Source organism: Methylomicrobium lacus, assembly GCF_041897535.1.
In the GTDB taxonomy this organism is placed as follows: Bacteria; Pseudomonadota; Gammaproteobacteria; order Methylococcales; family Methylomonadaceae; genus Methylomicrobium; species Methylomicrobium lacus_A.
The window spans coordinates 2,140,659-2,256,001 of sequence record NZ_CP169217.1 but is presented as its reverse complement, the minus strand read 5'-3'; the positions used below and the strand labels follow the sequence as shown (position 1 = coordinate 2,256,001).

At 57.2% G+C, this 115,343-nt stretch carries 95 protein-coding genes (2 of these 95 cut by a window edge); 64 read left to right on the top strand and 31 right to left on the bottom strand.

The genetic code is table 11. The features are described 5' to 3' along the window. Together pyrE and ACEPPP_RS09800 are read left to right on the top strand one after the other, a co-directional pair. Positions 1-494: the 3' portion of an orotate phosphoribosyltransferase gene (gene pyrE / locus ACEPPP_RS09805; protein WP_374086234.1), read on the top strand. Its footprint begins 151 nt before the window's first position; 494 of the gene's 645 nt are visible here — the last part of the coding sequence; the start codon falls outside the window, past its left edge; it ends in the stop codon at positions 492-494. 203 nt (positions 495-697) lie between these two features. Beyond that, positions 698-2,638, top strand: a complete 1,941-nt coding sequence (locus tag ACEPPP_RS09800) for a dynamin family protein (protein WP_374086232.1) — start codon at positions 698-700, stop codon at positions 2,636-2,638. A gap of 109 nt (positions 2,639-2,747) precedes the next feature. On the opposite strand, the gene trmB is transcribed toward ACEPPP_RS09800, so the two are convergent. The 3 genes from trmB to ACEPPP_RS09785 all read right to left on the bottom strand — a co-directional run bounded on the left by trmB (position 2,748) and on the right by ACEPPP_RS09785 (position 5,649). After that, entirely contained in the window at positions 2,748-3,434 is a 687-nt protein-coding gene (gene trmB, locus ACEPPP_RS09795) for a tRNA (guanosine(46)-N7)-methyltransferase TrmB (RefSeq protein ID WP_374090916.1), read from the bottom strand. 154 nt (positions 3,435-3,588) lie between these two features. Then, positions 3,589-4,566: a sulfur carrier protein ThiS gene (thiS, locus tag ACEPPP_RS09790; protein ID WP_374086230.1), complete on the bottom strand. Its 978-nt coding sequence runs from the start codon at positions 4,564-4,566 to the stop codon at positions 3,589-3,591. Between the two features lie 3 nt (positions 4,567-4,569). Then, a complete protein-coding gene (locus ACEPPP_RS09785) occupies positions 4,570-5,649 on the bottom strand; it encodes a 3-deoxy-7-phosphoheptulonate synthase (protein WP_374086228.1) in 1,080 nt (359 codons plus the stop codon). Positions 5,650-5,726: 77 nt separating this feature from the next. On the opposite strand from ACEPPP_RS09785, the gene ACEPPP_RS09780 reads away from it, so the two are divergent. After that, complete coding sequence (locus ACEPPP_RS09780; protein ID WP_374086226.1) at positions 5,727-5,918, top strand: hypothetical protein; 192 nt, start codon at positions 5,727-5,729, stop codon at positions 5,916-5,918. A gap of 165 nt (positions 5,919-6,083) precedes the next feature. Then, the gene (locus tag ACEPPP_RS09775; protein ID WP_374086224.1) at positions 6,084-7,451 is read left to right on the top strand and encodes an OmpP1/FadL family transporter; all 1,368 of its coding nucleotides are present in this window, start codon (positions 6,084-6,086) and stop codon (positions 7,449-7,451) included. A gap of 55 nt (positions 7,452-7,506) precedes the next feature. Here the strand turns inward: ACEPPP_RS09775 and ACEPPP_RS09770 are convergent, their stop codons facing one another. Continuing rightward, positions 7,507-8,355, bottom strand: coding sequence for an amidohydrolase family protein (locus ACEPPP_RS09770; protein ID WP_374086222.1), 849 nt, complete (start codon positions 8,353-8,355; stop codon positions 7,507-7,509). A 325-nt stretch (positions 8,356-8,680) separates the two neighbouring features. Between ACEPPP_RS09770 and ACEPPP_RS09765 the strand changes: the two genes are divergently transcribed. From ACEPPP_RS09765 to ACEPPP_RS09725, 9 genes are all read left to right on the top strand, one after another. Next, positions 8,681-9,247, top strand: a complete 567-nt coding sequence (locus tag ACEPPP_RS09765) for an NAD(P)H-dependent oxidoreductase (protein ID WP_374086221.1) — start codon at positions 8,681-8,683, stop codon at positions 9,245-9,247. A gap of 9 nt (positions 9,248-9,256) precedes the next feature. Further along, positions 9,257-10,438: an acyl-CoA dehydrogenase family protein gene (locus tag ACEPPP_RS09760; protein ID WP_374086219.1), complete on the top strand. Its 1,182-nt coding sequence runs from the start codon at positions 9,257-9,259 to the stop codon at positions 10,436-10,438. Between the two features lie 113 nt (positions 10,439-10,551). Then, entirely contained in the window at positions 10,552-11,094 is a 543-nt protein-coding gene (locus ACEPPP_RS09755) for an OsmC family protein (protein ID WP_374086218.1), read from the top strand. 10 nt (positions 11,095-11,104) lie between these two features. Beyond that, entirely contained in the window at positions 11,105-12,211 is a 1,107-nt protein-coding gene (sfnG, locus tag ACEPPP_RS09750; protein WP_374086216.1) for a dimethylsulfone monooxygenase SfnG, read from the top strand. After that, the gene (locus ACEPPP_RS09745) at positions 12,211-13,404 is read left to right on the top strand and encodes an acyl-CoA dehydrogenase family protein (protein WP_374086215.1); all 1,194 of its coding nucleotides are present in this window, start codon (positions 12,211-12,213) and stop codon (positions 13,402-13,404) included. Before sfnG ends, ACEPPP_RS09745 begins: the two co-directional genes overlap by 1 nt. A gap of 11 nt (positions 13,405-13,415) precedes the next feature. Further along, complete coding sequence (locus ACEPPP_RS09740; protein WP_374086213.1) at positions 13,416-14,651, top strand: bifunctional 3,4-dihydroxy-2-butanone-4-phosphate synthase/GTP cyclohydrolase II; 1,236 nt, start codon at positions 13,416-13,418, stop codon at positions 14,649-14,651. Positions 14,652-14,695: 44 nt separating this feature from the next. Continuing rightward, the gene (gene ssuD, locus ACEPPP_RS09735; protein ID WP_374086212.1) at positions 14,696-15,838 is read left to right on the top strand and encodes an FMNH2-dependent alkanesulfonate monooxygenase; all 1,143 of its coding nucleotides are present in this window, start codon (positions 14,696-14,698) and stop codon (positions 15,836-15,838) included. Between the two features lie 110 nt (positions 15,839-15,948). Continuing rightward, the gene (locus ACEPPP_RS09730; protein ID WP_374086210.1) at positions 15,949-17,220 is read left to right on the top strand and encodes a bifunctional O-acetylhomoserine aminocarboxypropyltransferase/cysteine synthase; all 1,272 of its coding nucleotides are present in this window, start codon (positions 15,949-15,951) and stop codon (positions 17,218-17,220) included. A 178-nt stretch (positions 17,221-17,398) separates the two neighbouring features. After that, a complete protein-coding gene (locus tag ACEPPP_RS09725) occupies positions 17,399-18,580 on the top strand; it encodes a sigma-54 interaction domain-containing protein (protein WP_374086208.1) in 1,182 nt (393 codons plus the stop codon). Between the two features lie 39 nt (positions 18,581-18,619). Here the strand turns inward: ACEPPP_RS09725 and zapE are convergent, their stop codons facing one another. From zapE to ACEPPP_RS09700, 5 genes are all read right to left on the bottom strand, one after another. Beyond that, on the bottom strand, positions 18,620-19,801 hold the full coding sequence (gene zapE, locus ACEPPP_RS09720; protein WP_374086206.1) for a cell division protein ZapE: 1,182 nt from the start codon (positions 19,799-19,801) through the stop codon (positions 18,620-18,622). Positions 19,802-19,945: 144 nt separating this feature from the next. Then, positions 19,946-22,516, bottom strand: coding sequence for a bifunctional aconitate hydratase 2/2-methylisocitrate dehydratase (gene acnB, locus ACEPPP_RS09715; RefSeq protein WP_374086204.1), 2,571 nt, complete (start codon positions 22,514-22,516; stop codon positions 19,946-19,948). Between the two features lie 92 nt (positions 22,517-22,608). Then, positions 22,609-23,619, bottom strand: a complete 1,011-nt coding sequence (locus ACEPPP_RS09710) for an isocitrate/isopropylmalate dehydrogenase family protein (RefSeq protein WP_374086203.1) — start codon at positions 23,617-23,619, stop codon at positions 22,609-22,611. 67 nt (positions 23,620-23,686) lie between these two features. After that, on the bottom strand, positions 23,687-23,974 hold the full coding sequence (locus ACEPPP_RS09705; RefSeq protein WP_374086201.1) for a hypothetical protein: 288 nt from the start codon (positions 23,972-23,974) through the stop codon (positions 23,687-23,689). A 76-nt stretch (positions 23,975-24,050) separates the two neighbouring features. Continuing rightward, positions 24,051-24,800, bottom strand: a complete 750-nt coding sequence (locus ACEPPP_RS09700) for a DUF3581 domain-containing protein (protein WP_374086199.1) — start codon at positions 24,798-24,800, stop codon at positions 24,051-24,053. A gap of 189 nt (positions 24,801-24,989) precedes the next feature. Between ACEPPP_RS09700 and ACEPPP_RS09695 the strand changes: the two genes are divergently transcribed. The 3 genes from ACEPPP_RS09695 (at position 24,990) to ACEPPP_RS09685 (ending at position 29,229) form a co-directional block, all read left to right on the top strand. Continuing rightward, positions 24,990-26,234, top strand: coding sequence for a TIGR03862 family flavoprotein (locus ACEPPP_RS09695; RefSeq protein ID WP_374086197.1), 1,245 nt, complete (start codon positions 24,990-24,992; stop codon positions 26,232-26,234). 170 nt (positions 26,235-26,404) lie between these two features. Further along, complete coding sequence (locus ACEPPP_RS09690; RefSeq protein ID WP_374086195.1) at positions 26,405-28,087, top strand: ABC transporter ATP-binding protein/permease; 1,683 nt, start codon at positions 26,405-26,407, stop codon at positions 28,085-28,087. A 20-nt stretch (positions 28,088-28,107) separates the two neighbouring features. Further along, positions 28,108-29,229, top strand: a complete 1,122-nt coding sequence (locus tag ACEPPP_RS09685) for a glycoside hydrolase family 5 protein (RefSeq protein WP_374086193.1) — start codon at positions 28,108-28,110, stop codon at positions 29,227-29,229. A gap of 6 nt (positions 29,230-29,235) precedes the next feature. Here the strand turns inward: ACEPPP_RS09685 and ACEPPP_RS09680 are convergent, their stop codons facing one another. Further along, positions 29,236-30,267 carry a glycosyl transferase family protein gene (locus ACEPPP_RS09680; protein ID WP_374086191.1) on the bottom strand — a complete coding sequence of 344 codons (1,032 nt, stop codon included), beginning with the start codon at positions 30,265-30,267 and terminating at the stop codon, positions 29,236-29,238. Continuing rightward, positions 30,264-31,151 carry a heme o synthase gene (cyoE, locus tag ACEPPP_RS09675; protein ID WP_374086189.1) on the bottom strand — a complete coding sequence of 296 codons (888 nt, stop codon included), beginning with the start codon at positions 31,149-31,151 and terminating at the stop codon, positions 30,264-30,266. Before cyoE ends, ACEPPP_RS09680 begins: the two co-directional genes overlap by 4 nt. Positions 31,152-31,249: 98 nt before the next feature. On the opposite strand from cyoE, the gene ACEPPP_RS09670 reads away from it, so the two are divergent. The 5 genes from ACEPPP_RS09670 (at position 31,250) to ACEPPP_RS09650 (ending at position 35,336) form a co-directional block, all read left to right on the top strand. Next, positions 31,250-32,602 (top strand): M16 family metallopeptidase, encoded by a 1,353-nt coding sequence (locus ACEPPP_RS09670; RefSeq protein WP_374086187.1) that lies wholly within the window; start codon positions 31,250-31,252, stop codon positions 32,600-32,602. After that, complete coding sequence (locus tag ACEPPP_RS09665) at positions 32,602-33,918, top strand: M16 family metallopeptidase (protein WP_374086186.1); 1,317 nt, start codon at positions 32,602-32,604, stop codon at positions 33,916-33,918. Before ACEPPP_RS09670 ends, ACEPPP_RS09665 begins: the two co-directional genes overlap by 1 nt. Further along, positions 33,908-34,471: a 16S rRNA (guanine(966)-N(2))-methyltransferase RsmD gene (gene rsmD / locus ACEPPP_RS09660; RefSeq protein ID WP_374086184.1), complete on the top strand. Its 564-nt coding sequence runs from the start codon at positions 33,908-33,910 to the stop codon at positions 34,469-34,471. Before ACEPPP_RS09665 ends, rsmD begins: the two co-directional genes overlap by 11 nt. A 122-nt stretch (positions 34,472-34,593) precedes the next feature. Beyond that, on the top strand, positions 34,594-35,073 hold the full coding sequence (gene coaD / locus ACEPPP_RS09655; protein ID WP_374086182.1) for a pantetheine-phosphate adenylyltransferase: 480 nt from the start codon (positions 34,594-34,596) through the stop codon (positions 35,071-35,073). Positions 35,074-35,087: 14 nt separating this feature from the next. Beyond that, positions 35,088-35,336, top strand: coding sequence for a YfhL family 4Fe-4S dicluster ferredoxin (locus tag ACEPPP_RS09650; protein WP_374086180.1), 249 nt, complete (start codon positions 35,088-35,090; stop codon positions 35,334-35,336). 100 nt (positions 35,337-35,436) lie between these two features. On the opposite strand, the gene ACEPPP_RS09645 is transcribed toward ACEPPP_RS09650, so the two are convergent. The 7 genes from ACEPPP_RS09645 to ACEPPP_RS09615 all read right to left on the bottom strand — a co-directional run bounded on the left by ACEPPP_RS09645 (position 35,437) and on the right by ACEPPP_RS09615 (position 42,499). Next, complete coding sequence (locus ACEPPP_RS09645) at positions 35,437-37,197, bottom strand: COR domain-containing protein (RefSeq protein ID WP_374086178.1); 1,761 nt, start codon at positions 37,195-37,197, stop codon at positions 35,437-35,439. Between the two features lie 19 nt (positions 37,198-37,216). Beyond that, on the bottom strand, positions 37,217-38,548 hold the full coding sequence (locus ACEPPP_RS09640; RefSeq protein ID WP_374086177.1) for an IS4 family transposase: 1,332 nt from the start codon (positions 38,546-38,548) through the stop codon (positions 37,217-37,219). Further along, positions 38,536-39,522, bottom strand: coding sequence for a hypothetical protein (locus tag ACEPPP_RS09635; RefSeq protein WP_374086175.1), 987 nt, complete (start codon positions 39,520-39,522; stop codon positions 38,536-38,538). The genes ACEPPP_RS09640 and ACEPPP_RS09635 overlap by 13 nt, the downstream gene beginning before the upstream one ends. Before the next feature lie 157 nt (positions 39,523-39,679). Then, the gene (locus ACEPPP_RS09630) at positions 39,680-40,264 is read right to left on the bottom strand and encodes a Uma2 family endonuclease (RefSeq protein ID WP_374086173.1); all 585 of its coding nucleotides are present in this window, start codon (positions 40,262-40,264) and stop codon (positions 39,680-39,682) included. Between the two features lie 145 nt (positions 40,265-40,409). Beyond that, complete coding sequence (locus ACEPPP_RS09625) at positions 40,410-41,186, bottom strand: hydroxypyruvate isomerase family protein (RefSeq protein ID WP_374086171.1); 777 nt, start codon at positions 41,184-41,186, stop codon at positions 40,410-40,412. After that, complete coding sequence (locus ACEPPP_RS09620) at positions 41,186-42,064, bottom strand: NAD(P)-dependent oxidoreductase (protein WP_374086169.1); 879 nt, start codon at positions 42,062-42,064, stop codon at positions 41,186-41,188. Before ACEPPP_RS09620 ends, ACEPPP_RS09625 begins: the two co-directional genes overlap by 1 nt. Before the next feature lie 69 nt (positions 42,065-42,133). After that, positions 42,134-42,499, bottom strand: a complete 366-nt coding sequence (locus ACEPPP_RS09615) for an Hpt domain-containing protein (protein WP_374086167.1) — start codon at positions 42,497-42,499, stop codon at positions 42,134-42,136. Between the two features lie 97 nt (positions 42,500-42,596). Between ACEPPP_RS09615 and glnE the strand changes: the two genes are divergently transcribed. The 24 genes from glnE (at position 42,597) to gspD (ending at position 69,290) form a co-directional block, all read left to right on the top strand. Further along, a complete protein-coding gene (gene glnE / locus ACEPPP_RS09610) occupies positions 42,597-45,452 on the top strand; it encodes a bifunctional [glutamate--ammonia ligase]-adenylyl-L-tyrosine phosphorylase/[glutamate--ammonia-ligase] adenylyltransferase (protein ID WP_374090915.1) in 2,856 nt (951 codons plus the stop codon). 560 nt (positions 45,453-46,012) lie between these two features. Continuing rightward, on the top strand, positions 46,013-46,834 hold the full coding sequence (locus tag ACEPPP_RS09605) for a hypothetical protein (protein ID WP_374086165.1): 822 nt from the start codon (positions 46,013-46,015) through the stop codon (positions 46,832-46,834). A 324-nt stretch (positions 46,835-47,158) separates the two neighbouring features. Next, entirely contained in the window at positions 47,159-48,376 is a 1,218-nt protein-coding gene (locus ACEPPP_RS09600; protein ID WP_374086164.1) for a hypothetical protein, read from the top strand. Positions 48,377-48,451: 75 nt separating this feature from the next. Next, positions 48,452-48,889, top strand: a complete 438-nt coding sequence (locus tag ACEPPP_RS09595; protein WP_374086162.1) for a hypothetical protein — start codon at positions 48,452-48,454, stop codon at positions 48,887-48,889. Between the two features lie 64 nt (positions 48,890-48,953). Further along, positions 48,954-49,469, top strand: a complete 516-nt coding sequence (locus ACEPPP_RS09590) for a TlpA family protein disulfide reductase (RefSeq protein WP_374086160.1) — start codon at positions 48,954-48,956, stop codon at positions 49,467-49,469. 43 nt (positions 49,470-49,512) lie between these two features. Next, complete coding sequence (locus tag ACEPPP_RS09585; RefSeq protein ID WP_374086158.1) at positions 49,513-49,737, top strand: DUF4266 domain-containing protein; 225 nt, start codon at positions 49,513-49,515, stop codon at positions 49,735-49,737. After that, a complete protein-coding gene (locus ACEPPP_RS09580; RefSeq protein WP_374086157.1) occupies positions 49,724-52,240 on the top strand; it encodes a DUF3570 domain-containing protein in 2,517 nt (838 codons plus the stop codon). The genes ACEPPP_RS09585 and ACEPPP_RS09580 overlap by 14 nt, the downstream gene beginning before the upstream one ends. A gap of 104 nt (positions 52,241-52,344) precedes the next feature. After that, positions 52,345-53,220 (top strand): FAD:protein FMN transferase, encoded by an 876-nt coding sequence (locus ACEPPP_RS09575; protein WP_374086155.1) that lies wholly within the window; start codon positions 52,345-52,347, stop codon positions 53,218-53,220. 154 nt (positions 53,221-53,374) lie between these two features. Further along, positions 53,375-54,928 carry a fused MFS/spermidine synthase gene (locus ACEPPP_RS09570; RefSeq protein WP_374086150.1) on the top strand — a complete coding sequence of 518 codons (1,554 nt, stop codon included), beginning with the start codon at positions 53,375-53,377 and terminating at the stop codon, positions 54,926-54,928. A gap of 236 nt (positions 54,929-55,164) precedes the next feature. Further along, positions 55,165-56,091, top strand: coding sequence for a branched-chain amino acid transaminase (locus tag ACEPPP_RS09565; protein WP_374086149.1), 927 nt, complete (start codon positions 55,165-55,167; stop codon positions 56,089-56,091). A gap of 59 nt (positions 56,092-56,150) precedes the next feature. After that, complete coding sequence (gene waaF, locus ACEPPP_RS09560; RefSeq protein WP_374090914.1) at positions 56,151-57,128, top strand: lipopolysaccharide heptosyltransferase II; 978 nt, start codon at positions 56,151-56,153, stop codon at positions 57,126-57,128. A 6-nt stretch (positions 57,129-57,134) separates the two neighbouring features. Next, positions 57,135-58,130 carry a lipopolysaccharide heptosyltransferase I gene (waaC, locus tag ACEPPP_RS09555; RefSeq protein WP_374086147.1) on the top strand — a complete coding sequence of 332 codons (996 nt, stop codon included), beginning with the start codon at positions 57,135-57,137 and terminating at the stop codon, positions 58,128-58,130. Positions 58,131-58,216: 86 nt separating this feature from the next. Next, on the top strand, positions 58,217-58,354 hold the full coding sequence (locus ACEPPP_RS09550; protein WP_374086145.1) for a hypothetical protein: 138 nt from the start codon (positions 58,217-58,219) through the stop codon (positions 58,352-58,354). A 103-nt stretch (positions 58,355-58,457) separates the two neighbouring features. Further along, complete coding sequence (gene gspE, locus ACEPPP_RS09545; protein WP_374086143.1) at positions 58,458-60,158, top strand: type II secretion system ATPase GspE; 1,701 nt, start codon at positions 58,458-58,460, stop codon at positions 60,156-60,158. Between the two features lies 1 nt (position 60,159). Then, a complete protein-coding gene (locus tag ACEPPP_RS09540) occupies positions 60,160-61,377 on the top strand; it encodes a type II secretion system F family protein (protein WP_374086142.1) in 1,218 nt (405 codons plus the stop codon). 107 nt (positions 61,378-61,484) lie between these two features. Beyond that, the gene (gene gspG / locus ACEPPP_RS09535; RefSeq protein WP_374086140.1) at positions 61,485-61,910 is read left to right on the top strand and encodes a type II secretion system major pseudopilin GspG; all 426 of its coding nucleotides are present in this window, start codon (positions 61,485-61,487) and stop codon (positions 61,908-61,910) included. Between the two features lie 88 nt (positions 61,911-61,998). Beyond that, positions 61,999-62,475: a GspH/FimT family protein gene (locus ACEPPP_RS09530; protein WP_374086138.1), complete on the top strand. Its 477-nt coding sequence runs from the start codon at positions 61,999-62,001 to the stop codon at positions 62,473-62,475. Continuing rightward, positions 62,459-62,917, top strand: a complete 459-nt coding sequence (locus ACEPPP_RS09525; protein WP_374086137.1) for a prepilin-type N-terminal cleavage/methylation domain-containing protein — start codon at positions 62,459-62,461, stop codon at positions 62,915-62,917. The genes ACEPPP_RS09530 and ACEPPP_RS09525 overlap by 17 nt, the downstream gene beginning before the upstream one ends. After that, positions 62,904-63,617: a prepilin-type N-terminal cleavage/methylation domain-containing protein gene (locus tag ACEPPP_RS09520; RefSeq protein ID WP_374086135.1), complete on the top strand. Its 714-nt coding sequence runs from the start codon at positions 62,904-62,906 to the stop codon at positions 63,615-63,617. The genes ACEPPP_RS09525 and ACEPPP_RS09520 overlap by 14 nt, the downstream gene beginning before the upstream one ends. Next, a complete protein-coding gene (locus tag ACEPPP_RS09515; RefSeq protein ID WP_374086133.1) occupies positions 63,604-64,632 on the top strand; it encodes a general secretion pathway protein GspK in 1,029 nt (342 codons plus the stop codon). The genes ACEPPP_RS09520 and ACEPPP_RS09515 overlap by 14 nt, the downstream gene beginning before the upstream one ends. After that, the gene (locus ACEPPP_RS09510; RefSeq protein WP_374086132.1) at positions 64,619-65,737 is read left to right on the top strand and encodes a PilN domain-containing protein; all 1,119 of its coding nucleotides are present in this window, start codon (positions 64,619-64,621) and stop codon (positions 65,735-65,737) included. Before ACEPPP_RS09515 ends, ACEPPP_RS09510 begins: the two co-directional genes overlap by 14 nt. Then, positions 65,718-66,305, top strand: coding sequence for a type II secretion system protein GspM (gene gspM, locus ACEPPP_RS09505; RefSeq protein ID WP_374086131.1), 588 nt, complete (start codon positions 65,718-65,720; stop codon positions 66,303-66,305). The genes ACEPPP_RS09510 and gspM overlap by 20 nt, the downstream gene beginning before the upstream one ends. Beyond that, positions 66,302-67,063: a hypothetical protein gene (locus ACEPPP_RS09500; RefSeq protein WP_374086126.1), complete on the top strand. Its 762-nt coding sequence runs from the start codon at positions 66,302-66,304 to the stop codon at positions 67,061-67,063. Before gspM ends, ACEPPP_RS09500 begins: the two co-directional genes overlap by 4 nt. A gap of 67 nt (positions 67,064-67,130) precedes the next feature. Continuing rightward, on the top strand, positions 67,131-69,290 hold the full coding sequence (gene gspD / locus ACEPPP_RS09495; RefSeq protein ID WP_374086125.1) for a type II secretion system secretin GspD: 2,160 nt from the start codon (positions 67,131-67,133) through the stop codon (positions 69,288-69,290). A gap of 278 nt (positions 69,291-69,568) precedes the next feature. Here gspD and ACEPPP_RS09490 read toward each other — a convergent pair whose 3' ends face one another. Then, a complete protein-coding gene (locus ACEPPP_RS09490) occupies positions 69,569-71,242 on the bottom strand; it encodes a LysM peptidoglycan-binding domain-containing protein (RefSeq protein ID WP_374086123.1) in 1,674 nt (557 codons plus the stop codon). Between the two features lie 205 nt (positions 71,243-71,447). On the opposite strand from ACEPPP_RS09490, the gene ACEPPP_RS09485 reads away from it, so the two are divergent. Next, complete coding sequence (locus tag ACEPPP_RS09485) at positions 71,448-72,158, top strand: class I SAM-dependent methyltransferase (protein WP_374086121.1); 711 nt, start codon at positions 71,448-71,450, stop codon at positions 72,156-72,158. Then, positions 72,155-72,592, top strand: a complete 438-nt coding sequence (gene rnhA / locus ACEPPP_RS09480) for a ribonuclease HI (protein WP_374090858.1) — start codon at positions 72,155-72,157, stop codon at positions 72,590-72,592. The genes ACEPPP_RS09485 and rnhA overlap by 4 nt, the downstream gene beginning before the upstream one ends. A gap of 48 nt (positions 72,593-72,640) precedes the next feature. Here rnhA and ACEPPP_RS09475 read toward each other — a convergent pair whose 3' ends face one another. After that, the gene (locus ACEPPP_RS09475; protein WP_374090857.1) at positions 72,641-73,018 is read right to left on the bottom strand and encodes a YajD family HNH nuclease; all 378 of its coding nucleotides are present in this window, start codon (positions 73,016-73,018) and stop codon (positions 72,641-72,643) included. Between the two features lie 254 nt (positions 73,019-73,272). On the opposite strand from ACEPPP_RS09475, the gene ACEPPP_RS09470 reads away from it, so the two are divergent. The 4 genes from ACEPPP_RS09470 (at position 73,273) to ACEPPP_RS09455 (ending at position 92,541) form a co-directional block, all read left to right on the top strand. Further along, positions 73,273-73,536, top strand: coding sequence for a type I secretion C-terminal target domain-containing protein (locus ACEPPP_RS09470; protein ID WP_374090856.1), 264 nt, complete (start codon positions 73,273-73,275; stop codon positions 73,534-73,536). A 181-nt stretch (positions 73,537-73,717) separates the two neighbouring features. Beyond that, positions 73,718-85,237, top strand: coding sequence for a DUF5801 repeats-in-toxin domain-containing protein (locus ACEPPP_RS09465; RefSeq protein WP_374090855.1), 11,520 nt, complete (start codon positions 73,718-73,720; stop codon positions 85,235-85,237). 862 nt (positions 85,238-86,099) lie between these two features. After that, positions 86,100-86,351, top strand: a complete 252-nt coding sequence (locus ACEPPP_RS09460) for a hypothetical protein (RefSeq protein ID WP_374090854.1) — start codon at positions 86,100-86,102, stop codon at positions 86,349-86,351. A gap of 205 nt (positions 86,352-86,556) precedes the next feature. Next, positions 86,557-92,541 (top strand): retention module-containing protein, encoded by a 5,985-nt coding sequence (locus ACEPPP_RS09455; RefSeq protein ID WP_374090853.1) that lies wholly within the window; start codon positions 86,557-86,559, stop codon positions 92,539-92,541. 147 nt (positions 92,542-92,688) lie between these two features. On the opposite strand, the gene ACEPPP_RS09450 is transcribed toward ACEPPP_RS09455, so the two are convergent. Genes ACEPPP_RS09450 through ACEPPP_RS09440 form a run of 3 tightly spaced genes read right to left on the bottom strand, consistent with a single transcriptional unit; the run spans position 92,689 to position 93,907 of the window. Continuing rightward, positions 92,689-93,144, bottom strand: coding sequence for a DUF1249 domain-containing protein (locus tag ACEPPP_RS09450; RefSeq protein WP_374090852.1), 456 nt, complete (start codon positions 93,142-93,144; stop codon positions 92,689-92,691). Further along, the gene (locus ACEPPP_RS09445; RefSeq protein ID WP_374090851.1) at positions 93,141-93,557 is read right to left on the bottom strand and encodes a 6-pyruvoyl tetrahydropterin synthase family protein; all 417 of its coding nucleotides are present in this window, start codon (positions 93,555-93,557) and stop codon (positions 93,141-93,143) included. Before ACEPPP_RS09445 ends, ACEPPP_RS09450 begins: the two co-directional genes overlap by 4 nt. 5 nt (positions 93,558-93,562) lie before the next feature. Continuing rightward, positions 93,563-93,907, bottom strand: a complete 345-nt coding sequence (locus ACEPPP_RS09440; protein WP_374090849.1) for a PilZ domain-containing protein — start codon at positions 93,905-93,907, stop codon at positions 93,563-93,565. A gap of 264 nt (positions 93,908-94,171) precedes the next feature. Between ACEPPP_RS09440 and ACEPPP_RS09435 the strand changes: the two genes are divergently transcribed. Together ACEPPP_RS09435 and ACEPPP_RS09430 are read left to right on the top strand one after the other, a co-directional pair. Continuing rightward, the gene (locus ACEPPP_RS09435) at positions 94,172-95,185 is read left to right on the top strand and encodes a tryptophan--tRNA ligase (RefSeq protein WP_374090847.1); all 1,014 of its coding nucleotides are present in this window, start codon (positions 94,172-94,174) and stop codon (positions 95,183-95,185) included. Further along, positions 95,182-95,898, top strand: a complete 717-nt coding sequence (locus ACEPPP_RS09430) for a hypothetical protein (RefSeq protein ID WP_374090845.1) — start codon at positions 95,182-95,184, stop codon at positions 95,896-95,898. Before ACEPPP_RS09435 ends, ACEPPP_RS09430 begins: the two co-directional genes overlap by 4 nt. A gap of 36 nt (positions 95,899-95,934) precedes the next feature. On the opposite strand, the gene ACEPPP_RS09425 is transcribed toward ACEPPP_RS09430, so the two are convergent. Beyond that, positions 95,935-96,510: a YigZ family protein gene (locus ACEPPP_RS09425; protein WP_374090844.1), complete on the bottom strand. Its 576-nt coding sequence runs from the start codon at positions 96,508-96,510 to the stop codon at positions 95,935-95,937. A gap of 32 nt (positions 96,511-96,542) precedes the next feature. Between ACEPPP_RS09425 and ACEPPP_RS09420 the strand changes: the two genes are divergently transcribed. Beyond that, a complete protein-coding gene (locus ACEPPP_RS09420; RefSeq protein ID WP_374090842.1) occupies positions 96,543-98,042 on the top strand; it encodes an FAD-linked oxidase C-terminal domain-containing protein in 1,500 nt (499 codons plus the stop codon). Positions 98,043-98,062: 20 nt separating this feature from the next. On the opposite strand, the gene ACEPPP_RS09415 is transcribed toward ACEPPP_RS09420, so the two are convergent. Beyond that, entirely contained in the window at positions 98,063-98,569 is a 507-nt protein-coding gene (locus ACEPPP_RS09415; RefSeq protein WP_374090840.1) for a hypothetical protein, read from the bottom strand. 43 nt (positions 98,570-98,612) lie between these two features. After that, a complete protein-coding gene (locus ACEPPP_RS09410) occupies positions 98,613-100,019 on the bottom strand; it encodes a hypothetical protein (protein WP_374090838.1) in 1,407 nt (468 codons plus the stop codon). A 507-nt stretch (positions 100,020-100,526) separates the two neighbouring features. On the opposite strand from ACEPPP_RS09410, the gene ACEPPP_RS09405 reads away from it, so the two are divergent. Beyond that, complete coding sequence (locus ACEPPP_RS09405; protein ID WP_374090836.1) at positions 100,527-100,913, top strand: hypothetical protein; 387 nt, start codon at positions 100,527-100,529, stop codon at positions 100,911-100,913. Positions 100,914-100,975: 62 nt separating this feature from the next. Here ACEPPP_RS09405 and nadB read toward each other — a convergent pair whose 3' ends face one another. Further along, on the bottom strand, positions 100,976-102,637 hold the full coding sequence (nadB, locus tag ACEPPP_RS09400; protein WP_374090833.1) for an L-aspartate oxidase: 1,662 nt from the start codon (positions 102,635-102,637) through the stop codon (positions 100,976-100,978). Positions 102,638-102,920: 283 nt separating this feature from the next. On the opposite strand from nadB, the gene rpoE reads away from it, so the two are divergent. The 4 genes from rpoE to ACEPPP_RS09380 all read left to right on the top strand — a co-directional run bounded on the left by rpoE (position 102,921) and on the right by ACEPPP_RS09380 (position 106,577). Further along, positions 102,921-103,511 (top strand): RNA polymerase sigma factor RpoE, encoded by a 591-nt coding sequence (gene rpoE / locus ACEPPP_RS09395; RefSeq protein WP_374090831.1) that lies wholly within the window; start codon positions 102,921-102,923, stop codon positions 103,509-103,511. Between the two features lie 27 nt (positions 103,512-103,538). Beyond that, positions 103,539-104,075 carry a sigma-E factor negative regulatory protein gene (locus tag ACEPPP_RS09390; RefSeq protein WP_374090830.1) on the top strand — a complete coding sequence of 179 codons (537 nt, stop codon included), beginning with the start codon at positions 103,539-103,541 and terminating at the stop codon, positions 104,073-104,075. 107 nt (positions 104,076-104,182) lie between these two features. Then, the gene (locus ACEPPP_RS09385; protein ID WP_374090829.1) at positions 104,183-105,025 is read left to right on the top strand and encodes a MucB/RseB C-terminal domain-containing protein; all 843 of its coding nucleotides are present in this window, start codon (positions 104,183-104,185) and stop codon (positions 105,023-105,025) included. Between the two features lie 142 nt (positions 105,026-105,167). Then, on the top strand, positions 105,168-106,577 hold the full coding sequence (locus ACEPPP_RS09380; RefSeq protein ID WP_374090827.1) for a DegQ family serine endoprotease: 1,410 nt from the start codon (positions 105,168-105,170) through the stop codon (positions 106,575-106,577). A 68-nt stretch (positions 106,578-106,645) separates the two neighbouring features. On the opposite strand, the gene ACEPPP_RS09375 is transcribed toward ACEPPP_RS09380, so the two are convergent. The 4 genes from ACEPPP_RS09375 to rnt form a co-directional block, all read right to left on the bottom strand. After that, positions 106,646-107,074 carry an HIT domain-containing protein gene (locus tag ACEPPP_RS09375; RefSeq protein ID WP_374090825.1) on the bottom strand — a complete coding sequence of 143 codons (429 nt, stop codon included), beginning with the start codon at positions 107,072-107,074 and terminating at the stop codon, positions 106,646-106,648. Further along, positions 107,071-108,114 (bottom strand): M14 family metallopeptidase, encoded by a 1,044-nt coding sequence (locus ACEPPP_RS09370; protein ID WP_374090824.1) that lies wholly within the window; start codon positions 108,112-108,114, stop codon positions 107,071-107,073. Before ACEPPP_RS09370 ends, ACEPPP_RS09375 begins: the two co-directional genes overlap by 4 nt. Beyond that, positions 108,111-109,538, bottom strand: a complete 1,428-nt coding sequence (locus tag ACEPPP_RS09365; RefSeq protein ID WP_374090822.1) for a glutamate--cysteine ligase — start codon at positions 109,536-109,538, stop codon at positions 108,111-108,113. The genes ACEPPP_RS09370 and ACEPPP_RS09365 overlap by 4 nt, the downstream gene beginning before the upstream one ends. Before the next feature lie 69 nt (positions 109,539-109,607). Then, positions 109,608-110,237, bottom strand: a complete 630-nt coding sequence (gene rnt / locus ACEPPP_RS09360) for a ribonuclease T (RefSeq protein WP_374090821.1) — start codon at positions 110,235-110,237, stop codon at positions 109,608-109,610. A 141-nt stretch (positions 110,238-110,378) separates the two neighbouring features. On the opposite strand from rnt, the gene ACEPPP_RS09355 reads away from it, so the two are divergent. The 5 genes from ACEPPP_RS09355 to ACEPPP_RS09335 form a co-directional block, all read left to right on the top strand. Next, positions 110,379-111,170 carry a VacJ family lipoprotein gene (locus ACEPPP_RS09355; protein ID WP_374090819.1) on the top strand — a complete coding sequence of 264 codons (792 nt, stop codon included), beginning with the start codon at positions 110,379-110,381 and terminating at the stop codon, positions 111,168-111,170. Between the two features lie 152 nt (positions 111,171-111,322). Continuing rightward, a complete protein-coding gene (locus tag ACEPPP_RS09350; RefSeq protein ID WP_374090817.1) occupies positions 111,323-112,915 on the top strand; it encodes a GMC family oxidoreductase in 1,593 nt (530 codons plus the stop codon). 152 nt (positions 112,916-113,067) lie between these two features. Next, entirely contained in the window at positions 113,068-114,480 is a 1,413-nt protein-coding gene (locus tag ACEPPP_RS09345; RefSeq protein ID WP_374090816.1) for an aldehyde dehydrogenase family protein, read from the top strand. A gap of 94 nt (positions 114,481-114,574) precedes the next feature. Next, positions 114,575-114,775, top strand: coding sequence for a zinc ribbon domain-containing protein (locus tag ACEPPP_RS09340; protein ID WP_374090814.1), 201 nt, complete (start codon positions 114,575-114,577; stop codon positions 114,773-114,775). A gap of 173 nt (positions 114,776-114,948) precedes the next feature. Then, positions 114,949-115,343 carry the 5' portion of a cobalamin-independent methionine synthase II family protein gene (locus ACEPPP_RS09335; RefSeq protein ID WP_374090813.1) on the top strand. 718 nt of this gene lie beyond the right edge of the window, so the window shows 395 of its 1,113 coding nt (coding positions 1-395); its start codon is at positions 114,949-114,951; its stop codon lies off the right edge, out of view.

The following is a 115,343-nucleotide window of genomic DNA, read 5'->3' as shown; positions in this document are numbered from 1 at the left end:
GTTTCTATGCCGAGGCGCTGATCCAGTCCGGCATCAAGACCGACGTGTTATACGGGCCCGCCTACAAAGGCATCCCGCTGGTCAGCGCCACCTCGATCGCCTATGCCGAATTGACCGGCAGCGACATCCCGTTCGCGTTCAACCGCAAGGAGAGCAAGGATCACGGCGAGGGAGGCACGCTGGTCGGCGCGCCACTGGCAGGCAATGTGGTGATCCTGGATGACGTGATCACCGCGGGCACCTCGGTCAGGGAGTCGGTCGAGATCATTCGCGCCGCCCAGGCGACGCCGGCCGGCGTCGTGATCGCGCTGGACCGGCAGGAAAAAGGCCTGGACGAGCGCTCCGCGATCAGCGAGGTCGAGGAACGCTACGGCATGCCGGTCGTGCCGATCATCACGCTGGCGAACATCATCGGCTATCTGACCGAGAATGCCAGAGAACTGCCCGGCGTGCTGGAGGCCATCACCGCCTACCGCGACCGCTACGGGGTCTAGCGAAAATTCGGATCGCGGCAAAAAACCGAGCATCCAGCTATGCCAAAATCAAATATGGTCTACACTTAAAAGCAAACTCTCCCGCGGAAGCGCATGCGCTTCCGTTTGTGCGAGTTGTTTTCTTAACAGTTTGAATTTCAACATCTTGTTGATCCAGACATTCGACTCTTAACAGACGCATATTGAGAAACAAAAGGCTTGCCATGAGGAATCTGGAATTTAAAGAGCAAATGCGCGAATACTCGCAATGGCGTGCAAAACTGATACAGACGATCGACATGTATCAGCAATGGCGTCATCGCTATGGTTTGCAGGATACGCAAAGCGACAATACGATTTTGAATATCCTGAGCGGTTTGAAGTCTGACCGGATCACGCTGGCTTTTGCGGCTGAATTTTCGCGCGGCAAGACCGAACTGATCAATGCGCTATTCTTTGCCGAGACCGGCCTTAGATTATTACCTTCGTCGCCGGGCCGCACCACGATGTCGCCGACCGAATTGTTTTGGGACGAGCAGGGCGGCAGCTATATCCGCTTGTTGAATATCGAATCGCGTCTGGAAGACGTGTCTCTGGTCGAACTGAAACAACAGCCCAATCGCTGGAAACATATTCCACTGGACTGCAATTCGCCGGCGCAAATGCAGGAAGCCTTCATGGAGCTGATGGCGACAAAACCCGTCGAGCGCGAGCTTGCCGAAAAGCTGGGCTTATGGAACAAGCGCGAGGCTGCCGAGCAGGGCAATGCGAATCCCGATAAAGTGGACATCCCATGCTGGCGGCATGCGCTGATCAGCTTTCCGCATGCTTTGTTGAAGGAGGGGCTGGCCATCCTTGACACGCCCGGTCTGAACGCGCTCGGCACCGAGCCGGAATTGACCCTGAGCATGCTGCCGAGCGCGCAGGCGATCGTGTTTTTGCTGGCCGCCGATACCGGCGTGACCAAGAGCGATCTGGAAATGTGGCGCAGTCATGTATTCAAGGCCAGCAGCGGCAGCAAGCAAAGCGTCGCGGTCGTGATGAACAAGATCGACGCGATGTGGGATGATCTGGCCGGCGAGAAAGGCTATCAAAATGCGATTCAATCGCAGATCAAGTCTTCGGCCGAAACGTTGAAAATCAATGAAAAAGCCATTTTCCCGGTATCGGCCAAGCAGGCCTTGCTGGCCAAGGTCAAAAACGATGCGGATTTGCTCGAGAGAAGCCGGCTGGCGACGCTCGAAAATTATCTGGCCAACGATATTTTGAAGGAACGCCGGACGATCCTGATGAATGCGATCATTCGCGACATCGGCTTCATGGTCAATGAGTCGCTGAGCCTGACCGATTCGTCTTACAGCAATTCGATTTCGCAACTCGAGGAAGTCAAAAAGATCGATTTCGAAAACAAGGACATGACCGGAAAATTGCTGGCCGAAATGCGCGACAAGCAGAACCAGTACATGGCGACGGTCGAGAATTTCCAGACCAGCCGTCAGGTGTTCTTGACGCAGGCAAAAATGCTGGTCGACTCGTTCGCCAAGGAAAGAATCGACGAGATCGTGAATCGAACCCGCGATGACATGGCAAAGAGCCTGACCACTTACAGCATGAAACAAAACATACGTAAGTTGTTCGACGAGTTGCGCGATTTGTTGCAGGAATCGGTCGATCTGACCAATGAAACCCGCCGCCTGGTCAAGGCGATCCACAAAAAATTCAAGGATGAATACGGCTTTGTCGAGATTGAGCCGCAGCTGTTTTCGATTTCGACCTACCAATTCGAGCTGGAGCAGGTCTTTACCGAGGGCGAGGCTTTCCGCGCCAGCGCCAAAACGACGATGACCGAGCAAAGCATCGTGATCAACAAGCTCTATGGCACCTTAATCGCGAAGGCGCAGCACATCCTGAAGCAGGCGCACGACGATGCGGCGACCTGGAGCAGCAACGTGATGACGCCGCTGATGCATCAAATCAAGGATTACAAAAAGCAGATCGACGGACGCCTGTTGATGCTCAGAAAGATCAACGACTCGAAAGGCAACGTCGCCGAAAGCATTGCCGTGCTTGAAGTGCAATTGAAACAGCTCAGAAGGCAGCGCGAAGAGCTGGCGATGATGATCAAACTGATGCGGATGGAAGGCTTGCAGTTCGACAACAAGTGATCGTCTGCACGCATCGGCTAGGCGCAAAAACTGCTGATGTTTGCCCCGCTTGACTTTCCCTAACCCCTTCCTGGGGTGGGGAAGGCGAAGGGCGACTGCGAAGATAGTCTCAGAGTTTCCTGAAAATCAAATCCCATACCCCATGGCCCAGCTTAATGCCGCGCTGCTCGAATTTAGTCAGCGGCCGGTAGTCCGGGCGCGGACAATAGTCGGCGCTGGGGCTGGCATTTTCGAGCCGTTTTTGTTCCGACAGCACCGTTAGCATCTGTTCCGCGTAGTGCTGCCAGTCGCTGGCGGCATGAAAATAGCCCTCCGCCTTCAACTTCCTGCATAGCAGTTCGGTAAAGCCGGGCTGCACGATGCGTCTTTTGTGATGTTTTTTCTTCGGCCAAGGGTCAGGGAAAAACAAATGCACGCCGCTTAAGCTGTCATCAGGCACCCGTTTTTCGAGGATCTCGATCGCGTCATGGCAATAGATCCTAACATTGGTCAGATTCTTCTCGGCCAACAGCATCAACAAGTGGCCGACGCCCGGTCGGTGGACTTCGATGCCGATATAATCGATATCCGGATTCGCCGCCGCCATCTTCGCGAGGCTCTCGCCGTTGCCGAAACCGATTTCGACGCAGAGCGGTGCGTTACGCCCGAAGACCTCGGAAAAATCAACATCGATGTTCGGATCGAGTCCGTAAACAGCCCAGAGGTTATCCAGGGCGTGCTGCTGACCGGCGGTCAGGCGCCCCTGACGACGAATGAAACTTTGGATTTTGCGGGGAAAATTAACTTCGGACAGCATTGATAAGTAGTAGGGTACGCTGTGCGTACCATTTCTGATGGTTTCGGATTTTTGGGACATGGGCAAGGTACGCCACTCGGCAATTGCTCCTGCATTGCTCTACCTCCTGCATCCATGCAGTCGAGCGCACCTTGCCCTGTTCGAAAATACGGGCTTAAAAAAACAAGCCTTCGATCGGTGAAGACGCGGAAGCAAAACGCTTGCGCGGCATGCGTCCGGCCAAGAACGCTTCGCGGCCGGCCTCGATGCCTTTTTTCATCGCGGACGCCATCAATACCGGATTTTTCGCGGCCGCGATCGCGGTATTCATCAACACGCCGTCGCAGCCGAGCTCCATCGCCATCGCCGCATCCGAGGCGGTGCCGACGCCGGCATCGACCAGGATCGGCACCTTCGCGTTTTCGACGATGGTCAAAATGTTATAGGGGTTCCGAATACCGAGGCCCGAACCGATCGGCGCGGCCAACGGCATCACTGCGACGCAGCCGATTTCTTCGAGCCGTTTCGCGGCGATCGGGTCGTCGTTGGTGTAAACCATCACGTCGAAGCCTTCCTTGACCAGCTGCTCGGCGGCGATGTAGGTCTGCGCGACATCGGGAAACAGCGTCAGTTGATCGGCCAATACTTCGAGCTTGACCAGTTTATGGCCGCCCAAGAGTTCCCGGGCCAACCGGCAAGTGCGGACCGCTTCTTCGGCGGTATAGCAGCCGGCGGTGTTGGGCAGGATCGTGTATTTGTCCGGCGAGATCACGTCGAGCAGGTTCGGCTCGTCCTTGTTCTGGCCGATGTTGGTGCGGCGAATCGCGACGGTCACGATCTCGGCGCCGGAGGCTTCGGTCGCGAGCCGGGTTTCTTCGAGATCCTTGTATTTGCCGGTGCCGACCAGCAGGCGCGAGCGGTAGGATTTGCCGGCGATTACAAAAAAGTCGTCCTGGCCGCCGCCGATCGCGTGCACGATCTCGATGCGGTCGCCGTCTTGCAATGCCCGTTCGCCGTACTGGTCATAAGGCAGGATTTCCTGGTTCAATTCGACCGCGATCTTTTTGCCGGTCAAATCGAGTTCGGCGATCAGGGCGGCGACGGTGCTGTGCTCCGCGCACTCGCGCATTGCGCCATTCACAATAATATTCATCGGTTAAACTCCTTTGCTGTCGAGCGACCGGCGCTCGCGCACGGCTTCGGCCAGGCTTTGCAGCAGCGGCACGGTATCCTCGAAACTGATGCAGGCATCGGTAATGCTCTGGCCATAGGTCAACGGTTTGCCCGGCACCACGTCCTGTTTGCCCGCGACCAGATTGCTTTCGATCATCACGCCCATGATCCGGTGATCGCCGCCGGCGATTTGAGCGGCGACATCCTCGCCGACGATCAGCTGGCGCTGGCATTGCTTCAGGCTGTTCGCATGGCTGAAGTCGATCATGATGTTCGGTCGGAGCTTCGCGTTGACCAGGCCTTCGGCGACCTGTTCGACGCTGACTGCATCATAATTCGGCCGATTGTTGCCGCCGCGCAGAATGATGTGCACGTCTTCGTTGCCGGTGGTCGAGAAAATCGCCGAGTGGCCGCCCTTGGTCATCGACAGGAAGTGATGCGGGCTCATCGCCGCGCCGATCGCATCGATCGCGATCTTGATCGTGCCGTCGGTCGAATTCTTGAAACCGATCGGGCAGGACACGCCGGAGGCCAGTTCGCGGTGGCCCTGGCTTTCGGTCGTGCGCGCGCCGATCGCGCCCCAGGAAATCAGGTCGGAAATGTATTGCGGCGAAATCAGATCGAGGTATTCGGTCGCAGCCGGCATGCCGAGATTCGCGACGCCGAGCAGCAAACGGCGCGCGATGCGCAGGCCTTTGTTGATGTTGAAGCTGGAGTCGATATCCGGATCGTTTATCAGCCCTTTCCAGCCGACCGTGGTGCGCGGCTTCTCGAAATAGACCCGCATCACGAGCAGCAAATCTTCCGCCAGTTCGTCCTTGACCGCCTTCAAGCGCTTGGCATAATCGATTGCCGCGGCCGGGTCATGGATCGAACACGGGCCGACGATCACCAGCAAACGGTCGTCTTCGCCGGTCAGAATGTGATGAATTTCCTGACGCGCCTTCGCGGTGGTTTCGGCCGCTTCGTCGGTAATCGGCATTTCATCATGCACCTGATAGGGCGCGATGACTTCCTTCGTCTCGCAAATTCTCAGGTCGTCGGTTTTGTATTTTGTATGCATGGGATACTCGCGGGGCAAAAGCCGAATGCGGTTTAAAACCCCGTATTTTACTCTTTTTTGGCGGTTTGGGGGTAGCTTTGCTGACGATTGATCTGAGCAAGGGCACTCTTGCTATTGGCGGAAAACGGATACCCAAGGAATTGGCTGGTAGCTGTCAAAAGCAACTCTTTCCGAACTCTAGCTCCGGTGGAGAATCCGCGCGACAGGGGATGGCGGGTTGCGCCGAGAGCGGCAATTTTTCTACAGCATTGCTGCTGGCGCGGCATTAATGATCAAGACTTTATAGGATTGTATATAAAAAACAATGGGTTGTGTTTGGCATGAAGCTCGCAATAGAGGCTTTCAGGCAGAACGTGTTTGTCCTTTATGAACCCTATTCGGACAAGCTGAACGGATGTGGCCGATACCTGAAAATATTTTATTGGAGTTTAACAATGAACACAGCATCGATTCCTTTCGGAAATGACAGACGTATCAATCTATGGCGGTTCAATCAGGTGGTGTTATTGGCGCTAGCCAGTGCGGCATCGCCTCGCGTATTGGCGTTGAATACCGGAACGGACCTGAATTTGTCTGCAAAACCGATTGCCGGCGGTATGGCCGGCGCGGCTTATACCAAGCCGCAAGAAGTTTCCGCGGCGTTGTTTGGTAATCCGGCCACCCTGACTCAGTTTAAAGGCTTCAATTTTGGCTTAGGTGCCGCCATCCTCGAGCCGGATGTGGACAACTATCAAAGCAATAACGGCTTCACCAACCGATCCCACAGTCTGGCGCAGAATTACATCGCGCCGGATGTGGCTCTCAGCGGAGAAGTCTTGCCCGGCTTTGTCCTGGGTGCCGGTGTCGGGGTGGATTCCGGCTTGGGTGCGGATTATCGCACCCATCCGATCAATGCCGGCGCCGGGCTTGGGCTGGGTGGCGCCGGACTCGGCGGCGCGGCGACAGTGCCTTTGGACGTAGAGTTACTGTCATTTAGCGCCAATGTGGGGGCGGCTTATGAGGTGACACCGGATTTGTCGTTAGGGGCTGCATTAACGGTAGGATTTGGGTTGGGCCAATTTGGGACTGCCGGGAATACGACCGGACTCGCCGGCTTGTCGGGCGATTTTGGCGGGACCACGTCCAGCGTCCATGATATTTCGATTCGCGGCGCCTTGGGCGCAACGTATCAGCTCACACAGGACGTGAAGCTGGGCGCCTCGGTCAAGACCCCTCTGCAGTACCACTACCAGAACGTCTTGTCGACCACCGTGGGCGGCAGTCAGGCATACCAGGACGTGAAGCTCGAGCAGCCGCTGGAGGTCACCTGGGGTATCGCGGCCAATGCGACGCCCAACTTGTTATTGGAGGCGGACGTCGCCTGGAAAAACTGGTCGAAATCGTCCTTGTATAAAGATGTCTACAAGGATCAATTCCTGGCCATGCTGGGCGGCCAATATAGCCTCGGCAATTGGCAATTCCGTTCAGGCTACAGTTATGCCTCAAAGTTGCTCCGCGACGAACCGAACGGCACGGTGGGCGGCTTTACAGGCGTAGGGACGCTGCCTCTGGACACCAGTGTTCCCGGCGTGCTTAACAAAAATGATTTGATTAAAGTCGTACAAACGACATTAGGCCCGGTCGTTTGGGAGCATACCGTCACCGCCGGTGTGGGGTACGCCTTCACACCCAAGTTCAGACTGGATTCGTTTGCGGCCTATGCGTTTGAAGGCACCGCAGACCGCAGCACGCTGGCGTTGGGCGATTACCATGTGAATGCCAGCGAATGGGCGTTGGGGGCGGGCGCGAATTTCAAATTTTAACGGATAGATGCCGAATAATCCGCTATGCGGTTATTCGGCAAATCCGGCCTGCCGGTCAAATCCGCAGCAAGCGCTTTGCGTTTTGATACAACACCCGATCCAGCACCTCCTCCCGTAAACCCAGCCGTAGAAAATCCTCGAGCGTTTGCCCCATCGCCCGGAACGGGTACGAGCTGCCAAACAGCAATTGCTCCTTCATAAAACCGTTGGCCGCTTCCACATACAGGCTTCCGCCCGGCAGAAAAATATACATGTCCGGGACGACGTAAACGTTTTCATAGCGAAACGCGACGCCGATCATTTCGTTCACATACGGATAAAAACCGTGGTAGCACACGATAGGCAAACCTGAAAAAGCCCTGGCAACCTTGCCGACGGCGACCGGATTGGCATATTCCAAATTCGGCGTGGTCGGCCCTGACATTAAAAACACCGGCACACCCAGTTGTTTGCAGGCGTCATAAAGCGGGTAGAGCAACGGATCATCGGCCTGAATGGGCGGCGCACCGAATCCGGGCTCTATGTTAATTCCCCTCAATCCCAGGGTGTTCACGGCCTTTTCAATGGCTTCGGCGATGCCACGGCTATCCAGCGCTTGCGGGTTTACCGAGGCGATGCCGATCAATTCCGGGTGCGGCGCGGTGATGTCCCGAATAGTCTCGTTGGAGATTGTGATGTCGGGCGTGTCGCGGCCGACGACGACCGCATGACGGATTCCCGCTTCGCGAATTTCCTCGATAAACCCATCCAGGGTATGCGAGCGGGCAAAGTGATCGTCCTGTTTGGAGCCCAAGCGGCGATTAAGCCATTTGGCGGTTTCATATTCGTGGGTTGCCGGCGTCGCGCCATAAAAATCATGCAGAAACGCAGGTCGGCTGCGCATATCGATTATCGGTCTGGACATCTTGTCAGTTCTCGGATTTGGCTCATGTATTGAAGCGATCTTCGCTTCGGCTGGTGTTCAAGCGACAGAAACAGCAGGTATTGTGCCAAATGATCTTGCCCAGCCTTAACGCTGGGTTTGCCGGTTGCATGTCCCGCAACGATTGCCGCTACAGCGGCAATCGTTGTGATCCGCTGCTGCAAAAACGGCATTCAAATCGATAAGGCGCTCATCAATCATTTAAAAAACAATAGGTTGCGAGTTGGCATGGTCGGTGCTAAAGCTTAAGTACAGTACCGATGCGTTGCAGGCATCGGGATTTTTCAACCGTACAAAGGCAATCAACATGAGTACATTAAAAGTCGTGGTTGTTTCGGGCAATCTAGGGCTGCCGTCCAAGACGCTCGCATTGGCCGAGCAAATCGTGGAAGCAATCAAGCAGCAAGCGGTGATCGAGGTGACAACTCATCATTTGGCCGAGTGGGGTCCGGTGTTCGGTCCTGCCCGCCATCCGGGCGAGCTGAGCGATAGTGGCAAAGCGGTGCTGGATTCTATCGGCTCGGCCGACATCCTGGTCGCGGTCACACCGGTTTACAAGGGTTCCTACACCGGCCTATTCAAGCATGTGTTTGATTTTCTGGATGTGAAGGCGCTGAACGAAGTGCCAGTGATTCTTGGCGCCACCGGCGGCGGGGAAAAGCATGCCTTGATTATCGAACATCAACTGCGGCCGCTGTTCGGCTTCTTCGGTGCGCAAACCGTCCCTTCCGGCATCTACGCCACCGAACAGAACTATGACGGCTCACGCTTTAGCGATGCCGTCGTCAATGAACGCATCCATGCGGCAGCGCGCCAAGCGGTCGTGGCGGCGCGTGTCCGCTCTGAACAAATCCCATTATCCCAAATAGCTTAAGGAGTCTCCATGTCTGCACCCGATTACGAAAAAATCCGCTCCGAAATTCGCGCCCTGGTTGACGAAGTCATCCGGCCGAATGCCGAACAAACCGACCAGGGCGTTTTCCCGCGGGAGAATCTTGAAGCCTTGGGCCGGGCGGGCTGGAATGGCGTGCTGATTCCGAAGGAATACGGCGGCCTGGGTCTGGATCATGTCGCCTTTTCGATCGTGGCGGAAGAAATCGGCCGCGCCTGCGCCTCTACCGGCCTGGTCTATGTGATGCACACCGGCGCGGCGCAGACCATCAACTTATTCGGCAACCACGACCAAAAAGAACGTTGGCTGAAGCCTGCCCGCGACGGTTTGATCGGCACCTATTCGACCAGCGAAAAAGCCTCGGGCGGACACTGGTGGTTCAACTTCAGCGAAGCCTCCCGAGGCAGCGACGATAACTATCTGCTCAATGCGGAAAAATCATTTACCACCAGCGCAGGACAAGCGGATTACTACATTTTTCAAACCCGTTCGCCGGGCGCCAAAGGCCCTACCGATATCAGCTTTTTCATCGTCGATGCCAAACTGGACGGCATCACGCACGGCACCTGGGAAGCGCTCGGGGTGCGCGGCAACCACAGCGGGCCGATCACCTATAAGGATGTGAATGTGAAAAGCATCGATCGCCTGGGCGACGAAGGCCAGGGCAAAGACATCGTTTACCATGGCGTATCGCCGGTCTATCTGGTCGGTCTGGGGGCGGTCTGGCACGGCGTGGCCAGGGCGGCCTTGGAAAAAGCCGCAGGCCACCTGACCGGCACCATACACCGCGATTTCAACCGCAAACTGTCCGACTACCAAGTACTGCGTCAGCAATTGGGCGAGTCCAAGGTGCTGGTCGAAAGCCTGCGCCCCTGGCAGCACGAGCTGGCGCGGCAATTGGACCAATTGCAGGCCGCCGGTCAGCCGCAAGGGCAAATCCTGCTGCCGTTGACCGAATTCAAGGTGCATGCGGCGGAAGTCGCCAATATCTCGGCGCGCAACGCCCTGGATGTCAGCGGTGGTTACGGTTACAAGAAAGGCCCGATCGAACGCATCTTCCGTGATGCCCGCGCCGGCATCGGCATGGGGCCGTCGAACAACATCGCCCGCGAATGGATCGGCAAGGCGCTGGTGGGATTGCCTCTGGAGCTGTTCGAGGCCGGCGGCGAGTAGAACCCGTAACAACGTCCCGTTTTAGCAACCTTTGCCACACCCCGATTGGAAGGAATAGGCGCGAAGCCACCCTGCTTAATCGACAGTCCCTGCTCAATATTTCGGAGATTCACATGTCACAACAAGATTTGAAAGCCACATTAGAGAACACCATTGTCGCCCTGCAACAAAATCCGGCGGGCGCCCGCCTAGTTTTCAAGGCGCAGACCCGCCTGCTCGATGGCGTGCGCTGCGCCGCCGAAGTGCGGGATTTTCCGCCGCTGATCATTGACGAACCCCCTGAGCTGGGCGGGGGAGACGCGGGGGCAAACCCGGTCGAGCTGATCCTGGCCGCACTCGGCACCTGCCAGGAAATCGTCTATGCGGCCTACGCCGCCGTGTTGGGCATCCCTTTGGAGGCCGTCGAGGTGAGCGCCAAGGGCTACCTGGATCTGAATGGCCTGTTCGGCTTGAAGGAGGTGCCCTCCGGTTTCCAGAAAATCAGCTTCGAAACCACATTGAAGAGCCCCGCGGACCCGGAAACGATCGAAAAGCTGGTGGCGGCGGTGGAAGCGCACTGTCCCGTGCTCGATACCTTGACCCGGCCGGTCGAGGTGGCCGGCACGGTCATACTCAATGGCGCGCCGCTGCACGCCCTGGCCATCGACGCCGCGTGAGGAAATCCCCATGAGCCAATCCCATCACAGCAACAACCCGATCAAATTCGCCTACTGGGTGCCCAATGTCAGCGGCGGCCTGCTGGTCAGTAAGATCGAGCAGCGCACCGGCTGGGATATCGACTATAACCGCAAGCTCGCGCAAATCGCCGAGCGCAGCGGTTTCGACTACGCCCTCACACAGATCCGTTTCACCGCGGGTTACGGTGCGGAGTATCAGCACGAGTCGGTCTCTTTCACCCATGCCCTGTTGGCGGCTACCCAGAAACTGCGGGTGATCGCGGCGATCTTGCCGGGGCCCTGGCACCCGGCGGTCGCCGCCAAGCAGATTGCGACGATCGACCACCTGACGGCCGGCCGTATCGCCGTCAATATCGTCAGCGGCTGGTTCAAAACCGAATTTACCGCGATCGGCGAGCCGTGGCTGGAGCATGACGAACGTTATCGCCGTTCGGAAGAATTCATCCGCGCGCTGAAAGGCATTTGGACGCAGGACGATTTCAGTTTTTTCGGCGATTTCTACCGTTTCCACCATTTCACCCTGAAGCCGAAACCCCTGCAGCAACCTCATCCGGAGATCTTTCAGGGCGGCAGTTCCAGGGCGGCGCGCGACATGGCGGCCCGGGTCTCGGACTGGTATTTCACCAACGGCAATACGCTGGAGGGCATCAAGGCGCAGGTCGACGATATTCGCGCCAAGGCGGCCAAGGAAGGCCATGCGGTCAAGATCGGCGTCAATGCCTTCGTGATCGCCCGGGATACCGAGGCGGAAGCCCGGGCGGTGCTGAACGAAATCATTGAAAAAGCCGACACGGAAGCGGTCAATGCGTTCGGACATGAAGTCAAGCAGGCGGGAAAAGCTTCCCCGGAAGGCGAGGGCAATTGGGCCAAGTCCACATTCGAGGACCTGGTGCAATATAACGACGGCTTCAAGACCAATCTGATCGGCACGCCCGAACAAATCGCCGAGCGTATCGTCGCCTTGAAAGCGGTCGGCGTCGACCTGATCCTGACCGGCTTTTTGCACTTCCAGGAAGAAGTCGACTATTTCGGGCAGCGGGTTTTGCCTTTGGTTCGCGAACTGGAAGCGCGGCAAGTCGACAAAGTGGCTGCCTGATGAGCAAGGCGAATCCTCCCCAGCAGGCGCAGGCAAAGACTCGGGCGTTGTTCGACAAGGCCGAACAATTGGCGGCGGAGTTTGCCGCCACCGCCGTGGAACGCGATCGGCGCGGCGGCACGGCTAAAAACGAGCGCGACAGCCTGCGTCAAAGCGGCCTATTAAACCTGATCATCCCGGTCGAATACGGCGGGCACGGCCTGGATTGGCACGATACCTTGCAGATTGTGCGCATTATTTCCAGGGCCGACAGTTCGCTCGGGCATCTGTTCGGTTTCCAGCATTTGCTGCTGGCGACGCTGCGGCTGTTCGGCGACCAATGGCCGCATTATTACCGTGAAACGGTTAAAAACAGCTGGTTTTGGGGCAATACCCTGAACCCTCTGGACACTCGCGCCAAGATCAGTGCCGACGGTCAGGACTGGCTTGTGCACGGCACCAAAAGCTTTTGCTCCGGCGCTACCGATTCCGATCATTTAATCGTATCGGCCTTGACCGAGGCGGGCGGCAAATTAGTCATCGCCGCGATTCCGAGCGATCGTCCAGGCATCCGGATTCACTCGGATTGGGACAATATGGGGCAACGCCAGACCGACAGCGGCACGGTGGATTTTGATCGGGTGCGCATCTATGACCAGGAAATCTTAAGTCGGCCCGGACCCCTGGGCAGCGTGTTTGCCACCTTGCGCCCGTTGATTGCGCAGCTGGTGTTAATCAACATTTACTTGGGCATTGGCGAAGGCGCTTTGGCGGAAGCGATCGGCTATACCCGCAGCCAGTCGCGGGCCTGGTTTTTGTCCGGCGTGGAAAGCGCGACCCGCGATCCTTATGTGCTCAAAAAGTACGGCGAGTTTTGGGTCGACCTGAACGCCGCTGCGCTGGCGACCGATTATGCCGCCAGTTTACTGGATGCTGCCTGGCGCCAGGAAAATGCGCTCACCGAGGCGGAGCGCGGCAGCGTGGCGATCGCCAGCGCGACGGCCAAAGTCCTGGCCACCCGCGCCGGCTTGGAGGTGACGCAGCGCTTGTTCGAAGTCACCGGCGCACGGGCGACCAGCGCCAAGGCCGGCTTCGACCGCTATTGGCGCAATCTGCGCACCCATTCGCTGCACGACCCGGTCGATTATAAGCTGCGCGATCTTGGCGAATGGGTATTGAATGCCAAGCTGCCCACCCCGAGCTTTTACTCCTAAGGATCAAAACAATGAGTTACGACACAATAGAGACGGCGCTGGAAGCCATCCGCAACGGCGGCTTCGTGGTGGTGGCCGACGACGCCAGCCGGGAGAACGAAGGCGATTTAATCATCGCGGCCGAAAAAATCACGCCCGAACGCATGGCCTTTCTGGTGCGGCATAGCAGCGGCGTCGTTTGCGTCTCCCTGCCGGGCGAGCGCGTCGATGCGCTGCATCTGGAACCGATGGTCGCGAGCAATACCGATGCCCATGGCACGGCATTTACCGTTTCGGTTGACTTGAACAAAGGCACCAGCACCGGCATTTCCGCCGCGGACCGCAGCGCCACCCTCCGGGCCCTGGCGAATCCTGCCTGCAGCGCCGACAATTTTGCGCGCCCAGGCCATGTGTTTCCGTTGCGTGCCAGGCCGCATGGGGTGTTGGCGCGGCCGGGCCACACCGAAGCGGCCGGGGACCTGGCGCGCTTGGCCGGTCTGTATCCGGCCGGCGTGTTGTGCGAAATCGTGAATGACGATGGCAGCATGACCCGCGGCGAGGCGCTGCGGGCCTTCGCCAGCCAGCACCAGTTACCCTTTATCCGGATTGCCGACTTGATTGCCTACCGCCGCCGTAACGAACGACTGGTCGAGCACGTCTCGGAAGCCAGGATACCCACCGCCGTTGGGGTTTTCACCGCCCATGTTTACCGTTCCGTGCTCGACGGTTCGGAACATCTGGCCCTGGTCAAAGGCCAGGTGACGGGACAGCAGAACGTCCTGGTACGGGTGCATTCCGAATGTTTAACCGGCGACGTGCTCGACTCGTTGCGCTGCGATTGCGGCAATCAACTCAAAATGGCGTTGGCAAAAATCGAACAGGCGGGCAGCGGGGTTTTGGTTTACTTGCGCGGGCATGAAGGGCGCGGCATCGGTTTGGCGCACAAGCTGCGTGCCTATGAATTGCAGGATCAGGGCCGGGATACCGTACAAGCCAATTTGGACTTGGGTCTGCCTATCGATTCCCGAAGCTATGACGTCGGCGCCCAGATCCTCAGCGATTTAGGGGTGACGACGATCAGGCTGATGAGCAATAACCCGGCCAAGTTCAGCGAGCTGGCGGGATACCGGCTGAAAATCGTCGAGCGCGTGCCGCTGGAACCCGCTCCCAACCGCGAGAACATCGTCTATTTACGCACCAAATCCGAGAAGCTCGGGCATTTGCTCAATCTGGACAATCTGCCCTGGGAAACGCTAAGTGCGAAATGAATGCGGATGCAGGGCACGATCATAATGAATTTGGAGACAAGACAGTGAATGTTTTCTGGTTTTTACCGACGCATGGCGACGGCCGCTACCTGGGTTCGGCTCAAGGCGCGCGCGAAGTGAACTTGCACTATTTGCGCCAGATAGCCCAGGCGGCCGATACGTTGGGCTATGGCGGGGTTCTGATTCCAACCGGCGTTACCTGCGAGGACTCCTGGGTGGTCGCGGCCTCGTTGATTGAATCGACCGAGAAGTTACGGTTTTTGGTCGCGGTTCGGCCCGGTCTGACCACGCCCACGGTGGCGGCGCGCATGGCGGCTACCCTGGACCGGTTTTCCGGCGGGCGCTTGCTGGTCAATGTCGTTGCCGGCGGGGATCCGGTCGAGCTGGCCGGCGACGGCTTGTTCCTGGCTCATGACGAGCGTTACGCCTTGACGGCCGAGTTTTTGACCGTCTGGCAGCGCTTATTGGCGGGCGAAACCGTCAGTTTTGCCGGCAAGCATATCCGGGTCGATAACGCGAAACTGGCCTTTCCGCCCGCGCAGACGCCCAGCCTGCCGTTATATTTGGGCGGCTCATCCCCTGCCGCCCATCAACTGGCCGCCGAGTATATCGACCACTATCTGAGCTGGGGCGAGCCGGTGCCGGCCGTGGCCAAAAAAATCGCCGATCTCGAAGCTCGCGCCAAGCTGGCCGGGCGGGTCGTGCGTTACGGCCTGCGCATACACATCATCGTTCGGGAAACCGAAGCCGAAGCGTGGGCGGAGGCCAATGCGCTGATCCGCCATGTCGACGACGAGGCGATTGCCGCCGCGCAGCGCGCCTATGCCCGCTCGGATTCCGAGGGGCAACGGCGAATGAACAGCCTGCACCGAGGCTCCAGGCAAAACCTCGAAATCGCCCCCAACTTATGGGCCGGTGTCGGTTTAGTCCGGGGCGGCGCAGGGACTGCGTTGGTCGGCGACCCACAAACGGTCGCCAAACGCTTGCAGGAATATGCCGATCTCGGCATCGAAACCTTTGTGCTCTCCGGTTACCCGCACCTGGAAGAAGCCTACCGTGTGGCCGAATTGCTGTTCCCGTTATTGCCGGTCGCAAAAGCCCCCGAAAAAACAAGGGCCAAACCGGTGTTCCATTTAAGTCCCGTGGGGGATACCGGAAAAGTCGAGCTGCAAGCCAAGGCCGGATGAGCCGCGGCAGCGCCGAGACCGAAGATACCGTCGTTTGTCCTCAAGCCCGTTATCGAAACCGAAAACCAGACCCTTTACAGATTCCATCAACCTCGTCAGCCCTAAAGCCTATGAAACTAGAAACGATCGCCGTACACGGTGGCTACAGCCCCGACCCGACCACCAAAGCCGTGGCCGTGCCCATTTATCAGACCACGTCTTACGCCTTTGACGATACCCAGCATGGCGCCGATCTCTTCGATTTGAAAGTGGCCGGAAACATCTATACCCGCATCATGAACCCGACTTCGGACGTGCTCGAAAAGCGCGTGGCCGCCTTGGAAGGCGGGATCGCCGGGCTGGCGCTGGCCTCCGGCATGGCGGCGATTACCTATGCGATCATGACCATCGCCGAAGCCGGCGACAACATCGTCTCCGCCGCCACCCTGTACGGCGGTACCTACAATCTCTTTGCCCACACCCTGCCGCAATACGGCATCACCGTGCGTTTTGCCGATTATCGCGATCCCGAAGCCTTCGAGGCGCTGATTGACGGCAAAACCAAGGCGATTTTCTGCGAATCGGTCGGCAACCCGCTCGGCAACGTGACCGATTTCGAACGCCTGGCCGCCGTCGCCCACCGCCACGGCGTGCCGCTGATCGTCGACAACACGGTGCCGTCGCCTTATCTTTGCCGTCCGATCGAGCACGGCGCCGATATTGTCGTGCACGCGCTGACCAAATATCTGGGGGGGCATGGCAACAGCATCGGCGGCGTGATCGTCGATAGCGGCAAATTCCCTTGGGCCGAACATAAAGCGCGTTTCCCTCGCCTGAACGAGCCCGACGTGTCCTATCATGGCGTCGTTTACACCGAAGCCCTGGGTCCTGCCGCTTACATCGGCCGTGCCCGCGTCGTGCCGCTGCGCAATACCGGCGCGGCCCTTTCGCCCTTCAACGCGTTTTTGATCCTGCAAGGCATAGAAACCCTGGCGCTGCGCATGGACAGGATCTCTGAAAACGCGGTCAAGGTGGCGCGATACCTGCAAAACCACGACAAGGTGGAATGGGTCAACTACGCTGGGCTCGAAGACCATCCGGATAAAGCGCTGGTCGATAAATACATGGGCGGCCGCGCGTCCGGCATTCTGACTTTTGGCTTGAAAGGCGGCCGCAAGGCGGGAGAGCGTTTTCAGGATGCGCTAAAACTGTTCACCCGGCTCGTGAATATCGGCGATGCCAAATCGCTGGCTTGCCACCCGGCGTCGACCACGCATCGGCAACTGTCTCCCGAAGAGCTGGTCAAGGCGGGCGTCACCGAGGACATGGTGCGTTTATCGATCGGGATAGAGCACGGCGACGACATTGTCGCGGATCTGGAACAGGCGCTCGAGGCGGCTTGACGCCGGAGGCTTGTCCTGCGCTTGGCAGATCCCGGTTCAACAGACCAGGATCTGTCGGTCCGTAAATCGGATCATTATTACATTTAGGCATACTAATATTGATCTTGATCATTTTATAACTTGAGACGTGCATGCTATCTTGGCGTCAGTTGTAACTTCAAGGGACCTGTTTTTACTTATGTCTTTACTTGCCTTTGCTAATCCTGCCGAGATGGCGCTCTCGATCCGGGCGTCCGCCTTGGTTTTCGAAGATCCAAAATCCAGAGAACTGCTCGATCGAATCAAGCGGGTTGCCCCGAGCGAATTAAACGCACTGATCATCGGCGAAACCGGCACCGGCAAGGAACTGGTTGCCCGCCACATCCACGAGCTGAGCGCCAGACGCAAGGGGCCGTTTTTGGCGGTCAATTGCTGCGCGCTGTCGGAAACCTTGATCGAAAGCGAGTTGTTCGGCCATGAGAAAGGCGCTTTTACCGGCGCGGTGACGACCAAACAGGGTTGGTTCGAGGCCGCTTCCGGCGGCACGATATTTCTGGACGAGATCGGCGACCTGCCGCAGTCGATGCAGGTCAAGTTATTGCGGGTCTTGCAGGAACGCGAGGTGGTGCGGGTCGGTTCGCATAAGGCGACGCCGATCGATGTGCGCTTGATCGCCGCAACGAACGTAAAACTGGAAGAGGCGGTCATGGCCGGCCGGTTTCGCGAGGATTTGTACTACCGGCTGAATGTGGCGGCATTGAATCTGCTGCCTTTGCGGCAACGCACCGGGGATATTTTGCCGTTGGCCCGGCATTTCTTGAAGGTCTACGGGCAGCGGCTCGGCTGCCCCGGAACCACGATTTCCCCGGCCGCAAAACAAGCGCTACTGACGCATCCCTGGCCGGGCAACATTCGGGAATTGGAAAATGTGATACACCATGCCTTGTTGGTGGCTCGCGATCTGACCATTACGCCGACGGATTTAAATCTCTCTCAGGCGCTCAGTTTTTCTAAAACGGTAGATTCCGAGGCCGGAGATTTTGAAAAACTGGACAGTATCTTACAAACCTTATGCGAGCAGGAACACCCGGATTTGTATGCCCGTGTCGAACGCGCCTTGTTACAAGCCGCGTATAAGCACACCGGCCGCAATCAACTGGCTACGGCGAGGTTACTCGGGCTGAGCCGACACGTGGTGCGCGCCCGGTTGATTCAAAACCATATTTTGGCATCGGGGGATGCGGAAACCGAAAAACATCACTCCCCTTTGCCGAAGAGTATCAGCATTTCCCCCATTACCGTACCCGAGGTGATCCCCAAGGAAAGAGGCTACAAGGAAATTGTTTTCTCCGAAGCCTCGCAGGAGTGTTGGGGATTTTGATCGATCCCTAATTGACGGTTTAGGCCCGGATGTCCAGCGTTATCGATCCCGCGGCTCGACATCGCAAAGATGCTCGCTCTGCAGATAGCTTTCCGACTGCATTTCCATTAGCCGCGATACCGTGCGTTCGAACTCGAACGCGCCGTCGCCTTCGGTGTAGAGTTCGCGGGCGGGCGCCTCGGCGGTGCAGATCAATTTGACTTTATGCTCGTAGAGCGCATCGATCAAGGTCACGAAGCGCTTGGCCTCGTTCCGGTAGGCGGCGGTCAGTTTCGGAATGTTCGCCATGATGATCGTGCTGAATTCGCCGGCGATTTTCAGGTAATCGGCCGCCCCCAAAGGTTGCACGCACAATTCTTCGAAAGAGGTAAAGGCGACATCGCCATGCGCCGAAGCCAGGCGTATCGTGCGGCCGAATACCGGCAGCTCGACCGGCTGCATTTCGGAAAAATGCGTCAATTCGTCATAGCTGTGCCGGAGGAAGGCGTCGGCATGCGGGTCCAGCGGGGTGTAATAGGTTTTTTTCAAGGCATGCAGATGGCGCAGGCGAAAGTCGGTTTCGGCCGCCAATTGAAGGATATTCGCTTCGTTCTGCAAGACCTTGATGAAAAACAGGAATTGCTCCCGCTGCAGGCCGCCCTGATAAAGTTCGTTCGGATGCCGGTTCGAGGTCATCACGGTCACGACGCCGAGTTCGAATAATTTGCTGAAGAGGCGTCCCAATATCATCGCGTCGGCAATGTCGGTCACATGGAACTCGTCAAAACACAAGAGGCGCGTCGTATTCCGGATCTGGCCGGCCAACACGAACAACGCATCGGGAATTTTTTGCTGGCGGCAGCGGTGCACGAAGGCATGCACCTCGATCATGAAGGTGTTGAAATGCACGCGCCGTTTTTGTTCAAGCGGGCAGGATTCGTAAAACAACTCCATCAGCATCGACTTGCCGCGGCCGACGCCGCCATAAATATAAAGGCTCCTGCAGCGCGGCGGACGGGTGGCGAAAAGTCTTTGTGAGGCGGGTTTGTTCTCGTAGGCGGTGAGCAGGACGAGATCGTTCAGCAGGTTTTGCAGATGGGCTAGCGCAAGGTGTTGAGCGGCGTCATATTGAATGGCAGAGCGCTCGATTAGCGCGAAATAGCGCCGTTCGAGTTCGCCCGACAGGTCGGGCAAGGGGGGAGGGGAGGCCGGTTTGACTTTCTTCAGGATTCTTTTCAGCATGACGCGAACAGGGTTGCGAAACGAAGATGGGCAACCGGATAATCAACCGATTTAGGGAGATCCTTAGTTCAATTCCATTTTAAAGGCCGCAGGCAGGGGCGGCGTTGGCCGCCCCGAAAACCGAGGTTTTATTCGGAAACCCGCTTAAACGCTCAGTGCGGCCTTGTCCGCTTTCTCCCGGTAATTAAGGATCTGATCGAAATTCAGATAGCGATAGGTATCCGCGGCCGATTTGTCGATCTGCGCGGCATACTGCATGTATTCCTCTAAGCTCGGGATCTTGCCGAGGAGTGAGCACACCGCGGCCAGTTCGGCCGAGGCCAGGAACACGTTCGCGCCGTTGCCGAGCCGGTTCGGGAAGTTGCGGGTCGAGGTCGACACCACGGTCGCATTTTCCTTGACCCGCGCCTGATTGCCCATGCACAGCGAGCAGCCGGGCATTTCCATCCGCGCTCCGGCCTTGCCGAAGGTGCCGTAATAGCCTTCCTCGGTCAGCTGGCTCTGGTCCATCTTGGTCGGCGGCGCGACCCACAGGCGGGTCGGAAGCTCCCCTTTCTGCTGTTCGAGCAGTTTCCCGGCGGCGCGGAAATGGCCGATGTTGGTCATGCACGAGCCGAGGAAGACTTCGTCGATTTTAGTGCCGGCGACCTCGGACAGCGGCTTGATGTCGTCAGGATCGTTAGGGCAGGCGAGCAGCGGTTCCTTGATCTGGTCCATGTCGATCTCGATGATCTCCGCGTATTCGGCGTCCGCATCGGCTTCCAGCAGCACAGGGTTCGCGAGCCAGTCTTCCATCGCCTGGATCCGGCGTTCGATCGTGCGCTTGTCGCCGTAGCCTTCCGCGATCATCCACTTCAACAGCGTGACGTTCGAGGTCAGGTATTCGCGGATCGGCGCCTCGTTCAGGCGAATCGTGCAGCCGCCCGCCGAGCGTTCGGCCGAGGCGTCGGACAATTCGAACGCCTGTTCGACTTTCAGATCCGGCAGGCCTTCGATTTCGAGAATCCGGCCCGAGAACACGTTCTTCTTGCCTTTTTTCTCGACCGTCAACAAGCCCTTTTGCAATGCCGCGTAAGGAATCGCATTGACCATGTCGCGCAGCGTGATGCCGGGCTGCATGGTGCCCTTGAAGCGCACCAGCACGGACTCCGGCATGTCCAGCGGCATCACGCCGGTCGCGGCCGCGAAGGCGACGAGGCCGGAGCCGGCCGGAAACGAAATGCCGATCGGGAAACGGGTGTGCGAGTCGCCGCCAGTGCCGACCGTGTCCGGCAACAGCATCCGGTTCAGCCAGGAATGGATGATGCCGTCGCCGGGGCGGAGCGACACGCCGCCGCGGTTCATGATGAAGTCGGGCAGGGTATGCTGCATCTCGACATCGACCGGCTTCGGATAGGCGGCGGTATGGCAGAACGACTGCATCACGAGGTCCGCCGAGAAGCCGAGGCAGGCCAGGTCCTTCAATTCGTCGCGGGTCATAGGTCCCGTCGTATCCTGCGAGCCGACCGTGGTCATGTGCGGTTCGCAATAGGTGTTCGGGCGGACGCCTGCGACGCCGCAGGCGCGGCCGACGATCTTTTGCGCAAGCGTGAAACCTTTGCCGCTGTCCTGCGCTGCGCCCGGACGACGGAAGACGGTCGACAGCGGCAGTCCTAAGGATTTCCGCGCCCGGTCGGTCAAGCCGCGGCCGATGATCAACGGAATCCGGCCGCCGGCGCGGACTTCGTCGAGCAGCACATCGGTTTTCAGCTCGAAACGGCAGACGACTTCCTCGCTGCGGTGGCGCTTGACCACGCCTTCATAAGGAAAGATGTCGATCACGTCGCCCATTGCCATGCCGGTCACGTCGCATTCGAACGGCAAGGCGCCGGAGTCTTCCATCGTGTTGAAGAAGATCGGCGCGATCTTGCCGCCGATGCAGACGCCGCCTTCGCGCTTGTTCGGAATGTAAGGGATGTCGTTGCCCATGAACCAGAGCACCGAGTTGGTCGCGGATTTCCGCGACGAGCCGGTGCCGACCACGTCGCCGACATAGGCGACCGGGAAGCCTTTTTGCTTCAGTTCGGCGATTTGCTGTTCGGCATTCGTGATGCCTTCGCGCGGCATTTTCAGCATCGCTTTCGCATGCAGCGGAATGTCCGGGCGCGACCAGGCGTCCGGCGCCGGCGACAAGTCGTCGGTATTGGTTTCGCCGGTGACCTTGAACACGGTCACGGTCAATTTGGCCGGGACTTCCGGCTTGGCGGTGAACCATTCCGCATCGGCCCAGGACTGGATCACCTGTTTCGCGAAAATATTGCCGGCATCGCTCTTGGCCTGCACGTCGTGGAACGCATCGAAGATCAGCAGCGTGTGCGACAGCGCCTGCGCCGCGATCGGCGCCAGCTCGGCATGATCGAGCAAGTCGATTAAGGGGGCGACATTGTAGCCGCCGAGCATCGTGCCGAGCAGCCGGGTCGCCTCGGCGGGAGACAGAATCGGCGAGGCCGCCTCGCCCTTCGCGATCGCCGCGAGGAATGAAGCCTTCACGTAAGCCGCATCGTCGACGCCGGCCGGAATCCGGTTGCTTAGCAAATCCAGAATGAAATCTTGTTCGCCGGCAGGCGGATTTTTGATCAGTTCGACCAGCGCGGCGGTTTGCTGCGCGTCGAGCGGCTTCGGCACGATGCCTTCGGCGGCGCGTTCTTCGACGTGTTTACGGTATTGTTCAAGCATCAGGGGGATTCCTCTCATTCGGGATGACTCGGCGCATTGTCTAATGCGCCGGCAAATACATCAGTCGGCTAAGTTCGGCGTGTGAACTGTGTTTATTCCATCGCGTCAACGATCGCATTACCCATCTCGATCGTGCCGGCTTTCGACTGCGGATTCAAATCCGGCGTCACATATTTGCCTTCGTTCACGACCTTTTCGACCGCCTTGACCACCCGTTCGGCCGCTTCCTGTTCGCCCAAGTGGCTCAGCATCATCGCGCCGGCCATGATCACCGCGGTCGGATTGGCCAGGTTCTTGCCGGCGATGTCCGGCGCGCTGCCGTGTACCGCTTCAAACAAAGCCGCGTCGTTGCCGATGTTCGCGCCAGGAATCAGACCCAGGCCGCCGACCAGGCCCGCGGTCAGGTCGGACAAGATATCGCCGAACATGTTCGTGCAGACGACCACGTCGAACTGCTGCGGATTCATCACCATGTGCATGCAGGCCGCGTCGATGATTTTTTCGTCGAACTGAATGTCCGGGTAACGCGCCGCGGTTTCACGTGCAACATCCAGGAACAGGCCCTGCGTATATTTCAGGATATTGGCCTTGTGGCAGACGGTCACCTTCTTGCGGTTGTTCTCGCGCGCATATTTGAACGCATAGTCGATGATCCGTTCGGAACCGCTGCGGGTGACGACCGCCAGACTCTCGGCGATGTCCTTTTTCGGCGTCAGATAATGTTCGAGACCCGCGTACAGGCCTTCGGTGTTTTCGCGGACGATCACGATATCGACGTCGTCATAGCGGGTCTTGACGCCCGCCCAGCTCTTGGCCGGGCGCACGTTCGCATACAGCTCGTATTTTTGGCGCAGCGCGACATTGATGCTGCGGAAGCCGGTGCCGACGATCGTGGTCAGCGGCCCCTTGAACGCGACCCGGGTCTTGTCGAAAGACGCCATCGTTTCTTCGGGCAGCGGCGTGCCGAATTTTTCGTGCGCGCCGAGGCCCGCATGCGCTTCTTCCCACTGGATCTTTGCGCCGGAGGCGTCAATCACTTTGACGGCCTCATCCATAATCGAAGGGCCGATACCGTCGCCTTTTATCAAGGTCACCAGATGCATTCAAAACTCCAAAAATAATAGAAAAAACAAGGATAGTACACAGCAATGCCCGATTCGGGCAAAAGTCTTATAAAACCGTAACCACCAGCGCAAACACGAACACGAAGATCACGAACAGGGTGAACTTGGCGCGCAGGCCAAGCCCTGCCCACCAGCGTTTGCATTCGGCCTTCAGCGCGAGTTTGACATTGTCCGCCTGGAAGATGCGCCGACATTGGCCGCGAAAAGACTGTTCCTCTTCGGCGGCGGCTTCCCGGTCGATCAGTTCGATGATCTTCGAATAATAACTCCCGCATTTGGGGCATTTCGTCTCGGGCAGCGGGTTTTCGTGACCGCAAACAGGGCATTTTTTCATCGGCAGTACCTCAAACCAGGGTGCAAAGCAAGGAACGGGCCAAGACGTTCGCTGGCTCGGTTTTTATTGGGTTCGACTATTGTAACTCGAAACGGCCCGTAGGCGGCAGAATCGCCAAATTACCCAGATAGCCGTTTTTCCTCGCCAGATAGTCGTCGACAAATGCCTGCATCGGCTCGGATTCATAACCGTTCAGCACACTGATCGCCAGTTTTTTAAAGCCAGTGCCGACCACCTTTTCGCCCGTCTTGATCTGAAAGTGCAAATAAGCCGAAGCGCGCTTGCCATTGACCTCCATCTTCGGTTCCATCATTTCCACGGACGCTTGCCGAAAATCGAGATGATCGAATGACAGCGTCATGCTTTCGTAAATCACCAGCGGCCGAGTGAGGCTGAACATCACGTTTTCCTTGGCTAATAACGGAACCAGCACATAGGGGAAATTTTGTCCCGAGAAAGCCACATAATCGCGAGTGAAGCTTTCGATCAATGCCGAGTCCCGACTCATGCTTCCCGAACGTTCGATCTGCAAATAGGTTTTACCCTGATTGTCGTTCACATCGATCCGTTCGGCCTCGGTGTCGGGAAAATTCAACAGCACACCATGCCCGACCATGCCGGAAAAGATGAAGTGCATGTTTTGGCTAAGGCCGTATTTCTCCAATGCCAGTGAAAAAAGCAAATCGCCGGGTACGCAAAAACGTTTGGCATCAACGTCGTGCAACGGGTTGAAATCATGCGCCACTTCTTTGGCGAACATGCTGGCTTGTTCGGCGGCAATACTGACATTGCCCTCGTGGAGGGAGTAAAAATCTTTTAAAAACATATTGTTATTTGTTATTTTGATAAGATGGAATAATTCTACCATACCGCTTGAAAGGTTTCACTGCATGACTTCCCAACCGACATGAATTTTTGTATTGCATTGGCTTAAAAGGGTTTTTTGCGCATTCGAATTTTTAACGGCGGCATTTGGGTTAAAATGCGCGCCTAGCCAAACTTCATCAGATCGCCTATGCCCGAATACATTACCCCGCAAGTTGCCATTATCGGTGGGGGGCCGGCCGGGCTGATGGCCGCCGAAGCGCTGAGTCTTGCCGGCGTGCAGGTCGATGTCTATGACGCCATGCCGTCGGTCGGCCGTAAGTTATTGCTGGCCGGCATCGGCGGTTTGAATATCACCCACAGCGAAGCCTATGACACCTTCTGCGCCCGCTACGGCGAGCGTCGGCCGCAGCTGCAAGCCGTTCTCGACCAGCTGCCGCCGAGTGCCTTGCGCGCGTGGGTACACGGTCTCGGTATCGATACCTTTGTCGGCAGTTCGGGCCGAGTCTTTCCGACGCAGATGAAAGCCGCGCCGTTGCTGCGGGCCTGGCTGCATCGCCTGCGCAGTGCCGGCGTGCGCCTGCACGTGCGTCATCGCTGGCTGGGCTGGGATGCCGACGGCGCATTGCGCTTTGCCAATCCGGGCGGCGAAATTTCGCTCAAGCCGCAGGCGACGGTGCTGGCGCTGGGCGGTGCCAGCTGGCCGAAGCTGGGGTCGGACGGTGCCTGGGTGCCGTGGCTCAAGGCCCGGGGCGTAGAGATCGCGCCATTGCAAAGCGCCAATTGCGGCTTCGAGGTGGCGTGGAGTGCGCACCTGCGCGACAAATTTGCCGGCGCGCCGCTCAAATCGGTGGCACTGTCGTTTACCGATGCGCGGGGCCGCAGCGAGCGGCGGCAAGGCGAAATGGTGATCAGCGCGCGCGGGGTGGAAGGCAGCCTGATTTACGCGTTTTCGCAGCGGCTGCGCGAGCACCTGAATGTCCACGGCAGCGCCACCTTCACGCTCGATCTGGCGCCCGGACGCGATGCCGAGCGGGTGCTGGCCGAAGTCAGCCAGCCGCGCGGGGCGCGGTCGCTATCCAGCCATTTGCAAAGCCGCGTCGGCCTTGCCGGCGTCAAGGTGGCCTTGCTGCACGAGGTGCTCGGCAAGGCACAATTTGCCGATGCGGCCACGCTGGCGGCGACGATCAAGGCCTTGCCGATCACCGTGCGCGCGACTCTCCCGATCGCCGAAGCGATCAGCACCGCCGGCGGCGTGCGCTTCGACAGCCTCGATCAAAACCTCATGCTCACCGCGCTGCCCGGTGTTTTTGTCGCTGGTGAAATGCTCGATTGGGAGGCCCCCACGGGGGGGTATTTGCTCACCGCCTGTTTCGCGACCGGCCGCCAGGCAGGCTTGGGCGCTTCACAATGGTTAAAGTCGCATTCGTCTTAAAGGTGACGACGCTGAAGCAAAAACGGTGTTCAATCCATGCGCAATTCAATTACAATCGGGCGTTTTTACGTGCTCCGTTTCTAGGATGACTCGAATCGCTCGCTGCCGGGCGATAGGTTATTGCCGCGGAATGCGTCTATATTTTTATTTCCCTCCATGGAGAATTGCCTATGCTCAACGCCAAGGGATTTTTTCATCAGTTCGTCGCGCTGGCCGGACCTTACTGGAATTCCGAAAATAAACGTTTCATCCGCAACCGCACATTGACCTTGATCGTGCTGACCGTGATGCAGATCGGCATGGCGGTCGTGATCAATGCCTGGAGCGCCGCGCTTTTCGATGCGCTCGAACAACATTCGATGGCGGGCTTGGTCGAGCAGATCGGTTTGTTGGTGATTATCTTCGGGGCCGGCATCGCCATTACCTCGACGCATATGACGGTCAAGCGGAGCCTGCAGATCGGCTGGCGCAGCTGGCTGACCGAGCGTGTCAGCGGGCTGTGGATGGACAATGGCAGGCAATACCAGGTCATCTTCATGCCGGGCGAGCACGACAATCCGGACGGGCGTATCGCCGAGGATGTCCGCATCGTGACTGAAGAGGCGGTCCAATTGCTGCATTCGTTGTTTTACAGCCTGTTGCTGCTGATCAGCTTTACCCAAATTCTCTGGCGGCTCTCCGGCACGGTGGTTTTAGGCGGCATGGAGATTCAGGGGCATCTGGTCTGGATCGCGCTGATTTATGCGGTCGGCGCGTCGATTTTGGGCTGGTGGGTCGGGCGCCCCCTGGTCAAGGCGACCGATGCGCGGCAAACGGTCGAAGCCAATTTCCGTTTTGGTCTGGTCAAGGCGCGCGAAAACTCGATGGCGATCGCGCTGGTCCATGGCGAAGCGAATGAAAGACAGCGCTTCGGTTCACTGTTTCAAACGGTCAAAGACGCTTTCGACCGGCAAAGCTTGGCCTGGCGGAACATCATGATGTTTACCTCCGGCTATTCGGTCTTGTCGATGGCCTTTCCTATCCTCGTCTCGGCGCCGCGCTATGTGCTGGGCTCGATTTCTCTCGGCGCGCTGATGCAATCCGCGCAGGCATTTCAACATATGGCGTCGGCATTGTCCTGGCCGATCGATAACATGGCGGCGTTCGCCAATTGGCGCGCGTCGGCCGACCGTGTGCTGGGTCTGGTCAGTGCATTGGATAACCTCGAACAGGAAATGGAATGCCCCGATCCGCACCGAATTTGTCTGAGCAAATCGCAGGTGTCGGTGTTGAGCATTCATGATCTGTGCTTGCACAAGCGGGATGGCGAGTTGATCGCTTCCGGCATCAATATCGAAATCCGGCCGGCCGAACGGGTATGGGTCAACGGCAACGCCGCGACCGGCGCCAAACTCTTCAAGGCGATCGTGGGGCTCTGGCCCTGGGGCAGCGGGCGCATCGAACTGCCCGACGACGAACCGCTGTTTTTAATGCCGCCGCGCCCTTATCTGCCGAGCGGAACGCTTTGGAGCGCGATCTGTTATCCGCACGGTGTCGAACAGTTCAGCACGATCGGGGTCAAGGAGGTTCTGAAGAAAGTCGGCCTGGAAGAATTGCAGAAACAACTCGACGAGACCGAAAATTGGGATGCGGCCCTGACCCGCGAGCAGCAGCAACGGCTCGGGGCGGCGCGCCTGCTGTTGAATCGGCCTAAATGGATCATGCTGCAGGAAGCGTTCGATTCGCTCGATCCGAAGGGTGAGACCGAAATGTTGAGCCTGATTCGCGACGAGCTTCCCGAAGCCGCGATGCTGACGATCACCAATCAGCCGACCGCCGACGCGTTTCATCAGCGCCGGATTGTCCTTCCATAATAGACCCAGGGAGATCGTCGATGACCGCTTTAAACGCACATAACGAAGGCAAAAAACTGCGCGGCGTGAACCTCGGTGGCTGGCTAGTGCTCGAAAAATGGATCACGCCGAGCCTGTTCGAAGGGCTCGCGGCGACCGACGAGACCAGCTATTGCGCCGAGCTCGGCGAACGCGCCGATGTCTTGCTGAAGCAGCATTGGAATACCTTTATCACCGAAAGCGATTTCGCCTGGCTGGCAAAAGCCGGCATCAATGCGGTCAGGATTCCGGTCGGGCATTGGCTGTTCGGGCCGGGTTATCCTTACCACCGCGCCTATGGCGCATCGGTGCAGCCTTTTGTCGTCGGCGGCCTCGACATTCTCGACCGCGCTTTCGACTGGGCGGAAACCTACGGCTTGCAGGTCGTGCTCGATCTGCATGCGGCGCCCGGCTGCCAAAACGGTTTCGACAACGGCGGCATCATGAATGTCTGCGAGTGGCACACACAGCCGGAATATGTCGAGCATTCGCTGGATGTTCTCGAAAGACTGGCCGAACGTTACCATGGACGCCGCGCGCTACATGCGATCGAGGTGCTGAACGAGCCGCGCTGGGACATCCCGACCGATTTTCTGAAACGCTACAACGAGGCCGGCTACGCGCGCATCCGCAAGCATTGCAGGCCGGAAGACGTCGCGGTGGTCTTTCACGACGGCTTCCGCTCCTTCCGCGAATACTCAGGGTTCATGAACGAGCCCGATTTTCGCAATGTCGTCATCGATATCCACCGCTACCAGTGCTTCGATCGTAACGACATCGACATGGACATTTACGGCCACGTCCAAAAATCCGCGATTCATTGGAAACAGGAAGCCGACGAGATCATCCAGGAATTGCGGCTGGCCACCTATGTCGGCGAATGGAGCCTCGGGCTCAATCCGCATGTTGTCTCGCTATGGGCGGAGGGCCCTTTCAACTACGCCCTCGAAAAGATGGACCGCTTCCAGATGGATGTCGGTTATCGCGCCTACGCCGACGCGCAACTGATCACCTTCGAAAAATACCTCGGCTGGTTTTTCTGGAACTATAAAACCGAAACCACGCCGGAGTGGTGTTTCCGCGACTGCGTTGAAAGAGGCTGGCTGCCCGCGCGATTTGATTGATGTCTATCAGGCGCTTGCATTCGAAAATCTGCCCTTGTCGCGCTGATGCCAATAAGCCGCCGCCAATTGCTGGGCGGCTTCCTGGCTATCGGCCTTGCCGAGCAGTTTAAGCGCGACTGCGGCCGTGCCGATCACCGAGGCTTCGGCGAATTCGTCAATCGTTTCGCCGTGCCAGACTTTTGCCAATTGGCCGGGGTCCAGCGCTTCCGGTTTGACATGGCGTTTCGCAAACAGGGCCGGCCAGTCTTCGTCGGAGAGTTCGCCGTGATGCACGCTTTGCACCAGGCAATCCATGTCCGGATTGCGTTCGGTTTCGCCGCCTTCGCCTTTCAGCACCGCCGCATGCGGCTGCTTTAACAGCTGCGCGGCGAGCTGATGCACCGGCCGGTAGCCGGGGTGGAAGATGCCCTGGATGCTGTAGTCGGCATTGAACGGATTCAACAGGCGCACCAGGGTATGCACCGGCGAGCGCAGGCCCAGGATAGGGCGCAATCCGATGATCTCGTGCAGTTTCGGGCAGAAATGCTCCAGCGACAGATAGCTGAACGAGCGCTCCTGGAGTTGCTGTTTTGCCTGTTCAAGCGATGTCGCCGCGGACAGCCCCAGAAAACCGAGCATGTCCTCCGTGTAAAGCCGCCCGGCGGCAGGGCCCTTCGCACCGTGCATGAACACCTTGACGCCGTTTTCGGCGAGCAGGAGCGCCGACAGCAAATACCAGGGCAGATGCCGGCGTTTGCCGGCGTAGGTCGACCAGTCCAGGTCGGCCAGGTTTTGTCTATCGCCAGCGGCAAACGATTCGCGCGCGGCCGCTACGAAACCGGCCAGTTCTTCCGGCGTTTCTTCCTTCACCCGCATCAGCATCAAAAACGCGCCCAACTGGATCGGCAGCACTTCGTCCGCCATGATCATCCGCATTGCTTGATAGGCTTCTTCCTGGGAAAGCGGGCGCGAACCGTGTTTGCCCTTGCCGAGAATCCGGATGAATTCTGCAAACGGATGTTCGGGTTCGGAAGTTTGTAAATGGTGAGTGAAATTCATGGTCTTATCATCAGGTAATGATCGAGCAGCAGCGCCGCGAACAGCACCGTGAGATAAATGATCGAATAGGCGAAGGTCCGCATCGCGGTCTTGTTGTCCTTGCGCCGCATCATCAGGAGCGCGAAATAAATGAACACCAGCCCCAGCGGCACCGCCGCGGCGAGATAGATCAAGCCGGTCATGCCGGTCAGATAGGGCAGCACGGTTACGATTAGCAGCAGCAGCGTATAGAGCAGGATTTGCAGGCGCGTGAATTTGATGCCGTGCGTAACCGGCAACATCGGGATGTTCACCTTCGCGTATTCCTCGCGCCGGGCGATCGCGAGTGCCCAGAAATGCGGCGGCGTCCAGACGAAGATGATCAGCATCAACAGCAGCGCATAGGGATGCACTTCATTGGTCATCGCGGTCCAGCCGAGCAGCGGCGGGGTCGCGCCGAAGGCGCCGCCGATCACGATGTTTTGCGGGGTCATTCGTTTCAGGTAGACGGTGTAGATGAACGCGTAGCCGAACAGCGACAGAAAGGTCAGCACGGCGGTCAGTACGTTGACCTTCACGATCAGCAGCACCATCGAGGCGACACCGAGGATCGCGGCGAACGCGATCACCTGCGCGGCGGTCAACTCGCCTTTCGGCAGCGGCCGGTTTTCGGTGCGGCGCATTTCCGCGTCGGCCTTGCGGTCGATGAACTGATTGATCGCGGCGGCCGAGGCAGAGGCCAAGGCAATGCCGGTAATGCTGTAAGCCAGTGTGTCGAGCGGCGGCATGCCGGGCACCGCGAGCAGCATGCCGACGATCGCGGTGAACAGCATTTCGAGGACCACATTCGGCTTACAGAGGGTCAGATATTTTTTCCAGGCCAGGGCCGGAGACAGGCTCGTCATCGTAAATCACACCAACAGACACAATTCTTATAGAATACAGTGAACGCTAGCCGATTGAAATAGTCGGAGGCGCTAACGTCGATCAACAAGAGGGAGTTATGAAGAAACGATTATTTTGCGCAATAGTGTTGGGTCTTCCGGTTTATGCCGCCGCGACGGAACCGAAAGTATCGGAACATCAACTGAAAAACGGTCTGAAAGTTTTGGTCCAGGAGGATCACCGCTCGCCGGTCGTGGTCTCGCAGGTCTGGTACAAGGTCGGTTCGAGCTATGAACCGGGCGGCATCACCGGCATTTCGCACATGCTCGAACACATGATGTTCAAGGGCACCGACAAGCATAAGCCGGGCGAGTTTTCCAGGATCATCGCCGAAAACGGCGGCGATGAAAATGCGTTCACCGGCACCGATTACACCGCTTATTTCCAGACGATGAATGCGTCGAGGCTGTCGGTCAGTTTCGAACTCGAAGCCGACCGGATGCGGCATCTGCATCTGCTGCCCGACGAATTGAAAAAAGAACTGGAAGTCGTGACCGAGGAGCGCCGGATGCGCACCGAAGACAATCCGCAGGCGAAGGTCGGCGAGTATTTCTCGGCGACCGCCTACACGAACAGCCCTTATCAGCATCCGGTGATCGGCTGGCCGTCGGATATTGCGAACTACAAGGTCGAAGATTTGGAGGCCTGGTACCAGCGCTGGTATGCGCCGAACAATGCGACGCTGGTCGTGGTCGGCGATGTGAAGGCCGATGAAGTCTTCGCGCTGGCCGAGAAATATTTCGCCGAACTGAAACCGAGCGAGATCAAGCCGATCAAGCCGCAAACCGAGATGCCGCAAGTCGGCGTGCGCCGGATTGTCGTGAAGGCGCCGGCCAAATTGCCGTATCTGACCATGGGCTATAAGGTGCCGTCTCTGGTGACCGCGGAGCAGGAAGCGGAAGCCTATGCCCTGGAGGTGTTGGCCGGGGTACTCGACGGCGGCAACAGCGCGCGGCTGTCTTCGCGCCTGGTGCGCGGCAAGCAGATCGCGGTCGGCGCCGGTGCGGGTTACAGCCTGACCTCGAAGCTGTCTTCCCTGTTCGAACTCGAAGGTACGCCGGCGGACGGCAAAAAAGTCGCGGACCTCGAAGCGGCAATCAAGAAAGAGATCGATGATCTGCAAAACAACCTGATCAGCAAGGAAGAATTGCAACGGATCAAGGCGCAGGTATTGGCGAATCAGGTCTATCAGCGCGATTCGAATTTCTACCAGGCAATGCAGCTCGGCATGTTCGAAACGGTCGGCCTCGGCTGGCCAAAGGTCGACGAATACGTGAAGAAGGTCAATCTGGTGACCGCAGAGCAAGTGCGCGAAGTCGCGAAAAAATATCTGATCGAGGATCATCTGACCGTGGCCGTTCTGGAACCGCAACCGATTAACGAAAAAGCCGTCAACAAGGGAGGCAAGTAATGCGTAGAAGTGTGTTGGGATTATTTTTGTTCGCGCTCAGTCAGGCTGTCTGGGCATCGGTCAACATCGAGCATTGGCAAACGGCAGAGGGTTCCCGGGTCTTTTTCGTGCATGCGGGCAGTTTGCCGATCGCGGATATCGTGGTCGCTTTCGACGCGGGCAGTGCGCGCGACGGCAAGCAGGCAGGGCTTGCGGCGCTGACCACGGGTTTGCTGGAAGAAGGCGCAGGATCCTGGAATGCGGATCAGATCGCCGAGCGTTTCGAAAGCGTCGGCGCGAATTTCGGCGCGAGCATTTCGAGCGACATGGCCAGTGTCACGCTGCGCACGCTGACCGACAAACCGCTGTTCGACAAAGCGCTCGACACGATGCATGTAATCCTGACTCAGCCCGCGTTCAGGGAAGCCGACTTTCAGCGCGAGAAAAAACGGACGCTGGCCGGCCTGAAACAGCGCGAGGAATCGCCCTCCGATCTGGCCGACATCGCCTTCTCGAAAGCCTTGTACGGCGATCATCCTTACGGGCATCCCGACAGCGGCCTGATCGAAACGGTCACTCCTTTGAAAGCGAGCGATCTCCGTGCCTTTTATCGCCAGTATTACGTGGCCGCGAATGCGGTCGTCGTGATCGTCGGCGACTTGAGCAAGGAGCAGGCCGAGCAGACGGTTACGACGTTGTTGAAGGATTTGCCGGCAGGACAAAAGCCCGCGCCGCTACCCGATGTGGCGATGCCGGCCAAGGCCAGCACGCAGAATATCAAGTTTCCTTCCGCGCAGACGCATGTATTGGTCGGCATGCCCGGCATCGAGCGCAAGGATCCGGATTTTTTCAGCCTCTATGTCGGCAATCACATCCTCGGCGGCAGCGGGCTGGTGTCGAAACTGTTCGATGAAATCCGCGAGAAACGCGGCCTGGCCTACAGCGCTTCCAGTGCGTTCAGTCCGATGCGCAAAAAAGGGCCTTTCGTGCTCGGCTTGCAAACACGCAACGATCAGACCGGCGAGGCATTGAAGGTGCTGAATCAGACCCTGGCCGACTTCATCGCCAAAGGCCCGACCGAAGCGGAGCTGACCGCGGCGAAGAAAAACATCACCGGCGGTTTTCCGATGCGTTTCGACACGAACAAGAAACTTGCCAATTATGTCGCGATGATCGGGTTTTATGACATGCCGCTCGATTATCTGGATACCTTCACGCAGAAGGTCGAGGAAGTGACCGTGGCTTCGATCACCGACGCGTTCAAGCGCCATGTCCAGCTCGATCTCTTGCAGACTGTGACGGTCGGCAACGACGAGAAAACGAACGGTGGCAAATAAAGTCCGGATCATCGGCGGAACCTGGCGCAGCCGCCTCTTGCATTTCGACGATGCGCCGGGCCTTCGTCCGACGCCCGCGCGCGTCCGCGAAACCCTGTTCAACTGGCTGCAATACGACGTGGCCGGCAGTCGCTGCCTGGATTTATTTGCCGGCAGCGGTGCCCTGGGGTTCGAGGCCGCCTCGCGCGACGCACAGGAAGTCGTGCAGGTCGAAAGCGATGCCAAGGCCTGTAAAAATCTGCGCGCGAATGCGGCCGTGTTGGGCGGGGGCAAAAACCGCATCATCGAGGGCGAGGTGGAACGGTTTTTAGCCGGGCGCCCGGAGCCCTTCGATCTGGTATTCCTGGACCCCCCCTTCGCGAAGAATCTGACGCTAAAAACCTGCCTGCTGCTGGAGCAAAACGGCTGGCTGGCCGCGCATGCGCTTATCTATGTCGAAACCGAGGTGGGTCTCGAATTGGAAGGGCTGCCGGACAATTGGCAACTGCTGAAGCACAAAACGGCGGGCGAGGTGGCTTACCGCTTGTTCGCCAGAACGCCAGCGCTAGAATAGACAAAACCCTCTTCCTGCGGGAGAGGGCAGGGTGATCAAATGGCATCCTTTCCTTGCAGCCCCCAATTCCTTTATGCGGCGTCTTGGGTTAAAATCGCCGCTTTTAAAAATCCCCGCAGCCCATGAAAATCACCGCGATTTACCCCGGCACCTTCGACCCGATCACACGCGGGCATCTGGATCTGATCGCCAGGGCGTCCCGCCTGTATGACAAGGTCATCGTCGCGGTCGCGCTGAACAAAGGCAAGACGCCGTTGTTTACGATGGAAGAGCGCGTCGAGCTGGCCGCCGCGGTGACGACCGAATTTCCGAATGTCGAAGTCAGCGGCTTCGATACCCTGCTGGTCGAATTCGCCCGGAAGCAGGGCGCTAATGTGATAGTGCGCGGCCTGCGCGCGGTATCGGACTTCGAATACGAATTTCAACTGGCCGGCATGAACCGCCGCCTGGCGCCCGAGCTCGAAACGGTATTTTTAACCCCGGCCGAGCAGTATGAATTTATTTCATCGAGCATGATCAGAGAGATAGCACAACTGAAAGGAGACGTAGCGAGCTTCGTCCCCGACCTCGTGCATCAGCGTTTAATCGAAAAATTTAGTTAGGAGAGTAGTACCGTATGGCCCTTAAAATCGACGACGAATGCATCAATTGCGATGTCTGCGAGCCGGAATGCCCGAACGGCGCCATTTCCCAAGGCGAGGAGTTTTATGTGATCGACCCCGCCCTGTGCACCGAATGCGTCGGCCATTATGACGAGCCGCAATGCATGGCGGTGTGCCCGGTCGACTGTATCGACAGAGATCCCGAACATCCCGAGGACAAGGAATCGTTGTATCAGAAATATTTGAAATTAACGACAGCTTAAAAGGATTTTTTCTTTACATAGAGGGTAAGGTGGGCAATAGATTTATCGTTTGCCCATCATTTTAAACCGTGGGTAGAAAAACGCTACCCACCCGTGGCTGCTATTTTTTCTCGTCAATTTTAAGCAGTTGAATTGGGGCCAATACGATTTCTTTAAAAGTTTTATTTCCTAGTTGACCTTGCTGCTGTAAATTGTAGGCCGCCCATAAAACCATCATAAAATAAACAAAAGCAGCAAGCCCCAAATAAAAATATGGGCTTTTAAATAATCTACTTTCTTGTTTTTCTTCGAGTGTAGTTTGGCTTTGGGTTGCAGTGTTACCGTTTGCTTTAACAAATTGCTGTACTTGTGCACCTTGTTGAGCAATCACTGTAGTCGTTTCTTTTTTCATGTCACCCCCAAAAACATTCAATTCATTTATATTGAAAATATTTTTTAATTCCGACTGAGGAATAATAACGCCAATAATTTTTTGTAAATCATATTTGCAACCTGACTCGGAAATGAACTCGTGAGCCCCATTCTTCGCATGTGCGACAATTTGACGGTAAGGCGCTTTTTCCTCTTTAAATAAACCGGTTGTCGGATTTATCAAGGCGCCGACAGGCAAGCCAATCCATTCGCTGTAATCCAATTCTAGCCGGCCTAATATTTTCAAAACCTCATCGCGCATAATACCCAAATATTCCTTACGTCCCTCACCCTGGAACCAAAGAGATAACACCCGATGGTGGTAGTCCACTTCGATTAAGGTTTGAGCATTTTCATACTTGCTTTTCAGTAAAACGCCATGCTGCCAAACCATTTCGCGGTCGATTTCTTCATGGCGATTAACGATCAACTCCGGCATGATGTTGCGCGGCAGAAATCCCCGGAACACAAACTCGAATTCCACCGCCCCTTGCTTTTGGAAAGGGAGTCTTGTACGGTCAAAATCGGAAGGCAGCAACGTAGGGATAATCAGGGTAGTGCGGTCATACGGCAGCGTGTAGCAGAGTTTGAATTGCTGCATCGCGTCCATGATGAAACGGCACTTTTCTTTTGGGTAATCCAATTGATTGCCGGCGTTATCAGTCACTTTTTCCCGACTTAAAATCTGCACCACGTCGCTTTCGGTCAAGCGCGATTGTTGAGCGTACACCAGGGTATAAACTCCATAGGTCAGCCAGCGCGGGTTTAGCACGTAATCTTCCAGACAAGGCAATTGCGGAAAATGGATCACCACGCCCAATTTGTCGAGGATGTCCAACAGCCATGTCCGATTTTGCGGACCTTCTTTGCTCACGCTGTGCTTGGCGCAAATGTCTTCAAATTCCCGATGCTTCAAAAACGCTTTTCCCGGCGCATACTGTCGCAGTTCTTCCAAGACTTCGAATTGCGCCTGGGTAAATTGCATTTGATGAGTGCCCACTTTGGCTAATTCGTCGCAAAAATCCTGTTTGAAACTCTCGAATTTAGCTTTTTGCTTGGTTTGCGCCTGGGTGCAGGAGACGGGGTAGAATCTCACGATATTGGGATATTTCTCCGTCAAGTAGCTTAAGTCTAACTGTACGTCAGCTTGGTCGCACTTGTTGCCGACCAGCATCACTGGGGCGCTTTTGCCGAAGGCTTTGACGTGCTCCAACCAGTATTCTGCTTGTTCGGTGCTGTTGATCTCGCTGCGCGCGTTAAGTACCACTACGTACAGGCAACGCTCGCGCAGAAAGAACTGGTGCGTGGCGTGTGCCATGACTTGGCCGCCGAAGTCCCAAAAATGCGCCTTAATGTCGCTGCCTTCTATCGATAATTCGCGGATTTCGATGCCCGGCGTCATATCGCCTTGACCTTCTACTACGGACTTGCCCTCTAGCGCGGCGATCAAGGAGGTTTTCCCCATTTCGTTATACACAATTCTGAGCTTCCCGCATCGCGCGAATGCCGATGGCGAAGTCCATGACGCGCTGAAGACCGATCCAAAGTGTTTTGGCGCCGGGCTCACCATCGCCTTTGCGTCCGAGAAAGCCGCCGAAACCGGCAATCACTCTGATGATCTCGTTCAAAGTCGGCGGCTTATCCGGTAGGGGTTTGCGCGCCACTAGCCAGGCCGCCTGCCATTCTTCCCGTTCGAACACCGCTTCGCCATCCATCTCCGGGCAGCTTCGCCCCAAACGCATCAGGTAACCGATCCGCCAAGCGGTAATCAGATAGAAAGCCAAGGCCAACTCGACGCGGGGCATCGCCGACAATTGTAAGGCTTCCACCTTGCAGCCGTTTTTGAGAATGTTGAAAAACATCTCAATCTCCCACCGGCATCGGTACCAATCGATTAACTCCCTCGCTGCGTCCAACGTCGACGCCGGAAGATTTGTCATTAAGCGCCATTCCACCGCCTTTTCGCCTTCAGGCGGGGCGATTTCGCGCGCCAACAGAGCGCTCACTTCAAACGTTCCACCATTGCCATCGGCTAAGCCGACACGCAGGCTGCGTAGCTGTTGGCTTACCTCGCGCCCTTTCTGTCCCGGGCGTGGCTGCAGATGAAAGCGAATCTCGCCCAAGACCTGCGCCCGTTCGACCTGCTCCCACAACTTGGCCTCATCCTTCCCAAGTTTGCGGTTGTGCTGGGATCGGATCAGCCAATCGGCTGGATTCTTCAGGGCATGGGCGCGTTGCATTAGTCCCAGGATGTCGGCTTCGCGGTCTGCCACATAAACCCAGCGCGTGTCCGGGTGTGCCTCCGCAACCTCTGCTACGCGTTCGTAACCTTCCCGCCAGCGCGCGCTCTCACAGATTCCACGCCGCTCGCCATCGGCGTCTTTCGGCTCCCGTGCCCACATCCAGGCATCCAATACGCCCAGCGGCAGCCGTTCTGGCGTCACCGCATACGTCGGATGCAAGTACATCCCTCGCTGCGCTTCATATGACAACGGCCCCAATCCCTCGATTGACTGTCCGTTAAAATTCAGCTCCGTGGTGTCTTGTAGGCACAGCACCACCGGATAGGCTTGACTGCGTATCAAGGTGCAATCGATATGCGGCTGCAGAATGTCATTCCACGCAATCCCCTCTTGCCCGAAAAACCGGTACGCCGCCAGGGTCTCACTCCAACCTCCACAGGCTGTCGGTATGCTCGCGCTCGGCTTCGACGCAAAACTTTTCAACAGCTTCGCCGATCTTTTGTTCAAACGCTCATCTCCCAGTTTGATTCCAGATAATTCCTTTTTCACCCACTCCATTTGCCTTCTTGTCCTTGGTTCGAAAAAATCGCGTAGCTTACAGGATTAGGCAAGTTGTGTATAACGAGATGGGTTTTCCCCGCTTCGCCGTAGCCGATAAAGATGGCCCGCACACGGTTGAGCGGCTGCAAGACTCTGTTGTAGACCAGGTTAGCCCAATAGGCGTTGGCTTCTTTGATTCCTTGCGCTTTGACTTCTGCCGGCATGCCGAACCATTGCTCTAATTGATCAAAATCAATGGGTTTGCCTTGCAGTCGATCTTCGTACCATCCCAGCCAAATCTCAAAACCGGCATCCAAGCTGAGCGCATCCCGCTCAAACTCTTTCCAGTACCGTTGCAACATTGGGGGCATCCCTTGCGGCCAAAGGGGTAGTAAAATCAATTCCTGGGCATTGTCGTAAGCGGCCAGGACGCGTAGGTCCTGTTCAAATTGGTTTTGAAAAATATTTTCGTAATCGGTGTCTTGGATGGCGTTGGCGGCGGTGTCGGCGCGGGCGGTGTAGGCGGCGTAGGCGGCGGCGCGGGCGGCGTAGGCGGCGGCGTGGGCGGCGGCGTCGGCGGCGTCGGCGGCGTAGGCGGCGGCGGTGTAGGCGGTGAAGGCGGAATGCGTGGAGCGGGCAGCGCGCGCGGAGCGGGCGGCGCGGGCAGCGTAGGCGGCGGCGGCGGCGGCGGCGGCGGCGTAGGCGTCGGAGCGGGCGGCGAAGTTGGGGGCTGCGTCGGCATCGGCATCGGCGGAGCGGGCGGCGTCGCCGGCAGTGCAGATTAATCCAATCCCGTAGGCTGAAAATAGCGCCGCCAAGTTATTGCTGCTGTGATGAGGCCACCAAAATCCGAATGGCTCCCGTTCCCTGCGTAAACTTCCATAAACTGCCAATAGCGGTAAAGCCCGCATCGCTGAACGTACTGCAATGGCTACGCATTTTTCTTTCGGCAACCCATTCAATTGTTCCCTAATTTCTGAGATTTTAGACAAGGTTTTCTCCCGGGATATATTGGACTTGCATTAGCCAAGGTTACGCACCGCGTACCTTATTGGAGTCTCATGCATCAAGCACGTTAAAAATGGTACGCGATGCGTACCCTACTTCCCAAAATCAAAATTTTTATAGAAGAAAAGCCCTACCTGCTTTTCATTTTACACTCGGCGGCCTTGCCTCCGGCGCCCACAAATCATCCAAATGCAAAGTCACTTCTTCAAACGGCACTGCTCGCACGGCGTCGTCGTCTTTCCAGGTGCCTTCGAGCAACCAATGGCCGTCGGATAAACTGTACACTTCCAACGTGCGGATATCGGGGTCGAGCAGCCAGAGCCAGTTGACCTGTTGTGCGGCGTAAAGCGGCATTTTGACCGCGCGGTCGGTGCGTGCGGTGCCGGGCGACAGCACTTCGCAGACCCAGTCGGGGGCGAGGCTGAAATAGGCCTCGTCGGGCAGCGTCGGCATGCGCTCCCGCCGCCAGCCGGCCAGGTCGGGAACCAGAATATGCGGGCCCAAATGCAGTTCCGGCTCGAATAAAATCCACCAGCCGCCGGGACCGCCCCGTCCGTATTGAAACGGATCGCCGAACTTCATGCCAAGGCCGGAACTCGCCAAAGCATGTTTGGGCGCCGGCCGGGGTTGCGTGATCAGTTGGCCGTGGATAATTTCGCCGATCACATGGTCGGGCAAAGCGAAGAGGTCTTCGTAGGTCGCGAAACGCTGTGCGGGCTGGTTCATGGGCTGCCTCGTATTTCGATCGGTAGCGATGACGGTATCTTAACGCGTTCGCATCGCTCAAGGTAGCCCGGCGGATCAACTCCTTTTCGGCTGCGGCATCGGTCGACCGTTGATTCGGCTAATGGCGCCGGTTAGCCTCAACCGCTTACCTAAAATGATTCAGCCAGCCGAGGCTTGCGGAAGTCTCTCCAATCGGTTTGTATTCTGCCCCGACCCAGCCTTCATAACCGGAGCGGTCGATCGCCGAAAATAGCGCCGCCCAATCGGCGGTTCCGGTGCCGGGCTGTCCGCGTCCGGGACAATCGGCGAACTGGATATGGCCGATACGCTCGGCATGCTCTGCGACAAAATCGATCGGTTTTTCGCCCATCCTGAGCATATGGTAAATGTCGTATTGCAGGAATATATCCCTTCGTTTCAGTGCGTCCTGAACCGCCAGCATCTTCGCGCCGGTATCGACGATGAAACCCGGCATGTCGAGGCTGTTGATCGCCTCGAACACGGTCTTGACGCCTAAAGGCGAGAGCGCATCGGCGGCCAGGCAAAGATTGTGTTTGAAGGTGCTCAGATAGTCGGCGTAGCGCGCCGGATCGAGGCAGCGTCCGGGCAGCACATTGATGGCGGCAGGCCGCAGCACCTTCGCATAGTCGACGGCCAGCGCGAGACCTTCCCGGAACTGCTGCTGTTTTTCCGGCACGCAGGCGAGCCCTTCGCCCCCCTGTAGCAGATCATCGGCCGGTACATTGAACAGGACCAGCCGCAGATCGAGTTCGCTCAATTTTCGCCGAATCGCCTCCGCGTCGAGCTCATACGGGAACTGAATCTCGACCGCGTTAAAACCGTGTTCGCGCGCGGCCTCGAAACGGTCGATCAACTCGACCTCGGTGAACAGCATGCTGAGATTCGCAGTAAAACGCGGCATCAGTCCTTCCGGTAAAGTTTGATCAAGGTGGCCGGGTCCTGCTCCAGAAAGCCTCGGCTGCCGTGCAGTTGCATCAACTGCGCGGCGAGGCCCGACATCGGCAGCGAATTCCCCATTTGTCTGGCCAGCTCGGTTGCCATCTGCAAATCCTTCAACAGGGTCTTGACCCGCCATTTGACCGGCTCGAAAAGTTCGAGCGCCATTTCGGGGCCTGCGATCTGCAGCGGCTTCGAGTCGGCGAAGCCGCCGGCCAGCGCTTCCGGGATTCTTTCCGCGTCGACGCCGGCGGCTTTGGCCAGCGCGATCATTTCGGCGATCACCAGCATGTTGCAGCTGACGATCATCTGATTGCAGATTTTGGTGGTCTGGCCGCTGCCGACCGGGCCCATGTGGGTCAGTTGTTTGTACAACGGTTTCAGCACCCGGCGGGCGATGTCGATAGGGTCGGGATGGCCGCCCGCCATGATCGCGAGCGTGCCTTGCTCGGCGCCGCTAACGCCGCCCGAGACCGGCGCATCGACCCAGCCCATGCCGCAGTTTTCGTGCAGCAGTGCCGCAAATTCGCGGGTCTTGTTCGGATCGATGCTGGACAGGTCGATCAGCAGTTTGTCCGGCGCGCCGTGATCGAGGATGCCGTGATGCAGCGCCCATTCGACCGCCTGGGTGTCGGACAGACAGGTGATCACCACATCGGAGGCGCGCACCAGTTCGGGGATGCTCGCGCAGGCTTCTGCGCCGGCTGCGATGACCGGCGCCAGTTTGTCCGGGCTGCGGTTCCAGACGTTGACCCGAAAGCCGTGCTGCAAAAGTCGCAGCGTCAGCGGCTTGCCCATCAGGCCGATGCCGATGAAGCCGAGGGTGGGGTTGGGTTTTGACATGATCGTATTCAGGAGGGTTGGGGTGAAAGCAGTGAAGGCCGGGCTCAAGGCCGCAACGCCTCTTCGAGTTTAAACCGTTTCCCTGGCTAACGCTTCCAGCAGCGTTTGCTGTTGGGCGGTGAATTCAAATGCGCATTGCTGAAGCTGAAACCAGTAACGGCTGATCGCCTGATAATTGCTGTTGACTAGGCACTGTTCGAGGTTATGTGCCTGCTTCCGGATGTTTTCGAGACCGCAAAAACTCAGCGAGCCGTGCAGCTTATGGGTGATTTGGCGGGCGAGATCGTATTGTTGCTGATTCAGCGCATTCTGGATGCCGTCCAGTTGCACGGGCAATTCCGCAAATAACTGTGAGAAAATCGTTAGCGCCAGCTGCCGGTCGTTGCGGGTCTTGGTCAAAATCATCTGGAGGTAATCCGGGTCTTCGTCGTGCATGTCTCGTATTTTTTGCTAAACGGGGGCTGCGCCCTACATTGAAACCTATTTTATGGGTATTATGTCCGCTTTCAAAGTTTACCGTGTCGAGTCGCTAATGCATCCCGTCGAATCCGCCCAGGCTGTCCCGGCCGAATTGCAAGAAATTCATGCCGCCAATCTGCAAAAAATGACCGAAAGGCTGGCCGAGCTGAACCTTGCGCTGCCGAATTCGCCCGCGCTTGCGGAGTCTTTGCCGAGAGTCTGGTGCAGCAGCGCGTTTGTCGCCGAGCAATGCGGCAAGAGTCCGGACCTGCTGATCGATCTGATCGACTCCGGCGATTTGACGCGCGTGTATCAGGAGACTGTTTATTCGGACCGGCTGAATGCGCTGGCCGTCGATTCCGAAAGCGCCCTGATGTTCGCGCTACGGAAGTTCCGCCGCCGCGAGATGGTCCGCATCGCCTGGCGCGATCTGGCCGGCTGGTCCGACCTTCAGGAAACGCTGATGGATTTGTCGCAGCTCGCGGATGCCTGCATCCGCTTTGCGCTCGATTTTCTCTACCGGCAGGCGACCGAAAAGCGTGGGACGCCGGTATTCAGGGACGGCCGCCCGATGCAGATCATCGTGCTCGGCATGGGCAAGCTCGGTGCCTATGAACTGAATTATTCGTCCGACATCGATCTGATCTTCGCGTTTCCGGAGGAGGGCGTGCTGCAGGACCGCAAGGAGACCACTTACAGCGAGTTTTTCACCCGCCTCTGCCAGAGCCTGGTCCGGGTGCTCGACGACATCACGGTCGACGGCTTCGTGTTCCGCACCGACATCCGGCTGCGCCCCTACGGCGACAGCGGGGCGGTGATCATGACCTTCGACGGCATGGAAAACTACTATCTGACTCAGGCCAGGGAATGGGAGCGCTATGCGATGATCAAGGCGCGCCAGGTCGCCGGCGACTTCGAAGCCGGCAAGCCACTGATGGCGATGCTGCAAGCCTTCGTGTATCGGCGCTATCTCGATTACGGCGCCTTCGAGGAACTGCGCTCGCTGAAACGGCAGATCACCCAGGAATTGAAGCGCAAGGACCGGATGGAAAACGTCAAGCTCGGCCCCGGCGGCATCCGCGAGATCGAATTCATCGGCCAGGCCTTTCAGCTGATTCGGGGCGGCAAGGAAAAGTCGCTGCAAGTGCGCGGGATCATGGACGTGTTGAAACGCCTCGGCGAATTGAACCTCTTGACCGCCGAGGACGCCGAGCAATTGCAGCGGTCCTATCGCTTCCTGCGCATCGTCGAAAATCACATCCAGCAATATCAGGATAAACAGACGCACGATCTGCCGGTCTCTTTCGAGGCGCGGGTCGCGTTGGCTTTTTCGCTCGGCTTTGCCGGCTGGGACGACTTCAAGCGGGAGTTGGACCGGGTCAGGGGCGCCGTGCATGAGGTGTTCGGCCAGGTCTTTTCACTGGGCAAACAGGAGAGTCCGCAGGAAGCCGGCCGGCTGGCATGGAGCGGCGACAGCGATGACGCCGAATGGCTTAAGGCCTACGGTTTTGCCGATGTCGAGGCGACGCTCGAAAACCTCGCGGCATTCAAGGATTCGGCGCCGGTGCGGCGGCTGACCGCGAAGGGCGCCGCCGTGCTGGACCGCCTGATGCCGCAAGTGTTCGAGGCGATGCGGGAATTCGAGCAGCCCGACGAGGTTTTCAGGCGCGTGCTGGATATTTTTACCGCGGTCGCCGGCAGGACGGTTTACCTGACCTTGCTGTCCGAAAATCCGCAGGCCTTATCGCTGTTGCTGCGGCTGGCCGCGGCCAGCCCTTGGATTTGCCGCTATCTGGCGCAATACCCGGTGGTGTTCGATGAACTGATCGATGCCCGCTCGCTGTTCGCGCCGCTGAACAAAAAGGATCTTGCCGCGCAACTGGAGTGGCTGTTGCATGCGGCCGATGCCGAGGACCTGGAGCAGGTGATGATTCGGCTGCGCCAGTTCAAACAGCAGCAGGTGCTGAAAGTCGTGGCGGCCGACTTGATGGGCGCGATCCCTTTGATGGTGGTCAGCGATTATCTGACCTATATCGCCGAAAGCATCGTCGAAAAAACCGTCGAACGCGCCTGGCTGGCGCTGGTGCAAAAGCACGGCACTCCGCCCGGCTGCGACAGCAGCGGGCAGAGCGGTTTTGCGGTGATCGGCCTCGGCAAGTTCGGCGGCATCGAACTCGGCTACGGCTCCGATCTCGATCTGGTGTTCATCTACGACTGCGCCGACGACAATGCCTTGACCTTAGGCGACAAGCCGATTTCAACGGCCCAGTTTTACGGCCGGCTCGGCCTTAGGGTCCGGCACATCCTAGACACCAAAATGCTGTCCGGCGTGCTCTACGAAGTCGATATGCGCCTGCGTCCGAACGGCGACTCGGGGCTCTTGGTTTGCCATATCAAGGGTTATGAAGCGTATCAAAAAAATCAGGCCTGGACCTGGGAGCATCAGGCGCTGGTCCGGGGCCGCTTCATCGCCGGCGACCCGAAATTGAAAGCGAAATACGAAGCCGTCCGCCACCTGATCCTGAGCCTCCCGAGAGACGCCGAGGCGTTGAAAAAAGAAGTCCGCGACATGCGCGAAAAGATGCGCGCCACGCTGGTCGAGAAGGAAAGCGGCAAGTTCGACCTGAAGCAAGGCAAGGGCGGCATCGCCGACATCGAATTCATCGTGCAGTACGGCGTACTGAGCCAGGCGGCAAAGTATCCGGCATTGACGACTTATACCGACAATGTCAGGCAGTTGGACGGGCTGGCCGAAGCCGGTTTTCTTTCCAAAGAAAACGCGGAAACCCTGAAAGCCGCTTATTGCGCCTATCGCGATTATGGGCATAAGCTGGTGCTGCAGGATGACCGCGCGGTGATTGATACAGCCGAAGTGGCTGCGCTGAGCGCAAAGGTCGGGGAGTTGTGGGATAAGATCATGGAGGCCTAGCAAAAAGTCGATCTAATTGAACAGTGTCATATGACACAATCGATTTGCAGCGAAGGGCTTATCTTCCTTGCCGGTGTCTGAAATGCATAGTGCACTGCTCGCATGCCCTTCTACAGGCTTTAAGCGAGAGAAGAAAGTGGCGGCCGGTTAACAATTAAACTATGTTATTTAACTCGATATTTTTAGGTTATATCGCGCACTTCTTCGGCTGACTGCTTAACAGGTCTGTTGTATTTCTTAAAGTGGATCCGCTTTTACGGGTAAACAAGGCGATTAAATTCAGTCAAAATGCCTATTTCTTTTTTTTGTAATCCTGAAATTAATTTAAATATCAATAGGTTGATAAAGAGTCGGGGTGGTGACCGGTTGGGGGTTAGCGTTTAATGTTGAGGGATGCCGCGGGGAATGATTTTCGTCTGTGAAAGCTGGCATGAATCCTGCTTAAAGTAATCGGTCAGCCTATTCTGACAGCGATGGGGAGATTTGCTCCATGCGGGTCAGTCAGGCTCGCTTTTTTACGAGCATTGATTCAAAAAATAAAAACCAAGGAAAAAAGCTAAATGTCGAAGACCAACAACTTTAAAAAACTGACTCTTTGCACACTCGTGGCGATGGCTTGCGGCGGCGGACAAATGGCAAATGCCCACACCGGCGTCAAGGATTCCGTCAACGAAGGCAAGTCCATTTATACCGCGTTTACCATTACCCATGGTTGTCAGGATACTCCGGAAGCCAATCAGGAGGCGCAACTGGCGCTTTTGCCCGTGAAGGCGCAAAGTGTGGTTTTCCCGAATGGCACTGGTTCCCAGGCTTTCAAAATCGATCCTGTCACCAAGGCTGAGACTCCGATTGACCTGGCCGACTATATTTCAGGCGCCGATGGCGGCGTGGTAACGCTGGCGCCCGGTATGGTCCAGGACAAGAACGTGTTCAAGAAACAGACGGAAGTGCCGGTCGGCGATGCCAATGTACGCGGCATACAGTTTACGTCCGGCAATCTGGATACGACCGCGGTCGGCCTGATTCCTTTCCGCGCAACGGCGCCTAGTTTTACGGCGACGATTCCCGATGGGGCGGGAACGGCTCCAAATTGCGCGAAAAGCCTGAAAATACGCATCGGCATTGCTAACTATTGCAAGAAAACCCAAAACGAAAAGCAAGACAATCGCGCCGATATCTGGATCGGGCATTTGACCACCAAATTCAATGATCCTGGCGTGATGCCTCATGACTGGGAAACCAGCCCATTCTGGCCGACTCTGACGGTAAACCGCACCAGCGCACTTGATCCAAGTTGCGGTGCAGGTTTCGATATCGCGGTGCAGCCGTCCGATTCGGAGATCGATACCTATCTGCCAATCAAAGGATATTGGCCAAAATAACGCCCTTTCACAATTGGAGCTGCTCGTGGCCGCCCGGGTTATGTCAGTATGCTCTTTGCAATATTGGTGATGAACATTATCATCCCATCGCCAAATATTCGCATCACGCAGGGAGAGTGCACTTGTCTCCCTGCTTTTTTGCGCGCGCAGGATTATGAAAAAAACAAAGGGTTAAGATAAAATGCGCATCAATGGCGTAGGTTACGCGGTTTATGCGGTGATAGATGCCCACAAATGGGCAAGCTGTGTCAGCTTTGTGTGCAAGTTGAAAATTGCGGCATTTATCCAAATTGATGAGGTAGATCGTAGTTGGCATGGGTAAGTATGACAAAACAAACTTTTAAATACCTGGGCATTCCGGCATTTATGCTGGTTGCCGCCGGTTTTGCACCGGCTGCGTCGGCTCATACGCAGACAGGATCCCTGGGGGCGGCTGCCGGAACCATCGATTTTTATCTGGTCACTTGTACTACCGGCGATAGCGCCGGAGCCCGACTTGAAGTCAGCGTGATCAATCAAAGTGCGTCGTCTCCTTTGTTGAGCGTGCAGATACAGAAAGACGATTTGGCGATAAACAGCACCGATACGGCGGGCGGTAACGCCCAATATAGCCCAACCGTGCCGCTGACCGGCGGTGACGGCGTTTACTATCTCACTATCGACAAATCCGGCGCCGGCAGCATCAATTATTCGCTCGAATATCACTGCAAGACCGGAGGCGGTCTTCATACCGGCGATGACACGAGCATCGTGCGATTGCAAGACGAAGGCATCCAATTACCGCCTCCAACTGATCCCGGCACTGATCCAGACCCGAATCCCGAACCCAACCCGCCGCAGAGTTTGCCGCCAACCGATGTGAAGGATCAGGCTGTCGAGTCAAAAACGCACTATACCGGCTTGGCGATTACGCATGGTTGCCAGGACGACGAACAAAAATGGCGATTATTTCCGGTAAGAGTCGTGAGCGCGGTATTCCCCAATGATGTCGGTGCCTTGGCATATAAAGTTGATCCCGACACCGGCACCGAAACTTCGGTTAATCTGGCCGACCATATAGAGGGCGCCATTGGAGGACTTCCGACGCTGGCGCCGGAGATGGTTCAGGACAAGAGCGTCTTTAAAAAACAGAAAGAGGTCGTGGGCGAAAACGACAAGGTTCGAGCCTTGCAGTTTTACCTGGGGAAATTGGATGTTGCGGCGGAGGCGGTCCTGCCTTTTCGGGTATCGGCGCCGAAGTTTTTAGCCGATTCATGCGCCAAAAGTCTGAGGGTGCGTATTGCAGTCGGCAATTGGTGCGAGCACAGTAAAGCCGATCCTAATCGCGCCGATATATGGATGGGCCAGAAAACTTCGCTTTTTAACGATTCCACCGTCATGCCGGGTGATGGTTACTGGCCTACCTTGGTTATCAACCGGAATCTTGTCGCCAACCCGTTGGCCAACGGTTGCGGGAACGGATTCGATCTCGCCGTTCAGCCGTCAAAAGCGGATATCGACCGCTTTCTCCCGGTCAAAGGCTATTGGCCGGCTAACCGATGATGGACAGGTTGAGCCTTGCAAAGTATAGATGGCAGATTTGATCGGTTTCGATCAGCGAGCAAGATGGGCATCACTATGAAAAAAATCTCGTTAAAAATAGCCGCGGCGTTATTGGGGGCCGCATTCGGGAACCTTTCTGCCGCAAATGCAGCTACCCAGGACCAGTCCCTTGGCGGCGGCTCTGGCTTGGTCGACCGCTATCGGGTCACCTGTTCGACCGCTAACGGCGCCGATACCGCCCAGCTGGCGACGCGGGTAAAAAACAATACCCCTTCGTCCCCCTCGCTCAGCGTCCAGGCCTATAAAGGTTCAGTGGCGACGAACAGCACCGATGCCGTTAGCGGAGATGCAGTCTTCAGTCCGTTGAGCTATGTGGCTCGCGGCAACGGCGTCTACTTTATAGCCGTCGACAAAGCCGGAGCCGGAGCGGTGGCCTATACGCTGTATTATCAATGTGAAACCACTCAAGGTGTCGCTACCGGTACGGCGATCAGTATTCGCCAGGATCAATAGGTCTCGGTGCGAACATTTTGAAACGATGACCGACTGACACTTTCCACTCAAAATAGAATAAAAAATGAAGCAATTAGGGTTTGTTCTGCTCTTTATTTTGCTGGCCTCCGCGCCGGTTCAAACGCTCAACGCGATAGAGTCGGGTGGCGCGGCGCCCGACTGCACGTTGACGGGCGTTGGCGATAGCTCGACCTACGATACCAAGCAGTTCCTGGGCAAAGTCGTTTACGTCGATTTCTGGGCCTCATGGTGCGGTCCTTGCGCGAAATCCTTCCCGTTTTTAAATCAATTACACACTGAGTTGAAGGATAAAGGCTTACAGATCGTTGGCGTCAATCTGGACGAAAATGCCGAAGACGCGAAGGCGTTTTTGGGCAAGTATCCGGCGAATTTTACCGTGGCCGCGGATGCAGGCGAACAGTGCGCCAGAAAATTTGATGTCAAGGCGATGCCTTCGTCTTATCTGGTAGACCGCAACGGCATCGTGCGCCATGTTCATCTCGGGTTTCGGCCGGGAGAAGCCGAGGACGTTCGTAAATTGGTGGAGCAATTGCTGGCGGAAGCGCCGCAGAGCCGCTGACAGCGCGCTATTACTATAGGCCAAGAGGGGTGAGGATCTTTGCATGCTGAATACAAGAAAAGCGCTGTTGGCGTTTTTGCCATTTTTGACTGTCGGTCTGTCTGGCTGCGTCGAGGTCGCGCCCTGGGAGCGGGGCAATCTGGCCAAACCGCACATGGCGCTGGAGCCTTATCCGATGCAGAGTGCATTGCGCGCGCATAACTATGGCAGCCGCGAGGCGGCGGCTGGCGGCAACGCAGCAGAGGGAGGCGGCTGTGGCTGTTATTAAATCCAATTCAAATTCCAACACTTCCGGAAAGCCGTCCAATGCCTCATTGCAGGCGCTCACGGCAGCCGCGCTGGCTTTGCCTGGCTTGATGCTGCCGCCCGCTCAGGCGGCGGACGATGAATTTGGCGTTCAGTATGGCCACTATCAGGAAGGCGGACGCAATCTCTTCGGTGTCGAGAGCAAGTTTAGCCCTATCGAGGTCGATACCTTGCAGGGCAGTGGCAATATCAAAATAACGGATCGGGTCAAATTTAATTTCAATTACACACAGGATACCTGGTCGGGTGCGACGCCCATCTCCACCGCGCCGCTGGAACTGCGCGGCAATCGCACGGCTACGCCGAATACTGTTACCGGCGCCACACCGATCATCAACGGTGATTTATATTTTGACTCGGCGTTCAATCCTCTGAGGACGGACGGCTTCGGAAATTTAACCGGGGGCGTTAACAGGCAGCTGGTGCATACGATGTCATCTGCGTCGCCGGAAACGCGCAAGCAGGGTGATTTCAAACTGGGCTACGAGTGGGATGAAGCGGCGGTTGACATCGGCGGCGGCGTTTCGCTCGAAAATGATTATGAATCCCGTTTCGTCAATATGGGCGGACGTATGGATTTCAACCAGAAACTGACGACGTTAACCGGGGGGTTGAGTTATACCTCCAGTGATACCAAAGCCCTGCTCGATCACGATGCACTGCCCTATATCGACACCAACGCCTACGCGGCTCAGATAACCGTAGATCAGGCTGGCGGAAAAACACTGCATGGCGAACGCCAGGACTGGGCCGGCCATCTTGGCCTGACGCAGGTGCTGAACAAGAATGCACTGATCGAAACCGGGGTCGGCTATACCTTTAGCACCGGCTATATGGAAAATCCCTATAAGGTTGTCCAAGTTGCGTTTATTGATCCGAATCAGCAGTTTTTGGCGCCGGCAGACGGTTATTTTGCGAATGTACAAGCGCTGCTCGAACAGCGCCCGAATGAACGGAATCAGGTGACCGGCAATGTGCGTTATGTTCAGCATATCGATGCCTTTGATGCGGCGCTGCATTTCAACTACCGCTATTACCACGACGATTGGGATATCAACGCGCATACCTTCGAGGCCGATTGGGGGCAGCCGCTGGGCCAGGGCTGGTCGGTGACGCCCAGAATCCGTTACTACTCGCAGGATGCGGCCGATTTCTACATTCCTTACCTGATCTCCAAGCAGGCTTATGCCAGCGGCGATTTCAACCGCAGCAAGTTGCCTGCGAATTTTTCCAGCGACCATCGCTTGTCCGGCTACGGGGCGTTGAGCGGAGGAGTCACCGTCAGCAAGCAATTTACAAAAGGAGTGAATCTTGATGTCGGCTTTGAATATTACACCCATGCCGGCGCACTGAAGCTGGGCGGTGGCGGCGAAGGCGATTATACCGATTTCGATTATTTCATGGCCAATGCGGCATTGAAAGTGAATCTTGCCGCATTGTCTTCGGCGGTTGGCGGCGCAGCCCATAACGGGCACCATCACCACCATTACGGCGCCCATGCGCCGGCCGGCGTCATGTTCGATCATATGATGGACAAGCAGGGCGATATCATGGTCGGCTACCGCTACATGTACGGCAATCAGGCCGGCGACACGTTGCACGGTACCCATGCAGTCAGCGATCAAAGCATCGTCAACAACGGTTGTCCTGGCACCGAAGGCTGCGGGTCAACGCCGCTCGAGATGAGCATGCATATGCATATGGTCGATCTGATGTATGCGCCGACCGATTGGCTGACGTTGATGCTGATGCCGCAATTCATGGATATGGACATGAAACTGCGCGAGCTGGCCGGCGCGCCCGCAGAGAGCGAGGAACATCACCATGGCAGCGGACATGCAACGGGCGGCGTCGGCGATACCGGTATGTATGCGTTGGTAAAGTTGTTTGACATGCCGGGGCATCATTTTCACATGAGCCTGGGTTTCAGCGCGCCTACCGGCGACGTCGGCATCATGCTAAGACCAGCCCATCATGAAGACCCCGGTTTCATCCATTACGGCATGCAACTGGGCAGCGGCACCTGGGATTTCAAGCCGAGCATCACCTATACCGGCGAACTGGATAAATGGTCATGGGGCGCTCAGGTCAGCGGCACCAAGCGCCTTGAAAGCCAGAACAAATCCGGATATGCCTTGGGCGATATTTTCCAGACGACTGCCTGGGGCAGTTACAGTCTGCTAAACTGGCTGTCCGCATCGGTACGCGGCATTTATACGGTACAGGGTACGGTCAGAGGAGAATTCAACGGCCCGCATGCGGACCATGGGCCGATGGATTTCCCGTCGAATTATGGCGGCAGATTCTGGGATGTCGGTTTTGGTCTCAATGCCTTTGTTCCAAGCGGCGATTTGGCGGGCAACCGGTTGAGTTTCGAGTGGATACAGCCGGTAGAGGACGATGTCAACGGGTATCAGCTTGAGCGCGAGGGGGCCTTGGCGGCAAGCTGGAGCTACGCATTTTAAGATGAGATAGAGGGGCGACTTCTCACCAAGCTGCGCGAAACATCAACAAAGAGGATTTCCTCATTCTGAAAACTCCTAAGATTTACCGGCGCGTTTTCAAGGCGATGGGTACGCTTTGCGAGATTCAGCTTTTCGCGAAGACAGGCGAAGCCGCCCAGCGCGTTGCCGAGGCCGCGATTGCCGATGTGGCGCGTCTGGAAGCGCGCTATTCGCGCTATCGCAGCGACAGTTTTCTCTCCGAAATCAATCGCGTCGCGGCGGCGGGCGGCCGCATCGCTGTGGACGACGAAACCGCCGGCCTGCTGAATTATGCCGCAACCTGCCATGAACAGAGCGGCGGACTCTTCGATATTACCTCCGGAATTCTGCGGCGCGCCTGGCGCTTCGACAGCGGTGTCTTGCCGGATCAAGGCCTGATCGACGAACTGCTCGTGAAGGTCGGTTGGGATAAAGTCGTCTGGAAGCCTCCGGTTCTCGAATTTCCGTTTCCCGGCGTCGAGATCGATTTCGGCGGCGTGGTGAAGGAATACGCCGCCGACCGCGCCGCCGGCCTGTGCTGGGCGGGGGGAATCCGGCACGGCATGATCAATCTCGGCGGCGATATCAAAGTGCTGGGCCCGCGTGCGGACGGCAGCCCCTGGCGGATCGGCGTTCGCCATCCGCGAGAGAAGGATGCGCTCTTGCAGACAGTGGAATTGTCGAATGGAGCAATGGCCAGCAGCGGCGATTACGAGCGCTGTCTGACCATCGAGGGCGTGCGCTACGGCCATATCTTGAATCCGCGTACCGGCTGGCCGGTCAGGCATCTGGCGTCGGTCAGCGTGATCGCCGATTTCTGCGTGGTGGCCGGCAGCGCCTCGACCATTGCGATGCTGAAAGAGGAAGAGGGACCGGTCTGGCTGGAGGCGCTCGCCTTGCCGCATCTTTGGGTCGATGTGAGCGGCGGGATCGGGGGAACCCTGCTGGAAATGCCGAGATAATGGCTCTTCTCGAAACAGCTTGTGGGAGCGACGCCTACGTCGCGACTTGACGCTAATTGCGAAGAGGCTAATCGCGACGTAGGCGTCGCTCCCACGGTTGAGTCTGTGGCGGGTTTGATAGTTGCCAAATCCGCAATCGTAAAAGGAATCCGAAATGTCGAACAACGTTTTTAACACGATCGAACGCAGCGGTCTCTACCTGACCGTGTTTCTGACCGGCGCTTCGGTGATGGTGATCGAGCTTTTGGGCACCCGGATGATCGCGCCGTTTTACGGCGCGAGCCTGTATGTCTGGTCTTCGCTGATCTCGGTCACGATGATGGCGCTGGCGATCGGTTATTTTATCGGCGGGCATTGGGCCGACCGGGCCAAGCGCGCCGGTTTGTCGCTGATCATCGCGCTGGCGGCGGTCCTGACCTTGCTGATTCCCTGGCTGACTCGGCCGGTGCTGCTGGCGACCGATCCCTTGGGGCTTCGCCTCGGCGCGCTGGCCAGCGCATTGGTGCTGTTTTTCCCGAGTCTGACGATGCTGGGGATGGTCGGGCCGTTCGCGATCAAGCTCGCGACCTCGCGCCTGGACGGCGTAGGTTCCAGCGTGGGTTCTATCTATGCGGTCAGCACGCTCGGCAGCGTCGCGGGCACGCTGTTTCTCGGCTTCTATCTGTTTCCGCTTTTGGGTTCGCGCGAAATCTTCATCGGCACCGGCGTGTTTCTGTTGCTGCTGTCGGTGTTGATTGCGATATTCGAACAAAAACGGCTGGCGATGAATTCGGCGATCGTTTCCAGCGTGTTCTTATTGGTGGTCGGCCTGGGTTTGTTGCCCAAAATCGTCGATGCCGGCCATTTGCCGCAGGGCGGCGATAAATTCAAAATCCTGTCCGAACGGGAGAGCCTATACGGCTGGGTGCGCGTAATCGACCAGCCGGCGCGCAATTTGCGCATGCTGACCTCCGATGCCTCGATGATCGGCGCGGCCGGCATCAGCGACGGCGGCAACCGGCTCAGCTATCAGGACATCGTCGGCCTGATTCCGGCGCTTCGGCCCGGCATGAAGCGGGCGTTGATCGTCGGTCTCGGCGCCGGCAAAATGGTCGAAGTGCTGCACGACCGCTATAACATCGAGACCGATACGTTGGAGATCGATCCTGCGGTCGCGGCAGCGGCGAGCCGTTATTTCGGTTTCAATCCGGCCGGGAAAAACATCATCGGCGATGCGCGCTATGAGATCCGCCACCTGAAGGGCCCTTACGATCTGATCATCCACGACTGTTTCACCGGCGGTTCGGAGCCTTCGCATCTGTTGACGGTCGAGACTTTGCAGCAACTGAAGGGACTGTTGTCCGAGCGGGGCATCCTGGCGGTCAACTTTGTCAGTTTTGCGGAAGGACAGGATAATCTGGCGCTGCCTGCGGTCGCCAAAACGGTCGATCGGGTGTTCCCGCATCAATCCCTGTTCATCTCGGAGCCGGGCAAGGATTTCAACGATTTCATCTTTCTGGCATCCGAGGAGCCGATCGATTTTGAGTCCAAATCGCTGTTCGCGGATCAGATCGACTGGCTCAGAGAGCGGAAATTTCAGGTCGATAAAACCCGCGGCGTGCTGCTGACCGACAATCTGAATCCGCTCGAACATCTGCAAGTCAAAAAATCCGAACACTACCGCAGCGTGTTGGTGGATTGGTTCGGGGCCGATTTGCTGGTGCGGTGAATGCGGGCAGACTCCTTTCTTGATGTCAAAAAACGCGCTGCGTCAACCTTTTACCGAATCCCGGTATGGTCGGCGCCGAGTTTATAGTACAATTCTTCCCTTACACCGGGGCGCGTAAATACAACTACCGGCGGCGTGCGCTTTTACGAGTCGGCGGCGGTCAGTGCCGCACGGATGTCTCCGGCGGACGAGTTTCATATTTATACATTCATTAAGCACACTTTGGAGTATCGGAAATGACGATGGACGATAGAGACGGCACTATCTGGCTGGACGGAAAATGGGTTGACTGGCGCGATGCGAAAACTCACGTCCTGACCCACACGCTGCATTACGGCGGCGGCGTTTTCGAAGGCCTCAGAGCCTATCACGCAGAAAAAGGCCCGGCGATCTTCAAGATGAAGGAGCATACCGACCGCCTGTTCCGTTCCGCGCACATCATGAACATGCCGATGCCGTTCAGCAAGGACGAAATCAACGAGGCGCAGCGCGGTTCGATCTCCAAGAACAATCTCGATAGCGCCTACATCCGCACGATGTGTTTCTACGGCTCCGAAGGCATGGGGCTCAGGGCCGACAATCTGAAGGTGCACGTGATGGTGGCGGCCTGGACCTGGGGCGCCTATCTCGGCGCCGACAACATGGAAAAAGGCATCCGGATCCGGACCTCGTCCTATACCCGCAATCATGTGAACAGCACGATGTTGAAGGCGAAGGCGAACGGCAACTATATCAATTCGATCCTGGCCTTGCAGGAAGCGAAGGCGAACGGTTATGACGAGGCGCTGCTGCTCGATCATGAAGGCTTCTGCGCCGAAGGCAGCGGCGAGAATCTGTTCATCGTCCGTGACGGCAAACTCTATACGCCGGAGACGACTTCCGCGCTGGAAGGCATTACCCGCGACACGATCATGACGATCGCGGCCGAGCAGGGGCTCGAAGTGATCGTCAAACGGATCAGCCGCGACGAAGTGTATATCGCCGACGAGGCGTTCTTTACCGGTTCGGCCGCCGAGGTGACCCCGATTCGCGAGCACGACGGCCGCACGATCGGCAGCGGCAGCCGCGGCCCGATCACCGAGAAACTGCAAGCGCTGTATTTCGATTATGTCCACGGACGCAGGGACGACCATGCCGAATGGTTGACCTATGTCGCGAAATAAATTTGCAGCCTGAACCTTTGAGCAAGATACTGGTCGTCGGCCCGTCCTGGGTCGGCGACATGGTGATGGCGCAGAGCCTTTTTATCGCGTTGAAAGCAGGCGACCCAGACTGCCAAATCGACGTGCTGGCGCCGGGCTGGACCTTTCCGCTACTGGAAAAGATGCCGGAAGTGACCCGATCGATTGCGATGCCCCTCTCGCACGGCCAGTTCGGTCTGGCTGAACGGATCAAACTGGGCAGGCAACTCCGTAGCGAGGCCTATACCCGCGCCATCGTACTGCCCAATTCCTGGAAATCCGCGCTCGTGCCTTTTTTTGCGAGCATCCCTGTTCGCACCGGCTATATCGGCGAATGCCGCTGGGGCCTCTTGAACGATGCAAGAAGGCTCGACAAACAAAAATTGACGATGACCGTGCAGCGCTTCGTCGCCCTGGCGTCGCCGAAAAACGCGGAGCAGCCTCCCGCCTATCCGATTCCAACCCTTCCGATCGATCCTGCGCAGCAGGCGGCGGTCACCGAAACCTTTCAAATCCAAGCCGGCGGCAACATCCTGGCCTTGTGTCCCGGCGCCGAATACGGCCCGGCCAAACGCTGGCCGAGCGGGCATTTCGCCGAACTGGCTCGGCGGAAGTTAGCCGAAGGCTGGCAGGTCTGGCTGTTCGGTTCGGAGAAGGACAGGGCGGTAACCGGGGACATCAATCAAAAGGCGGGCGGATCGTGCGTCGATTTTGCCGGCCGCACGCAGCTCGATCAGGCGCTCGATCTGTTGTCGCTGGCCACCGCGGTGGTCAGCAACGATTCCGGGCTGATGCATATGGCGGCCGCGCTCGATAAGCCATTGATCGCGATTTACGGCTCGTCAGACCCCGGCTTTACGCCGCCTTTGCATGCCAAGGCTCAGATCGTGTCGCTGCATCTGAACTGCGCGCCCTGCTTCAGGCGTGTCTGCCTTTTGTATCCGGAGGATCATCCGGACCATGCGCACTGCCTGACCGGCATCAGTCCTGAACGTATTTTAGCGTTGCTGGCCGGGTAATCCAGCGTGCGGATCGCGATCGTCAAACTTTCCGCGCTCGGCGACATCGTGCATGCGATGGTGGCGCTGCAATTCATCAAGGCGCAGCTCCCCGAGAGCCGGATCGACTGGATCGTCGAAGAGCGCTTTGCGGGTGTGCTGGCGCACAATCCCGATCTGAACGCGATACTGACCGTCAATCTAAAAGTTCTCAAGACCGACAAGTCGCGCTTTTTCGCGGAGCTTAGAAAAATCCGCGCGTTTGCGGATCGCCACTACGATTGGGTCATCGATGCGCAAGGCCTGATCAAGTCGGCGGTCGTGGCCCGCTTGATAGGCCAAAAGGTCGCCGGTTTCGATGCCGCCTCGATACGCGAAAAAGCTGCCTCCTGGTTTTATCATCAGAAAGTCCACTGCGCCTATGATGCGAATACGATAGACCGCAATGCGACGGTGCTGTCGCAGCCCTTGGGGTTTGAAATCAGCCGCGAGCAAATCCTGCATAAAAAGCCCTTCCTGTTTTATCGGAACGCATCGCCGAACCTCGACGATTATCTGCGGCAAGACCGAAAGAACATCGTGCTGGTGACCGGGTCAACCTGGGAAAGCCGGAACTACCCGGCTGAAGGCTATGTCAAAATTGCCGAGGCGTTAAAACAAAACTGCCTGGCCGTTTGGGCTAGTGATGAGGAAAAAGTGCGCGCCGAATGGATGGCGGCGCAGAGCGGCTATGTCAAAGCCTTGCCGAAGCTGGATTTGAACAGCCTGAAAGCGTTGATAGCTCGCGTTGATTTGCTGATCGGCAACGACACCGGGCCGACCCACATGGCCTGGGCGCTGAACAGGCCGTCGATCACGATCTTTGGCCCGACTCCGGTCAGCCGGGTCTACCAAACCGACATCAATCAAGTCGTCAAGTCTGTCTCAACGGTGAATCCTTACAAACTAAACAAAAACGATTTTTCGATCCGCGAGATTGATGCAAACCTGATCATCGAGAAGGCGTCTAGGCTAATCGGGTAGCAAGAAGGCTGCGGGGATTTATTTAAGCGACTCCCCGACTGTGAACACGGCGCGCCGAAGCGGATCAGGATGCAATTCTTTCGGCGATGCGTTATGCTAATTATAATGTGACCAGGGCGGCAAGCGTTTTGCATATTTCTCGCGTCACGCCGTACAGTTTGATCGATAAATATAATTTGCGTTTTGTCTCCAGCCAGGGCAAATCCTCTCAGGATCGAGAGTAATCGGCGACATCATTAATATTTTAATTCTACTGTCACTCCCAGGTCGTAAAATTGTCATTTTTGCCGGCTCATCACCGTTGAGGGATTCAATATGGAAATCGTAATGGAAAAGGCTGCGAAACCTTATCAATCCTTTCTGAACATTCTGCTCGATAAAAACAAGCTGTCCGCCAACGAATTGAAAAAGGTCGAGCGGATGCAGAAGTCTTCCGTCGCGGAAGGGTTGCCGCATTTGCTGGTCAAGCTGGGTTTGTGTTCCGAGCTCGATGTGGCCGATGCGTTTGTCGAGGCGGGGCATTTCGAGAAGACCGTGTCCGGCGAGTATCCGCTGGAGTCGCCATTGCCCGACAGCGTGTCGCTCAGGTTTCTGAAGAACTATCATGTGATCGGGATGGCTAGCCGCGACGAAGAAATCGAGGTCACGATGATGGACCCGGAAGATCAATTCGTGATCGATGCGTTGCAACTGGCGACCGGCAAAAGGGTTTTCACGAAGGTGGGCCTATTGTCCGAAATCGATGCGGCGCTGGAGATGCAATATGGCGAAGGGCGCTCGCAAATGGATAGGATCGTCGATGATCTGACCGTCGATGAGGTCGGCGAGGAAGATCTGGAGCATTTGAAGGATCTGGCCAGCGAGGCGCCGGTGATCAAGATGGTGAATCTGATCATGCAGCGCGCGATCGAGACGAAGGCGTCGGATATTCACATCGAGCCGTTCGAGCATACCTTGAAGGTGCGGCTGCGCATCGACGGCGTGTTGCAGGACATCAATTCGCCGCCGGTCAAGTCGACCGCGGCGGTGATCTCACGGATCAAGATCATGGCGAAGCTCAACATCGCCGAACGCCGGCTGCCGCAGGACGGCCGCATCAAGGTGCAGATGCTCGGCAAGGAGCTCGATCTGCGGGTGTCGACGATTCCGACGATGTACGGCGAAAGCGTGGTGATCCGTTTGCTGGACAAGGAAAACATGGTGTTCGATTTCGCGGCGCTCGGTTTTTCGGGGCGGCATTCCGAGCAATTCCTCGAAGTGTTGGCGCAGCCGCACGGCATCATCCTGATTACCGGTCCGACCGGTAGCGGTAAATCGACCTCGCTGTATGCGGCGTTGAAGATGCTGAATACCTCCGAACGCAAGATCATCACGGTCGAGGATCCGGTCGAGTATCAATTGGAAGGCGTCAATCAGATTCAGGCCAAGCCGCAGATCGGCCTGACCTTCGCGGCGGCACTGCGGTCGATCGTCCGGCAGGATCCGGACGTGATCATGATCGGCGAAATGCGCGACCTGGAGACCGCCAAGATCGCGGTGCAGTCCGCATTGACAGGTCACTTGGTGCTGTCGACACTGCATACGAATGATGCGGCGGGCGGCGTCACGCGCCTTCTGGACATGGGGCTGGAAGAGTATCTGTTGAGTTCGACCGTGAACGGCATCCTGGCGCAGCGTCTGGTCAGAAAACTGTGTCCGCACTGTAAAGAGGGCCATCCGGCGCCGCCCGAGCTGGTCACGGAATTGAATCTTCGTCGTTATCAGCCGGAAGGCGACATCACGCTATTCAAAGCGGTCGGCTGCGCCTCCTGCGGCGGCGTGGGTTACCGCGGACGGTTGGCGATCATCGAGTTTTTGCGGATGACCGATCCGCTGCGCAAATTGATCATGGCGCACGAAGAAGCGGGCGAGATCCAGAAATTGGCCATAGAAGAGGGCATGCGGACGATGTACGAAGACGGCCTGGACAAGGTTGTGCAGGGCGTCACGACCCTCGAAGAAGTGTTACGCGTCACGACGGAAACCTGATATGCCGCTCTATGCCTATAAAGCGATCAACAGCCTCGGCGAAACCGAGGAAGGGGTGCGGGATGCCAGCGACGAGGCCAGCCTGATCGGCCTGTTGCAGTCGGAAGGCTACATTCCGATCAAGGTCAGTCCGGCCAGCGCAAAAAGTTTTCTCGGCCTGAGTCTGGGAGCGAAACGGACCAAGCTGAGTCAAAAGGAAATCGGCATGTTTACCAGCGAATTGGCGACCCTGCTCGATTCCGGCTTGCCGCTGGATAAGTCGCTGACCGTGTTGATCGATCTGACCGAAGACAATGAGAAGCTGAGCAAGCTGATCGCGAAGGTGTTGGAAAAAGTCAAGGGCGGCTCGTCCCTGGCCGACGCGCTGGACAAGCAGCCCGGCGTTTTTTCGCGTTTCTATCTGAACATGATTCGGGCCGGCGAGGCCGGCGGCAGTCTGGGCGATGTGTTGAACCGGCTGTCGGAATATCTGGAACGCTCGCGCGAGTTGAGGGATACGGTCAGCACCGCGCTGATCTATCCGGCTGTGCTGCTGGTCATGTCGCTGGCGTCGCTGTTCGTGATGCTGATTTTTGTGGTGCCGCAGTTTACCGAAATGTTCGAAAGCGCGGGCCAGCAATTGCCGGTGTCGACCCAGATCGTTATCGGCCTCGCCGAATGGCTGCAGAGCTATTGGTGGCTACTGATCGGCGGCGCGATTTTTGCGGTCAGCTATATGCGCTTTCAATTGGCCGATCCGGTCAGAAAGAAGGTCTGGGACGGGCGGTTTCTGAAACTGCCGCTTGCCGACATGGTCATCGTGAACAAGGAAACCGCGAACATGACCCGGACCCTGGGAACTTTATTGGGCAATGGCGTTTCCATACTTTCGGCCTTGATCATCGTCAAGGAGACCGTGGACAACCTGGTGCTGGTCGATGCAATCCAGTATGCGGAAGAGGAGTTGAAGCAGGGCAAAAGGATGTCCGATGCCTTGGTCAAAACCGGAATTTTCCCCAAAATGGCCGTGCAAATGATTAAAATGGGCGAAGAAACCGGGCATCTGGAAGAAATGCTGCTGCGGGTGGCGGAAATCTACGATAAACAGTTGAAAATCGCGATTCAGCGCATGCTGGCCTTGTTGGAGCCGGCCTTGATCATCACCCTGGGGCTGATGATCGCCGGCATCATCGTCTCGATTCTGCTGGCCATTTTGAGCGTCAATGATTTGGCTTTCTAACGCAATGGCGTTGATGGGCCGGGGCGAAAGCCCCGGGGTGTGCAGTTTTGAGAGTGAAGAGAAGTTTTTATATAAATTAAACATTGCTAATGGATAATGACAAACACATGAGACATTTTTATCATAAACAGAGCGGTTTTACCCTGTTGGAATTATTGGTCGTATTGGCGATCATCTCGATGCTGGCCGGTCTGGTCGGACCGAAAGTCATGAAACATATGGCGGAAGCCAAGACCAAAGCCGCAAAAGTGCAGATTTCCGAACTGAGTCAGGCACTGGAAATGTACAAACTGGACATGGATCGTTATCCTACGTCTTCTCAAGGCTTGGCTGCCCTGGTCGAGTCGTCCGATAATTCAAAGCGCTGGAAAGGGCCTTATCTGGGCAAATCAAAAGTGCCGGTGGATCCGTGGCAAAATGAGTATCATTATGTCGCGCCCGGCGAACATGGGGCCTTCGACCTGTTTTCTTTCGGTGCGGATGAAAAAGAAGGCGGCGAAGGCGAGAATCAGGATGTGGTGAGCTGGGAATAAATCCCTGCATGCGTAGCCTGCTGCGACGGATTCATGTTGATCGATCCTAAGCTCATCTTGGCCGGCGCCGGTGGCGCGTTGAAATAATATGACGCCTCTGTTGCAGGTTTCACTGCGCCGATCCCAAGGCTTTACCTTACTCGAGCTGCTGGTCGTATTGGTCATCATCGTTCTCGGATTTTCGGTCGTCGCGCTGAATTTATCCTCAGGTACAGGCACTTTTGAGCACAAGGCCGTCGTCAGGGATGTCGTGTCCGCGTTGCGTTATGCCAGGGGCCAGGCGCTGATGAGGCACCAGGAGATGACCGTGTCGTTTGATCTCGCCAACAATACTTATCGGGTGGGAGACCGCGACAAGGACTATGCGATACCCGAGTCGATTGCGGTGACGGTGGTGACGGCGCAGAGCGAACTGACCGGAGAAGGCCAGGCCAATATCCGTTTTTTTGCGGACGGCTCTTCATCCGGTGGGCGAGTGGTCTTGGATCGAGGCGAGGTATCGAAGCAAATCGACATCAACTGGCTGACCGGTCAACTCGAAGTCGAAGATGTCACGCGCGACTGACCGGGCCCGGGCGATGCAAAGACGGCTTAAATCTCAGCGCGGTTTTTCGCTGCTCGAAATTCTGGTGGCTTTTTCGATCATGGCGATCGCGTTGGGCGTGCTATTGAATATTTTTTCTTCGGGTCTGCGCAATGCAACGGTTTCCGAAGACTATACCGCCGCCGTGCAGATCGCCGAGTCCGTGATCGCGATGCCGGGTGTCGAAGGCCCGTTACATCCTGGACAGGCATCCGGCGTGATGAATGATAAATATCGCTGGGAGCTGACGGTGACGCCTTTTGTATTGACCACCGAAGGGATCGATACGCAGACCATTCCGGCCCAGTTATTCATGGTCACTGCGACGGTCAGTTGGGGAGATCAAAATTCCCGAGGCGGCGGCGAAAGGCAGTTCGAGTTGACAAAGCTGAAATTGGCGGGGATTGCCGGTGCAAAGCCCTAAGTCAGCCCAAGGTTTTACGCTGATTGAAGTGCTGGTGGCGATGGTGCTGCTCAGCGTGATGATGACGCTGTTGTTTGTCAGCTTGAAGATCAGCGCGGAAAGCTGGGAAAAGGGCGAGAAAAAAATTTTTGAAGTCAGCGAAACCGCCGGCGTCGTCAATTTTTTTCAGCGCCATCTGGTGATGGCGAGGCCTCTCTGGAACGATTTTACCAAGGAAGAGCGGCTTTTTTCCTTTCAAGGCGATCGCCAGACGTTGCAGTTCGTCTCTTCCTTTCCGGCCAGCGCGGGCAGGGCCGGCTTGCAATTGTTCACGATTCAATTATTGAACGAAAACAGGGAAAATGTCATAAAAGTGACGATTGCGCCGTTTTACCCTGTTGCCGAGGGCGATGAATGGATCACGGAGGAAGAGACCTTAATCAGGCATGTCAGTAATTTTTCACTGGCCTATTTCGGCCAGGAAGCCGGAGAAAGCCAGAGCCATTGGCAGGATCAGTGGCTGCAGAGGGATCAATTGCCCAAACTGGTCAAAATCAAGATCGATCTTGAAAATCAAGTGTTCTGGCCTGAAATGACGTTCGAGTTAAAACTGGCGGGCGCCGCAGATGCTTCTGGGCTGGGTTCGGATCAATCCGGCGATGAAGACAGTGAGGAGGACCAAGGCGATGATGAGGGCTCGCAAGACAATGCTGACGAATAATTCCGAAGGCAGTCGAGGAAGTTTGAAGACATTGCGCTCGCGTCCACTTGCCTTTGCTCAGCAGAGAGACCAGGGCTTTGCCTTGGTTTTGGTGTTATGGGTGCTGTCGTTGTTGATGATCATGGCGGCAAGCTTTTCTCTGACGATGCGGCGCGAGACCGGGGTGATAGCCGGCATCACCGGCGGCGCGCAGGCCCTGGCGGCGGCCGAGTCCGGCATCGCGATGGCAGAGATGATGCTGATGAACCCGGACCCGGCCAAGCGCTGGCATTCCGACGGCAATATTTATCAGATACAATTTCTGAATGCACTGGTCAGAATCCGCTTGCAAAGCGAAACCGGCAAGATCGATCTGAACCAAGCGAATCAGGCGCAGTTGCAGCAACTGATGGCGCAAGTTCCGATGGAACCGGAAAAACAGACCGCTTTGGTTTCGGCAATCATGGATTGGCGCGATCAGGACGACCTCGTCAACATCGATGGGGCGGAAAAAAAAGAATATAAAGAGGCGGGCAAGCTGTATCAGCCGAGAAATAAGCCGTTTCAGTCGCTGGAAGAACTGCAAATGGTATTGGGCATGGATGAAACGATTTTGAAGCAATTGGAGCCCTTGGTGACGGTGTACTCTGGTGGGCAGCAACTGAATCTGGGTCAGGCCTCGGGCGAGGTGATGCTGGCTATGGGCGTTGATCCGGCTTTGGTGAATCAGTGTATTCAATTGCGCAATCAAAGTGCGGCAGCGGGGATCCTGATGCAGCCCGTGCCCTTGGGGCCGGGGGTCGATTGTGGGTCGGGACAGGGCAATATCATTGAAATTATTGCCGAATCTCAACTTGAAAATGGTTCGGGCGCTATAATAAAAACTATCGTAGCCAACAATCAGGGTGCAGGCGGAACGGCGGGTGGTGCGTTGCCGTTTCAGATTTTAAGCTGGAAACGCGAAGAACGGGCCGATACATCGTTATTTTCCGAGGACAAGGACTCATTATTAGTGACGCCGAATGCTAAATCTTAATTCGACAATCGAACTGGATTTTAAAAAGTTCTTTAGATGGTGGCAGAAAGAGCTCGCTTTTTTGGTGCCTGAAAAACTCAGGGAGCTCATTAGCGATCGTCACGACACGGTCATCGTCAGGACCCGGGGCAATCAATTCGAGTTGTCTTACGCCGGCGAGGCGCAGGAACCCTTGGCCGTGCTGAGCCGCAATGAAGAAGGCGCGGCGCAGTTCAACGAATTGTTGGCAAAGGATGAGCGGCTCGCCAAGGCCAATTTTATTGTCCGTCTGCATCGTGCGGAAGGGATTTGTCGGGAGTTGGCGTTGCCGGCGGCCGCCAAAGAAAATCTGGCTCAGGTGGTGGCCTACGAGCTGTCGCGGTTTACACCGTTTAAACCGGAACAGGTCTATTTTGCGGTAAAATCATTGGATGTGGCGGCTGAGCCCGGGCTGATCCCCGTGCTGCTGATATTGACGCCGCGCGAGGTGCTGGATGGTCTTTATGCGGATCTTAGCACGCTTGGCATTTCGCCGTTGTTTGCCGATTATGAGGGCGCGGAAAATGATTTGAAGCAACTCGACGAAGCCTACGATTTGTTTCCGGAGTGGCTCAGAGCCAACACCAATAAGACATCCCATCTGATCTATGCGGCGCTGGCGGGGGGCGTTATTCTGCTGTTAGCGGCCGTGTTATTCCTGCCGGTGCTGTTTGAGTATCAGACGGTCACGCTGCTGCAGGAAAAAATCGATGCGATAGAAAAAGACGCGAAGAAGATCAAAGGTATGCAGGCAGAGATCGATGATGTGCTTGCGGAAACCGAGGATTTGATCAAGGCGAAAAACGCTTCGCCGCCCGTCATCGAGATGCTGAATACGCTGAGCGCCTTGATCAAGGACGATAATACCTGGCTGACCTATTTGCAGTTTGCGGATGGGCATCTGCAGATACAGGGCGAATCGCCTTCCGCTTCCGGCCTGATTGCGGTGTTGGAGGATTCGGAAATCTTTGCGAATGCCAAATTTGTTTCGCCGGTGACTCAGGATACGACGACCGGTTTTGAACGTTTTCAGATAACGGCCGATATTGTCAAGACGGAACAGTCAGGTGAGCAACGAAAAGAATAGGAACATACAGCGCGGGCTGGCTGTCGGCCTTCTGGTCGCGGTGATTTTGCTGGTGATCGCGGCTGTTTTTGTGCCGGCGGTCAGCAAGTGGATGGAGCTGCACGAAGAAAAAGGCCAGCTTGCGCTTAAATTGAAGCAATATGAAAGGATATTGGCCGGCAAGGATGCCGTGGTCGCGAGCGTCGGCACCATCAAGGAAGCGATCCAGGAGCAAAACTATTTCAATAGCCAGAGTACCGAGGCGCTGGCTTCGGCCGAAGTTCAGGAGTTCATTAAGAAGGCGATCGTGGACGCGGGCGGCCAGCTCAGCAGCACGCAAGCCTTGCCGGTAAAAAGCAAAGATAAGTTCAGCCTGTTGACGGTCAGCGTGCGCATGACCGGCAATTCGGAGGTGTTGCGCTCAGTGCTCTATCGGCTGGAAACATCGACCCCGCTGATCATCATCGATCAACTGGATATTCGGCCGATGCGCGGGGTCAGAAATCGGCAAACCCGGCAGATTGAACAGACCAATGACTTGAATGTGAACTTTCAGGCGGTCAGTTTTATGAGAAAGAAGGCCGAATGAATATCAATATCAAAATTTTAAAATTGGTATCGGCTGTTTGCGCGGCATTGCTCGTTATCATCGTTGCCGAATGGCTGATCGCAAAATATTCCGAAAGTCGCCTGCTGAGCTCGATCGAATCGTCAACGTCGTCGGATTTTTCAAGCGAGCCCGTGCCGGAAGTGGATCTGAGCGCGAAAACCGAGGAAAGTTATGTCGATTTGGTGGCTAGGCCGTTATTTTTAAAAGGCAGAAAACCGGTAGAAGAAACCAGTCCCGAGAAAGAGAAGGAGCAAATCGGCAGCGAAACGTTTGACTGGCGCCTGGACGGAATATTTACCGGAAAAAATGGCTTGTCGGCGCTGTTGAGCCGCACTAAGGAGGGAGCCGCTGTCCCGGCGGTGGCGGGAGCTGCGCCTTCTGCCGCGCCCGGAGCAAAGGGCAAAGCGGACAACTATCGGAAGGTCGCGGAAAATGAGGACGTGGATGGCTGGCGCTTGACCAAGATTAAACCGGATCGTGTCGTTTTTGAGTTAGGCGGGGAATCCAAGGAATTGGTGCTGAGAAAACCTAAGCCTAAGGAACTGCCGCCGGAGCAAATTAAAGACCAGAACACGCAACAACAGAATTCGCAGCGGAATGCGCGCAGACCGCTCGCAAGAACAAACGACACAGGACAAATACAGGATGAAGCTATCCGGCGAAGGCTTAACAGAAGGCAACCCGTTGAATCCGAACCCGCTGAAGATGAATCCGAGAATAGCGAAAATGAACAATAATTCAACCACCTTAAAAACAGCTTCATGTTTAGTTGCAGCGGGGTTAATGCTTTCCGGCTGCGAGTTTATGGGGCCGAAACCTGCTGAAAAACTGAAGTTGACGCCGGTATCCGAACCGGTTTTAAACGAAAACTCCGGCGTTTTATTTGAAGAGCTGCAAAATAAAAAAGCGACGGAGGAGTCTTTAAAGTCAAAGATCGAGTTGTACCCTGCTTCCGGCCGTTATTCTCCGAGACAAGCGAGGGCGGGCGGCGGCTCTGGACGGCCGCAAGCCAAATCGGCGGGGCCGGGCACTTATAGCCTGAATTTCGACGAAGCCGATCTCGGCGAAGTCTCGAAGGTAATCTTAAGCGATATCCTGGGTCAGAATTATGTGTTGAGCCCGAAGGTCGCCGGTAAAGTGACGTTGCAGACGACCGAACCTTTGACCAAGGAAGAGCTGATACCCGCTCTGGAAATGGTGTTGCGATTGAATAATGCGGCGCTGGTCAAGGAGGGGCGGATTTACCATATCGAACCGGCCGCGGAAGCCGTGTATAGCGCCGGCGTGGGGCAAGGCGCGGGCAACGCGGGGTTTCAAAGCCGCGTGATTCCGATTCGTTATGTCGCGGCGGCCGATTTGCTCGAAGTGATCAAGCCGCTGTTGCAGGAAAAAACCGGCATCAATGTGGATGCCGGCAGAAACGCGCTGATTGTTTCCGGATCATCCGCGGAGCTTGAGCGCATCATGGATTTGGTCGCCTCCTTCGACATCGATGTACTGCGCGGCCGCTCGTTCGGTCTGTTTACTTTGGAGCATGTGGCGCCCGAGGACGTGATCAAGGAGTTGGAAGCCGTGTTCAATGTGAAGGGGGGGGAAGAAGGCGGTGATTTTTTCCGCTTTTTGCCGATTGAGCGCTTGAATGCGGTATTGGCGATTACGCAGCAGCAAGACTATTTGCGCGATATTGAAAGCTGGGTGTACCGGTTGGACCGGGCGACTTCGACGCACGGCGGCGGCGTCAACGTCTACCGTGTTCAGCACATGGATGCCGTCGAATTGGCTGACGAATTGAATGCGATCTTTACCGGCGCCGCGATGCCGAGCAAGCAGGCCAAAGTCGCGCCAGGTCAAACGGCGGCCACGATAACCAATAAAAGTTCTACCGAAAAGACGAAGAGTTCGCAGCGGACGGCGTCAACCGGAAAGACCGGCGACGCTTCGGTTTCCAATGTCGGTGAAAATGTCAGGATCATTGCCGATGCAGCGAACAATTCGGTCGTGATCGTGTCGACGCCTCAGGAGTATGAGGTAATCCATAAAGTGATCGCGCAGCTTGACGTCATGCCATTGCAGGTATTGGTGGATGCCCAGATCGTCTCGGTCTCGCTGACCGATAATTTGGAATACGGCATCAGGTGGTACATCGAACATCAGTATGCGGGGGGGACGGCCGTCGCAGAAAATAGAGGCGCACCCTTAAACTCGTCGACGCCAACCGCCGATGTGAGTATAAAATCCCTTGCGCTTGCGGCCGCTACGGGAGGGTTCGGTTATGCCTTCGCAAGCGATTCGGGCGATATCCGAGCGCTGTTAACCGCAGAAGCGAATAAAGGCAAAGTCAACGTCATCTCGACGCCCTCCTTGATGGTCTTGAACAATCAAGAGGCATCGATCCAGGTTGGCGATGAAATTCCGTTAAGAACCTCGCAATCCACGAATGTCACCAATGTCAACTCAACAACCCCTATTATTGGAAATAGTAGTACCCAGACTTCGGGTGGATTAGTCACCAGTGGTATCCAACAGCGTAAAACCGGTGTGAAATTGAAGGTTAAGCCGAGGGTTAACGCCAATGGCATGGTCATCATGGATATCGAACAAAGCGTCGAAAGACCGGTTCAAACCCAGTCCAGCCAAATCGACTCACCAACGATCCAAACCCGCGAAATCACCAGCAATGTGGCGGTTTTAAGCGGGGAGACCATCGTGCTCGGTGGATTGATCGACGACAATAGAAGCGTTGCAAAAGGAGGCTTTCCCTTTTTACATGAATTGCCTCTGATTGGGCCACTGTTCGGTAACACGTCAAATACTCAGGCACGAACTGAATTGGTGGTTCTAATTACTCCGCGCGTCGTGAAATCCAATCAGGATTCAAGGCAGATAGCGAATGAATTCAAACGCAAGCTGACCGGAATTTATGAAGACACTCCGACTCCTTCACATGGTTCACGGATGAATTAGTCGGAACAAGCAGGCAGAGATCAGCGTGCCGCGTGGGAACGAGATAAAGTTGGGGAAGAAGGGATAACACGATCGGTCGGTGCGGAGGCGCCGAGCTTTGCCGCGTTCGAGGGGGAAAATTGAAAGCAATACTTGATCTGGCGATGCCATCATGATGGCTTCACTAAAAACCCGCAGCCCTTAACAAGTGATCGTCATGGGTTGCGGGTATCAATTTGCAGAAATAACCTGCGCCGTGAAATCAGCGTAGCGATTACAGGACGAAACCGCCAGCGGGGTTAAATCGTTGAGTGGCTGCTATCCACCAAAACTTTCAGTGTTTGGCCGGGCTGCAAACCTTTAGACAGTGCTACCGCGTTTGATTTGCGCAGATCGCTCACCGAAATATTGAATTTTCGGGAAAGCTGGGTCAGCGTATCGCCTTTTCTGACGGTGTAGCGAATCAAGCGCAGGCTGTTTGAGGATGAGGCAACCTGTTGCTCGCGGCCTTTGATCATCAGCTTGCGTCCGGGTGTCAGCGCGCTGTTTAAGCTGACACGGTTCCAGCTTGCCAATTCCTTGGGGCTGACGGCGTAACGCCGGGCAATGTTATAGAAAGTGTCGCCTTTTTTGACGGTGTGATAGCTTTCCGAAGCGTGGGAAGACTTGGCTAAGATAAGCGATTTGGCGCTTGGGTTGGCGGCCGCAGACGGAATCTTCAAGACCGAACCGTAATTAACCGAGTTTCTCGACAAATGATTGGTGCTGCGCAGATTTTGCACCGTCGTATGATTCCTTTGGGCGATCGACGCCAAGGTTTCGCCGCGCTTGACCCTGTAGCTCGCAAAATTTTGCGCCGAAGACGGGCGCCCCTCTGCGGGTTTGATTATAGCAGGCTCGGGCTTGTGATAATTCGATTCGGCAATGATTTGTTCTTCCTGTTCCGCGACCAGTTTCGAGTAGTTGACGCGCTCGTAATAGGGTATCTCGGCCAGATTCTTCTTAAACTGGGGGGCATTTTTTACCGGGATCAACAGGCGATGTGGCCCGTCCGGCGCGGTGCACCAGCGGTTGAAGCCGGGGTTTAGTCTGAGAAACTCGCTGAGCGGGGTGTTGGCCATCTGCGCGGCCTTGCTGAGATCGATCGGCGCCTTGATGTCGACGACTTCGAAATAAGGTTTGTTCGGGATGTGGCGCAGAGGGATATGATAGCGTTCGGCATTCGCAAAAATCTTGGCGACGGCGAGCAGCTTCGGCACATAATGGTAGGTCTCATCGGGCAGGTCAAGCGACCAGTAATCGGTCGGCAGGTCCATATCCTCGTTTCTTTCGATGCATTTTCTGACATTGCCCTTGCCGTAGTTATAGGAGGCAAGGGCCAGCAGCCAGTCGCCGTTGAAGTTTTCGCTCAGCTGCTTCAAATAAGAGGTCGCGGCTTTGGTTGATGCATAGACATCGCGGCGGCCGTCGTACCAGGAATTTTGCTTAAGTCCGAACTCTTGGCCGGTGGAAGGAATAAATTGCCAAAGCCCGGAGGCTGCACTCTTCGAATAGGCGTCGGGAACAAATGAGCTTTCGACGACCGGCAACAAGGCCAATTCGCCCGGAATCTGCTTCGCCTCGATCTCATCGAGGATGTGGTGCAGATAGGGTTCCGCGCGTTGCTGCAAGGAAACGAGCGATTGCGGATGCTGCAGATACCAGTTGATCTCGCGATCGACGCGCTCGTTATCGATTTCGGGCAAGGCATACAGCGATAACAGCCTCTCCCATACCGTTGCGTATTGGCCACTGTGGCTTCTGCTAGGGGAGCGATTAGAAAAACGACCGAAAAAGCTGTTGTCATCAGCAGAAACTTGCGGCGGCCTGTCGTAGGTGTGCAAGGAATCTTTTGAAGTCTGGGAGCAGCCAGCGGCGATCAACGAGAGCGACAGGGACAATAATTTGACTGACCTGTTAGAATTAATTTGCATTTTCTAACCCTTTTTTATGTCTATAAAGTGCTGATTTGTGGCATCATAAAAAAACGACGCCCCCTTCAGCAGATTACTTGTCTGAATCCAGTTGCGAACAATTGGCGGTTGTCATTTTTGCAAACGAATTTTAAAGCCGTTTGCTTCAAAGTATATAACATTTTTTTCGGAAAAACACCAACCAATCCTCATGTGTTGACATGCGATGAAGCGCGACTTTTTATTTTCCTACTATCAAACCCCGCGCGGCGCAGTGCTCAGGCGGCAGGAGACTGATTATTTGCAGCGCTCGATCACGGTCAGCTGCAAACAGACGATTTTGCAGATTGGCGCCTTGGGCTGGGAAACGGAGTTGATCGACTGCACCTTATATAAATATTATACCGTGCTGGATGCGGAGGGGCTTGGCGATCCGGCGGTCAAAAAAATCCGCGCGGAAGCCAGTTGCTTACCGCTGCAGTGCGATAGCGTGGATATGATCATTTTGCCGCATTTTCTGGAATTTGATCCCTGTTGCCTTAGGACCATGCGCGAAGTCGAACGCGTCTTGAAACCGGAAGGCACCGTGGTGGTGGTCAATTTCAATCCCTGGAGTTTGCGGATACGCTATGAATATCTGTGGGAGCGGCAAAAACATGACGCCTGGTCGGGGCATTTCATCAGCCGCACCCGCGTCATCGACTGGTTGAAATTGCTCAATTTCGAAGTTATTTTATTCACCGAATTCAATGCTAACTCGGTACGTTCGACACACGGCAAATTTATGGACAATTGTTATTCCTTGAGCGCCAATGCCTATGCGATCAAGGCGATCAAGCGGCGTTACAATATCATTCCGCTGACCCCGGTTTGCGAAACCGCGCCGCGTCTGGCGCTGGCGAATTCGATCAATCCTGCGACACGGGTCGGTTCATGACGGATACGGTCATCATCTACACGGACGGCGCCTGCCGCGGCAATCCCGGTCCCGGCGGCTGGGGGGTGTTGTTGAGTTATAAAGGTATCGTCAAGGAATTATACGGCGGTGAAAAGGAGACGACCAACAACCGGATGGAGTTGACGGCGGCCATTCAAGGGCTCGAGGCGTTGAAAAAGGAATGCAGGGTGGAGGTCAATACCGATTCCAAATACGTGATGCAAGGCATCACCGAATGGCTGCCGAACTGGAAAAAAAGAGGCTGGAAAACCGCCGGCAATAAGCCGGTCAAAAACGAGGATTTATGGCGCCGGCTGGATGCGGCCAGAAACGGGCATCAGGTGGAGTGGAAATGGGTGAAGGGTCATTCGGGGCATAAGGAGAATGACCGGGCGGACGCGCTGGCAAATCTTGGGATTGACCGCTTGAAGTAGGTTCAGGGCGCAAGCTGCCGCCTTTTGCCCTAAACCTGAAGCCTGGCTCTATTTCTTCCCCAGCAAATCTTTCAGTCCCGCAAAGGGATTATGCGTCGACGCCGGAGCCGACGACTTCAGTGCATTCGAAGTTCCGAAACGCATTTCTTCGTAACGGGAGTGTTCGTTGTCATGGCAGTAAACGCATAACAGCTCCCAGTTGCTGCCGTCGAGCGGATTGTTGTCGTGATTGTGGTCCTTGTGATGGACGGTCAATTCGGAAAGATTCTTGGGGGTAAATTCCCGGGCGCAACGTCCGCAGATCCATGGGTACAACTTAAGCGCCCGCTCGCGGTAAGTGTCTTCTCTCAATTTTTGATTGTGCTTGACCTCGCTGATGAATTTCTGCATCTTGTCTGGGTCGAGGGGCGTTTTTTTCATGGTCATAAGGCAAACGGTTATAGAGTGGATGTTCGGGTCGTGAGGCGGTTGGTTGCATCGGCTTGAATCTTCACCTCACACGGCGGTGTCATAAAACAGGCGCCGCCGCAAATTTTACCCGAAGTCAGCGCTCTTTCTACTGCGATTTTGAAAAAATGCGGTTCTGGCGATTCATCTCGCGTAGCATACGGAAATTTGATCTTACAAAGTACCCGACTTTAAAGTGTGTCAAAATGCCTCGTGTTGAATGAGTAAAGGTCATGAACTCAAGTTCTCCCGTCTCAAGCAGTCAATCCGGAAATCTAGACATCAGGGATTTGCTGGGCGATATCCAGGCTGAATGTCTCAGCGACTATTTGACGCTCTCGATCCGCAGTGACGGCAATCATACGACGGTCAGTGTTTCCACAACCGACATCCATCCTGAGACCTTCACGGCTGTTTTGCACGGGGTTGCCGCAGCGAATTTGCAGATGCTGCTAAGCGAAACCACGGTCAATGCCTCCCGTGATCCGATAGTCTGATTCGCTGCGTCCGGCAAGTCATCCCCTCTGCCTGCCGACAGGCAAAAATTCGCGTCTTAGTACCAAAGTACAATACTCAATTGCGAGTGATTGTGAAACAATCATAACATCCGCTATTTTCAGTAGCATCAGATTCTATACCAATCAAAGTAAGCAATTCCCCTGGTGGAGAGTATCAAACATGGCAAAATTCGGCATCGTAAAATTTGTGGCGGGTGTGGTAAAGGCGGTTTCGGCCAACGGCGTCGAGCGCGTACTCCATACAGGGGATAAGGTTCTTCTGGACGAGGTCATCGCCACCGCGGATAACGGCAACGTCGTGATCGAATTCGATCACGGCACGACCCTGGATCTCGGCCGTAATCAGCAGATTACGCTGAATGAAGATGCAATGTCTCCAGAGAATCCGGCCGCATCAGCCGCCGCCATTCAAGCGGCGACCGGTACGCAAGGCGAGGTTGTAGCTGTTCAACAAGCCTTATTGGCCAATGTGAACTTCGATCCTAACAAGGCGTTGAAAGCGACTGCCGCGGGCGAAGCCAAGTCGGCCGACAGTACCGAGCAGCCCAGCCCCGAGGGCAACGAAGGCCACGGCGCGGTTTTTGTCGTGGAGTATAACGCTCCCACATCACAGCCGGACAGCGGTTACGATACGATAGGCATAAACTTCGGCTTCCCTCCGCCGATGGACGTGTTGATTTTAAATCCTGCACTCGCGTCCGACGCCCCCCCTTTTCTTGAAATAACCCCTCCAGACGGGCAGGGAGATCCTGGAGTGGTCTATGAGAAAGGTCTGCCCAATGGCTCCGATCCGACGTCTAATGCCCACATCGTTTCCGGGGGAAAGATTACCGTTGGGGACCCGAATGGCTTGTCGGATATAAAAACCATTACCATCGGCGGTCAGACTTTTGATGTCGGGGGCAATAAGCTGCCCACCCTTGTTGGCCAAACGATTCCTGGATCGCACGGGACTATTACGATAACAGATTATGATGGTAAGGGGACATACACCTACACCTATACGCTGACTGAAAATGTCGTCGATGATTTTCATACGACAGATGGCAATCCTAATCCTGGTCAAAATCCCGACGTTCCCGAGACCGATGGTTTTCATGTCACTGTCTCCGACAAGACCGGCGGCCATTCCGAGGGCGATATTACCATCAGGATAGCGGACGACGTACCGACCGCGGTAAACGACACCGACACTATTCCCGTCGGCTCTTTCGATCCGGCAACGGGCAAAGTGATTACCGACGCCGAAGGCGATGGCGGTAAGGACACCCAGGGCGCGGACGGCGCCACGGTGACGGCGATCGCCGGCAACAATCCGGGCGGCTCGGCGCTGACGGCGGTGGGCGCCGGCACGACCGTCAACGGCCAATACGGCCAGTTGACCATCAACGCGGACGGCAGCTACAGCTACAGCCGCAGCGCCGGCACGCCGGGCGGGGTGAGCGACGTGTTCACCTACACGCTGACCGATGGCGACGGCGACGCCAGCACGGCGACGCTGACCATCGCCATCGCGGACGCCCCGGTGAGCCTCACCGACCTGACGCCGCAAGCGAGCGGCGGCGAGTTGAGCGTGTTCGAAGCCAACCTGGCCGATGGCTCCAGCCCGAACGCCGGCGCGCTGACCCAGGCCGGCACGTTTACGCTGAGCTCGCCGGACGGCATCGCCGCGCTGACGATCGGCGGCAATACCTTCATCAACAACGGCGTGTTCGCGGGCGGTTCGTTCACGACGGCGCTGGGCAACACCCTGACCGTGACCGGCTACGATGCGGGCACCGGCGTGGTGAGCTACACCTACACGCTGAACGACAACGCAACCCATGCCAACGGCTTGGGCGCTAACGGCCTGTTCGAAGACTTTACGGTGGTGCTGACCGACCAGGACGGCGATACGGCCAACGACACCCTGTCGGTCAACATCGTCGACGACGTCCCGGCCGCGGCCGCGGACTTCGACACCCTCGCCAGCGGCACCTTCGGCCCTGCGACCGGCAACGTGATCACCGACGCGGAAGGCGACGGCGGCGCCGACACCCAGGGCGCGGACGGCGCCACGGTGACGGCGATCGCCGGCAACAACCCGGGCGGCTCGGCGCTGACGGCGGTGGGCGCCGGCACGACCGTCAACGGCCAATACGGCCAGTTGACCATCAACGCGGACGGCAGCTACAGCTACAGCCGCAGCGCCGGCACGCCGGGCGGGGTGAGCGACGTGTTCACCTACACGCTGACCGATGGCGACGGCGACGCCAGCACGGCGACGCTGACCATCGCCATCGCGGACGCGCCGGTGAGCCTCACCGACCTGACGCCGCAAGCGAGCGGCGGCGAGTTGAGCGTGTTCGAAGCCAACCTGGCCGACGGCTCCAGCCCGAACGCCGGCGCGCTGACCCAGGCCGGCACGTTTACGCTGAGCTCGCCGGACGGCATCGCCGCGCTGACGATCGGCGGCAATACCTTCATCAACAACGGCGTGTTCGCGGGCGGTTCGTTCACGACGGCGCTGGGCAACACCCTGACCGTGACCGGCTACGATGCGGGCACGGGCGTGGTGAGCTACACCTACACGCTGAACGACAACGCAACCCATGCCAACGGCTTGGGCGCTAACGGCCTGTTCGAAGACTTTACGGTGGTGCTGACCGACCAGGACGGCGATACGGCCAACGACACCCTGTCGGTCAACATCGTCGACGACGTCCCGGCCGCGGCCGCGGACTTCGACACCCTCGCCAGCGGCACCTTCGGCCCTGCGACCGGCAACGTGATCACCGACGCGGAAGGCGACGGCGGCGCCGACACCCAGGGCGCGGACGGCGCCACGGTGACGGCGATCGCCGGCAACAACCCGGGCGGCTCGGCGCTGACGGCGGTGGGCGCCGGCACGACCGTCAACGGCCAATACGGCCAGTTGACCATCAACGCGGACGGCAGCTACAGCTACAGCCGCAGCGCCGGCACGCCGGGCGGGGTGAGCGACGTGTTCACCTACACGCTGACCGATGGCGACGGCGACGCCAGCACGGCGACGCTGACCATCGCCATCGCGGACGCGCCGGTGAGCCTCACCGACCTGACGCCGCAAGCGAGCGGCGGCGAGTTGAGCGTGTTCGAAGCCAACCTGGCCGACGGCTCCAGCCCGAACGCCGGCGCGCTGACCCAGGCCGGCACGTTTACGCTGAGCTCGCCGGACGGCATCGCCGCGCTGACGATCGGCGGCAACACCTTCATCAACAACGGCGTGTTCGCGGGCGGTTCGTTCACGACGGCGCTGGGCAACACCCTGACCGTGACCGGCTACGATGCGGGCACCGGCGTGGTGAGCTACACCTACACGCTGAACGACAACGCAACCCATGCCAACGGCCTGGGCGCTAACGGCCTGTTCGAAGACTTTACGGTGGTGCTGACCGACCAGGACGGCGATACGGCCAACGACACCCTGTCGGTCAACATCGTCGACGACGTCCCGGCCGCGGCCGCGGACTTCGACACCCTCGCCAGCGGCACCTTCGGCCCTGCGACCGGCAACGTGATCACCGACGCGGAAGGCGACGGCGGCGCCGACACCCAGGGCGCAGACGGCGCCACGGTGACGGCGATCGCCGGCAACAACCCGGGCGGCTCGGCGCTGACGGCGGTGGGCGCCGGCGTCACCGTCAACGGCCAATACGGCCAGTTGACCATCAACGCGGACGGCAGCTACAGCTACAGCCGCAGCGCCGGCACGCCGGGCGGGGTGAGCGACGTGTTCACCTACACGCTGACCGATGGCGACGGCGACGCCAGCACGGCGACGCTGACCATCGCCATCGCGGACGCGCCGGTGAGCCTCACCGACCTGACGCCGCAAGCGAGCGGCGGCGAGTTGAGCGTGTTCGAAGCCAACCTGGCCGACGGCTCCAGCCCGAACGCCGGCGCGCTGACCCAGGCCGGCACGTTTACGCTGAGCTCGCCGGACGGCATCGCCGCGCTGACGATCGGCGGCAATACCTTCATCAACAACGGCGTGTTCGCGGGCGGTTCGTTCACGACGGCGCTGGGCAACACGCTGACCGTGACCGGCTACGATGCGGGCACCGGCGTGGTGAGCTATACCTACACGCTGAACGACAACGCAACCCATGCCAACGGCCTGGGCGCTAACGGCCTGTTCGAAGACTTTACGGTGGTGCTGACCGACCAGGACGGCGATACGGCCAACGACACCCTGTCGGTCAACATCGTCGACGACGTCCCGGCCGCGGCCGCGGACTTCGACACCCTCGCCAGCGGCACCTTCGGCCCTGCGACCGGCAACGTGATCACCGACGCGGAAGGCGACGGCGGCGCCGACACCCAGGGCGCGGACGGCGCCACGGTGACGGCGATCGCCGGCAACAACCCGGGCGGCTCGGCGCTGACGGCGGTGGGCGCCGGCGTTACCGTCAACGGCCAATACGGCCAGTTGACCATCAACGCGGACGGCAGCTACAGCTACAGCCGCAGCGCCGGCACGCCGGGCGGGGTGAGCGACGTGTTCACCTACACGCTGACCGATGGCGACGGCGACGCCAGCACGGCGACGCTGACCATCGCCATCGCGGACGCGCCGGTGAGCCTCACCGACCTGACGCCGCAAGCGAGCGGCGGCGAGTTGAGCGTGTTCGAAGCCAACCTGGCCGACGGCTCCAGCCCGAACGCCGGCGCGCTGACCCAGGCCGGCACGTTTACGCTGAGCTCGCCGGACGGCATCGCCGCGCTGACGATCGGCGGCAATACCTTCATCAACAACGGCGTGTTCGCGGGCGGTTCGTTCACGACGGCGCTGGGCAACACCCTGACCGTGACCGGCTACGATGCGGGCACCGGCGTGGTGAGCTACACCTACACGCTGAACGACAACGCAGCTCATGCCAACGGCCTGGGCGCTAACGGCCTGTTCGAAGACTTTACGGTGGTGCTGACCGACCAGGACGGCGATACGGCCAACGACACCCTGTCGGTCAACATCGTCGACGACGTCCCGGCCGCGGCCGCGGACTTCGACACCCTCGCCAGCGGCACCTTCGGCCCTGCGACCGGCAACGTGATCACCGACGCGGAAGGCGACGGCGGCGCCGACATCCAGGGCGCGGACGGCGCCACGGTGACGGCGATCGCCGGCAATAACCCGGGCGGCTCGGCGCTGACGGCGGTGGGCGCCGGCGTTACCGTCAACGGCCAATACGGCCAGTTGACCATCAACGCGGACGGCAGCTACAGCTACAGCCGCAGCGCCGGCACGCCGGGCGGGGTGAGCGACGTGTTCACCTACACGCTGACCGATGGCGACGGCGACGCCAGCACGGCGACGCTGACCATCGCCATCGCGGACGCCCCGGTGAGCCTCACCGACCTGACGCCGCAAGCGAGCGGCGGCGAGTTGAGCGTGTTCGAAGCCAACCTGGCCGATGGCTCCAGCCCGAACGCCGGCGCGCTGACCCAGGCCGGCACGTTTACGCTGAGCTCGCCGGACGGCATCGCCGCGCTGACGATCGGCGGCAATACCTTCATCAACAACGGCGTGTTCGCGGGCGGTTCGTTCACGACGGCGCTGGGCAACACCCTGACCGTGACCGGCTACGATGCGGGCACCGGCGTGGTGAGCTACACCTACACGCTGAACGACAACGCAACCCATGCCAACGGCTTGGGCGCTAACGGCCTGTTCGAAGACTTTACGGTGGTGCTGACCGACCAGGACGGCGATACGGCCAACGACACCCTGTCGGTCAACATCGTCGACGACGTCCCGGCCGCGGCCGCGGACTTCGACACCCTCGCCAGCGGCACCTTCGGCCCTGCGACCGGCAACGTGATCACCGACGCGGAAGGCGACGGCGGCGCCGACACCCAGGGCGCGGACGGCGCCACGGTGACGGCGATCGCCGGCAACAACCCGGGCGGCTCGGCGCTGACGGCGGTGGGCGCCGGCGTCACCGTCAACGGCCAATACGGCCAGTTGACCATCAACGCGGACGGCAGCTACAGCTACAGCCGCAGCGCCGGCACGCCGGGCGGGGTGAGCGACGTGTTCACCTACACGCTGACCGATGGCGACGGCGACGCCAGCACGGCGACGCTGACCATCGCCATCGCGGACGCGCCGGTGAGCCTCACCGACCTGACGCCGCAAGCGAGCGGCGGCGAGTTGAGCGTGTTCGAAGCCAACCTGGCCGACGGCTCCAGCCCGAACGCCGGCGCGCTGACCCAGGCCGGCACGTTTACGCTGAGCTCGCCGGACGGCATCGCCGCGCTGACGATCGGCGGCAACACCTTCATCAACAACGGCGTGTTCGCGGGCGGTTCGTTCACGACGGCGCTGGGCAACACCCTGACCGTGACCGGCTACGATGCGGGCACCGGCGTGGTGAGCTACACCTACACGCTGAACGACAACGCAACCCATGCCAACGGCTTGGGCGCTAACGGCCTGTTCGAAGACTTTACGGTGGTGCTGACCGACCAGGACGGCGATACGGCCAACGACACCCTGTCGGTCAACATCGTCGACGACGTCCCGGCCGCGGCCGCGGACTTCGACACCCTCGCCAGCGGCACCTTCGGCCCTGCGACCGGCAACGTGATCACCGACGCGGAAGGCGACGGCGGCGCCGACACCCAGGGCGCAGACGGCGCCACGGTGACGGCGATCGCCGGCAACAACCCGGGCGGCTCGGCGCTGACGGCGGTGGGCGCCGGCACGACCGTCAACGGCCAATACGGCCAGTTGACCATCAACGCGGACGGCAGCTACAGCTACAGCCGCAGCGCCGGCACGCCGGGCGGGGTGAGCGACGTGTTCACCTACACGCTGACCGATGGCGACGGCGACGCCAGCACGGCGACGCTGACCATCGCCATCGCGGACGCGCCGGTGAGCCTCACCGACCTGACGCCGCAAGCGAGCGGCGGCGAGTTGAGCGTGTTCGAAGCCAACCTGGCCGACGGCTCCAGCCCGAACGCCGGCGCGCTGACCCAGGCCGGCACGTTTACGCTGAGCTCGCCGGACGGCATCGCCGCGCTGACGATCGGCGGCAACACCTTCATCAACAACGGCGTGTTCGCGGGCGGTTCGTTCACGACGGCGCTGGGCAACACCCTGACCGTGACCGGCTACGATGCGGGCACCGGCGTGGTGAGCTACACCTACACGCTGAACGACAACGCAACCCATGCCAACGGCCTGGGCGCTAACGGCCTGTTCGAAGACTTTACGGTGGTGCTGACCGACCAGGACGGCGATACGGCCAACGACACCCTGTCGGTCAACATCGTCGACGACGTCCCGGCCGCGGCCGCGGACTTCGACACCCTCGCCAGCGGCACCTTCGGCCCTGCGACCGGCAACGTGATCACCGACGCGGAAGGCGACGGCGGCGCCGACACCCAGGGCGCGGACGGCGCCACGGTGACGGCGATCGCCGGCAACAACCCGGGCGGCTCGGCGCTGACGGCGGTGGGCGCCGGCACGACCGTCAACGGCCAATACGGCCAGTTGACCATCAACGCGGACGGCAGCTACAGCTACAGCCGCAGCGCCGGCACGCCGGGCGGGGTGAGCGACGTGTTCACCTACACGCTGACCGACGCCGACGGCGACGCCAGCACGGCGACGCTGACCATCGCCATCGCGGACGCGCCGGTGAGCCTCACCGACCTGACGCCGCAAGCGAGCGGCGGCGAGTTGAGCGTGTTCGAAGCCAACCTGGCCGACGGCTCCAGCCCGAACGCCGGCGCGCTGACCCAGGCCGGCACGTTTACGCTGAGCTCGCCGGACGGCATCGCCGCGCTGACGATCGGCGGCAATACCTTCATCAACAACGGCGTGTTCGCGGGCGGTTCGTTCACGACGGCGCTGGGCAACACGCTGACCGTGACCGGCTACGATGCGGGCACGGGCGTGGTGAGCTACACCTACACGCTGAACGACAACGCAACCCATGCCAACGGCCTGGGCGCTAACGGCCTGTTCGAAGACTTTACGGTGGTGCTGACCGACCAGGACGGCGATACGGCCAACGACACCCTGTCGGTCAACATCGTCGACGACGTCCCGGCCGCGGCCGCGGACTTCGACACCCTCGCCAGCGGCACCTTCGGCCCTGCGACCGGCAACGTGATCACCGACGCGGAAGGCGACGGCGGCGCCGACACCCAGGGCGCAGACGGCGCCACGGTGACGGCGATCGCCGGCAACAACCCGGGCGGCTCGGCGCTGACGGCGGTGGGCGCCGGCGTCACCGTCAACGGCCAATACGGCCAGTTGACCATCAACGCGGACGGCAGCTACAGCTACAGCCGCAGCGCCGGCACGCCGGGCGGGGTGAGCGACGTGTTCACCTACACGCTGACCGATGGCGACGGCGACGCCAGCACGGCGACGCTGACCATCGCCATCGCGGACGCGCCGGTGAGCCTCACCGACCTGACGCCGCAAGCGAGCGGCGGCGAGTTGAGCGTGTTCGAAGCCAACCTGGCCGACGGCTCCAGCCCGAACGCCGGCGCGCTGACCCAGGCCGGCACGTTTACGCTGAGCTCGCCGGACGGCATCGCCGCGCTGACGATCGGCGGCAATACCTTCATCAACAACGGCGTGTTCGCGGGCGGTTCGTTCACGACGGCGCTGGGCAACACGCTGACCGTGACCGGCTACGATGCGGGCACCGGCGTGGTGAGCTATACCTACACGCTGAACGACAACGCAGCTCATGCCAACGGCCTGGGCGCTAACGGCCTGTTCGAAGACTTTACGGTGGTGCTGACCGACCAGGACGGCGATACGGCCAACGACACCCTGTCGGTCAACATCGTCGACGACGTCCCGGCCGCGGCCGCGGACTTCGACACCCTCGCCAGCGGCACCTTCGGCCCTGCGACCGGCAACGTGATCACCGACGCGGAAGGCGACGGCGGCGCCGACATCCAGGGCGCGGACGGCGCCACGGTGACGGCGATCGCCGGCAATAACCCGGGCGGCTCGGCGCTGACGGCGGTGGGCGCCGGCGTTACCGTCAACGGCCAATACGGCCAGTTGACCATCAACGCGGACGGCAGCTACAGCTACAGCCGCAGCGCCGGCACGCCGGGCGGGGTGAGCGACGTGTTCACCTACACGCTGACCGATGGCGACGGCGACGCCAGCACGGCGACGCTGACCATCGCCATCGCGGACGCCCCGGTGAGCCTCACCGACCTGACGCCGCAAGCGAGCGGCGGCGAGTTGAGCGTGTTCGAAGCCAACCTGGCCGATGGCTCCAGCCCGAACGCCGGCGCGCTGACCCAGGCCGGCACGTTTACGCTGAGCTCGCCGGACGGCATCGCCGCGCTGACGATCGGCGGCAATACCTTCATCAACAACGGCGTGTTCGCGGGCGGTTCGTTCACGACGGCGCTGGGCAACACCCTGACCGTGACCGGCTACGATGCGGGCACCGGCGTGGTGAGCTACACCTACACGCTGAACGACAACGCAACCCATGCCAACGGCTTGGGCGCTAACGGCCTGTTCGAAGACTTTACGGTGGTGCTGACCGACCAGGACGGCGATACGGCCAGCGATACCCTGTCGGTCAATATCGTCGATGACGTACCGAGCATTGACGTGGCGGCGACTAACGAAGCGGGCGTCGTGCTGGCTACCCAGGACGCGCAAACCATCAACGCCCTGACCGACATCGACGTTTCGAGCGCCAATTTCGGTGGAGTCTTCAACATTGTCTCTTCCGTGCCGGGTGCGGACGGAGGGTCGCCTAGCCTGACCTATGCGCTGAGCCTGGCGCAAGGAGACGGGGCGCTCTCCGGCCTGACTAGCCACGGCGCGGACATCCACCTGTACCTGATCAACGGTGTGGTGGTCGGCTCGGTCGCGACGAACGCCGCTTTGGCTTCGGCTTCGGAGAGTGATCCCAGCAACATCTTCTCGATTGCGACGGATAACGGCGGCGTCGTGACGCTGAAGCAGTTCCAACACATCGACCATGCGGTGGGGACGAACTCGACTAGCCTTGCCGACGGCCTGGTCAACTTGACATCTACAGCGACAATCATCGACGGCGACGGCGATTCCGCGAGCGACAGTGCCGTCATCGATCTTGGCGGCGGCAACATCCGCTTCGATGACGACATGCCGAGTCTCGCAAATAGCGCGACTAACGATACGATTCTATCCATAACCAAGGATAAAGATACCGTCGGCGCCAATACCAGCACGGCCACCGTCAATTTCTCCGGTGCCTTCACGATCACTCCGACGTTCGGCGCAGACGGCCCGGCGGCGTCTAATTCGCTGGTAACGACTTATGCGATGAACGTTTTGAATGCCGCATCCGGCTTGTTCAGCAACGGCAGCGCGATTTTTCTGTATCTTATCGGCGGCACTGTCGTGGGTTCGACGTCTAACACTCAAGCCGGCGTTACGACTGCGAATACTGTTTTCGATGTCAGCGTCGACAATAGCACCGGCATTTTGACCCAAAATCAATACCAGCAAATCGATCACGCTGCGACGGGCGCCGCCGGCACGATTCGTCAGCTTGCCACGAACCGTGTCCAACTGGTGGAAACGACGACCGTGACCGATTTCGACGGCGACACGGCGACGTCGACCGCCAGCCTCGATCTGGGCGGTAACATCCGCTTTGAGGACAGCACTCCGACGGTCGGCGTTGCCATTGACCCGGCCGTTCCTTTGCCGGTGTTGACCGTTCAGGATGCCGACCTGGTCAGCAATCCCAGCGATGTTGCCACAAGCAGCGCTAATTTCGGCAACGTCTTTGTTTTCACCTCCGATGCGGGCGGCGATAATCTGGACAGCAATGGCGTGCAGATTAACTACGCATTTAATATTTTGGCTAACGGCGTCAGTTCAGGATTGAGCCACGACAATGCGACGATTCGCCTTTTTATTATGGACACCAATGCGGATGGAGCGAACGACACCGTCGTCGGTTCCACCTCGGCAAATTTCGCCGGCATTACGGCCGCCAATACCGTCTTTAACGTCGCGGTGGATAACGCCGGCGTGGTGACGCTGACGCAATTCCAGACGATAGACCATCCCACCGGCAGCAGTTCGGTCAATTTATCCGGCATTAGCTTAACTGCGCTGATTGGCGCGACCGATTTCGATGGCGATACGGCTGCGCCAAAAAATATATCGGTTAGCCTTGATCAGCAGCTTGTCTTTCAGGATTCATTTACCGGCAGTCCGGGCAACGATGTGATCAACGGCGGCGCCGGCGACGACACCATAGACGGCCGCGCCGGCGATGACATGTTGTCCGGCGGCGCCGGAAGCGATACGTTGACCGGCGGAAGCGGCGCCGACGTCTTCCAATATCTCGACGGCGATTTGAACGGCGGCGGCGTGGATCACATTACCGACTTCGATGCGTCCGCTATTCCGGCGGCTGGCGGCGATACGCTGGATATCCGCGACCTGCTGATCGGTTTTGGCGGCGCGACGGCGGGAGATGCGGTGACGGACGGCTTTTTGCAATTCGCCGACAACGGCGGCGCTACCTCGGTGCAAGTCGATACCGACGGTGCTGCAAACGGCACAAGTTTCCAAACCGTAGCCGTTTTGGACAGCGTGGCCTTTACCGATGCGAATGCCGCGTTGACGCAATTGCAGGACAATATCACGGTGGCGTAAAACTAGGCTGTAACCGGGGTTACGACATCATCGACAACCTGCCTTCCAACGGTAACTTACAGACCTATCCATAAAGTCTCCTAGGCGGGTCGGGGCTTGCAGCCCCGGCCCAAACGGTTTTCTCGTACCCTCCCTCCCTATCTTTCTTACTCTCCGACGCGGAACGCAGCCTGTGACGCCCCAGCGTCACGCACCCGCCAGCGGTGCAAGCGACATCCCCACGCTGATCGCTCTTCGTTATGTACAAGCCTGTTGTCATTCTCTCGTTACCGCGCGCCGCGTGGTAATGCTGTCAAGACGCGCCGGCGTCGCGAGACGGGAGGACGGCGTATCCGCGTCGGCGGAGAAAACAGAGAATCAGGACCAGAAATAAAAGTTGTTTTAGTGGAATTCCATTGCGAATGTCTGCACATCCAATCCGGCACCAAAGAAGGCTTCATTGTAAGCTCATCAATCCTTAATTGCTGTCGTCGCTTCTGTTTTTTCATGACTCCATTTTGGGGTTATTTTAGAGTTTTTCGGCATCTCCAGGCTGTATTGGTAAAAGCCTGAATTTGAGCTGCTAAACCCGAAATAATCTTGAAGTGTCGCTCGAACTCTGAAATAGATCAACCCAATCCTGGTCAACTTATATTTACCGTTTTGTGTGAATAGGTATTTATACCTATTGTTTATTTATTCTTGAATGTTAAGATTCCATTACGAGTGTTTGGCGGCAAGTCAGACGGCATTCAGGCTTCTGCAACGAAGCATTGGCTTACACCTTAGGTGCAATGAGCTTATCGCTTGCTAAGAAATTGATTTTTCAAAGTACCCCATATCAAAGCACTTGAAAACGCCTCCTGTTGAATAAGGGCCGACCATGAATCCCACTGCACCCCTCTCAAACAGTCAATCCAGAATTCTTGATAGCAAGGATTTGCAGCCAGAACATCTCGGTGATTATTTAACGCTTTCCGTTCGTAGCGACGGCAATGATACGACGGTCAGCATTGCCACAACCGATAACCCTCCACAGATCTTCACGGCGGTTTTGCAAGGGATTGTCGCGTCTAATTTTCAGATGCTGCTTTACGATGCAGCGCTCAATTCCTTACACGATCCCATACTCTGATTCCTGCCGTAAATGACAATCCGTTTCTTTGGGTAGTCATCACTCAAAAATCGCAGTCTAGTGCCTAAGTCCAATATTAAAAGAGGAAAGATTGTGAAATAATGACACCTTAAGCTATACTTAATATAGTCGAGTTCTATGTTCCTCTTCAGACAATAGAGCCGATTCTATTAAGTAGGTTAATCCCCTGACGGAGGGTATCAAAATGGCTAGATTCGGTATCGTAAAATTTGTAATGGGTATGGTGAAGGCGGTTTCGTCTAACGGCGTTGAACGCGCGCTCCATGCTGGAGATAAGGTGCTTCCGGAAGAGGTCATCGTAACCGCGGATAACGGAAACATCGTAATCGAATTCAATAACGGCACGACCATGGACTTGGGTCGCAATCAGCAGGTCACGCTGAATGAAGATGCGTTGGTCCCGGAGAATCCGGCTGCACAAGCCGGCGTGCAAACGGCGGCCGGCGCGCAAAGCGAAGTTGCCGCCATTCAACAAGCATTGTTCGATGAAAACTTCGATCCCACCAAGGCGTTGAAAGCGACGGCCGCGGGCGGCGCCGATGCCGGCGGCGGTACCGCGCCGAGCGGCAACGAAGGCCATGGGACGGTTTATGTCGTGGATTATAATGACCCTATGTCGCAGCCTGCCAGCGGGTTTGATACGACGGGGATAAGCTTCAGCTTTCCGCCGCCCTTGGAGGTGCTGATTTTAAATCCTCAGCAGTTGCCCGCTGATAATCCCGCCATAATTAAGGATCTTACGCCCTCTGTCGAGGGTGGCGACGTGACCGCGAATGAGGACGATCTACAAGGCGGATCCGATCCGACAAAAGAATCCACGACGCAAGCCGGAAATTTCACCATTAAGGCGGCGGATGGCGTGGGCAGTTTGACGGTAGAAGGGCAAACCGTAATCGAAGATGGCGTCTTTAATCCGGCTGATCCGGGCAATCCTGTCATTATCAACTCTCCGTACGGTACGTTAATAATACAGAGCTACAATCCCGCCACCGGTGTCATCGAGTACACCTATACGTTAAACACCCCTGTTCCTCATGCGTCGGGAGAGGGCAACAATAGCTTTTTTGACAACTTCACCGCGGTGTTGACGGATGGCGATGGCGATAGTAACACGGGTATATTATCCGTAAATATCATCGATGATGTTCCGATCGCCGTAAATGACGCCGACAGTATCGCCGCGGGCTCTTTTGAGCAGGCGACGGGCAACGTGATTACCGACGCCGAAGGCGACGGCGGTGCCGACACTCGCGGCGCCGATGGTGCCCAAGTGACGGCGGTCGCTAGCGACAATGTGCCGGTGAACAGCGACAACACGGTGGACGGCGACGGCAACTTTGAGGTTGTCGGTCAATACGGCATCCTGATCCTGAATCAGGACGGTTCCTACAACTACAGCCGCAATGAGGGAACACCGGGCGGCGTGTTCGACGTATTCACCTACACCCTGACGGACGGCGACGGCGATAACGCTACGGCAACGCTGACGATCGCAGTCGGCAACACGCCGCCGATCATTTCGGATCTGACTCCGCAAGCGCAAGGCGGCGACGTGAGTGTGGATGAAGGTAATCTGGCCGATGGCTCCAGTTCGAACGCGGAAGCGCTGACTCAGAGCGGCAGTTTTAGCATCAACTCTCCGGACGGCATCGACTCTCTTACGATCGGCGGACACACCTTCATCAGCGAAGGTGTGTTCACAGCGGGTTCGTTCCAGACGGATTTTGGCAACACGCTGACCATTACGTCCTACGATCCTGACACGGGCGTCGTGAATTACACCTACACGCTGAATGACAATGAGACCCATGCCGAGGTCCAGGGTAATAACAGCCTGTTCGAAGACTTTGCGGTCGTGCTGACCGATCAGGGCGGTGAAAGCGTCAGCGACACCCTGTCGGTGAACATCGTGGATGATGTGCCGACTGCGGTGAACGACACGGACAGCATTGCTGCGGGCTCTTTTGTTTCGGCGACGGGCAACGTGATTACCGACGCCGAAGGCGACGGCGGTGCCGACACTCGCGGCGCCGATGGCGCCCAAGTGACGGCGGTCGCCAGCAATAATGTACCGGCGAACAGCGACAACACGGCGGACGGCGGCGGCAACTTTGAGGTTGCCGGGCAATACGGCATCCTGACCCTGAATCAGGACGGTTCCTATCTCTATACCCGCAATGACGGCACGCCGGGCGGCGTCAACGACGTGTTCACCTATACCCTGACGGACGGTGACGGCGACAGTGCCACCGCGACGCTGACGATAGCGATCGGCAACACGCCTCCGACCCTTTCGGATCTGACTCCGCAAGCGCAAGGCGGCGACGTGAGCGTGTACGAAGACGACCTGGCCGATGGCTCCAGTTCGAACGTGGAAGCGCTGACTCAAAGCGGCAGTTTTACCATCAGCTCACCGGACGGCCTCGACTCGCTGACAATCGGCGGGCACACTTTCATTAGCGAAAGCGTGTTCACGGCGGGTTCGTTCCAGACGGGTTTTGGCAACACGCTGACCATTACGTCCTACGATCCTGACACGGGCGTCGTGAATTACACCTATGCGCTGAATGACAACGAGACCCATGCCAACGTCCAGGGGAATAATAGCTTGTTCGAAGGCTTCTCGGTTGTGTTGACCGACCAGGACGGTCAAAGCGTCAGCGATACCTTGTCGGTGAACATCGTGGATGATGTACCGACTGCGGTGAACGACATGGACAGCATTGCTGCGGGCACTTTTGTTTCGGCGACAGGAAACGTAATTACCGATGCCGCGGCCGGAGATGCCGGCGACAGCGACACGGGCGCAGATACGCGCGGAGCCGATGGCGCCCAAGTGACGGCGGTCGCCAGCAATAATGTGCCGGCGAACAGCGACAACACGGCGGACAGCGGCGGCAACTTTGAGATTGCGGGTCAATACGGCATCCTGACCCTGAATCAGGATGGTTCCTACATTTATACCCGAAATGACGGCTCACCGGGCGGCGTCAACGACGTGTTCACCTACACCCTGACGGATGGCGATGGCGACAACGCCGCCGCGACGCTGACGATTACGATCGGCAACACGCCGCCGACCCTTTCGGATCTGACTCCTCAAGCGCAAGGCGGCGACGTGAGCGTGTACGAAGACGACCTGGCCGACGGTTCCGATCCGGTGCCGAAGGACAATCTGACCCAGGAGGGCAGCTTCGCCATCAGTTCGCCGGACGGCATCGACTCGCTGACGATCGGCGGACACGCCTTCATCAGTGAAGGCGCATTCACTGCGGGTTCGTTCCAGACGGCATTGGGCAACACGCTGACCGTGATCGGCTACGATGCGAATACGGGCGTGGTGAGCTATTCCTACACGCTGAATGACAATGAGGCGCATGCCAACGTCCAGGGGAATAATAGCTTGTTCGAAGGCTTCTCGGTTGTGTTGACCGACCAGGACGGTCAGAGCGTTAGCGATACCCTGTCGGTGAACATCGTGGACGACGTGCCAAGTATCAACGTAGCGGTGATCAATGAAGCGGGAGGCGTGCTGGCAACCCAGGATGCCGAAACCGACGGCGATCCGACCGACACCGACATTGCCGTCTCGAGCGCGAACTTCGGCGGCGTATTCGGCGTGACTTCGGTGTCCGGAGCGGACGGCGCGACGACCAGCGTGAGTTATGCGCTGAGTCTGGCGCAAGCGGACGGCATCGATTCCGGGCTGAACAGCCACGGTGCGGACATCCATCTGTATCTGGTCGATGGCGAAGTGGTCGGCTCGACCGCGCTGAGCGCCGTTTCGGTGACCGCCGTCAACACCATCTTCTCGATTGCGACGAATAGCAGCGGCGAGGTGACGCTGAGCCAATTCCAGCAAATCGATCATGTTGGAGGTGCGGGCGCGATCAGCCTGGGCGACAACCTGGTCAACCTGACCGCGACCGCGACGATCACCGACTTTGACGGCGACACCGCGACCGACAGCGAAACGATCGACCTGGGAGGCGGCAACATCCGTTTCGACGACGACATGCCGACGGTTATCTCGAACGCGCAATTGACAGGGACGGTCGACGAAGACGGTGTGAGCGGCGGTATCGCGGGTGGAGCCTATGATGTTCATGGCGAGGTTGTCGTGGCTTCCGGCAACGTAGCCAGCCTGTTTAATTCCGGAGCCGACACGCCGTTGAATTTTGTGCTGGCCGCCGATACGGCAACCATGTTGCAAGCCCTAAATCTGAGCTCGGGCGGCGCCGCTTTGTCCTATATCGTGAATGGCGATACGGTAACCGCTTCGGCTAATGGCGCCACGATTTTTACCTTCCAGTTGACCAACAACGGAACGTACACCTTCACCCTGCAAGGGCCGCTCGACCATCCGACTCTCGATGGGAAATATGGCGATAATACTGAAAACGACCTTGCGCTTAATTTGGGCGGGATCATTACCGCGGTGGACTTCGATGGCGACACGGTGACGGCGAATAATACCAGCCTGATTATTACCATTGATGACGATACGCCGGTCAATTTCTTCACTGAAGACGGCGCCGTATTGGACACCAATATTGCGCCGACCACGTTCGATTTGAATCTTTCCGGCACGCTCGGTGCGGACGGCCTGGACGGCGTGGTGTTCGACATCGCGAATAACGGCATGGCGGCCACCGACGCTGCGGGTAATTTGCTCTCGTTTAATGGTCAACAAATTTATCTGTATGGCGACGGCAGCGGTACTTTGATCGGCTCGACCAGTTCGGCGAGCCCGACGGCCGAGGGCGCGGTGACCGTGTTTACCATTACGCTGAATCCGGGCTCCGACACCTATAGCGTCGATTTGAACGGCACGATCAGCAACGGTACTGAAGTCAGCATTTCGAACCTGACCAGTGCGGGGGCCGGCAACACCGATTTCCGTAGCATCGGCGTCGATAATCCGAATAATGCCGTGGACATTTTGCTAACCGGCCGCGGCAGCAATGGACTTCAAGATACGATCAACACGGACAGCGATTCGATCGGTGTCGACGGCGGTCAGGCTGTCGATGCCAATGAGGCGGTGCGGATCGATTTTCTAAGCAATCTGACCACAGCGCCGGCAAATCCCAGCGGTCTGGCCTATTCGGGCCATGTTTCCGCAACGAGCTTTCAGCAGAAAATCGCTCAGGTACAGGGGCCGCAGAGCAATACCGTCACGATCGTCGTCACCGCGCTGTTGGCCGATAACGATCAGGAGTTCGATATCACGCCCTCGACGCTCGAAGCGGGGGAAAGCAAGGCGGATATCACCAGTGTGCGTGTGTTCGATGCCGGCGGCGTGGATGTGACGGCGTTATTTGCCGATGGCGACTTGAATAACGGCAATATCGGCATCGTCGATGGCGTCGCCACGATCTCCGGCTTGCAGGAGGGCTATCAGTACGAGATCAATACGACGAGTCCGTTTAGTGCGGTGGTGGTCGAGTCGCCAGACACCAATACCTATGGCTTCGATTTAGGCGTTTTTTCGCTGCAAACCGTCAACGACCAGACGCCGATCGATCTCTCCTACAATTTGCTCAGCACCGATTACGACGGCGATACTGCCTCAGGTTCCCTGGATTTGTCGTTGTTGCCGAATAATCCGGATACCCAAATAGGAACGGAAGGAGTCAATGATGTCTTGACGGGCGACGGCAATAATAACAGCTTGGCTGGTCTCGGCGGCGATGACACGTTGAATGGTTTGGGCGGGAACGACTATCTGTTCGGAGGCGACGGCAAGGACATTCTCAATGGTGGCGATGGTAATGACATATTGATCGGAGGTGTCGGTAGCGACACGATGACTGGCGGGGCAGGCAGCGACGTCTTTAAGTACAGCGGCGGAGACTTGTCTGGCGGAGGCGTCGACCAAATTACAGACTTTAACTTTAATGCGCCGGCAAGCGGCGGAGACGTGTTGGACATTTCGGATGTGCTGAGCGGATTTGGCGGCACGACAGTCACTGATGCAGTGGCTCAAGGATTTGTGCAATTCGCCAACGACGGCAGCGGTCATACGGCCGTTCAAGTGGATGCCGATGGCACTGCGGGCGGGACTTCATTTCAAACCGTCGCGGTCTTGCAGAACGTCGCCTTTACCGATGCCAATGCCGCGTTGACGCAGTTGCAGGACAATATTACGGTACAACAGCAACCGTAAGTCATAAGGCCGATTCACCTTGCGACGACAAGGGCAATGGATTTCCCCTCGGACATACTCTGAAGCGGGACGGGTTTATTCAACCCGTCCCAAACGTTTGCAGGTTAAATGTCGGGGAGGGATGAAATCCGGTCGGGCGTCGTGATTTTAGGCGATGGCGATCGTTTGCAGAGTTTCGGCACGGAAGCGGTAATTTTTATTCAGGCAATGATCCAGCCATTTTTGCAAAAAATAATTTAACCGCCATTTGTAATTCATAATCTCAAGGCTCAGGCCGGGATTCTTGTAAACCTTGGCGACGGCGGCGCGGGCGTGGTCGCTGATGACTTCGGCCAGGCGCAGGTCCAGATACAGCCGTATCGTGACGGCGGGTTCCAGAAATTCCTCAAGATTTTTTTTGAAGCTGTGGCTCAACAGAATCGTCAGCGTATAGGGCGAGCGTTCGAGCACTTCGAGATGCAGCGTCGAACCTTCCTCGGCAAGTCCGGTCGCGGTGTCGCGGTAGTCGAGCAGGTCGGGAATCAAACGCAAGAGCTTTTGATAGTTGGCGGCGCAGACCTGTTCGAGGCAGAGCGATTTATTGACCGGGTTCAGCTGGCTCATAATCGCGGCGAATCTTCGCTGTAGCAGGCATAGGCGCTGGCGGTCTCCCATAATACCACCTGAGACACATTCAAGCCGGCCTGTTGCAGGTAACGGTAGATCATTTTGCTGAGCACCTCGGCGGTCGGATGTTCGTCCAGGGCCAGGAAGCGTTCGTTGTTCGCGACCAGCATCGGGATGATCGGGTCGTCCTTGTGCAGCAGAAAATTGTGATCGAGATGTTGATCGATATAGGCCTCGACGCAATCCCGAACGTCGGAAAAATCGCAGACCATGCCTTGGGCGTTAAGCTCCTCCTGCTGGATCGAAATGGAGGCTTTGACGCTGTGCCCATGCAGGTGACGGCATTTTCCGTGATGGTGCATCAACCGGTGGCCATAGCAAAAATAAACCTCTTTGGTAATCGTGTACATTTAAATCAACATCCTTTGATGCTTTTGATCGCCGCGGCGATTTCGAAACTGTCGGTGGTTGCTGCGGTGCAGCGTATGATCTCAATAAAGGCGGTGACCGGCGGGCCTTGCGGGCTTCTGAAGACATGAACCTCGGCGGCCTTGCCTTGCGGCAGCGCCTGATCCGCGATAAACGAAATTCCCGCGCCGCTGATCGATGTGCACTGTCCTAACCGTTGCTCGGACGAACCGGCCAATTTGATGGCGATTGCGCTGCCCAGCGTCAGCCGCGTTTGTTGGCGTTTCTCGTTATAATCGGGCAAAATTTTAACCTGGATCGAGTGGTAAAAACACAGGGATTTGAGCAGCATAGCATTCGCGTCCCGTTCGGTTTAGCCAAAGTTTACTATAAAAGTCTCGCCAGGGGCTAAAAAACCGGATGCCGAGTTATCGCCGCCCATTAGCCCTGCAAAATCGTCTGAATTTCGGTAAGATGTGCGGATGACCCGATGCCGTTCGATATGCAAGACGAGGGACATGTTTTGATTCACGTCAATAGGCAGGCGTTCGAATAGGTTGGCATCGATTTTGGGTCGCTAAATTTAAAATAAGTAAAGACCGTTGAGTGGGAATAAATGAGTAAAGCAACAGTATTAACAGGCATCACGACCACCGGCACGCCGCACCTCGGTAATTATGTCGGCGCGATTCGGCCGGCGATCGCGGCCAGTAAAAACGACAATGTCGCGCCTTTTTATTTTCTGGCCGACTATCACGCGCTGATCAAATGCCAGGAGCCGGAGCGGGTCCGCCAGTCCAGCCTGGAAATCGCCGCGACCTGGCTGGCCTTGGGGCTCGATACCTCGAATGCGGTGTTTTACCGGCAGTCGGATGTGCCCGAAATTCTGGAACTGTCCTGGATTTTGACCTGCGTGACCGCAAAAGGCCTGATGAACCGCGCGCATGCCTACAAAGCCGCCGTGGCGGACAACGAACAGGGCGGCGAAAATGATCCGGATAAAGGCATCACGATGGGGCTGTTCAGTTATCCGATTCTGATGGCGGCCGATATATTGATGTTCAAAGCCGACAAGGTGCCGGTCGGCAAGGATCAGATTCAGCATATCGAGATGGCGAGAGACATCGCGGCGCGTTTCAATCATATTTACGGCGAGCATTTTACTCTGCCCGAGGCGGTGGTCGAGGAACATGGCGCGACCTTACTGGGGCTCGACGGACGCAAGATGAGCAAGAGTTATAACAATACGATTCCTTTGTTCGAGCCGGAGAAAAAGCTCAGGAAACTGATCAACAAAATCAAAACGAACTCGCTGGAACCGGGCGAGCCGAAGGATCCCGAGACTTGCACCTTGTTCAGCATTTACCGGGCGTTCGCGACGCCGGCCGAAGTCGGCGAGATGCGGGTGCGTTATGCGAACGGCATCGGCTGGGGCGAGATGAAGCAGGCCTTGTTCGAATACATCAACGAGCATATCACGCCGGCCCGGGAGCGCTATGAGGCATTGATGCAGGCGCCCGACCACATCGAGCAGCAATTGCAGGAAGGCGCGCGCAAGGCGCGTGCGATCAGCGCCCCGTTCATCAAGGAATTGCGTGACGCGGTGGGTATTGCCAGGATTTCCGCGTGAGTAAAATCACTTTCAGCGACTGGCTCAGGGAATCCCTGCAGTTTATCGGCCGGGCTCCGGTTACCTGGTTCGGCTGTTGCCTGATCATCGGCGCCTTGATGACGCTGGGAAAATTGTCCTTGGCGCTGGGCGTGTTCGTGTCGGTCAGCAGTCTGTTCGTCGGCGTCGGCGTCGCCAAATATATCGATCTGAAGTCCAGCGGCGAAAATCCGGTCGCTTTGGGCTGGGCGGTCAAGAAAAGCCTGCCGCTGGCGATCCTGGCGGCAGGCAGCTTGGTGCTTTGCTGGGGGGCTTTCAGGACCATAGCCGGCATTGCGGCCGGCGATTGGCAAAACATCGCCAAGTTTTTCTTCTATTGGGAATTCACCCCGGAAAACCTGCTGCGGCAAACGACGCGCGAATTGGCGATCTGGCTGTTCGGCTATGCGAATGTCGCGCTGATTTTTTGTCTCTTGATGCTGAACAGCTTCGCGAGCTGGTTCAGCTATCCGTTGATGCTGTTCAGAAATTACGGTTGGAGCGCGGCGAAGGAAGAGGGCCGGGCGGCCCTTTCCGAATGTTCTAATGCGTTTTATAAACTGCAGGGCTTCATTTTTTTGCAGGCGCTGCTGTGCCTGTCGGTCACGCCGTTGTTGACGCCGGTGCTGTATATGCTGACATCGACATTGATGTATGTGTCTTATCAGAGCGTGTTCGGCAGCAGATCCAAATAACTTCAGGCCGGATTCGGCCGAATAAGCGCTAGCCGATCAGATTTTTTCGAGCAGCGGAAAGGATTGTTGCAGCGTCGGCAACTGATCTGCGGGCAGTTCGAGTACCAGATTGATCTGTTCGGCAAATTGCTGCTCGACGATGCGTCCGTCCAGTTTTTTGAGCAAATACTCCAAGGGCTGCAACTGGCTGTAAGTCACCGCCAGTCTGACGCTGGCCATCGCGATGAAAGGTTCGATGTCGGCTTCGTCGATGACCCGTTTGGCGGCGTTGCCGTAGGCGCGGGTCAAACCGCCCGCGCCGAGTTTGATGCCGCCGAAATAACGGACCACCACCAGCAGCACGTCGATCAGATCCTTGCCTTCCAGGTGCTGAAAGATCGGCTTGCCGGCCGTGCCGGAGGGCTCGCCGGCATCGTGAAAACGGTAAACGAAGCCTTGCGGCGTCTTGAGCCGGTAGGCATAAACGATGTGCGTGGCGTCAGGGTATTCGGCATGCAGTTTTTTCAAATGCCGGACGACCGCTTGTTCGTCCTTGCAAGGAAAAATCATGCCGATAAAGCGCGATTTTTTTATGTTGTCTTCAATCGTGTGTTGGGATTTGACACAATACACGCATCACTCCGAAATTGGCCTGCAAACCGCGTATGATAACAACACATCCGCATGCTTCCGAAAAAATTCACCACCCGGCCGACCGCCAGCGCCTGCTCGAAGAATTCAAACGTTGGCTGCCGCCTGCCTCGATCCTGGCCGAGACAGAGGCGTTAAGACCGTATGAATGCGACGGCTTGTCGGTTTACCGCTGCCTGCCGTGGCTGGTATTGCTGCCGGAAACGATAGAGCAGATTCAACAGATCCTGAGGATTTGTTATCGCGAGGGCGTGCCGGTCGTGGCCAGGGGCGCGGGCACCGGGCTGGCCGGTGGCGCCTTGCCGCTCGACAATGGCGTGCTGCTCGGTTTGGCGAAACTGAACCGGATACTCGAAGTCGATCCCCGCAACCGGCTGGCCAGGGTTCAGCCCGGCGTGCGCAATATTTCGGTTTCGGAGGCGGCGCGGCCTTATGGCTTGTTCTATGCGCCCGATCCCTCGTCGCAGATCGCCTGTACGATGGGCGGCAATGTCGCGGAAAATTCCGGAGGCGTGCATTGCCTCAAATACGGGTTGACGACGCACAATGTGCTGGAAGTCAAGCTCGTGACGATGGATGGCGAACTGCTCACCTTGGGCGGCGGCGGATTCGATTCTCCGGGGCTCGATTTGCTCGCGGTGACGATCGGTTCGGAAGGGCTATTGGGCGTAGCGGTCGAGATCACGGTCAAATTGTTGCCCTTGCCGGAAGAGACGCAGGTGTTACTGGCGGCATTCGACGACGTCGAAAAGGCAGGGCAGGCGGTCGCCGGGATTATCGCGGCAGGACTGCTGCCGGCCGGTCTGGAGATGATGGATCATACGATCATTCAGGCCGCCGAGGACTTTATCGGCGCGGGTTACCCGGTCGAAGCCGAGGCGGTTTTGATCGTCGAATTCGACGGGATGCGGGAACAGGTTGGGCAGGATCTGGAGCGCGCGGCCGGCTTGCTGAAGGCCTGCGGCGCCTATCGGCTCGATATCGCCGCGGCCCCGGAGGACAGGCAGAAAGCGTGGGCGGGCCGTAAGGCGGCATTTCCGGCCGCGGGCCGGATCAGCCCCGATTATTACTGCATGGACGGTACGATACCGCGCCGCTTTCTGGCCGACACGCTGAAAAAAATCGCCGAATTATCAAGACAGTACGGATTGACGGTCGCGAATGTGTTTCATGCCGGCGACGGCAATCTGCATCCCTTGATTCTTTATGATGCGGAAAAAACCGGCGAACTCGACAAGGCCGAGCAACTGGGCGGGGCGATTTTGGCGTTGTGCGTCGAGGTCGGCGGCACGATTACCGGCGAGCATGGCGTCGGCATCGAAAAAATGAATCACATGTGTTTGCAGTTTTCGGCCAGCGAATTGATGCAGTTTCACGCGCTAAAACGTGCATTCGACGAGAAGGGCTTGTTGAATCCCGGCAAGGCCATCCCGAGTCTGCACCGCTGCGCGGAATGGGGGGCGATGCATGTGCATCAGGGCAACGTGCGCCTCCCCGAGATTGAGCGGTTTTAGAGACTAAGCGAAGCCGGCGGTCAAATCAATTGACCCAGGCCGAAAGCCCCCAAGTAGGTCAAAACGAAATACAGCAAGGCGAGGACGCCGCTTGCGATGACATTGACTTCAATGACCTGTTTAAAGATATAGGTGACCAGCGCAAAGTCCCAGAAGATCAGCGCAAACAGCAGGTAGTAGCTCAACGGGTCGTCGCTGACGGTCAGCCAGATCATCACCGGGATGATGAATAAGGCGACCACATTCGCGCAGAGCAGCATCGCGGTCGTGACCTGGATGAAGCCGTACAGCGTTTTATTAAAAAACATCATCAGGCCGATAAACAGCAGGGTCAATGCCGTCTCGATCGTGACCTCGTAAAACGACTCGATCGGGTCGTCGGTCATGTTAGCCTGAAGGAAATATTCGATCAGGTAATAGAAAATCAGATTCTGTCTAAAAAAACCGGTGGATCGAATCAGTTCGAGCGGATTGTGCCGGAACCAGCATAAAGGCAGATATTGCCTGATGTTGTCGACGGTTGCCATGATGAGTCGGACCCGTTATGCGCTAGCGGCCGGAGAAGTAGGTTTATGGCAGTTCCTTGGGGCCCTTGCTGTCCGCGAAAACGTCGAAAAGCTGCGCATTGTAGGTGCTGAACGTATCGTTCAAGGATTGCACCAGATCCTTGGCTTTGCCGGTCAATTGGGTCAGCCGGTTCTTGGTTTTCTTGTTCCAGAGAGCCGGTTCGGAAACCGGCAGCATCATGCGCGAAAAAGTCAGGTTTTTTTCGAACATGCCGGCCAGATTTTCGAGCAGGTTCAGTTCCTTTTGGCGGCTGTTCAATTGCGCGATGATCAGCTTCGCGTGTAGCCGGCTGAAGATCAGGTGGATCGGCGTCATGATCGCGATCAGCACGAGAATCGTGATAGGGCCTAAAATCGGATCGATCAGCGTGGCCAGGACGATGCCGGTGTTGATTTCGGCAAACAAGGCCAGCACGATGAACAGGCTGAGCACCAGGAGGCTGGACATATTGACCCTCTCCTTCCAGGTGGCGAGGCCTTTTTTGACTTCAGGGATCACCACGTTGTCGATTTCGGCAATGTTGTCCTCGAGCGCCTGCAGCACGCGGTAGGTCCGGTCGTAGCCGACATTGGCGAGGCGTTGGTCGATCAGGCTGAAATCGGTTTTGCCTGCCTGCGGGATGAAGCCTCCCTCCTGGCTCGGCAAAATCATGAACTGGCCCGAAGAAATGCCGAGATCGGCCAGGCGCCGCTGCCAGGTCGAGATGATCTCACCGGTTCTGGCGGCATTCAACGCGGCCGGCGCATCGATCAGATAGACCAGCTTGTTGGTATCCTGGTGCAATTGGATTTGGGTAATCAAATGATCCAGCAAAGGCGACGGCGACTCGAAGGCATCGGTAAAGATGAACACCGTATCGGAGTTTTCGATCGCATAAGTGATCAGAAAAGACGTGACCGCGTTGGCAGGCGTCGCGCCGATGCCGGGGGCTTCGATGAACAGCTTGCCTTTCAGGCGGTCGCTCGGCAGCGTTTTAAGCTCCAGATAGGCGTTGACGCGGCTGCCTTCGCCGGGCTGCAATTGTTCTATCTTGTGGCTGATATGATAAAACGGGAAGCGGTGATCGACATCGAGCGCGGTGCCGGGCAAGGTGGTCGGGCTGGTCTGGTTGTTGTGTAGCAGCACCGAAAATTTGTTATGCGAGGTTTGCAGGCCGGTCAACTGCAAATCGGAGCCGAAATAACCGTTCATGAATTTCGACTTGGCGTTCGAATTGCCGCCGATCAAGGTCACGATCGGCCACCAGGAACTTTTAGTCGCGGTGGTTTCATCCGCATCGATCAGGCCGAGGTCGAATTCCAGTTGATCGAGTTCATGAAAGACTTTGGAGGTTTTTTGTAAAATCGGGCTGTCGCTGGCGAAATATTTTTCCAGATTTGCCAGGTATTTGCTTACAGTCTTTTCAGTCATTGTCTTCACACCGGTTTGTTAAATTTATTATTCTGGGTATAAAAAGCCAACAGCTTGCTTCCATGTCTTAAGGCTCATTTTTATGGAACTCCCCTTGCTGTTCAAACTCTGAAAGCCCATGGGCGAGTGCATCTGCCTTGTTACCGGTTTGTTGCGGTGCGCTTTGCAGGCTTCCTCTGGGTATTAATTAGTTTAATCGTTAAAGCGAGCGGCTAAATAACTGTCGTCTTCAATTCAGGGGAGGGCGCTGAAAAGAGAGCGTATTGTTACGATGATACAAAAAACGGAACAAATATTAAAGGTATTTTGTTTGCGAAGGCGGGGTGAGAGGGGCGCGCGGAGAATTGTACGAGGCGTAAAACTTATCGAGTAGGCGGCGGGGGAGGCCTGGAGCGAGGCAGTTCGCGCTCGGTCGAGTTTTTGCGTCCGTTCAAGATGCAATTTCGTGTATATTGATCCTTTTGAGTGGGGCGCAAGCTCTGTCCGTTCGCATTGAAGTCCGATATTATGAAGTCGCTATATTCTCATCGAAGTTTTGTCTTGGTTCCGGCTGTCGCGCTGTTGTCCGGTTGCGCACTATCGAGTAGCGGTGGGATTGGCGATACCGGCATGACTAAGGAAGTGTTTGCGCACTATGTCGAAGAGGTATTTCGTTTTCAGAATCGGATGACCAGCGAGGTGATGATGCTGATGGATGCGGACGAAGGCAGCAATCTCGATGTCATTATGCAGTCCGAGCAGCATATGCAAGAAGTGTGCAGACCGCTCAACGAGTATGTCGCTAGGGATATTGACGGCTTAGGCGCCAGTCTGTTGCTGCAGAGAAAAGTCGTGAAAACCACGATGGATTGTGATCATGCGGCGCATGAGGTCGAGACGTTGTTGAACAGGTAGGCCGGGCTACGCTCCGCGCAGCCTGACCGCTAACGCGTGTGTTTGAATAAATTCGTCGGAAGTTAGCCGTTCATTTCGGGCATTTCATAAGTATTACGCCCCTCGATTTTGACCGGCGTCAGGATCGTAGGTTGCGGCGGCTGGCTGTCATCGAGTTCCGGATAATCCAGCGTGTAATGCAGTCCCCGACTTTCCTTGCGCAGCATCGCGCTACGGATGATCAACTCGGCGACGATCACCAGATTGCGCAGTTCGAGCAGGTCGCTGGTGACCCGGAAATTGCCGTAATACTCGGCGATTTCCTTTTTGAGCAGTTCGATGCGGTTTCGCGCCCGGTGCAGGCGCTTGTCGGTTCTGACGATGCCGACATAGTCCCACATGAAATTCCTGAGCTCGTTCCAGTTGTGCGAGACGACGACTTCTTCGTCTGAATCGCTAACTTGCGATTCATCCCAGGCAGGAAGCAGAGGCGGCGGGGCGATCTCTGGCAGCTTTTTGACCAGGTCGATATGCGCACGCTCTGCGAACACCAGGCATTCGAGCAATGAATTGCTGGCCATTCGGTTGGCGCCGTGCAATCCGGTGCAGGCGACCTCGCCGATCGCGTACAGATTGGCGATGTCGGTGCGGGCATAGCTGTCGGTCAGCACGCCGCCGCAGGTGTAATGCGCCGCCGGCACGACCGGAATCGGCTGCTTAGTGATGTCGATATCGTAATCGAGGCACTGTTGATAAATGGTCGGAAAGTGCTCGCGGATGAAGGTTTCGGGCTTATGGCTGATGTCCAGGTAGACGCAGTCGATGCCGCGCTTTTTGATCTCGGCATCGATCGCGCGGGCGACGATGTCGCGCGGCGCCAGCTCGCCGCGCGGATCGTAGTTTTGCATGAACGGCGCGCCGTTCGGCAGGATCAGCTTGCCGCCTTCGCCGCGCACCGCTTCGCTGATCAAAAAGGCGCGCGCCTCGGGATGATAGAGGCAGGTCGGGTGGAACTGCATGAATTCCATGTTGCTGACCCGGCAGCCCGCGCGCCAGGCCAGTGCGATGCCGTCGCCGGTCGAACTTTGCGGATTGGTGCTGTAAAGATAGACCTTGTTCGCGCCGCCGGTCGCCAACACCACCGCGCGCGCCGCGATCGTTCTGACCTTTTGTTTTTGGGTGTCCAACACATAAGCGCCGAGAATGCGCCTGCCGATCGGGCTGGCGCTATCCGCGCAGGGGCCGGTAATCAGTTCGACCACGTTATGGTTTTCTAAAAGCTCGATATTGGCATGTTCGCGCGCGCGTTCGATCAGGGACAGGGATACGGCTTTGCCGGTCGCATCGGCGGTATGCACGATGCGCCGATGCGAATGGCCGCCCTCGCGGTGCAGGTGCAGTTTGAATTCGCCGGATTCGGTTTCTTCCCCGGTAAATACCACGCCCTGGCTGCGCAGCCAGTTGATCGAGCTTTTGCCGTGCGTCACGGTCAATCTGACAATGTCCGGATCGCAAAGGCCGGCGCCTGCGTCCAGGGTGTCCTCGATATGCGATTCGATCGAGTCTTCGGCGTCGAACACCGCGGAGATGCCGCCTTGTGCGTAAAAAGTGCTGCCTTCGGTGAGAGCGAATTTCGAGAGCACCGCGATTTTGACTCCATGTTCGGCCAGTTTTAAGGCTAAACTTAAGCCAGCGCCGCCGCTGCCGACGATGAGAACATCAGGGTGATTGACTGAATTGTGCATCTGGAATTAAAGGAAGATGTGCGGAAAAGGTGTCAGGCGTTGAGCGAGGGGCTTGCCGCGCTTGGGAAACAGCAAGGAATTCAGATTGAAGCGGGTATTAATCAACGGCCTATACTCTGGAAATGCGGTGTCGCAAGGATAAATCGGTGCCAGCTTAAGGGCCGGACTGGCTTAGTTGGCAAGCATCATGGATAATAGCGGTTTTTGCCGTGATAGCAATTTTTTTTGTCATAGCAGAACTAATGCGGTTTAATTCTGTCCATTCTACCATCCAAGAACACAAGTGAAGAGTCATTCTAGGGCGAGCGAACAACTGGACGAGGACCTGGTATTGCGGGTACAGCAGGGCGACAAGTCCGCGTATGATCTTTTGGTGATCAAGTATCAGCATAAAATCGTTCAATTGGTCAATCGCTATGTTAAAGATCCTAGCGAGTCGCAAGATGTCGCGCAGGAGGCCTTTATCAAGGCCTATCGGGCGCTGGGCAGCTTCCGCGGCGAAAGTGCTTTCTATACCTGGCTATACCGGATCGCAATCAATACCGCGAAAAATTATCTGATGTCCAGATCAAGGCGAAATGTCGATATGCAGATAGACGTTCAGGATGCTGAAGTCTATGAAAATCTGCCGCAGTTGCATGGCCAGGAAACGCCCGAAAGGGAACTGCTGAGCCGGGAAATTGTCGAGACGATCAAAACGGCGATCGCAAAGCTGCCTGAAGAGATGCGGGTCGCCATCATGCTGAGGGAATTTGAAGGAATGAGCTATGAGGAGATTGCTCAGGCGATGGATTGCCCTGTAGGAACGGTGCGCTCACGCATTTTCAGAGCGCGTGAAGCCATTGATAGTAAACTCAACCCCCTGCTCGATTGACGGTGATATTCGATGCACGAAGATTTAATGCAAAAAGTTTCTCAATTCCTGGACGATGAGCTTCCCGAAGAAGAAGCCTTGCGTCTCTTACAAAAAATGCGGACCCACTCCGAGTTGGCAGGCAAGATGCGCCGTTATGAGGCAATCAAGCAAGCCATAAAAAATGATGAAGAGTTAATATCGGCAACGCCCGACTTCGCGGCATCGGTCAGCAGCCGAATTCAGCAAGAGCCGGCTTACCTGATTCCGAATGCCACGCGGCGCTGGAGTCGCCACCGAAGCTTTACGCGTTCGCATAAAATCGCCGCCTTGGCGGCCTCTGTCGCGGTGATCGCGTTTGTCGCGCACACGCAGCGTCCAGAACCGGCCAGCCCTGTACAGGTTGCCGCAGTCAAGGCGCCGGACAAACCCGCCCCGCAATTGGCGGAGACTAAGACTCCACGGAATTCCTATCCAGTCAATCAACAAATCAGCGATTATTTGCAGGCGCACAGCAGTATTTATACCAATAGTCAGTCTGATTTTCAGCCCTATGCGAAACTCACTCATTACAGTCAAAAATGATTCGGGTTGTTCGCTTTTTCCTGATAGTTTTCTTCTCAATCGGGCCGGTCTCTGCCGAAGACAGCGAGTTAACCGCCAGGCAGATTTTGGCGAATATGGTTCAGGCCATGAGAGCGCTCAATTACGAGGGGACCGTCGTGTTTTTGCGCAACGGCAGGCTCGAATCGATGAAATATTCGCACGCCTCCGCGCTGGGCAGGGAGCAGGAGCGCTTGGTCTCGTTGAATTCGCCGCTGCGGGAAATCGTCAGAAATGGCGATCAAGTCAGTTGCCGTTACAATGACACGCAAACCGTCGTGTTCGATCAGAGGCCTTTCGAACATTCGTTTTTGGTCAATTTTTCAAGCCCTCTAGACGAAATAGCCCATCTTTACGATTTTGTCCTGTCCGGCGAAGAAGATGTGGCGATGTTTCCGGCCTATGTGATCGATATTCGACCGAAAGACGAATTCCGCTATGCGCGGCGGATTTGGGTTGAAAAGCTGCAGTTTTTGCCGTTGAAAGTCATGGTGTATGACCTCAACGGTGCGCTTCTCGAACAGGTCGTTTTCACCGAGCAGCATGTCAAGGAATCCTTGCCTTTTAGCGAGGTGAATCCGGAGGACGCCAAGTCGCGTGATCGAGCGCTCAAAGAGAGTGTTCCCGAGGCATTGCGGTTTACCGTGGCGAATCCGCCGGCCGGTTTCAAGGAAGTCTATTTTGCGCGCAAGACGATGCATGATTCCCGTTTGCCCGTCGAACATTTGCGGATGACTGACGGTTTGGCGTCGGTTTCCGTCTATATGGAAAACAAAAACCCCGAGATCGAATCGGGTCTCAGGTCAGTCGGCGCGGTCAACTTCTACAGCCGCAATCTCGATGATTATCAGGTAACGGTGATGGGTGAAGTGCCGCCGTTAACGGTCAAAACGATCGCCGAAGGCATTGGTCTCAAAAGCGGCGGTCGCTGAAGTCTTTCTTCGGTCCAGTATGGCGGATTTTGTCGAAGCTAAACCGACTTTTTATAATTTTTTACTGTGTATTTCCGGCCCTACAGATCATCGGCAAAATGGCTGATAGGCGATCATTTTATTATTTGGGATTAGAGGTTTTATGCTTAAAAGGCTTGGTTGGTCAGTATTTCTGGTCTTTTTGTTCGGTCACGATGTTTACGCGCAGCTTCCTGATTTTACCGAAATGGTCAAAAAAAATGGTGTAGCCGTCGTCAATATCAGTACTACCCAAAAGGCGGCTCCGGAAACCAGCAGTCTTCCTCCGGAACAACAGCTGCCCGAGGACTTGCCTCCCGAAATGGAAGAGTTTTTCAAACACTTTTTCAATGCACCGGGCGGTGATGCTGTCCCAAGAGATACGCAGTCGTTGGGTTCGGGATTCATCATTTCGGCGGACGGCTATGTACTGACCAATCATCATGTCGTGAAGGACGCCGACGAGATTGTCGTCAAGTTGACCGATCGAAGAGAGCTGGTCGCCAAGCTGGTCGGCTCCGACGCGCGCACCGATGTCGCGTTATTGAAAGTCGACGCCAAGGATTTGCCGATCGTGACGATCGGTTCACCGGACAAGCTTCAGGTCGGCGAATGGGTGCTCGCGATCGGTTCGCCTTTCGGCTTTGAACAGTCGGTGACGGCCGGTATCGTCAGCGCGAAAGGACGCAGTCTGCCCGGCGGCAATTATGTGCCGTTCATCCAAACCGACGTCGCGATCAATCCCGGCAATTCCGGCGGTCCCTTGTTCAACATGGAAGGTCAAGTCGTCGGTATCAATTCGCAGATCTATAGCCGGACCGGCGGTTTCATGGGCTTGTCGTTCGCGATTCCGATGGATGTCGTGATGAATGTGGTCGATCAGATCAAAACCAAGGGCAAGGTGTCGCGCGGCTGGCTGGGCGTGCAGATTCAGGACGTGACCCGCGAACTGGCCGAATCGTTCGGCATGAAGCGTCCGCATGGCGCCTTGGTCGCAAAAGTGTTGCCGGGAAGCCCGGCCGAAAAAGCCGAAATTCAGATCGGCGACATCATTACCGAATTCAATGGCCATGTGATCGAAACCTCGGGCGAATTGCCGCCGATGGTCGGCATGACGCCGATCGACGACAAAGCGGAACTGAAGCTGATCCGTCAGGGTGAGACGATGACCGTGCCGATCAAAATCGGCTTACTGCCCGAGCAGGAAGAGAAATTGGCGGATGCCGGCGGCAAAGGCGAAGCCAAGCCCGACAATAAACTCGGCATCTCGGTGACCGAATTGACCGCCGAGCAACGGGAAGCGCTGGAAGTTGCGAAAAATGGCGTGCTCGTGAAAAATGTCGGCAAGGGTCCTGCGAAGGATGCCGGCATTCAGCCGGGCGACGTGGTCCTGAGGATTCAGAGCAGCGTAATCAAAAGCGTCGCCGATTTCGACAAGGTCGTTAAAAACCTGCCGGAAGGCAAATCGATTGCATTGTTGGTTCAACGCCGCGGCAATCCGGTATTCTTGGCGCTGAAGATAGGCAAGCAATAAAACGCGTTTATTACCTCCGAACCCACCGGTGCATGCCGGTGGGTCCGGGCGGCCTTCCAGACCGTTTCCTATATTTCGCTCAACAAGCCCTTGAAGCGGTCATCGATTTGACCGCGAATCACGGCGATCTTCTCTTCCGTATACGGCATACGGTCAAATTTTCCCCACACCGGCGCCGGCCATGCCGGATCGTTCCGGTATCTGACGATATGATGGATGTGCAGCTGCGGTACGAGATTGCCGATCGCGGCGATATTCATCTTGTCGGCTCGGTACAGGTCCGCGAGGGTTTCAGCAAGCAAACTCGACTCTTCGGTCAATCTGATCCGCTCATCTGTGCTTAATTGATAGATCTCGGTCAAATCGGGCTTTTCCGGCACCAGAATAAACCAGGGATAGTGGCTGTCGTTCATCAGCAGGAGCCGGCACAGGCCGAAGCGGCCGAGCGTGATACAGTCTTCCGCCAAACGCGGATGCAAGGCAAAGTTTTGTTTCATGCGGGCTGGGATTCCTGATGTCCGGGAAGAGGGATGCGTTCCATGAGATAGCACAGGCAGTCCTGCCGGATCACGCCTTCGTCCAAGGTCAGCATCGAAGGCATTGTCCGACGGGCGATCCGTAAATTGCCCAGGCTCAGGTCAAAAAACCGCTCGGTTACGTCATTGCCCTGTTCATCTTGCGCGAGCAAGGGCGACAGGGCGGCACTGTGGACTTGACCCAAGATCGTGCCCGGCGCAATTTCGGTAAAGTTCATCCGCTCCAGGTCTTCGTTCAATAGTAAATCGCAATCGCTGCGAGTGAAGCTGAACGAAACCGCGTTGGCGACCTTGACCTGCGCGACCGTATGGAACAGGTCGATGTCGCGGGCATGCACCGGATGTTCCGGCAGTTGGGAAAGATGCAGGCAACTGTCCAGAAATTCAAAGGCATGATCGACGCCGTGCTGTTGGCCGGGGCGCCCGCATTCGAGAGTCACCGACGGGCATAAGACGGCGAACGCGGCCGACTGTACGCCGGTCGGGCGCTTGAAATAAACGACCAAGCGGCCGAACAAGGCCGCCAATTGCATAAAGTCGTTATCGAGCCGGTTGATGCAGGCGTAATGCGGGTTGAGGCCGGTGTTGTTGTGCACGTCGATGCTCGCGAAGACTTTACGTGCCCGCATGACTTCGAAGACCGCGGCGGCCATCTCCGTTTCCGGCGACGCAGGCAGTTCGGTGCCGGGCCAGATCCGGTTGTAATCGGGCTGATGCTCCAGTCGCCTGGCATTCTGCGCGGCCGCGTCGATGTTGCCGAAAAACAAAGACAGCGACCTCGGCAATTCCCTTTGCCTGTATTTTTTGAGCAGTTGCTGCAAGGCTAAAAAGCCGGTCGGTTCGTTGCCGTGCAACAGCACCGAGATGAATAACGGTTCCGCCAGTTTGCCCGGCAAATGCATCAGCGTGGGTTTCGGCAAAATTTGCCGCAGATCGATCGTGTCGGCCTCCAGCAGGCCGGCCGGCAGCGTATGCAATTGATCAAACAGTTGATCCGTCATGGCCACTCGCCGACCGCATTGCCGCTGTTCTGGTTTTTCAGGTAAGTCCGCGTCATTTCAGTAAAATTTCGTTGATGTTCGTTCGCAAAGCGCCGCTGCCAGTGGCTGCCGTTTTGTTTGTTTGCGAGGCGCTGGCGGATGATGCCTAAATAAGCGTCGATGTCGGCGGCGTTCACGCCGAACGCCTTTAAGCCTTCGGCCGCCCGCGGCAACAGTTCCGTGCGCAGGAGTTGGGTTATCCTATGCCGGGCGCCGTCAGACCAGACGATCGTGCTGTCGAGACCGTGGCGGGCGGCCTGATAAAAATTGTCCTTCGCTTCCGGAAAGGTCAGCGGCAGGCCGTGACTGATCGCCAGCTCGCAAATATTATGCGCCAGACCGAAATAAAATGCCGCATTCGCGATTGCGTCGAGCGGCGTCGGCCCGGAGGCGGGCGTTCGGTGTTCGATACGAATATGCGGAGTTCCGTCCGGGTCGAAGCCGACCAAGGGCCTGTTCCAGCGCCAGATCGTGCCGTTGTGCAGGCGTAAATGCGCAAACAGCTCGGCATCGGTGTCTTGAATGACCGGCAGCAAGACCGGAAAATGTGCCAGATTTTCTTCAAAACATTCGATCACCGAATGCCTGAGATAGCCTGAGCCGAAGCCGACACGGTGTAGCGGTCCCCGCGCCGCGTCCGCGAAACCGCCGGTTTCGACGGCCTGCTCGAACAATGGAATCCGGGTTTCATGCCAGAGTTCCTTGCCGAACAAAAACGGCGAATTGGCGCTGACCGCGACGATCGCCGCGGAGGCGATCAGCGAAGCATTGTAAAAATGTAGGGCAAGATCCGGCGGCAATTGAATGTGAGTCTGCAGCGACGTGGTCGCCGCTTCGAGCATCACGTCATGATGATCGACTTTCAGATGCTCCGTGCCGCTGATGTCGATATGGATCGGCTGGCCGCGCGCCTGCAGGATTTGCTCGTTCAACGCCTTGTAGCGATGCATGTCGGACATATTGCCGATGCAGAGGTCGCTTTGCGCGAGCGTCGGCAGAATGCCGATCATCAGCGCGCTATGGTTCATGCTTTCTGCATGTCGGCTGGCGTTTTGCCAGGTGCGCTCCAATTGCGCATGCAGGCGACCGAACACTTCCCCGGTCAGCGGTTCAGGATCGCAATTCAGCTCGAAATTAAACTTGGCGAGTTCGGCGCTGGCCAGGGGATCGTTCAGCGTCGCCAGGTACTGCCGATTGATCGGCGCAGGGCGCATCGCCTTATCGACCAACCAGGCTTCGATCTCGAAACCGGCGACGGGCTGCCGTTTCGAACAGCTTTTTTGCTCGAGCATCTGTTTGAGCAAAGCCGTTTCCTGAGCAAGCTTCTGACGGAAGGCGATAAAATCGCCTCCTTCGAATTGGGTCAGCGCGATTTCTTGTCCCATGGCGGCATCCGGACTGACGAAAGTATCCCATCATACGGGCTTTTTAAAGCCAGCGTCAATGGCCGGGGCTTAGGGGGCTGGCATCAGGTTTTCCAACTGTTTCCAGCGGTTTACGATCTTGCAGAATAATGTCGCGGTCATTTCCGCATCATAAAGCGCCGAGTGCGCTTTCTCGTTGTCCCAGGCGAGTCCCGCGGCCTTGGCCGCCTTGGCCAGCACCGTTTCCTGATAGACGAGCCCGCCTAGGGTGGCCGTGTCGAAGGTGCTGAACGGATGAAACGGGTTGCGTTTGTTCTGCGTGCGCTGTATCGCCGCATTCAGAAAATTCAGGTCGAAGGCCGGGTTGTGGCCGACCAGAATCGCGCGGGTACACAGATTGCGTTTGATCGCATGGCGGATCGGCCGGAAAATCATATGCAGCGCTTCGTCCTCGTCGATCGCCATCCGAAACGGATGATAGGGATCGATGCCGTTGAATTTGAGCGCGGCTTCATCGAGTTCGGAATTTTTGAACGGAATCACGTGCGCCGAATAGCGTTCGGTGATCTCCAGGTCGCCGTCGGCATTGAATTCCACGATCACCGCCGCAATTTCGAGCAAGGCATTTTTCTTCGGATTAAAGCCGGCCGTTTCGATGTCGACAATGACCGGCAGGTAGCCTCTAAAGCGTCGGTCGAGGGGGATTGATGGGGAGTTCATTAAGATGCGTTTAAGATAGGGTGGGCGGAATTAATTGGGTAGGTAGGTTGTCGTTATGAGGCTCGAAGAGTCACCACATTTGTGATATGTTACGCGCAGTTTACTGGTATTGGAACCTTGACGAATTCGAGAGTGAGTGAAATGCGAAAGTTTGAAAAGTTAACGAAGTGTGCGGTATTGGGTCTCGCGGCTCTGGCGGCCGGCTGCGCGACGACGTCCCTGGATAAAAGGGATCCGTATGAAAGCTGGAATCGGGACGTGCAGGACTTCAACGATGGCCTCGATGATTATGTGATGAAGCCGGTCGCGAAAGGTTACCAATGGATCACGCCGACGTTCGTCGATCGCGGCATCACTAACTTTTTCAGCAATCTCGGTGATATTGGCGTGACCATCAATGATTTGCTGCAAGGGAAGGTCGTGCAGAGCGGTCAGGACGGGGCACGTTTTCTGGTTAATACGACGGCCGGCGTCGCAGGTTTCGTCGATGTCGCTTCGATGATCGACTTGCAGAAACATAACGAAGATTTCGATCAGACCCTGGGTTATTGGGGATTGTCAAGCGGACCTTATCTGGTCTTGCCGTTGTTCGGGCCCAGTTCACCGCGCGGCATAGGCGGTTTGGTCGGCGATGCGGCGATGAATCCTATCAGTTATGTGGGCTTGGGCGTGTCTTCCGGTGTCTCTACCGCAATTTCCGGCGGGCTCTTTGGGGTTAATGCGGCCGATACGCGGGCCGACAATCTGAGCAACGAAAAAATCGCGACCGAGGCGGCGGTGGACCGTTACGATTTCTTCAAGAACGCGTATTTCCAGCAGCGAGAATACCTGATACATGATGGCAAGGTTCCGCAAGACAAGGAACATGAGCAATTCGATATCGAGAAGGAATTCGATGAACAAAATAATTTGGCTCCGGTCAATCCTTATTAACGACGGGCGCTTATCTTTCGGGCATATTCGCGGCTGCTTGGCTGGTTTTAGCGGTTATTCCGTCAGTGGATGGAGCCCTTTTAGATGTGGGCTTACGGCCCTATGCATTGAAAAATGTATAGGCCAGATAATCTCGATGCGAGGTGTCGATCATGCCCAGACCGATCGTGGATTACATCATCATTGGCGGAGGTTCGGCCGGCTGTGTACTTGCCGGCCGGCTGAGCGAGGATCCGGGCTGCCGTGTGCTGCTGCTCGAAGCCGGCGGCGAGGATGCGGCGGCGGCGATCCAGACGCCGGCGCGCTTTGGCGAGTTGCAGGACAGCCCCTACGACTGGGGCGACAGGACTGAGCCGCAGGCGGCAATGCACAACCGGCGCATCTTCTTGCCGCAAGGCAAGGCGCTCGGTGGTTCGAGCTCGATCAATTACATGATCTATATCCGCGGCAACCGCAGCGATTATGATTATTGGGCCAGTCTCGGCAATGCCGGCTGGAGCTATGATGATGTGTTGCCCTATTTCATCAAATCCGAAACCAACGACACCTTTCAGGGCCGCTTCCATGGAGCATCCGGGCCGCTGCGTGTCTCCAGTCACATTCCTTTAAGCCCGGTCACCGAACGCTACCTTGCTGCCGCGCAGGAAGCCGGCATCGCCTTCAATCCCGATTTCAACGGCGAACGTCAGGATGGCTGCGGTCCCTTGCAGTGCACGATAGCCCAGGGCGAACGCTGTAGCACGGCGAAGGCCTATTTGCATCTGGTGCGTTCACGCGTCAATCTGACCGTGATCAGTCATGCGCGTGCGACCAAGTTGCTGTTCAATGGCCGGCGCGCAATCGGCGTGCAATATTTGCACAATGGCGTAATTGAACAGGCCTATGCCAGCGCCGAAATGATTCTTGCTGCCGGCGCCCTGCGCTCGCCGCAGCTGTTGATGTTGTCAGGGGTGGGGCCGGCTTCGGAGCTTGAAGCGTTGGGCATCGAGGTTCTGCATGACGCGCCGGAGGTCGGCAAGAATCTGCAGGACCATATCCATGCCAGAGTGCGCTCCGAACTTCTCCAACCGTTGACCTTCGCGCCGCTGCCTCCGAGCCAGAAAGCCTTCGCGCAACAACAATACGAGCGTGAAAAAATCGGGCCGCTGGCCTCGAATTTTCTCGAAGCCGGTTGCTTTGTCAAAAGCCGGCCGGATGTCGATTATCCCGATCTGCAATTGTTTTTGTTCGGCAATTTGACGCCCGACTATCCGGAGGCAGGAACGCCGACGCGTCACGGCATCGCGCTGACCGCCTATGTGAACAGGCCGCGCAGCAGGGGGCGGATTACACTGGCTTCCGCAGACCCGTTGGACAGGCCGCGCATCGATCCTTGCTATTTCAGCGATTCCGATGATCTGCGCTGTCTGGTCGCGGGCGTCCGCTGGAATTTGAAGATTCTTCATGCCGGCGCCTTCGACGAGATTCGCGGCGTAGAATTGTCGCCGGGCACCGACATTCGGGACGATGAGGGCCTGGCTGCTTTTGTGCGGCGGACCGCGTCGACCACATGGCACCCGACCAGCACCTGCCGGATGGGCGTGGACGCTTCGGCAGTCGTCGACCCGGCCTTGCGCGTTAACGGCATTGACGGCTTGCGCGTCGTGGACGCTTCGGTGATGCCGGCCATCGTCAGCGGCAACACCAATGCGCCGGTGATCATGATCGCCGAGAAGGCGGCGGATTTGATCCGGAATCCGGCATAGTCTTTCGGAAAGGGCGTTGTTTGCTTGAAAGTCGGTGCGGCGCAAATTTAGATTGTACAGAGTTATGCAGAGTGGTACAGTTCGAGCGTGGCGAATGTACTTCGCCAGTTTTTACGCGTCCCCTTGAGGCCGAAGTCGGGAGGTGTGCATTGATGACGAGTACGACAGAACACGATGCGGATCAGATTGCGGGTTATATTGACCGCGCGCGGAAAGCGCAGCAACGGATAGAAGGCTATTCACAGGCGCAGGTCGATGACCTGGTCAAGGCGGTTTGCTGGGCCGTCGTGCGCACTGATCATGCGGAGCAACTTGCGAAACAGGCGGTCGATGAAGGCGGCTTCGGCAATTACAACGACAAGGTCACCAAGATTCGCAACCGCTGCATGGGCACCTTGGCGGACATCCTGACGGTCAAAACGGTCGGGGTGGTCGAGGAAATTCCCGAAAAAGGCCTGGTCAAGATCGCCAAACCGGTTGGCGTGGTCGCCGCGCTGATTCCGACGACAGGTCCTGATGCGACGCCGCCCTTGAAAACACTCCTGGCCTTGAAGGGACGCAATGCGATCATCGTGGCCGCGCATCCGAGAACGCAGAAAACCACCGAATTGAGCGTGCAACTGATGCGCACCGCTTGTATGCAGGTCGGCGCGCCGGCCGACCTGGTGCAGGTGATCGAAAAACCCTCTCTTGCGAAAACCCAGCGCTTGATGCAACTGGCCGATCTGATCGTGGCGACCGGCGGTGCGGCGATGGTCAAGGCGGCCTACAGTTCCGGAACGCCGGCCTATGGCGTCGGCGTCGGCAATAGCGTGCATGTCGTCGATGAAACCGCCGATCTGGACGATGCGGCGGCCATGATTGCGGCCGCCAAGCGCCATGATCATGCGACCAGCTGCCTGGCCGATAATGCGGTCGTCGCGCAGGAGTCGATTTATCAGACGCTGCTTAGCAAGTTGCGGCAGGCCGGAGGCCATCTTTGTACGGACGAGGAAAAGTCCAAATTGCAGGCGCTGATGTGGCCGGACCCTTCGGTTCATATTCCGAGCGCCCTGGTGATCGCGAAATCGGCGCGGCATATTGCGGGGCTGGCGGGTATTCAGGTGCCCGATGATTGTACCTTTCTGATTGTCGAAGAGAGCGGCGCGGGACCGGATTTTCCGTTTTCGGGCGAAAAGCTGTCGCCGGTGCTGGCCTTGTACCGTTACCGGGACGGCATCGACAATGCGATTGCCGAGGTCAATGCGATCACGTCCTATCAGGGGCAGGGTCATACCTGCGGCATCCATACCGCGAATGAGGCGCATGTGATGGAGTTGGCGATGCGAACCAAGACCGCCCGGGTCATGGTCAATCAAAATCTGAACGAAGGCGCGGGCAGCCCGCGCAACGGCCTGCCCTACACACTGAGCCTGAGTTGCGGCACCTGGGGCGGCAACATCACGACCGAAAATGTGAATGCCCGGCACATGATCAATCTGACCTGGGTGTCGCGGCCGATTGCGCCACGAACATTCGACGAGCAGGCGCTGTTTCAAAGTCATTGGCAGAAGTATTCGCGCTAACCCGGCCGCGCGACGTTGGGTGTATACCGGTAGAGGGGAGACATGCGCCCTGCTTTGTGTCATTTAGCCGGGGTATATTGATTCAGGAGGGGGGATGCCCGTTTATCTGCTCAAGTGTCCCGATTGCGGACACCAGTTTCAAAGTCTGGTGCTGAACGGCGCCAAAGTTCCGGAGATTTGGGTCTGTTCCGAATGCGGGAGCCGCGCGGCCGAACCGATCGGCGAGCGGCCGAGCGATTTTCATCCGCTCGAAAAGCCTCACGGCAAGGGCTGCCCCTGCTGCGGAGGCTATTGAGTGAGGTGAGTGGCAAGTCTGCATAGGTATTTATACCTATATGGGTCAAAATATAACTGTGATACTTTCAACTGACGATCTCTGGGCGCGCAATCGGATTGAACAGAGGAATGCTTTTTACTGGATTCACGCGGTGAGCGATCGAATGTCATTCAGAACATTGGGAGCAAGCTATGAATAAGAATAAGGTATTGATTCCAACCAGCATGGTCGGCAACTATCCGAATCCGAGATGGTGGGACGCAACGTTTGCGAGGCATTTCAAAGGCGATAGGCAGCCGCCCGATGCGCTGGTCCGGGAAGCGCTCGAGGATGCGACCGCCGCGCTGGTGACCGATCAACTGAAGGCAGGCCTAGACATCATCGCGGACGGCAGGCTGCACGGCGACAATTATGCCGATCAGGCGCTGTATTACTACTTTGATCGGCTCGGCTACGATCTGTCGGGCAAGCATTTGGGCTTTCCGATCTACAGCCGGCTGCATTCGGCGACCGTGACCCAGGAAATCAAACGCCGCGGCCAGATCATGGTCGAGCAGGCGCGGGCGTTGAGGCGGGCGACCGACAA

Excerpts from the sequence above, each read along its gene's own strand:
- ACEPPP_RS09640 (WP_374086177.1), bottom strand. The coding sequence starts at position 38,548 with ATGGAGTGGGTGAAAAAGGAATTATCTGGAATCAAACTGGGAGATGAG.
- acnB (WP_374086204.1), bottom strand. The coding sequence starts at position 22,516 with ATGCTTGAACAATACCGTAAACACGTCGAAGAACGCGCCGCCGAAGGC.
- ACEPPP_RS09440 (WP_374090849.1), bottom strand. The coding sequence starts at position 93,907 with ATGCTGCTCAAATCCCTGTGTTTTTACCACTCGATCCAGGTTAAAATT.
- ACEPPP_RS09570 (WP_374086150.1), top strand. The coding sequence starts at position 53,375 with ATGTCGAACAACGTTTTTAACACGATCGAACGCAGCGGTCTCTACCTG.
- ACEPPP_RS09450 (WP_374090852.1), bottom strand. The coding sequence starts at position 93,144 with ATGAGCCAGCTGAACCCGGTCAATAAATCGCTCTGCCTCGAACAGGTC.
- ACEPPP_RS09710 (WP_374086203.1), bottom strand. The coding sequence starts at position 23,619 with ATGCATCTGGTGACCTTGATAAAAGGCGACGGTATCGGCCCTTCGATT.
- ACEPPP_RS09445 (WP_374090851.1), bottom strand. The coding sequence starts at position 93,557 with ATGTACACGATTACCAAAGAGGTTTATTTTTGCTATGGCCACCGGTTG.
- ACEPPP_RS09615 (WP_374086167.1), bottom strand. The coding sequence starts at position 42,499 with ATGCACGACGAAGACCCGGATTACCTCCAGATGATTTTGACCAAGACC.
- ACEPPP_RS09695 (WP_374086197.1), top strand. The coding sequence starts at position 24,990 with ATGCCCGAATACATTACCCCGCAAGTTGCCATTATCGGTGGGGGGCCG.
- ACEPPP_RS09595 (WP_374086162.1), top strand. The coding sequence starts at position 48,452 with ATGAAAAAAATCTCGTTAAAAATAGCCGCGGCGTTATTGGGGGCCGCA.
- ACEPPP_RS09510 (WP_374086132.1), top strand. The coding sequence starts at position 64,619 with ATGCTAAATCTTAATTCGACAATCGAACTGGATTTTAAAAAGTTCTTT.
- ACEPPP_RS09550 (WP_374086145.1), top strand. The coding sequence starts at position 58,217 with ATGCGTTATGCTAATTATAATGTGACCAGGGCGGCAAGCGTTTTGCAT.
- ACEPPP_RS09385 (WP_374090829.1), top strand. The coding sequence starts at position 104,183 with ATGAGAGCGCTCAATTACGAGGGGACCGTCGTGTTTTTGCGCAACGGC.
- ACEPPP_RS09680 (WP_374086191.1), bottom strand. The coding sequence starts at position 30,267 with ATGAATTTCACTCACCATTTACAAACTTCCGAACCCGAACATCCGTTT.
- rnhA (WP_374090858.1), top strand. The coding sequence starts at position 72,155 with ATGACGGATACGGTCATCATCTACACGGACGGCGCCTGCCGCGGCAAT.
- ACEPPP_RS09745 (WP_374086215.1), top strand. The coding sequence starts at position 12,211 with ATGAGCAAGGCGAATCCTCCCCAGCAGGCGCAGGCAAAGACTCGGGCG.
- ACEPPP_RS09685 (WP_374086193.1), top strand. The coding sequence starts at position 28,108 with ATGACCGCTTTAAACGCACATAACGAAGGCAAAAAACTGCGCGGCGTG.
- glnE (WP_374090915.1), top strand. The coding sequence starts at position 42,597 with ATGCATCCCGTCGAATCCGCCCAGGCTGTCCCGGCCGAATTGCAAGAA.
- ACEPPP_RS09600 (WP_374086164.1), top strand. The coding sequence starts at position 47,159 with ATGACAAAACAAACTTTTAAATACCTGGGCATTCCGGCATTTATGCTG.
- ACEPPP_RS09730 (WP_374086210.1), top strand. The coding sequence starts at position 15,949 with ATGAAACTAGAAACGATCGCCGTACACGGTGGCTACAGCCCCGACCCG.
- rnt (WP_374090821.1), bottom strand. The coding sequence starts at position 110,237 with ATGAACTCCCCATCAATCCCCCTCGACCGACGCTTTAGAGGCTACCTG.
- ACEPPP_RS09740 (WP_374086213.1), top strand. The coding sequence starts at position 13,416 with ATGAGTTACGACACAATAGAGACGGCGCTGGAAGCCATCCGCAACGGC.
- ACEPPP_RS09415 (WP_374090840.1), bottom strand. The coding sequence starts at position 98,569 with ATGGCAACCGTCGACAACATCAGGCAATATCTGCCTTTATGCTGGTTC.
- zapE (WP_374086206.1), bottom strand. The coding sequence starts at position 19,801 with ATGCTGAAAAGAATCCTGAAGAAAGTCAAACCGGCCTCCCCTCCCCCC.
- ACEPPP_RS09620 (WP_374086169.1), bottom strand. The coding sequence starts at position 42,064 with ATGTCAAAACCCAACCCCACCCTCGGCTTCATCGGCATCGGCCTGATG.
- ACEPPP_RS09665 (WP_374086186.1), top strand. The coding sequence starts at position 32,602 with ATGCGTAGAAGTGTGTTGGGATTATTTTTGTTCGCGCTCAGTCAGGCT.
- gspG (WP_374086140.1), top strand. The coding sequence starts at position 61,485 with ATGAGACATTTTTATCATAAACAGAGCGGTTTTACCCTGTTGGAATTA.
- ACEPPP_RS09800 (WP_374086232.1), top strand. The coding sequence starts at position 698 with ATGAGGAATCTGGAATTTAAAGAGCAAATGCGCGAATACTCGCAATGG.
- ACEPPP_RS09355 (WP_374090819.1), top strand. The coding sequence starts at position 110,379 with ATGCGAAAGTTTGAAAAGTTAACGAAGTGTGCGGTATTGGGTCTCGCG.
- ACEPPP_RS09525 (WP_374086137.1), top strand. The coding sequence starts at position 62,459 with ATGTCACGCGCGACTGACCGGGCCCGGGCGATGCAAAGACGGCTTAAA.
- ACEPPP_RS09775 (WP_374086224.1), top strand. The coding sequence starts at position 6,084 with ATGAACACAGCATCGATTCCTTTCGGAAATGACAGACGTATCAATCTA.
- ACEPPP_RS09630 (WP_374086173.1), bottom strand. The coding sequence starts at position 40,264 with ATGAACCAGCCCGCACAGCGTTTCGCGACCTACGAAGACCTCTTCGCT.
- ACEPPP_RS09500 (WP_374086126.1), top strand. The coding sequence starts at position 66,302 with ATGAATATCAATATCAAAATTTTAAAATTGGTATCGGCTGTTTGCGCG.
- nadB (WP_374090833.1), bottom strand. The coding sequence starts at position 102,637 with ATGCACAATTCAGTCAATCACCCTGATGTTCTCATCGTCGGCAGCGGC.
- ACEPPP_RS09725 (WP_374086208.1), top strand. The coding sequence starts at position 17,399 with ATGTCTTTACTTGCCTTTGCTAATCCTGCCGAGATGGCGCTCTCGATC.
- ACEPPP_RS09405 (WP_374090836.1), top strand. The coding sequence starts at position 100,527 with ATGAAGTCGCTATATTCTCATCGAAGTTTTGTCTTGGTTCCGGCTGTC.
- ACEPPP_RS09700 (WP_374086199.1), bottom strand. The coding sequence starts at position 24,800 with ATGTTTTTAAAAGATTTTTACTCCCTCCACGAGGGCAATGTCAGTATT.
- gspE (WP_374086143.1), top strand. The coding sequence starts at position 58,458 with ATGGAAAAGGCTGCGAAACCTTATCAATCCTTTCTGAACATTCTGCTC.
- waaF (WP_374090914.1), top strand. The coding sequence starts at position 56,151 with ATGGTGATGGCGCAGAGCCTTTTTATCGCGTTGAAAGCAGGCGACCCA.
- ACEPPP_RS09420 (WP_374090842.1), top strand. The coding sequence starts at position 96,543 with ATGATAACAACACATCCGCATGCTTCCGAAAAAATTCACCACCCGGCC.
- ACEPPP_RS09515 (WP_374086133.1), top strand. The coding sequence starts at position 63,604 with ATGCTGACGAATAATTCCGAAGGCAGTCGAGGAAGTTTGAAGACATTG.
- ACEPPP_RS09650 (WP_374086180.1), top strand. The coding sequence starts at position 35,088 with ATGGCCCTTAAAATCGACGACGAATGCATCAATTGCGATGTCTGCGAG.
- thiS (WP_374086230.1), bottom strand. The coding sequence starts at position 4,566 with ATGAATATTATTGTGAATGGCGCAATGCGCGAGTGCGCGGAGCACAGC.
- ACEPPP_RS09370 (WP_374090824.1), bottom strand. The coding sequence starts at position 108,114 with ATGACGGATCAACTGTTTGATCAATTGCATACGCTGCCGGCCGGCCTG.
- ACEPPP_RS09470 (WP_374090856.1), top strand. The coding sequence starts at position 73,273 with ATGAACTCAAGTTCTCCCGTCTCAAGCAGTCAATCCGGAAATCTAGAC.
- ACEPPP_RS09565 (WP_374086149.1), top strand. The coding sequence starts at position 55,165 with ATGACGATGGACGATAGAGACGGCACTATCTGGCTGGACGGAAAATGG.
- ACEPPP_RS09390 (WP_374090830.1), top strand. The coding sequence starts at position 103,539 with ATGCAAAAAGTTTCTCAATTCCTGGACGATGAGCTTCCCGAAGAAGAA.
- ACEPPP_RS09435 (WP_374090847.1), top strand. The coding sequence starts at position 94,172 with ATGAGTAAAGCAACAGTATTAACAGGCATCACGACCACCGGCACGCCG.
- ACEPPP_RS09755 (WP_374086218.1), top strand. The coding sequence starts at position 10,552 with ATGTCACAACAAGATTTGAAAGCCACATTAGAGAACACCATTGTCGCC.
- coaD (WP_374086182.1), top strand. The coding sequence starts at position 34,594 with ATGAAAATCACCGCGATTTACCCCGGCACCTTCGACCCGATCACACGC.
- ACEPPP_RS09375 (WP_374090825.1), bottom strand. The coding sequence starts at position 107,074 with ATGAAACAAAACTTTGCCTTGCATCCGCGTTTGGCGGAAGACTGTATC.
- gspD (WP_374086125.1), top strand. The coding sequence starts at position 67,131 with ATGGGGCCGAAACCTGCTGAAAAACTGAAGTTGACGCCGGTATCCGAA.
- ACEPPP_RS09605 (WP_374086165.1), top strand. The coding sequence starts at position 46,013 with ATGTCGAAGACCAACAACTTTAAAAAACTGACTCTTTGCACACTCGTG.
- cyoE (WP_374086189.1), bottom strand. The coding sequence starts at position 31,151 with ATGACGAGCCTGTCTCCGGCCCTGGCCTGGAAAAAATATCTGACCCTC.
- ACEPPP_RS09770 (WP_374086222.1), bottom strand. The coding sequence starts at position 8,355 with ATGTCCAGACCGATAATCGATATGCGCAGCCGACCTGCGTTTCTGCAT.
- ACEPPP_RS09575 (WP_374086155.1), top strand. The coding sequence starts at position 52,345 with ATGGGTACGCTTTGCGAGATTCAGCTTTTCGCGAAGACAGGCGAAGCC.
- ACEPPP_RS09365 (WP_374090822.1), bottom strand. The coding sequence starts at position 109,538 with ATGGGACAAGAAATCGCGCTGACCCAATTCGAAGGAGGCGATTTTATC.
- sfnG (WP_374086216.1), top strand. The coding sequence starts at position 11,105 with ATGAGCCAATCCCATCACAGCAACAACCCGATCAAATTCGCCTACTGG.
- ACEPPP_RS09380 (WP_374090827.1), top strand. The coding sequence starts at position 105,168 with ATGCTTAAAAGGCTTGGTTGGTCAGTATTTCTGGTCTTTTTGTTCGGT.
- ACEPPP_RS09590 (WP_374086160.1), top strand. The coding sequence starts at position 48,954 with ATGAAGCAATTAGGGTTTGTTCTGCTCTTTATTTTGCTGGCCTCCGCG.
- ACEPPP_RS09760 (WP_374086219.1), top strand. The coding sequence starts at position 9,257 with ATGTCTGCACCCGATTACGAAAAAATCCGCTCCGAAATTCGCGCCCTG.
- ACEPPP_RS09490 (WP_374086123.1), bottom strand. The coding sequence starts at position 71,242 with ATGCAAATTAATTCTAACAGGTCAGTCAAATTATTGTCCCTGTCGCTC.
- ACEPPP_RS09765 (WP_374086221.1), top strand. The coding sequence starts at position 8,681 with ATGAGTACATTAAAAGTCGTGGTTGTTTCGGGCAATCTAGGGCTGCCG.
- ACEPPP_RS09785 (WP_374086228.1), bottom strand. The coding sequence starts at position 5,649 with ATGCATACAAAATACAAAACCGACGACCTGAGAATTTGCGAGACGAAG.
- ACEPPP_RS09340 (WP_374090814.1), top strand. The coding sequence starts at position 114,575 with ATGCCCGTTTATCTGCTCAAGTGTCCCGATTGCGGACACCAGTTTCAA.
- ACEPPP_RS09345 (WP_374090816.1), top strand. The coding sequence starts at position 113,068 with ATGACGAGTACGACAGAACACGATGCGGATCAGATTGCGGGTTATATT.
- ACEPPP_RS09690 (WP_374086195.1), top strand. The coding sequence starts at position 26,405 with ATGCTCAACGCCAAGGGATTTTTTCATCAGTTCGTCGCGCTGGCCGGA.
- ACEPPP_RS09410 (WP_374090838.1), bottom strand. The coding sequence starts at position 100,019 with ATGACTGAAAAGACTGTAAGCAAATACCTGGCAAATCTGGAAAAATAT.
- ACEPPP_RS09460 (WP_374090854.1), top strand. The coding sequence starts at position 86,100 with ATGAATCCCACTGCACCCCTCTCAAACAGTCAATCCAGAATTCTTGAT.
- ACEPPP_RS09485 (WP_374086121.1), top strand. The coding sequence starts at position 71,448 with ATGAAGCGCGACTTTTTATTTTCCTACTATCAAACCCCGCGCGGCGCA.
- ACEPPP_RS09540 (WP_374086142.1), top strand. The coding sequence starts at position 60,160 with ATGCCGCTCTATGCCTATAAAGCGATCAACAGCCTCGGCGAAACCGAG.
- ACEPPP_RS09585 (WP_374086158.1), top strand. The coding sequence starts at position 49,513 with ATGCTGAATACAAGAAAAGCGCTGTTGGCGTTTTTGCCATTTTTGACT.
- ACEPPP_RS09465 (WP_374090855.1), top strand. The coding sequence starts at position 73,718 with ATGGCAAAATTCGGCATCGTAAAATTTGTGGCGGGTGTGGTAAAGGCG.
- ACEPPP_RS09705 (WP_374086201.1), bottom strand. The coding sequence starts at position 23,974 with ATGAAAAAATGCCCTGTTTGCGGTCACGAAAACCCGCTGCCCGAGACG.
- ACEPPP_RS09625 (WP_374086171.1), bottom strand. The coding sequence starts at position 41,186 with ATGCCGCGTTTTACTGCGAATCTCAGCATGCTGTTCACCGAGGTCGAG.
- ACEPPP_RS09455 (WP_374090853.1), top strand. The coding sequence starts at position 86,557 with ATGGCTAGATTCGGTATCGTAAAATTTGTAATGGGTATGGTGAAGGCG.
- ACEPPP_RS09350 (WP_374090817.1), top strand. The coding sequence starts at position 111,323 with ATGCCCAGACCGATCGTGGATTACATCATCATTGGCGGAGGTTCGGCC.
- ACEPPP_RS09475 (WP_374090857.1), bottom strand. The coding sequence starts at position 73,018 with ATGACCATGAAAAAAACGCCCCTCGACCCAGACAAGATGCAGAAATTC.
- trmB (WP_374090916.1), bottom strand. The coding sequence starts at position 3,434 with ATGCTGTCCGAAGTTAATTTTCCCCGCAAAATCCAAAGTTTCATTCGT.
- ACEPPP_RS09670 (WP_374086187.1), top strand. The coding sequence starts at position 31,250 with ATGAAGAAACGATTATTTTGCGCAATAGTGTTGGGTCTTCCGGTTTAT.
- ACEPPP_RS09530 (WP_374086138.1), top strand. The coding sequence starts at position 61,999 with ATGACGCCTCTGTTGCAGGTTTCACTGCGCCGATCCCAAGGCTTTACC.